This window comes from Nocardia sp. NPDC060249 (assembly GCF_042728755.1).
Classification (GTDB): Bacteria; Actinomycetota; Actinomycetes; order Mycobacteriales; family Mycobacteriaceae; genus Nocardia.
On sequence record NZ_JBHXAQ010000007.1, the window covers coordinates 242,982 to 355,495 of the forward strand.

Here is a 112,514-nt window from a genome sequence, read left to right on the forward strand (position 1 = left end):
ATCAATCCGCTGCTCGCAGTGTTCGGCTCGACCAACGAACTGGGCCTCGGCGTCCAGCTGATCGCCGACAAGCCGGCGACGTTCATCGCACTCGGCCCGATCATCACCGCGTTCATCGACTTCTTCATGGTCGCCGCGGTCCTGTACTTCGTGCTGATGCTGCCGATGAAGTCACTGAAGAACAAGTTCGGCACCACCAAGGACGCCGAGCCCACCGAGACCGAACTGCTCATCGAGATCCGCGACCTGCTGGCCAAGCAGCACGGCCTGAGCACCGACGAGGCCGTCGCGCTGAGCAAGGCACGCGCCAGCGAGTCCGTCGAGGCGTAGTCGCCCCCGATTCCCCGGTCCGGCCGACCGGACCCGAACGACCCCCCGACCGTCGAGTCGGGGGGTCGTTCTTTTTCCGGCGGGGTCAGGCGTATGCCGGGGTCTTGGCCGGCCAGCGCGGATGGTTGGGGTCGATCACGTAGGAGTGGGTGTGCTGGAAGTGCCGGGGGCCGACCTGGATCGCGTCGGCCAGGATCGCCGGGTCGACCGAGCCGAGTTCGTGGATGTGAGTGATCTCGGCCGGGTCGTGACGGGGCCACAGCCGGATCGCCGCGGCGGTGCCGAGCGCGGCGATGACGGCCAGGGTCGCCCAGGTGGTCGTGAAGCCCGCGGTGGTGGCCAGCCAACCGGTGATCGGGTAGGTGATGAGCCAGGCGAGGTGGGACAGGGAGAACTGGGCGGCGAAGAGGGCGGGGCGGTCTTCCGGGCGGGCGGAGCGGCGCAGGACGCGGCCGGTGGGGGTGAGGATCAGGGCGGTGCCCGCACCGATGGTGGCCCAGGTGGCGAGGGCAGCGGGCCAGTGCCCGTCGCCCGTCGGCAGGGTCGACAGGACGAGTGCGGCGGTCAGGCCGGTGAGCAGCACCCCCGCCCCGGCGAGCATCACCGGGCGCTCGCCGCGACGATCCAGGATCTTGGGCAGGGTGAGCGCGATGAACATGGTGCCGACGCCGTTCGCCGCGAGCAGCAACGCGACGCCGGACTGGTCGCCGCCCAGCACATCCCGTGCGTAGTTCACGGTATTGACCATCACCACCGAGCCCGCCGCGGCGACCACCAGGTTCAGCCCGAGCAGTCCGCGCAGTCGCGGCGTCGCCGCGAACAGCCGCAGCCCGGCGACGAGCCGCTCGGTGATCGCGCCGTCACCGACGGCCGCCTTCGGGATGCGCGCGGCCATCACCAGGGCGACCGAGACCGCGAAGCCGAGGCCGGTGCCGACGAACAGCCAGTGGAAACTGATCAGGCTCAGGGCCAGCGCCGCCAGCATCGGGCTGAGCAGCGTTTCCATGGTCGCCGCGAGCTGGGCGGCCGACAGCGCCTTCGTGTAGTCGCGTTCGTCGGGCAGGATATCGGGCAGAACCGCCTGGTAGGTGGGGGTGTAGGCGGCCGAGGCGATCTGCAGCAGCGTGATGAGCACGTAGATCTGCCAGATCTGGTCGACGAAGGGCAGGGCGAGCACGATCGCGCCGCGAACCCCGTTGAGCGCCATCAGGAACTGTCTGCGCGGGAGCCTGCCCGCATAGGCGCCCGCGATCGGCGCGACAGTGACGTAGGCGACCATCTTCAGCGTCAGCGCGGTGCTGAGCACGATGGCCGCGTTGCCGCCCGCCAGCTCGTAGGCGAGCAGACCGAGGGCGACGGTGGTGAGTCCGGTGCCGAACAGGGCCGCGACCTGGGCGGTGAACAGCAGCCGGTAGTCGCGGTGCGCGAACAGTGAGGTGGTCATGGCGGCTGCCCTTTCAAGACTGCTTATCTGCGTATGAATGCAATAAGCAGCATAGGCCGGAGAATATTCCCGTACCACCGAAAATCTTCGACTTGACCTCAACGACCGTTGAGGTAGGACGGTTGAGCGCAGCGGCGGCCGAGGGGCCGTCACCGACGAAGAGGAACGTCATGAGAGCCACGGTTGACCACGTCCGAACCGCACCCGGCCCGCTGCGACTCGCGGTCGTCATCGGCAGTACCAGGCAGGGGCGCTTCGGCCCGACGATCGCGAGCTGGTTCGTCCGGCAGGCCGCCTTGCGCGACACCGTCGCCGTGGACGTCGTCGACACCGCGAGCATCGAACTGCCGCACGCGTTCGGCGCCGCCACCGACCACCCCTCCGTCGCGGCAGCCACCGAAAAGCTCGCGCGCGCCGACGCGTTCGTCGTGGTGACACCCGAGTACAACCACAGCTACCCGGGCACACTGAAGAACCTGATCGACACCCACCACGCCGAATGGCAGGCCAAGCCGGTCGGCTTCGTCTCCTACGGCGGGATCTCCGGCGGGCTACGCGCCGTGGAACACCTGCGCCCGGTCTTCGCCGAACTCCACGCGGTCACCGTGCGCGACTCGGTCTGCTTCCCGAATCCGTGGGGCCGATTCGACGACGCGGGCGAGCTGTCCGCCCCCGACGACGCCGACGCCGCCGCGGCGACCATGCTCGATCAGCTCACCTGGTGGGGCGAAGCCCTGCGCGCCGCCCGCCTCGCCCAGCCGTACGGGAAGTGACCGCCGTGATCACCACCGTCGAACCGGCCACCAGCCGCGATCCGATGCGGATCGCCCTGGTCCTGGTGGTCGGCATGATCATGGCGACGCTCGATCAGACCATCGTGAACGTCGCCATCAACAAGTTGTCGATGGAGTTCCACGCGGGTCTGAGCACGATCCAGTGGGTTGCCACCGGCTACTCGCTCGCCCTCGGCGCCGTGGTGCCGACCTCGGCGTGGCTGGTCGGCCGATTCGGCGCCAAGCGGCTGTACCTGACGGCGATCAGCGCGTTCGTGGTCGGCTCGGTGCTGGCCGGGCTGTCGTGGAACATCGAGTCGCTCATCGCTTTTCGATTGATCCAGGGGGCCGCTGGCGGGCTGTTGATGCCGGTGGCCATGACGATCCTGCTGCGCGCGGCCGGGCCCGACCGCCTCGGGCAGTTGATGAGCACGCTCGGGCTGGCCATTCTGGTCGGCCCCCTACTGGGTCCGGTGATCGGCGGATACCTGATCGACGAGGTGTCGTGGCGGTGGATGTTCTTCATCAATCTGCCGCTGGGCGCGCTGGTGCTGCTGCTGGCTTTACGGGTGGTGCCCGATGACGCCCCGGAACCACCGCGCGCGCTCGATATCCGGGGGCTGCTGTTGATGTCGCCCGGGTTGGCGCTGGTCATCTACGGCGTCACCGCCGCGGGCGAGAGTGCCGGGTTCGCCACACCCGCGGTGCTGGTGCCGCTGCTGGTGGGGGTCGGCCTGATCGCCGTGTTCGTGCGCCGTTCGCTGACCACCGCGGTGCCGCTGCTGGATCTGCGCGTGCTCGGCAACCGGATCACCGGCACCTCCGCGGTGCTGCTCGCGGTGTTCGCGGGCGGCTACTTCGGTTCGATGTTGCTGCTGCCGTTGTACTTCCAGGTGGTGCGCGGCGAGTCGGCGCTGGTGGCAGGCGCTGTGGGGATTCCGTTCGCTCTGGCGTCCGGCGCGACGATGCAGGTGGCGGGCAGATTGATCGATCGGATCCCGCCCGGCCGGTACCTGCCCGCGTCGATCACGGTGGCGCTCACCGGGTTCGTGCTGTTCGTGATCCAACTCGACGCGGACGCGCCGTATTGGGCGCTGTGCCTCACGATGGTGCTGATGGGCGCGGGCGGCGGCGGAACCCTGATGCCGGTGATGACCACGGCCACCCGGCCGCTGAGCCGCGAGCAGCAGCCTGCCGGGTCGACGGTGCTGAACATGATCAGCACCACGTCGATGGCGATCGGCACCGCGGTGGCCTCGGTGACGTTGGGCGCGCTGCTCCCGGTGACCGGGGGACTCCAGGCGCTCCACGCCATGACTGCGGATCAGCGGGCCGACCTCGCTCCCGCCCTGGCCGACGCGTTCCAGCACACCTATCTGATCGCGCCCGTCATGATCGCGCTGGCGCTCGTCCCGGCGCTGCTCCTGCCCCGCCGTTAGAGGCGACCGAGCCGTCGTGCCGTGGCTGACGAACCACCGCGGCACGACGGCACAGATGCGGGCTACTCGGCGGGCAAGGCGGACATGGACTTCCACGTCGGCCAATCGAGAGCCCAGTCGTAGACGTCGCCGTCGGCCTGGGACAACGCGATCGAGGTGCCGGTCACCTCCACCGGATCGCCGTACAGGGCGGTCGGGAAGTAGGCCTGAGCGTCGCCGGGTGAGAGGTTGATGCAGCCGTTGGTGACGTTCGAGGAACCCTGCGCCGAGAGGGACTCGGGGTTGGCGTGGATGAATTCGCCGTTGTTGGAGATGCGGACGGCCCAGCGTTCGCGAACGTTGGTGTAGTAGGGCGGGTTCGACATCATGAAGTCCTCGTACTTCTCGGTGACGATGTGCACGCCCGAGCGGGTCACGTTGCGCGCCTCGTTGCCTTCGCCGTAGGACACCGCGAAGTCGAAGATCGTGGCGCCGTCACGCACGACCTGCATGCGGTGGCTCGGCGCGTTCGCGATGACGATCTGGCTGCGGCCGATGGTGAAGTCGGAGGTGACATCGGAGTCGCCGTAGGCGCCGCCGCCGAGGTCGACGCCGTAGAGCTTCGCGGCGACGTGCACGGTGGTGCCGGGGGTCCAGTAGTCCTTGGGGCGCCAGTGCACCCGCGAGCCGCCGTCGTCGGGCAGCCAGGCCCATGATCCTTCGGTGCCCTGGTCGGTGGTGACGGTGAGCGCCTTCTCCACGGCCGCCTTGTTCGTGACCGGCCCCGCGAACTTCAGGATGATCGGCGCCGCGATCCCGACTTCCTGGCCGTCACCGATGTTGATGGTGGCCGGGATGGTCGACTGGGGGCTGATCGTGGTGAAGGTGGCCTCGATCGGGATCGGTTTCGCGTCGGCGCCGATGGCCGTACCGGCCCAGGTGTACGTGGCGCCGTAGCCGAGCGGTTCGGCGACCTTGTAGGTGGTGCGGTCGGGGCTGAGCTGACCGGTGATCTGCTTGCCGGCGGCATTGGTGAGGGCGATCTGGTCGATCGTGCCGTGCGCGACCGTCACCGACACGGGCGCGACCGGGTCGACATCGGTGGCGCCGGGTGTGGGTGCGATGGTGACCTGCGCCACCGGCGCCGCCTCGGTGGCCTCGCCCGACCGGTCGATCGTGCACCCGGTGAGCGCGATGAGCACCGCCAGCAAGAGCACCGCAACCACGGATCGCCCACCCCGAACGCCCACTTCACGCCTGCGCGCCGACGAATTACGTCGCGCGGTTGCCCGCGCGCGCAACAGATCGGTTACCGAATGTTTGCTCACGCATCGAATGTACGCCGGGCTACCGACCTGCACCCCGTGAGCGCGGTCTCACCGAGTCCGCTACTGCCGGTTGAGCCATTCCTCGGTGAAGGTGGCCTCGTTGCCGAGGAGTTCGATCAGGCGCTCGGAGATGGCCGCCTCGATCTTGCCGCCGAACAGCGGGATCTTCACCTCGATGGTGCCGTTGATGGCGGTGGTGGAACCGGTGCCGCCGTCGGGTGCCATGGTCACCGTGCCGCGGACCACCGCGGGGGCGCCGTCGACGTGCGCCTCGAAGATGCCGCCGGTGCCGGTGTAGGTCTCTGTGCGCGGAATGATCAGGTCGCCGGGGCGCACCGCGGTGATGGCGGGCGGGAGCTGGTCGGAGGGGATGGACTGCACCATCTGGACGCGGACCTGGTCACCCTCCACAGCGAAGGCGTCGAGCCGGGCACCGGGGCCGCCGACCTCGGCGATCCGGGCCTTCCAGTACTGCTCGTCGGAGTACGCGGCGCGCACCGCATCGACGGAATGCGTGTAGCCGGCAGTGAACGCCAGAGGTGTAGCCATGCTCGACACGGTACCGTCTGCGGACGTGCGTACAACACGGGTGGTGTCCTCCGATCAGCTGCGTGACCTGCTTGCCGAGACCGGCGCGACGGTCCGCGATTCGGTACGTTTGTCCGAATTGACGACCTTGCGGGTCGGCGGGCCCGCGCTGCTCGCCGAATGCGCGACCACCGAGGCCCTGGTGGCCACGGTGAAGGCCCTGGACGCGGCCGGTATCGCGGTGCTGCTGGTGGCGGGCGGGTCGAACCTGCTCATCGACGACGCGGGCTTCGACGGCGTGGTGGTGCTGGTCGGCACGACCGGCGTCGAGCTGGGCCCCGACGGCGTGGTGGCCGAGGCCGGTGCGAACTGGGACGAGGTCGTCGCGGCGACCGTCGCGGCCGGGCTGGGCGGGTTGGAGTGCCTGTCCGGCATCCCGGGTTCGGCCGGTGCGACACCGGTGCAGAACGTCGGCGCGTACGGCGTGGAGGTGGCGTCGCTGTTGCGCCGGGTGCGCCTGCTCGATCGCAGAACCGGGGACGTGCGCTGGGCCGAACCCGCCGAACTCGGCTTCGGCTACCGGACCAGCGTGCTCAAGCACAGCGACGACGCGGTGGTCCTCGCGGTGGAATTCGCCCTGGATCCGAGCGGGATGAGCGCGCCGCTGCGCTACGGCGAACTGGCGAAGGTGCTCGGCGCGGGCGACGGCGAGACCCGTCCGGTCGAGCAGGTGCGCACCGCGGTGCTTCGCCTGCGGGCGGGCAAGGGCATGGTCCTCGACCCGGCCGATCACGACACCTGGAGCGCCGGTTCGTTCTTCACCAACCCGGTCGTCACCGAGGAGCAGTTGCCGCGGGTACTGGCCGCGATCGCCGCGCACGTCGGCGACGACGTCGCGGTGCCCACCTATCCCGCACCCGAGGGCACCAAACTCTCGGCGGGCTGGCTCATCGAACGCGCCGGTTTCGCGAAGGGCTTCCCCGGCGAAACCGCCGCCGCGCGCCTGTCGACCAAGCACACCCTGGCTCTGACCAACCGCGGCACCGCGACCGCGTCCGACATCGTCGCCCTGGCCCGCACCGTGCGCGCGGGCGTCGGGGAAAGGTTCGGCGTGACGCTGGAGCCGGAACCGGTAACCGTCGGCATCGATTTATAGGACCGAGCACAGACAACCCACCTCTTCCCGCCGCCCGCGCCCCAACCACGTAACGTGTTCTGCCATGGCACGCAGACTGGACTACTCGGCTCGCTACCCCCTGCACACCACTGAAGAGCTGTACGCAGCCCTCCAGAGCAGGGACTACTGGGAAGCCCGCGTCGCCGAAATGCGCAAGTACGCGCCCAACAACGAAGTGGTGAGTCTCGACGTCACCGACGACGGCATCGACGTGGTCCTGCACCACACCCTCCCGCGCGAGATGCTCCCCGAGATCGCCCAGACCGTCATGCGCAAAGACATGGTGATCACCCGCAAGGAGAGCTGGGGCCCGTTCGCCCACGACGAGACCGAGGGCAAGTTCTCCGCCTCGATTCCGGCCGGCCCCGGCAGCCTGACCGGCACCATCCGCCTGTTTCCCACCGAAACCGGCTCCACCATGCGCTTCTCCCCCACCGCCAAGGTCTTCATCCCCATGGTCGGCCCGCGCCTGGAGCAGTTGATGCTGGTGAACCTGGTCGACCTGTTCCGCGCCGAGCAGGAAGAGACCCTGCGCTACCTGGACAATCAGACCGCGGGCAAGTCGGTCTGACGCACCGGAGAGCCTCCACGCCCGTGGCCCCCAGCCGCAAGGCCCTCCCTCCGGTCGGCACCATCACCCGCGGCACCACCGGCGTCAACCGCCTGCGCCGCAGTGATCGCTGGCTCGTCAACGACGAACTGGTCAGCGCGACCCTGCGTGAATCGGCCACCCCCTTGGTTGTGGACCTCGGCTACGGCGCCGCACCGTGGACCACCTTCGAACTGGCCGCGCGCCTGCGCACCGTCCGCCCCGATCTCGAGGTGGTCGGCCTCGAAATCGACCCGGCCCGCGTCGTGGAGCCCCGCGACGGCGTTCGTTTCGCCCGTGGCGGCTTCGAACTGGCGGGCCTGCGACCGACCCTGGTCCGGGCGTTCAACGTCCTGCGCCAATACCCCGAGGACGCCGTCCCCGACGCGTGGTCCCGCATCCAGTCCAATCTGGCTCCCGACGGCCTGCTCGTCGACGGTACCTGCGACGAACTCGGCCGCCGCTGCGCCTGGGTGCTGCTCGACCGCCACCGCCCCCGCTCCCTGACGCTGGCCTGGGATCCGTTCACGGTGGACCGGCCCTCCGACATCGCCGAGCGTCTCCCGAAAGCGTTGATCCACCGCAACATTCCCGGCGAACGCGTCCACACGCTGCTCACCGCCGCCGACCAGGCCTGGGAGCGTTCGGCGGCCATGGCGCCCTATGGCCCCCGCATCCGCTGGCGTGCAGCGGCGGAAATGTTGCGCGCCAACGGATTCCCGCTACAGGCCTATAACCGGCGCATGCGCGACTGCGTACTGTCGGTGCCCTGGGATGTCGTCGCCCCGTCAGACCCGGCTTAACGCCCGCCGCACGCGCGTCGACGCGCGGGGCGCCAATCGCTGCCCACCCCACCAGATCTCGTCGGAATCGCACCGGTGAATCGCCACCGCGTCGGCCACCACCTCGTCCAGCGCCGACTGCGAGATCTCGGTCTCGGCCAGGTCCAGCACCGTCCGGACCGGCGTCGTCACCAGAAACGGCCCCGCCGATTCGACATCCGCCGCGCAGAGTTTGCGCCGGGTGAGCACCAATCGCGGGGTCACGGGCGGACGACCCGCCGACACCGACAGGTGCAGAAACCGCGGCTGCAGCCTGCCGATCCCGTGTAATTCCGCCGCACTCTGATACGACACCGCCGCCGCGCCGTCGAACCAGGCCGCCCACATCGCGTACTCGTCGAGCGGCCCCACCCGCCACTGGCCCAGCCGCATCATCCCGACCCCGGCCCTGGTCACCGACCCGTCCCCCAGGGCCGCTCTGACCTGCGATTCGCAGCCGGTACGCAACACCTGACGTGTCGTGAAGAAGCCCGCGTGCCGCCCGGCGAGGCGCCGCAGCACCCGCCACCGATGATCCGCTGTCCCCGCCACCCGGCGCGCGCCCTCGCCAGTCATGAGACCCAGATTACGCCCGGTTGCGTGCGCCAGGTCACATTTTGCTGTGAAGGCTTTCACCACGTCCTCAGAGCAGACACAGAAAGATCGGGAAGAATCCGATGCCATGACCACACAAAACTCCCCACGCCCCAGGATCGGTCGGCGCTCTCTGGTGATCGCGTTGGCCGTGGTCGCAGCTCTGCTCGTCGCGGCCATCGCCGGCACCGAAGCCTATGCCCGGCACAAGATCTCGAGCTGCATCAGCGGCGCGTTCGAGCAACAGATGGGCTCGAGCATCGACGTGGGCTTCGGCCTGCGCCCGATCCTGCTGTCGTATGCGGACGGCAAGGTCGGCACGATCACCGTCGACAGCGAGGACAACAAGTTCGGCCCCGCTGTCGGGATGGTCGTGCACGCGAAATTCAACGACATCGAACTCGTCGATCGCGGCCGCGGCGGCGGCACCATCGACAGCTCGACCGCCGACGTGACCTGGAACAACGACGGCATCCGCGAGACCCTCGGCACCATGGTCAGCGGCGTGCACTCCTCCGCGAGCACCGGGGTGCTGACCCTGGATGTGCTCGGCGGCCTCGCTCAGCTGGAGGTGCAGCCGCTGGTCCGCGACGGCAACATCGTCGTGGAGACGAAGTCGGCGCAGATCCTCGGCATCGGCCTGCCCACCGACCTCGTGCAGGACATCGTCGAGACCTTCACCCAGAGCTTGCAGAGCTATCCACTCGGCCTGCGCGCGCAGGAGGTCAAGGTCACCGATGACGGTGTGAACGTGCACCTTTCGGGCGGCAAGACCGCACTCGAGAGTGCCCCGTCCGGTCAGCAGTCCGAGTTCACCTGCTGATCGTGCGAGGCGGCGGCTGCTCGGGAAACCTCGTCTAGTCGGGAAAACCGTCCAGCACCGCAGCCGATTTCGACAGCCCGAGCCGCGTAGCACCGGCCTCGATCATCGCGGCGGCGTCCTCGGCGGTGCGGATTCCGCCGCTGGCCTTCACCCCGAGCCGCCCGCCGACGGTCTCGGCCATCAACCGTACGGCGTGCGTGCTCGCGCCGCCCGCGGGATGAAAACCGGTGGAGGTCTTCACGAAATCGGCGCCCGCCTGCTCGGCCGCCCGGCACGCGCCGATGATCGCCGCGTCGGTGAGCGCGGCCGATTCGATGATCACCTTGAGCACGGCCCGATCCCTGGTCGCCTCGCGCACGGTGATGATGTCGGCGAGCACGGCATTGAAATCACCGGCGAGGGCGGCGCCCACGTCGATCACCATGTCCACCTCGGCGGCGCCCTGATCCACGGCCAGCCGCGCCTCGGCGCCCTTCACCAGCGAATGGTGTTTGCCGGACGGGAAACCCGCCACCGTGGCCACCACCAGCCCCGGCGCACGCACCGGCAGCATCGAGGGCGACAGGCAGATCGCGTACACCCCCAGCTTGCGCGCCTCGACGATCAGCGCGTCGACCTCGGCGGGTGTGGCTTCCGGGGCGAGCAGGGTGTGGTCGATCAGGTCGGCCACGGCGGCCCGGGTCAGCGGCGCGGAAGTCATTTCCCGAGCATCGCACACCCGCCGCCGAGTCCGGCACATCGGGCACGGCACATCATTGCGCTCCCCTACCCAAATCCTGGAGACTTGAACCTGTGCTGATCCGTCGCGAGACCCCAGCGGACGCCGCGGCGATAGCCGCGATCCACCGCGCCGCGTTCGCCCCGCAGTACGCGGGCGATCCGGCCGTCACCGAACCACCCGAACCCGCCCTCGTCGAGACGCTGCGCACCGACGAATCGTGGATGCCCACACTGTCGCTGGTCGCCCTCGAATACGACATTGTCGTGGGACACATCTGTCTCACCAGAGCCGGAATCGGCCCGTTCCCGGTGCTCGCGCTCGGTCCGCTCGGCGTCGATCCGGAGCGCCAGAAGTCCGGCGTGGGCTCGGCATTGGTCCACGCAGCCCTCGGCGCCGCCGACGCTCTCGACGAATCGGTCGTCGGCCTGGTCGGCGATCCCGACTACTACGCCCGTTTCGGCTTCCTCCCCGGCGCGCGCCTGGGCATCGTGCCCGACGAATCCGACTGGGCGCCGTACTTCCAGGTCCGCGCGCTCACGGCCTATGATTCCGCCGTGACCGGTGAATTCCGTTATCCGGCACCGTTTTACGACCTGTAGGTCACTCGAAGACGACCGTGCGCCGTCCGTGCACGAGCACCCGGCCCTCGAGGTGCCAGCGCAGTCCACGCGCGAGCACGACCCGCTCGATGTCACGCCCCTGCCTGACCATGTCGCGCGCATCGTCGGCGTGATCGACCCGGATCACGTCCTGCTCGATGATGGGCCCCGCGTCCAGCTCGGCGGTGACGTAGTGGCAGGTCGCCCCGATCAGCTTCACCCCACGGGCGTACGCCTGGTGATAGGGCCGCGCGCCGACGAACGAGGGCAGGAAGCTGTGGTGGATATTGAGCGCGCGCCCGGCCCAGTGCGCGCACAGCTCGGCGGGCAGCACCTGCATGAACCGGGCCAGCACCACCGCGTGCGGATCGTGGGAGTCGACGAGATCACGCACCTGCTCGAAAGCCGGTCCGCGCTCGGCGGGGTCCTTCGGGAACGGCACGTAGTGGAACTTCACCCCGTGCGCCTCGGTCATGCCCGCGAGGTCGGGATGGTTGCCGATCACGGCCTCGATGGTCGCGGGCAGCTCACCGGCCTGTGCGCGGCCGAGCAGGTCGTGCAGGCAGTGGCCGTCCTTGCTCACCAGCAGCACCGCGCGCCGCGGCGCACCGGAATCGTGGAGCTGCCATTCGGTCTCGGGACCGAACTCGGCGGCCACCTCGGCGAAGCGCGCCCGCAGCTCGTCGATGGCGAACGGGACCGTCGAGGCCTTCACGGCCTGGCGGGTGAAGAACCAGCCGATGTCACCGTCGGAGTGGTACCCGGCCTCCACGATCGAGCCGCCGAATCCGGCGATGAACGAGGAGATCCTGGCGATGACGCCCGGCCGGTCCGGGCACCCGAGGGTCAGCACGAACCGACGGTCGTCCGAGGTCACAGCGGTAGAACTCATCCGCCGATTCTCGCAGGCGGTCAGGCCAGGGCGCGCACGGGCTCATGGACGGCGGCGAGCACCCGGGCCACTTCGGCATTGAACAGGTCGAAGCGTTCGACATTGCCGAGGTGCCCGGTCGGCAGCACCTCGAACCCGGCGAGCGTGCCTGCTTCCTGCAGCAGAGCGGCCAGGCGCTCGGCGTGGATCGCGGGGGTCATGTCGTCGCGATCGCCCGCGAGCACGGTGGTCGGGACCGAGAAGTTCTTCGCGTCGTCGCCGAGATGCAGCTCGGCGAGCAGGAACCCGTAGCGCGAGCGCGTCATCATCGGGCAGCCGCGCACCACCGACAGCGCGTAGTCCAGCTTCTCGCGCGAGGTGTCGAGGGTCATCACCTGACGGGCGAAGATCCAGCGCACCGGCTTGATCGGCGGGAACACGACCGGGGTGCCGAGGATGAGCTTGCCGAGCCAGTCCGGCGTCGGCATCGAACGGCCGCCGAGAATCCGCAGCGGGATGTTCAGACCGGGAACCATGGTCGACACCTCGACCAGCGAGTGCGCGCCGGTGTTGGTGAGGATCACCGCGGCGGCCTGTTCGGCGACGCGTTCGGGGTAGCGGCCCGCCCAGGCGATGAGCGTCATCCCGCCCATGCTGTGCCCGGCCAGTACCGCGCGCTGACCCGGCAGCAGCACGGCGTCGAGCACGTCGCACAGGTCGTCGGCGAGCAGATTCGTGCTCGGGCGGGCGTAGCCGTTGGTGCTCTCGCCGTGGCCGCGCTGGTCGTAGGCGACCACGCGGTACTCACCGGCGAAGGCGTTGATCTGGGCGTTCCAGTATTCGAGCGAACACGTCCAGCCGTGGGCGAACACGATGACGGGCGCGTCGACCGGGCCGTAGGCGTGCACCCGCAAACGGGCGCCGTCGGCGGTGACCACGGGGATCACGTCGTACGGCATCCGCGGCGGATCGAAGGCCGCGATCCCGTGCGTCCGGGTCCGCAGGTCGGCCCGGTGGGCCGCGAGGGTGGTCTCGACCACGGTGGACACCCGGTCGACCAGGGTCACCAGAGCCGTCGGCAACTTTGCGCGCATCGGCACACTCCTTTGTGTTACTGCTAGATACAGTAACACCGCGTACCACTCACCCGCGAGCCCCTGCGGGCAGCTTTTACCAGCGCGGGCCGCGCTGCACCTCGTCGACCTTCGGGCGCACGTCGGCCAGATACACCCCCGTCGCGATGATCGCGATGAACGACAGCATCCCCAGCCCGCCGATGCCGATCAGCAGAAACACCAGCGCACCGCCGAGAATGGCCAGCCAGATCGGCTTGGTCATCTTGTCGACGGCGGTGAAGGCATCCGAACGCTGACGCACAGCGTGAATGAGCGCGAACACCGTCGCGCCGAAGGCGCCGATCCACAGGATCAGCAGAATCAGCGAGGTCATCCCATTCACCATGTTCACACCCCCATCATACGAACAGCGGCCCCGCACACACCTGGTGTACGGGGCCGCTGTCAGCGGTGATGCGCGAAGGCTCAGACCTTCTTCGGCGCGGGCGCAGCGGCCTTCTTGGCCGGAGCGGCCTTCTTGGCGGCCGGAGCCTTCTTCGGGGCCGGAGCCGCGGCCTTGGCCGGAGCCGGCTCAGTGGTCACGGCGACGACCTCGGCCTCGACCACGGCGTCGACCTTGTCGGCCACCGCCTCGGCCTCGGCCTTGGTGCGGCCCAGCAGGTCGTTGACCTTGGTCAGGGCGTCCTCGGCGCGAGCGGAGGCATCCTTGTAGAGGGTCTCGACGCGGCCGATCTGCTCGTCGACGGCCTGGTTGGCACGCAGCCGGTCGACGGTCTCCTCACCGCGAACGGCGAGATCGGCATAGATGTCGAGCGCCTGGCGGTAGTACTGCTCGGCCAGCTTGCGCAGCTCTTCGGGGGTGAACTTCTCGCGCAGCTCGGCGAGGTCCTCTGGCAGCTCCGACGGCAGGCCGGAGAGGCGGTCACGCAGGGTGTCGAACTGGGCCTGCACGTCGGCGGGCACGTTCGCGATGCGCTCGCGGGCCTCTTCGACGCGGGCCTTGGCATCGGTGGCGACAACGCGGCCACGGACGTCGGCGACGACGTCGTTCACGGCGGCGTAGATGGCGTCACCGGCGCCGACGGTGGCGAACAGCGGCTTGGTCACAGTGGCGGTCTTCTCGGTCATCAGTCTTCATTCTCCTGGTGTGGCGGAGTGTCAGTTGTCGTGAACGAAACGTCAGTGTCTCGTTCGTTCCCCCCTGAGCCGGCTTCTTCCCCGTTTTCCCGGCGAAACGACTCATAGATTTCCAGCAACACCTGTTTCTGCCGCTCGGACACCGAAGTGTCGGCCAGCAGGGCGTCACGGACCGGGCTGTGCGGACGCTGTTCCAGAAATCCTGCCCGCACATACAACACCTCCGAGGAAACCCGCAGTGCCTTGGCGATCTGCGCGAGTACTTCGGCGGAGGGATTACGCAATCCGCGTTCGATTTGGCTCAGGTACGGATTACTTACCCCCGCCAGAGCGGCGAGCTGACGCAAGGACACCTGCGCACCTTCGCGCTGGGCCCTGATGAAACCTCCGATATCTTGAGCCGCGTGCGCTACGCGACTCTCGGGTTGGTCTGTCATCGCTCACCTTCTGGCGTTGTAAGGCCAATACTAGAACAGGGTGCTAGCTATTGCAAGCACTACAGTTAGCACTCGGTCGGCTAACCGTCAGTCAGCCTGGTGACCAGGCATTCGCCCCGGTAGACGGGCAACTCAGTGGAACAGCAGCTGCGAGATCGTGTAGATGGCGAGGCCGGCGAGCGAGCCGACGACCGTGCCGTTGATCCTGATGAACTGCAGATCGCGGCCGACCTGCAATTCGATCTTCCTGCTCGCCTCGTCGGCGTCCCAGCGCGCGACCGTATCGGTCACCAAGGTCGTGATCTCCGCGGAGTAGTTGCCGACCAGATAGCGAGCACCGCGATCGATCCACCCGTCCACCTTGCCACGCATCTCCGGCTCGTCACGCAGACGCTCGCCGAGCTGCTGCACATTCTCGGCCACTTTGCGCCGCAGCGTGGAATCGGGATCGTCGGCCGATTCCAAGATCAACCGCTTCGCCGCCCGCCAGGTGGCCTCGGCCATTCCGGTGATCTGCTCGCGGCCCATGATCTCGGCCTTCACCTTCTCCGCCTTCGCGATCATCGCGTCGTCGTGTTGCAAGTCCTCCGCGAAATCCTGGAGAAAGCGATCGGCGGCCCGGCGCAATTCATGATCGGGATCGGAGCGCACTTTCCAGGTGAACTCGACGAGTTCCCGATAAATTCGCTCCGACAGCAATGTATTGACGAATTTCGGCGCCCACTGTGGCGCATCGCGCACCACGATCCGGTCGATCGTGTCCTGCGAGCCCAGCGCCCACTGATGCGCGCGCTCGGCCAGCAGGTCGATCAGCGGCCGCTGCCGGTTGTCGGCGATCATCTCCGAGAGCACCCGGCCCAGCGGCGGTCCCCACAGCGGTTCGGCGATCCGCTTGACGATGGTGTTGTCGATGATCTGCTCGACGTCCTCGTCGCGCAGGGTGTTGACCACCGCGGTCAGGATCGTCGCGCTCTCCTGCGCCACCCGGGCCGCGTGCGCCGGGTCGGCCATCCACCGGCCGACGCGCAGCGAGATCTGCGCCGAGTCCAGGCGCGCCGAGACCACGTCGGGGGCGAGGAAGTTGGTGCCGACGAAGGCGCCGAGGCTCTCGCCGAGCTGGTCCTTCTTCTTGCGGATGATCGCGGTGTGCGGGATCGGCAGACCCAGCGGGTGCTTGAACAGCGCGGTGACCGCGAACCAGTCGGCCAGCGCGCCGACCATGCCCGCCTCCGAGGCCGCGCGGACATAGCCCACCCACTCGCCGCCGCCGCCGCGCGATTCGAGCCAGCGGCACAGCAGGTAGATCACACTGGCCACCACCAGGAAACCGGTGGCCAGTGCCTTCATCTTGAACAGGTCACGTTTTTTGCCCGCCTCGTCGGTCATCACCGCGAAGCCGGCGGGCTGTGCGGCGGGCTCGGTGCGCGGCGCGAGAACCGCCGTGTTGCCGGGAGATTTCTCCATAGCCCCCATTCTGCTGTGCGCGCGGCGAGTGCGCCGCCGCCAACCCCGCGTGGCGTCGCCCACGACACGGCGAACCGCCCGGTTTGTCGTACGCGCGCGTAAGCACCTGAGTGTGGTAAATGCCGCAACGTGGCCCAAAGGAGCGCCACCCCACACCGGCGCGCCTAAGCTGTTGACTAAAGACGCCAACATCGATCACGAGGGGGCTGTTCTGTCCACCGAAGACCTTGTCGAGATCGGCGAGCAGTCGAGCCGAGCCACTGTGCGCGGCGGCGGCCAGGCCGACGGCCGCAAACGTCGGTGGCGCCAGCACAAGATCGACCGCCGCGAGGAGCTGGTCGACGGCACCCTCAACGCCATCCGCGCGCGGGGCAGCCAGGCCGGCATGGACGAGATCGCCACCGAGATCGGCGTGTCCAAGACCGTGCTGTACCGCTACTTCGCGGACAAGAACGACCTGGTCCACGCCACCATGCAGCGGTTCATCGAAACCACGCTGCTGCCCCGGGTGTACGGCGCGATCAGCCTCGACGCCGACGAATACCAACTCGTGCGCGCCGCGATGACCGAATATGTCGGCACCGTCGACGACGACCCCGAGGTCTACCGGTTCATCATGAGCAATGCCGCGGGCGACAAGTCCTCGCTCGCGGAGTTCGAGCGCCTCTTCGCCGAGGTGGTCACCACGGTGCTGATCGATCGGGCGGGCGCCAAGGGCATGCGTACCGACGGCGCGCTGCTGTGGTCGTATGTGCTGGTCGGCGGCATCCAGCTGGCCACGCACTGGTGGACCACCACCGACAAGGCCATGCCGCGCCAGGACGTCATCGACTACCTCACGATGATGGCGTGGAGCGCGATCGAGGGCATCGCCCGCGCCGGCGGCTCCCCCGAGATCTTCACCGCGCAGCCGCATCCGCTCCCTGAGATCCCGCAACAGACACCCTGAACTGGGTTTTCCCGCGTTCGAGGGAGCCGGGCTCGACAACGCCACACGGTTGGCTACGCTGAACCCGGGCGGGACGCTGTGGCTTGCGTCACCGCCGTGCGCGTCGGCACCAACGGAGGTATCTCGATGGCGAAGAACGTGCCGACTTCCCGGCTTGCCCGCGGGACGAAGCTGGGGGCGGTCGCGGCGGGGTCGGTCATCCGCTCGAAGAAGACCAGACTCTCGATGCGCGGCCGCTCGGAGGCCGTGCGCGCGCGGATGGCCGAGGAGTCGATGATCCGCACCACCGAACAGGTGGTCATGGTGCTGGGCACCATGAAGGGCGTGGCCATGAAACTGGGCCAGATGATGTCGGTGCTCGACCTGGATCTGGTGCCGGAGAACCATCGCGAGCGGTTCCAGCAGCGCCTGGCCGTGCTGCGCGACGCGGCGCCGACGGTGTCGTTCGAATCCATGCGCGCGGTGATCGAACAGGATTTCGGCGCCCCGGTGTCGGAGATCTTCGCCGAATTCGATCCGGAGCCGATCGCCGCCGCCTCGATCGGCCAGGTGTACCGGGCCACCCTGCACGACGGTCGCGCCGTCGCGGTGAAGGTCCAGTACCCCGGGGTCGACGCCGCCGTGCGCGCGGATCTGAAGAACCTCACCATGTTCCGCCGGGTGCTGGCCTCGGCGATGCCGTGGATCACCCCGGCGGTGCTCGACGAGCTGAAACTGAACATGGAGAGCGAGCTCGACTACCAGGCCGAAGCCGCCACCCAAGCCGAGATCGCGCACCTGTATCGCGAACATCCGTTCATCGTGGTGCCCTCCTCGGTGCCGGAGCTGTCGACCACCCGGGTGCTGGTCAGCGAGTTCATCGACGGCGACGGCTTCGACGAGATCCGGAAGATGCCCACCGCCGTGCGTGATCGGGTCGGCGAGATCATCTACCGCTTCTACGTCGGCTCGCTGTTCAGCTTCAACGAGTTCTGCGGCGACCCGCATCCGGGCAATGTGCTGCTCGCCCGTGACGGCCGGGTCGCCTTCCTCGATTTCGGGCTGTTCAACCGGATGGACGCCAAACTGGTCGGATTCGAAATCCAGTGCCTGCGCGCGGCCGCCGAGGATCGCGCGGAAGACCTGCGGCAGCTGATGATCGATCGCGGCGTGATCGATTCGCCCGAGGAGATCGGCGCCGAGGAATGCCTCGAATACGTGCTCGCCGCGTCGGAATGGTGTCTGGTCGACGAGGAACTCACCATCACCCCGGAACTGGCCAGCGGCGCCTTCCTGCTCGCCGTCGACCCGCGAGCCAGCGAGTTCACCGGCATGAAGCAGCAGAATCTGCCGCCCGAACACCTGTTCTCGCGCCGCGCCGACTTCCTCACCTTCGGCATGCTCGGCCAGCTCGACAGCACCAACAACTGGCATCTGATCGCCAGGGAATGGCTCTACGGCGATCCGCCGGTCACCGAACTCGGCCTGGCCCATCGTGATTGGCTCGCCACTCATCCACCGAAACCGGTGAAGAAGACTCGCGCCCGCAAGGCGAGCGCACCAGCCAGCAAGCCCTGAATCAACTTTCGAAAGGCGCGTCATGCCGCAGCACCGTGAGTTCGACCTGATCCTGTTCGGTGCAACAGGTTTCGTCGGCAAACTCACCGCCGAGTACCTGCTCACCGCGGCCCCGGCCGACGCCAGGATCGCCCTGGCCGGCCGCTCGGCGGCCAAGCTCGCCGGCACCCGCGACGAGCTCGGCCCGGCTGCCGCGGCATGGGAACTCGTCGTCGCCGATTCCAGCGACCCCGCGTCCCTGGCCGCGATGGCCGAGCGCACCAAGGTCGTGGTCACCACTGTCGGCCCGTACCTGCGCTACGGCATTCCACTGCTCGGCGCGTGTGCCGCGGCGGGCACGCATTATGCCGACCTCACCGGCGAGCCGCTGTTCATCCACGACGCCATCGAGAAGTACGAGCAGACCGCGGTCGAATCGGGCGCCAAGATCGTGAATTCGTGTGGCTACGACTCGATTCCGTCGGATCTGAGCGTCTACGAGATCTACCGCGCCACGATCGCCGACAACACCGGCGAGCTCGAGGACACCACCCTGGTCGCCTATCTCAAGGGCGGCATGAGCGGTGGCACCATCGATTCCGGGCGCGCCATGATGGAGGACGTCGCGGCCGACTCCGCGCGCGGCAAGATCCTGGCCCACCCGTATTCGCTGAGCCCGGATCGCAGCATGGAACCCGACGTCGGCCGCCAGTCCGATCAGACGCTGGCCCGCGCCGACAGCATCGACGCCGGCTTGGACGGCTGGGTCACCACGTTCGTGATGGCCTCGCACAACACCAAGGTCGTGCGGCGCACCAACGGCCTGCTCGGCTGGCCCTACGGCAAGCAGTTCCGCTACCGCGAGGTGATGAACGCGGGCAACTCGGCCGCCGCGCCGCTGGTCGCCGCGGGCATCGCGGGCGGCATCGTGGCCGGCATGGCCTCGGGCGCGGTCCTGTCGAGGGTTGCGCTCGGGCGCAAACTGCTCGACCGGATCCTGCCGAAGCCGGGCACCGGACCCGACGAAAAAGCCCGCCGCAGTGGCTGGTTCACGATGAAGACCTTCGCGCGCACCAGCTCCGGCGCGAAGTACCAAGCCACCTTCTCCGGCACCGGCGATCCCGGCTACCAGGCCACCGCGGTCCTGCTCGGCCAGAGCGGCCTGAGCCTGGCCTTCGACGCCCTGCCCGAGCGCGCGGGCGTGCTCACCCCCGCTTCGGCGATGGGCGAGGCGCTCACCGCGCGGCTGCGCGAAGCGGGCATGACCATCGAGGTTGCGCGGCAGTGAATCTAGCTCGCAGAACGATGAACGCCCCGGCGCTGGCGGCGGTGTACGAGCACGCGTGGCGACCCACGCTGTTCTACCTCGCCAGCGGCCGGACCACCGGCACCGACCGCCGCGACGCGGTCGGTGCCCTGCGCCTGAGCGGCGCCATGAAGGTGCTCGATGTGGCGTGCGGCCCAGGCAATTTCACCGGCTACCTCAGCGAGTACCTGACCAAGGGCGGGTTCGTCACGGGCCTGGACTACTCGGCGCCAATGCTGGCCAAGGCCGCCACCGACAACGCCAGCCCGCGCGTCGGCTACGTCCGCGGCGACGCGCGCACCCTGCCGTTCGCCGACGGAACCTTCGACGCCGTCTGCTGTTTCGGCGCCCTCTACCTGATCCCCGACCCGCTGGTGGCTACGCGCGAGATGATCCGCGTGCTCGCCCCCGGCGGCCGAATCGCGATCAGCACCAGCTATGCCGAGGACAATTTCTTCGGCTCGGCGAGCAGCGTGGCCGCGAGCCTGAGCGGCCTGCGCCTGTTCGATCGCGACATCTTCCCGAAGCTGTTCGACCGCGCGGGCCTGACCGACATCGACCAGCGCATCCACCGCTTCATGCAATACGTGGACGCCACCAAGCCGGTGTCAGACCAGGCTTAGCCAGTAGTCCTGGAACTTCAGGAACACCAGCAGCAGCACCACCGCGTAGAACACCACGACCAGGGTCCAGCGCCATTCGGCGAGGATTCCCATCGCCCCACGCGAACGGCCCCACAGCTCCTGTGTGGTCACCGCGAACAGCACCGGCACCGCCACCCACACCACCATGCAGTACGGGCACAGCGCGTTGATCCGGTACAGGCTCTGGAAGATCAGCCAGCACAGCCCGGCGATGCCGAGCACGGTGCCGATCCACAGCCCGCCCCAGATCCAGCGCGGGAAGCCGACGCCGACCACCGACAGCACGGCGAGGGTCACCACCACCGAGAACCCGACGACACCGATCAGCGGGTTGGGGAAGCCGAAGACCGCGGCCTGGTCGGTCTTCATGATCGACCCGCACGACAGCACCGAGTTGATGCTGCACGAGGTCACGTAGTTCGGGTCGACGAACAGCTTGAACCGTTCGACGGTGAGCGTGAACGAGGCCAGCCAGCCCGCCAGCCCGGCGATCAGTAGCAGCCAGGCCGAGCGGGCGGGGGCGGTGATCACTTCGCCGCGTCAGCGATCACGGGGGCCAGGCCGTTCTCGGTGAAGATCGCGTCGGTCTGGTTCAGCTGGCCGTTGATGTACACCGACGGCGTCGACTTCACGCCGCTCTGCAGCGTGGCCTGGGTGACCTGCTGGATGTAGTCGTTGTACGGCTTGTCGTTGATGCAGGTCGCCACGGCCGGATCGGTGTAGCCCGCGTCGGTGGCGATCTGGATGAGCTCGTCGTTGCTCAGGCCGGCACCGCCCTCGGCGGGCTGCTTCTCGAACATGGTCTGCAACCAGGACTGGTACTTGGTGGTGTCGGACTTCGCCACGCAGAACGACGCGTTGGCCGCACGCGAGGAGTACTGGTTGGTCGAGGCCTTGTCGAGGAACGAGATGATCTGGTACTCGACGGCGGCGGTGCCGTCGGCGGCGGCCTTGGCCAGCGTCTCCCCGTTGGCGGCCTCGAACTGCTTGCAGGCCGGGCACTGCAGGTCGGCGACCACGCGCACCTTGACCTTGGCATCGGGGTTGCCGATCACGACCGTGCCGGTCTCGGTGACCGCCCCACCCGTCGCGGGCAGCTGTGCTGCGGAGGTCGTCGACGATTCCTTGTCGGAATCGGACTTGTTCACCGCGATGCCGATGCCGATGGCCGCGACCAGCGCGACCAGGACGGCGGCGACGCCGACCTGGATCGCGATCTTGCGCTTCTTGTCGGCCGCCTCGGCCGCCGCCAGCGGATTCTTGCCCGAGGGACTCTTGCCCGTGCTCACCGTCGTCACACGCCTTTCGCTCGTTGGCTCCCCACCGGGAACATCATGCGGGCCGAACCTGAGAGTTTCCGCAATGCTCGTCTTACTCGCATTCAGGACTCGTCGAGTCGACGCAACTGCTCGGCGATATCGAAGTCGGCGGGCGGCCAGTCGAGTTCCATTTGGGCCAGCGCGCCGATCAGCAATTCGGTGATCGCGAGGCGCGCGTACCACTTGTGGTCCGACGGCAGCACGTGCCAGGGCGCGTAGTCGGTGTTGGTGCGGTCGAGAACGGCCTGGTACGCCTTCTGATATTCGGGCCAGTAGGCGCGTTCGGTGATGTCGGAGGGGTTGAACTTCCAGTATTTGTCCGGGCGCTCCAGCCGTTCGCGCAGCCGGCTCTTCTGCTCGTCGAGGGAGACGAACATGGCGACCTTGACGATGGTGGTGCCCGCGTCGGCGATCTCCTTCTCGAACGCGTTGATCTGGTCGTAGCGCTGCTCCCACTCCGCCTGCGGCACGAGGTTGTGCACCCGCACCACCAGCACGTCCTCGTAGTGGGAGCGGTCGAAGACGCCGATCTGACCGTGGGCGGGCAGTTTGTTGCGGATGCGCCACAGGAAATCGTGCTGCTTCTCCAGCTCGGTGGGCACGCCGAACGACGCGTGATCGACGCCCTGCGGGTCCACCGAACCGATGACGTGCCGCACGATGCCACCCTTGCCCGCGGTGTCCATGCCCTGCAAGATCAGCAGCACGCTGCGCTGCCCACCGGTGCGACCGTGCGCGAACAGCTTCTCCTGCAAGACCGAGAGCACCGTGGCCCGTTCGGCGAGCAGTTCCTTGCCCAGTCGCTTGCCGCCGCTGAAGCCCGGCGTACTCGAGGTGTCGAGATCAGCGACGCGCTGACCGTCGGCGCGCAGCGCGATATCGGCCGTCTCGGTCCACTGTTTCGCCATTTCCCATGCCTACCACTAAAGGCTGGGTTTACCGAGCAAGCTCGACGAATCGTTGCCTGCCAGCACTGCACGCCCACCGGATCGGCAATGTGCACATGCACGGGGTTGTTGCCCGCACCGCGGTGGTCAGTGGCTGAGGGCGGCTACGGCGAACATGGCGGCTACGCCGGACAGGGTGCACAGCAGGGTCAGCCGGGAGGGGTGGCCCGCGTGGGCCTCGGGGAGGATGTCGGCGGTGGCGAGGTAGAGGAGGAAGCCGGCGAAGTAGCCCATGTAGAGGCCGATCCAGTTTTCGGGCACGTGGATCAGGGTGCCCAGGATGGCGCCGACTACGGGTGCGATGGCGTCGAGGGCCAGCAGGGTGAGGGCGCGTTTGCGGGCGTTGCCGTAGACGGTGGGGATGGTGAAAGTGTTGAAGCCGTCGGCGAAGTCGTGGCAGATGACGGCGATCGCCACCGACATCCCGACCGCCGCGCCCGCTTGATAGCCGAGGCCGATACCGAAACCGTCCAGCGTGCTGTGGAAGATCAAGCCGCCCGCCGCGAGCAGGCCGACCGACTCGAAACCGTGCTTGTGCGTACCGAATTCCTGCTCGTGGCCGCGATGGACAGCGACCGCGCGCTCGATCACGTGCAGGCTGAGGAAGCCGAGCACCGCGGCGATCAACACGTACGGGATGCCCCGGAACATGCCGTCGGACTGTTCCAGCGCCTCGGGGATCAGGTCGAACGCGACCACCCCGAACATCACCCCGGCGGCGAGCCCGAGAACCAGGTGCTTGCGGTCGCCGATCCGCATGGCGACGAAACCGCCGAACAGCGTCGACAACATCGACACCAGGGACAACAGGATCGCCATGCGCTGCCTATTCGTCGGTGGATGCGGCTTCGGGCTCGGCTTTCTTGCGTTTCTTCTTCTTCGCCGGTGGCGCCTCGGCCTCTTCGGTGACTTCGTAGCGCCGCACGTAAGCGCCCGCGAAACCTTGCAGTGTGGCGGTGACGGGGATGGCGAGCAGGGCGCCGGTCGGCCCGAGTAACGCGGCGCCCGCGATCACCGCCCCGAAGGCCACCGCCGGATGCATGTCCAGGGTGGTCGCGGTGATGCGCGGCTGCAGAACATAGTTCTCGAACTGCTGATAGGCGATGATGAACAACAGAATCCACAGCGCCGTGATCGGATCGTGCACCAGCGCCACGAGCACCGGAAGCGCGCCGGCCATATAGGTGCCGACAGTCGGGATGAACTGGGAGACAACGCCGACCCACAACGCCAGCGCGAACGCCGACGGCACATCGAGCACCCGCAACGCGACGTAGTGCGCGATCGCCGAGCACAGGGCGAGCAGTGCGCGCGAATAGATGTAGCCGCCGGTCTTCTCGACCGCGATGTCCCAGGCCCGCAACACATGCTTCTGCTGTTTCGGCGGCAGCAGCGAACACACCCAGGTGCGGAAACGCGGTCCGTCGGCCGCGAAGTAGAACGTGAACAGCAGCACCCCGAGCAGCTGGAACAGCGCGCCGATCGCGACCGTGCCGATGCCCCAGACGTTTCCGGCCAGACCGACCAGGTACTTCTCGATCGTGGAACTCCACTCCGAGGCGTATTTGGTCAGGTCGTCGCCCGAAAGATCTTGATGGAAAGTCGAATTGACCCAGTTGACGAGGTCCTGGACGTAGTCGGGGGCATTCGTCACGAGCATGGTCACCTGGTTGACCAGCAGCGCGCCCAGCGTCCACACGAACGCGACGATCACCACCAGCACCACCAGGAACACCGCGCCGGTGCCGGCCCCGCGCCGAACACCGCGCGCCGCAAGCCAATTCACCGCGGGCTCGATCGCGAACGCCAGGAAGATCGACACCAGCAGCACCGTGAGCAGGCCCTGCATCTTGCCGAGCACCCAGAACGCCGCGATCAACCCGGCTACCGCGAGCACGGCGTACAGCAGTGCTCGCGGCAGCCAGCGCGGCGGTGTCCGTACCGACCAGAAGGCGGGCAGGGCGCTCACATCGACGGACTGCGCGGCGGGTTCAGCGGATTCGTCCTCGGCAACCACGAATGTCACGGTACCCAGGGCGTGCGCCGACAGCCCGTCGGCGCGCTCGCCTTACACGGTGGCCGTGTCGATCACGAACCGGTACTGCACATCGCTGGCGACCACGCGGTCGTACGCGGAGTCGATCTCGTCGGCGGAGATCAGTTCGATCTCCGCGCCGATTCCGTGCGAGGCACAGAAGTTCAGCATCTCCTGAGTCTGGGCGACGCCACCGATCATCGAACCTGCCAGCGACCGGCGGAAACCGGCGAGGTTGCGCCCGGTGACGCTCATCGGGTGCTCCGGCAGGCCGAGGATGACGAGCGTGCCGTCGAGGGCGAGCAGGCGCAGGTAGCTGTCGATGGGCAGGTCGGCCGACACGGTGTTGATGATCAGGTCGAACTGGCCGCGCAGCTGGCGGAAGGTTTCCTTGTCGCTGGTGGCGTAGTAGTGCTCGGCGCCCATGCGCAGGCCGTCGTCACGCTTGCGCAGCGACTGGCTGAGCACCGTGACCTCCGCGCCCAGCGCCGAGGCGATCTTCACGCCGACGTGCCCGAGCCCGCCCATCCCGATGATCGCGACCTTCTTGCCCGGTCCCGCGTTCCAGTGCTTCAGCGGTGAGAACAGCGTGATGCCCGCGCACAGCAGCGGCGCGGCGACATCGAGGCCGATGCCCTCGGGAATCGAGACGACGAAGCTCTCGTCGACCACGATCTGGGTGGAGTAGCCGCCCATCGTGTAGCCGCCGGGCTGCGCGGATTCGGGCACGCGGGAGTTGTAGGTCCAGGTGGGGCCGTTGGTGCAGTACTGCTCCTCACCTGCCAGGCACGGCACGCACTTGCCGCACGAGTTCACCAGGCAGCCGACGCCGACCCGGTCGCCCACCTGGTACTTGCGCACCGACGAGCCGACGGCGGCGACGATGCCCGCGATCTCGTGACCGGGCACGCACGGATACTGCGCGCCACCCCACTCGTCACGCGCGGTGTGGATATCGGAATGGCAGATACCGGCGTATTTGATATCGATCAGCACATCATCGGGACCGACTTCGCGGCGTTCGATCGTGACCTTCTCGAAGGCCCCGTCGGAAGAGGGCTTGGCGTAGGCGGCAGCGGTGCTCATGGCTACATGCCTACAGCCGCATGCGTGTCTTTGCCAACCACCGCGTCCGGATCGAGACCGGCGAACGCCGAAAACGGGTGACAATGGAAAGGTCGGCTCGCGAGAGAGGACATGTGCTGTGAAGCGTGTCGGACGAGTGCTGGTGACGATGATGGCGGCGCTGCTCGGGGTGTGCGCGTTGCTCGGGTATCGCGGGGAGTTCGCCCTGGTCGAGCCGGAGTTCGTGGCGCAAGCACAGGCTCCCGTGCTGGTGCCGCTGGATCCCGCGCTGGTCGCCGAACAGGTCGAATCGGCGCTGGTCAATATCGATGTCGACGCGGCCGGTTTCGGGATCGGGGCGGCCGGGTCGGGGATCGTGCTCACCGCCGACGGGCAGATTTTGACCAGCCATCACGTGATCAAGGGCGCCGAGGCGCTGACCGTCACCGATATCGCCAACGGTCTCGTCTACGAGGCCACCGTCCTCGGCTACGACTCCGGCGCCGATATCGCGCTGCTGTCGCTGGGCGGGGCCGCGGACCTGCCGACCGCGCGCCTTGGCACCTCGGCTGACCTGCGGATCAGCCAGGACGTGCTGGCGATCGGCGACGCGGGTGGCGACGGCGGCGAGCCGACCTCGGTCGCTGGTCCGATCACCGATCTGGACGCCACGATCGTCGCCATGAACTCCGCCGACCTCACCCGCAAGGCATTGAACGGGATGGTGGAGGTCGCCGCACCGGTGATGGGCGGGCAGTCCGGCGGCGCGCTGGCCGACGCGTCCGGGGCGGTGGTCGGGGTGATCACGGCGGCCTCGGGCGAGGATTCCCGAGCCCAGGGAAAACCGGCCAACGGTTACGCGGTCCCCATCGACACCGCCATGCGGATCGTGGCGCAGATCCGTTCGGGAACGCCCACCGACACCGTCCACATCGGCCCGACCGCCACCCTCGGCGTGCAGGTGATCGATGCCAGACCGGCCGGGGCCCAGGTGAGCTGGGCCTTCTACGGCCAACCCGCCCGCGACGCCGGGATCACCATCGGCGACGTGATCACCGCGGTCGACGGCACCTCGATCACCACCGCCAAGGCCCTGAGCGCGGCCATCAACACCCGCAAGCCCGCCGACTCGATCCGGCTCGAGGTCACCTCCCCCGACGGCACCATTCGAACCGTCGACGTAGTACTGGCCCACGGAACACCCAACTGACCCGCTCAGGACGCCGTCACTCGAGGGTCTGCAGAAGTTCGACGAGAGTGAGGCGGAGCTTTTCCATCTGGGGGCGGCTGTAGCGGGCGGTGTCGTATTCGAGTTGGAGGGTGAGGCGGCCCGCGATGGTGAAGGCGGTGAGTTTCGGGGGCATGGCGGGGCCCATGGCGTAGACATCGTCGCGGACGAACGCGATGTGGTCGGGGATCGAATGGGGTGGTACGCGGCCGATATTGGAGAGGGCGAAGGTGGGCGGCGCGGTGAGCAGGGCCGCGGTGACGTCGTCGTTCACGAGCTGGGCGGCGAGGGGGAACACGGCGGGTTCGCGGCGGTCGAGGCCGGCGCGCAGACCGGTGTCGACCGCCCGAGCGAGTTCGAGCTGGGTGTTGTCGCCGGTGGCCACAACCAGTGTGGCCCCACCCGAGGCGTAGTTGACGATCGTCTCGACGGGTACCGGGGGGTCGAATTCCGCGCGGACGTCGGCCGCGTAGCCGCAGAACATCGGCACGCTGCCCGATTCGGGGAACCGAGTTCTGATGGCGGCCAGCACCGTACCGGTGAGCACACTGTTCACCGAAAGGTTGTGGGAGCGCGCCGCTGTCACCAGTTCGGCGGTCTCCTCGGCGGTCAGTTCGATGCGCTGCATCGCGAAGCGGCCGAGCCGGTCGGTGCCGGTACCGTCGCGGGGCAGTGTCCTTGGCGCGTTCTCGGGGCCCATCGTCGCCGCGCCCGCCCTGACCTCGGCCAACCACGCGTCGGCTGACGCGACCGAAACCACTTCGGCCAAGCGGGTATCCATGGCCTCGGGAATCGTCTGGTCCGAATTCACCTCCGGCACAGCAGCACCCGTCACGTATGCCGTGTAGTGCCGCCACATCTGCCCGAGCAGCGCGAATCCTGATCTGCCATCGGATATTCCGTGATGGATGACCAACACGATCTGCTGGCGCAGACCCGCCCGCAGCAGGTACGCGCGAAACAGCCCGCCGCTCCAGTCCCGCGGCCCGTTCACCAGCGCCAGATATTCGGCCTCCCCACCTTCGATCAGGTCCAGCCGAGGCCGGAACTCGTCGTCGCGGACGAAATAGCCCACCCCGTCCTCGGTCACCACCCGGCTGCGCAGCAGCGGATGCGCCGCGGCCAGCTCGTCGAGCACCGTCCGCAGGATCGCGGGATCCAGCTCGCCGTGCACGGTGGTGCCGAGAAACAGTGGCATCCCGCCGGTCGGCACGCTGCCGATGGTCGTGCCGATGCCGAAATAGCTGGATTCGAACGGGGAGATACGTCGCCGAGAGGTCATAGTCGAAACATACATCTGTTTCATACACTTGTCACTGACGTTTGTTTGAAACCGATGTCACAAACAGACGTATGCGCGACTTGCTATCGTGCGCGAGTGGGAACGCGCGAAGATCTCCTGGAAGCCGCCAAGCGATGCCTGGCCGAACGCGGCTACGCACGCACCACCGTGCGCGACATCGTCGCCGCCTCGGGCACCAACCTCGCGGCTATCAACTACCACTTCGGCACCCGCGACAAGCTGCTCCAACAGGCGATGCTGGAATCCAGCGCCACCGCGGTGACGCAGATCCTCGACGCCCTGCCCGCCGCCGACCCGACCGACCCCACCGCCCGCCTCGAAGCGTTCTGGCACAGCCTGATCACCTCGTTCGTCGAGAACGCGCCGCTGTGGCACGCCAACGCCGAATGCCTGAACCAGGCACTGCACTCGCCCGAGCTGCGCGCCGAACTCGCCGACGCGCAGGGACGAGCCCGCCACGGCCTGACCGAGGCCTTCGGCGACGGCGACAGCAATGTCGGCGCGATCCTGCAGACGATGATCGGCGGCCTGCTCCTGCAATGGCTGATCGACCCGGACAACGCCCCCTCCGCGGCCGAGCTCACCGCGGGCGCCCGGGCCCTGATCCGCGGCTGAGTCGCTCGACCACCCTCGCGGCGATCTCACCCGGTCCGGGCGATGTGCGCTGATCGAGCATCGGTGGATGCTGGTGCCGCGCGGTCCGACAACGGTCGCGCGCGACGCGGACGCCAGGACGAGGAGCGCACATGCCGGATCAGACCGTCCCTGAATTGACCGCCAAGGCCTATCTGTACGGATTCCCCCTGGTCTTCAACCTCGATTCGATCGAGCGATTGCTCCACGAGGGCATCGGCGACATCCCCGCGACGACGTTCAACGACTTCGCCCATGCCCGCACGCTCGCCGACGCCTCGGCGACCTTCGTCTCGATCAACAACGACACCGTGTACTCGGTCGCCCTGATCGACCTTTCAGTCGGCCCAGTGACCTTCCATGTGCCCGATGCCGGCGATCGGTACTACGTCATGCAGTTCATCGACGCCTGGACCGACAACTTCGCCTACGTCGGCACCCGGGCCACCGGAAACCGCGCGGGCGACTACCTGCTCGTACCACCGGGCTGGACCGGTACCGCCCCCGACGACGCGACGGTTATCCATTTCCCCACCGCTGTCGGCGTGATCGCCGGCCGATGGGCCTGCGCCGGCGAGGACGACCTCCCCGCGGTGCACGCCCTGCAGGACGCACTGACGTTGACAGCCGCCGACCGAGCCGCACAGCCGACGGGACTTCCGGCGCCGGATCCGACCCTCGCCCCGGATCTGATGTTCCTCGAGAAGGTCCGCGTCTGGTCGCAGGCCTTTCCGCCCGCGAAGCGCGATCTCGCGCTCCAGGAATCGTTCGCGCGGATCGGTCTGACGACAGCGGGCGCCTCGCCCTACCTCACCCTCGACCCGGACCTAGCATCCGCGCTGCGCGCCGGATTGGGCGAGGGCCAGGAAGAACTGGGCAACGCGATAAAGAGCGGGGCGGGCGCCGGGGACAACGGCTGGCAGCTCACCCTGCATCTCTTCGACTACAACATCGACTTCTTCGAGGTCGGCACGCGCGACGACGACAACTTCACGATTACCGACCCGACCCAGCGGATCATCGCTCGCGCCGTGGCCGCCAAGGCCGGACTCTGGGGCAACCACGCCTACGAGGCCGCCTACGCGATGATCTACACCGACAGCACCGGTAGGCAGTTGACCGGCGCGAACACCTACACCCTGCGCCTCGACCCCACCCCACCGGTCGACGCCTTCTGGTCGGTCACCATGTACACGACCCCCGACTTCTACCTGTGCGCCAACCCGATCGACCGCTACTCGATCGGCGACCGCACCCCCGGCCTCGTCTACGACGACAACGGCGCCCTCACGATCACCATCAGCCACACCGAGCCCGCCGACCCCAAGGCCCGCGCAAACTGGCTCCCCGCCCCGCCCAGTGACTTCCGCCCCTGCCTACGCATGTACCAACCACAACCCCCCATCCTCGACCAGACCTACACCCTCCCCCCGATCACCAGAATCTGACCCCGACACCAGCCGGCATCCCGACTGATCGAACAGTCCGAGTCAGTCGAGGTGGCGACGGACCTCAGCAGCGAAGCCCGGCAGTCCGGAGCGGTCGAGTACATCGAGCAGGAAGGCATCCGGATGTAGCAACTCCGGGAACCCCTCGCCGATCGGCCTGACTTCGAAATCCTTGAGATTGAACGTCAACAGCACGTCCGCATCGCCTTGCAGCGCGGCTGCGAGCACATGCCGATCCTTGGGATGATTCTCCATGCGGTCGACCAGCGGTTGATACCCATCGACCATCGAGTCGGGAAAGAAGTCGTTCAGTGTGCTGATAAGCCGATCAACCTTGGCCGCGGTCGGCTCGTCGTTCTTCTGCCTGTCGCAGAGATTCCGGCGGAGTTCGGCGAGTATGTCCTCCGACCACAACGGCTGGATCAGATCTGCCTCCGCGAGCCGGAGCATCGTGTCACGCAGGTGAGCCGGATACAGGACACAGGTATCGAGGAAGACCCGTTGCATCAGTCGTGTCGCTTCAGCGGCTCCGCGGGGGTGTCGTCGTAGAGATCTAGGTCTTCCGAGATTCGGGTCAGTTCCGACAGACCTGTTGCCCGCTCGGCTCGTCGGATCTCGCGAAAGTTCAGTACATCCGCCAGGCGGACACGACGATGTCGGCCTGGTCGGGTGAACGGAATACTGCCCGCATCCAGCAACTTGACGAAGGTGGGTCTGCTCATGCCGAGCAACTCTGCGGCTTCCTGAGTGGTCAGCGTGGTGTGCAGCGGTGCGACTGTTACCGCCTTTCCCTCGGACAAGGCGAGCGCGACCAGACGAAGCCCCTCGAAGATCTCAGCAGGCAGCGCCACCACCTCCCCCGCCGCGGAACGCAGGATCGTCGCTTCATCGACACCGACTGTCGCGTCCAAGAACCTCCGGACTGCGACAAGCTGATCCGGATGCTCCGGCAAGAGCGTGCGTTCGTTCAACGTCGCGGTCATCACGCCTCCTAGGGACCCCACGATTGTGCCATATTTTCGAATAATTCGAAATCAACCCTCCGGCGGGCAATGCGCTGGGCGCTACTGATCCTGACCTCGACGAGCGCGCTCGAGCACTTCAGCCTCGTCTGGAGCGCTGCTGGGATGGCGGCTCGAACACAACGGCGTCGATAGCTTGCGAAACGGTCGCCCCTCAGCAGCACCGTAGAACTCGCCGGCACTCAGATGCCCGATGTCATAGAGATGACCACCCCAGGCAGAGGCGATTGCGTTGGCCGCCTGCATCTGCACAACCGTCCCCAAATTGCCGAAGAATTGGATAGCGGGGTTGCCGACATCCGGCAACAAAGGGGCGCACCGAAACTCGGTGCGCCCCTTTGTCTTGTGCGTTTACTCCGCGGTCGCGGCCGCCGCCTGCGCGGCCAACGCACGACGCCGGACCCGGCGGGCAGCGGCCACCATGTTGCGCAACGACGGCTCCAGCTGCCAGTAGTGGCGAGTCTTGAGCCCGCCGTCGGGGTTGGCCCACAATCGTTGTGGGGTCACGGCATTCGCGGCTTGGGTGAGCAGCTCGTCGAACTCGTCGATATCGGGGATGCGGGCCGAGCGGCTCTCGTAGACACCGGGGCCGACGCCGTGGGTGAGGCCGTGGCCGGTGGACAGGTCTTCGGTGAGCGCCTCGATGACCCATTCGATCGAGCGGGTCGCCACGATCGCGGTGACGTCGGCGTCGAGCTGATCGATCGCGTCGACCACCTCGGTGCGACCGGAATAGCCGATGTGCGTGTGGATCTGGGTGTCGGGGCGCACGCCGGAGGTGGCCAGCTTGAACGCGCCGACCGCCCAGCGCAGGTACTCCTCGCGGCCGTGGGGGCGGGCGGGGAGCAGCTCGCGGATGGCGGGTTCGTCGACCTGGATGATCGCGATCCCGGCCTTCTCCAGGTCGACCACTTCGTCCCGGATGGCGAGCGCCACCTGGTCGGCCGTCTCGTAGAGCGGCTGATCCTGGCGGACGAACGAACGCGCCAGCATGGTGACCGGCCCGGTGACCATGCCCTTCACCGGCTTGTCGGTCAGCGACTGCGCGTAGGTGGTCCACTCCACCGACATCGGTGCGGGCCGTGCCACATCGCCGTAGACGATCGGCGGTCGCACACAGCGCGAGCCGTACACCTGCACCCAGCCGAAGCGGGTGGTGGCGAAACCGTCGAGCTGCTCGGCGAAGAACTGGATCATGTCGTTGCGTTCGTGCTCACCGTGCACGAACACATCGAGGCCGATGTCTTCCTGGAGCCGGATCGTGGCCTCGATCTCGGCCTCGACCTGCTTGCGGTAGTCGTCGTCGGACAGCCGGCCCGAGGCCACCTCGTGGCGGGCTTGGCGCAGCTTGCCGCTCTGCGGGAACGAACCGAGCGTGGTGGCGGGCACCAGCGGCAGGTTCAGCCGCTCCTGTTGCGCGGCCGCACGGACGTCGTAGGGCGCGCGTTCGCGCATCTCGGGCGTCACCGCGTACACCCGCTGACGCACCGCGTGCTTCTGCTTGAAGTGCACCTCGGTCGGCCGCTTGCGCCAGTTCTCCGACGGGCCCTCGGTGAGCGCCTTGGCCAGCGAGACGACCTCGCCCACCTTCTGTTTCGCGAAGGCGAGCCGGTCGGCGACATTGCCTTCGATGTCGTATTCGGCGAGCACGTCATAGGGCACGTGCAGCAGCGTGGTGCCGGTCGACACCACCAGATCCGGGCACACCTCGGCGATCGAGTTGAGGTAGCTCAGTGTGACGAAACGGTCGGCCCGCCACACATTCTGGCCGCTGATGACACCCGCGTAGATCCGCTTGCGCCGGATCCCCGGGATCGCCGCCAGTTCTTCCGGTTGCATCCGGTAGGAGGCCAGATCGAGTCCGATGGCCTCGACATTGCTCGCGGCCAGAATCCGCAGCGCCTCGCCGAAGTCGCCGTACTGCCCGGTGACCAGGATGCGCGGACGCAGCGGCGCCTTCGCCAGCTGGTGGTAAGCCTTTTCGAACGCGGCCAGCTCGGCGGGCGTGCGCTCACCGGTGAAGCAGGGTTCGTCGAGCTGCACGCAGGTCGACCCGCGCTTGGCGAGGATCTCGAACAGCTCTTCGTAGAACGGCAGCAGCTGATCGAGCAGGCTCAACGTGTCGAACTCGGTCTCGCCCGGCACATGTCCGGCCTTCGACAGCAGCAGCAGCGACACCGGGCCCAGCACCACCGGACGTAGCTCGATCCCGCGCGCGGCCGCGCGGTCCCACTCGTCGAGCAGGGCCTGCGGATGCAGCGAGAACGTGGTGTCGGCGTCGAGTTCGGGCTGACGGTAGTGGTAGTTGGTGCCGAAGAAACGCACCAGCTCGAGCGGCGGGGTGTCCGGGTTGCCGCGCGCCATCAGGAAGTAGAAATCGAGCGGGTCGAGCCCGGCCTCGAACTCCTTGAATCGCGAGGGCACCGCACCGAACAGCAGCGCGTTGTCGAGGATGTGATCGTAGAAGGAGAAGGTGTTGCCCGGCACCTGCGTGAGTCCGGTCGCGGCCAGCTCGTTGAACTGACGCTCCTGGATATCGCGACCTACCGCGCGCAGTTCCTCGCGCTCCATCGATCCGCGCCAGTACGCCTCGAGCGCACGCTTGAGCTCTCGGTGCGGACCGATCCTCGGGTATCCGAGAACGCTCGACCCGAATCCATCGGTGACGTTGACCATGACCGCCGATACTCCCTTTCGATCACACGCTGCGCTCGAGACATAGCACCGGGCACGCGAGCGCGTCCGGCTACAGCAGCTTAAGCCGCAAGAACGCCCCCGCGCCGCTCCCCCCGCAAACCCCGAGCACCTGAGCGCCTCTTGTAAGTCTTTCTAGGGGCCCGCCCTGATCTGGACTGACCGGAGGGTGCGACGAAGGAGTACCCGGAGGGAGGGAAGATCAGGGGCCCGAAGGGCCCCGCTCGAGCGCGCCAGCGCTCCAATAAACACAGCCCTCCGGTGAGCAAACTCCTATTTGCCGTACTGGTAGAACCCGGCTCCGGTCTTCTTGCCGAGCAGCCCGGCTTCGACCATGCGCATCAGCAGCGGCGGAGCCGAGTAGAGCGGCTCCTTGAACTCGGAGTACATCGAGTCCGCGATGGACTTCACGGTGTCGAGGCCGACGAGGTCGGTCAGCGCCAGCGGGCCCATCGGGTGGGCACAGCCGAGCACCATCGCCTTGTCGACGTCGTCCTTGGTGGCGAAGCCCGACTCGACCATCCGGATGGCCGAGAGCAGGTAGGGCACCAGCAGCGCGTTGACGACGAAACCGGAGCGGTCCGCCGAGCGCACGATCTGCTTGCCGAGGATCTCGGCGGCGAACTGCTCGGCGCGCTTGGCGACCGGCTCGCTGGTCTTGAGCGTGGTGACCAGCTCGACCAGCGGCAGCACCGGCACCGGGTTGAAGAAGTGCAGACCGACCACGCGCTCGGGGTTCGCGGTGGCGACGGCGATCTTCATGATCGGGATCGAGGAGGTGTTGGAGGCGAGCACGGCGTTGGGGTCGGTGACGACCTTGTCCAGCTCGCTGAAGATGGCCGTCTTGACCTCTTCGTTCTCGACAACGGCCTCGACCACCAGCTGACGGTCGGCGAAGTCGCTGAGATCGGAGGTGAAGCGCAGCCGCCAGGCCGCCTGCTCCCGCTCGCGCTCGGTGATCTTGCCGCTGCTCACGCCACGGTCCAGCGAACGCAGGATCCGGGCGCGGCCCGCAGCGGCGAGTTCACGGGTGGTCTCGTAGACGAGGACGTCGACGTGCGCGCGTGCGCACACCTCCGCGATGCCGGCGCCCATCTGTCCGGCGCCGATGATGCCAACGCGCTGAATCTTCTCGCTGCTGCTCACGTCCCGCTCCTGCTGTGTGTCTGGCTGTGGGGTGGCTGGGGAGGTCATAGCGACCAAAGTATAGGGATGCCCTCCCACGCCAGGGCTGTATGGCGTGGGAGGGCGTACACCCCTACCGGAGTAGAGGAAAGGTGTTGCCGGTCAAAGCAACCCCGAGGGGGATCAGTGGAACTGACCCTCTTCGGTGGAGCCCTTCAGGGCGGCGGTCGACGTGTTGGGGTCGACGGTGGTGGCGATGGTGTCGAAGTAGCCGGCACCGACCTCACGCTGGTGCTTGATGGCGGTGAAGCCACGCTCGGCGGCGGCCTTGAACTCGCGCTCCTGCAGGTCGACGAACGCGGTCATGCCCTCGCGAGCGTAGCCGTGCGCCAGGTCGAACATGCCGTAGTTGAGCGAGTGGAAGCCCGCCAGGGTGATGAACTGGAACTTGAAGCCCATCGCGCCGAGCTCACGCTGGAACTTCGCGATGGTCGCGTCGTCCAGGTGCGCCTTCCAGTTGAACGAAGGCGAGCAGTTGTAGGCCAGCAGCTGGTCCGGGAACTCGCTGCGAACCGACTCGGCGAACTTGCGCGCGACCTCGAGGTCCGGGATACCGGTCTCCATCCAGATGAGGTCGGCGAAGGGGGCGTAGGCCTTGGCACGCGCGATGCAGGGCTCGATGCCGTTCTTCACACCGAAGAAGCCTTCGGCGGTACGGGTGCCGTCGAGGAACTCACGGTCGCGCTCGTCCACATCGGAGGTGATGAGGGTGGCGGCCTCGGCGTCGGTGCGGGCGATGATCACCGAGGGCACGTCGGCGACGTCGGCCGCGAGACGGGCGGAGGTCAGGGTGCGGATGTGCTGCTGGGTGGGGATCAGCACCTTGCCACCGAGGTGGCCGCACTTCTTCTCCGAGGCGAGCTGGTCTTCCCAGTGCACACCGGCGGCACCGGCCACGATCATGGCCTTCTGCAGCTCGTAGGCGTTCAGGGCGCCACCGAAGCCGGCCTCGGCGTCGGCCACGATCGGGGCCAGCCAGTTCTTGACCGACTCGTCGCCCTCGACCTTGGAGATCTCGTCGGCGCGCGACAGGGCGTTGTTGATGCGACGCACGACCGCGGGAACCGAGTTCGCCGGGTACAGCGACTGGTCCGGGTAGGTGTGGCCGGACAGGTTGGCGTCACCGGCGACCTGCCAACCGGACAGGTAGATGGCCTTCAGGCCGGCGCGAACCTGCTGCACGGCCTGGTTGCCGGTGAGGGCGCCCAGCGAGTTGATGTAGTCCTCGTTGTTCACGAGGTCCCACAGGATCTCCGAACCGCGACGGGCGAGGGTGTGCTCCTCGACGACGTTGCCCTGCAGCTTGGAAACCTGCTCGGCGGAGTAGGTGCGGGTCAGGCCCTTCCAACGCGGGTTGGTGTCCCAATCCTGCTGGATTTCCGCTGCGGTCTTCGGGGTGCCGGGGAGAGACATCTCTTGACTCCACTTCCTCGTGTGGTCGGTGCTCCACGCAGACGGCGTGCGAATCAACCGGCGGCTGAACGCTTTCGGTTGCACATCTCGTACTGCTGGGGCAATTTGCAGGCTTGCTAGGACTTACTAGGGCCCAAGGGGTGTACTTCCAAACAATGGCACACCCAGAAATGGCCGTCTACCTGTTGGTTGTGTGAATCTCAGCTAGTTTTGCCGACGCGTTTGCTAACTTTGCGAAATTAGCGGGCTAATTGCAAGGACTCCGCCTACCAGCGAGTAGCGCTGACCTGGAGTTTTAGCATAACGCTCGTACTGTTAGCGATCATCAGGTGGGCCCGCGCCGACACTCCCGAGCCTCGCAGTCTGTGAGTCGTTTCACACACCACGCCGGACACGAATGATGTGCGTGTCGTCACTCGATTCGGTCACGACGCGGGTATTGATCCCACCGCCCCCGGAAGTGGACACTCATCCACCGAGGCGAAAGAGTGGGCCCATGAGGATTTCGAGGATCGCGGCGGCATCGCTGACCGTGTTGGCGGCGGCGCTGAGCCTGGCGCCGGTGGCGAGCGCGCAACCGAGCGGGGCGGCGGGCACCGTCGTCGGCGTGGAGTCACTGCCCGCCGCGGCCACCCTGCCCGGATCGGCCCGCGCCGAGCGCCTGCTCTACCGCTCGACCACGGCGGGCGATCAGCCCACCACCACCAGCGCGGCCGTGTACTTCCCCGCGGGCGAGGCTCCGCAGGGCGGCTGGCCGGTGATCGCGTGGGCGCACGGCACCGTCGGCCTCGGCGACGACTGCGCCTACAGCGTGGCCGGGCCCGCCGCGGTCGAGCGGGACTGGGCCTACCTCGGCACCTGGTTGAAGCAGGGCTACGCGATCGTGGCCGCCGACTACGCGGGCCTCGGCGGACCCGGCGAACATCCCTACCTCAACGGCATCGCCGAAGCGCACAACGTGGTCGACGGGGTCAAGGCCGCGACCGCGCAGTACGCGTCCCTGTCGAACAAGTGGGCCGTGGTCGGCCAGTCCCAGGGTGGCGGCGCCGCGGTGTTCACCGCCCGCTACGCCACCGAATTCGGCGGCCCCGACCTGGACTACCGCGGCGCGGTCGGCACCGGTGTGCCCGCCTACATCGAGGACGTCATCCAACTCGTCGGCCCTGGCGTGCCCCCCGTCGCCCTGAGCTCCCATCTCACCGCCTATGTCCTGTACATCCTCAGCGGGCTGCGCACCACCTACCCCCACCTCGACATCGACGGCCTGCTCACCGACACCGGCCGCACCTGGCTCGCCCGCGCCCAAACCGGCTGCATCGGCCCGCTCGGTGACGAACTGGCCGCCGCGAAGCCCTCGGTCGGCAGCATGTTCGCCCGCCCGCTGTCGTCGATCCCCGACGTCCACGGCCTGCTCGCGCACTACATGGGCCTGCCCGAATCCGGCTACGACCGCCCCCTCTTCCTCGGCCAGGGCCTGCGCGACACCGACGTGGTGACCCCCGAAACCCTCCGCTACGCCGCCGTCCTGGAGGCCAACGGCCAGCCCGTCACCTTCCGCGCCTACCCCACCGACCACGACGGCACCGTCAACGCCTCCCTGGTCGACTCCCTCCCCTTCGTCAGGTCGTTGTTCGCCTGACCGAACACGACAACGGCCCCGTGCTACATCAAGTGGCATGGGGCCGTTGCGGTTTCGATACGTAGAGTCGCAGGGTGAGAATTATTCGATCCGCCGCCCTGGCCGCTTTCGTGCTGCTGCTCGCACCAGCTTTCGCGCACGCCGATCCGCCGCCGCCGATCTTCACCCCGGAAGAGCAGTGCGAGACCACGCGCACCCTGGTCGACAACGTCCGCGCCGCGAAACCTGATGCGACGCCGCAGGAGATCGCGGACACGTTCGTCGACTACATGGATTCCATGGGCGCCTACAACCGCGTTCCGCAGGCCAAGGAATCCGATCGGCAGATCACGCTGGGCAACATCGAACGTTGCGGTTTGGCCTAGGCAACGCCCGCCGGATGCACCGTGCGCCAGTGTTCGGCGATATCGATGCGGCGAGTTGTCCACACCCGGTCGTGGGATTGGACGTGGTCGAGAAAGCGTTCCAGTGCCGCGGTCCGGGCGGGACGGCCCGCGATGCGGCAGTGCAGGCCAATGGAGAGCATTTTCGGAGTGCCCTCGGCCCCTTCGCGATAGAGGACGTCGAAGGCGTCGCGCAGGTGGGCGTAGAACTCGTCGCCGTTGGCGAAGCCCGCCGGGGAGGCGAAGCGCATGTCGTTGGTGTCGAGGGTGTACGGAACAACCAGGTGGTTGCGGCCGCGCACCTCGGTCCAGTAGGGCAGGTCGTCGGCATAGGAATCGGAGTCGTAGACGAAACCGCCCTGCTCGACCACCAATTCGCGGGTGTTCGGGGAGTCGCGGCCGGTGTACCAGCCGAGCGGGGCCGAGCCGGTGAGCTCGGTGAGGATGCGGATCGCCTCGGCCATATCGGCGCGTTCGGCCTCGCGGTCGACCAGCTGATAGGACTTCCATTGCAGGCCGTGGCAGGCGATTTCGTGGCCGAGTTCGGAAAAGGCCGCCACCGCTTCGGGATTGCGCTGCATCGCGCGCGCCACCGCGAAGACGGTGAGCGGCAGTTCGCGCCGTTCGAAGGCGCGCAGCACCCGCCACAACCCGGCGCGCGAACCGTATTCGTAGAGCGATTCCATGCTCATGTGCCGGTTCGGGAAGGCATCGGCGGGCGTCATCTCGGAGAGGAAGGTCTCCGATCGTGGCGAACCGTCGAGGACGTTGTTCTCCCCGCCCTCTTCATAATTCAGTACGAACTGCACGGCGATCTGCGCGTCGCCGGGCCATTGCGGGTCGGGCGGATTCGGCCCGTACCCGACGAAATCGCGCCCACCCGTCGCACCTCCCACGGGATCGCTGGGCGATACCGCGCTCATCCGAGCTCCCCGTAGAGGCGCAGCCGTGCGAGGCCGCCGTCGGGATAGATATCGAGGCGCACCTGCGCGACCGAGGCGGCCGCGGGCTGCAGCGCGAACCGGTGGCGGGTATCGGGCAGCAGGTCGGTGCGCGGCAGGAGCTCGACTTCGGTTCCGTCGCTGGTGAATCCGGTGAGCGAGGCCGCGCCGGGGCTGTTGCCGAGGAAGCAGGAGGTGTCGATCTCGGCCAGCCGGATCGCCCCTGGCCCGGCGAGTTGGATTCGCACCCAGTCGTTTCCGTCGTCGCGACGGCGCGCCGTCTCCCAGCCGTCGCCCATTTCCCTGGCCAGGCCCGGGTAGAGCAGCTGGTTGGGCGAGCTGTAGAAGCGGTTGGAGCAGTCGAGCACGAGGGCGCCGTTCTCCAGCGCGGCGAGATCGAGCGGGCCGAGGCCGAGCAGCGCGGTATCGGGCCGGCCTTCGCCGTGCACGCGCAGGCGGGCGACCCCGCCGTCGGGATGCATGGTGAGTTTCACGTGGGTCCAGCGGTTCTCGTCGTCGACGGCGAACGGATTGCGGGTGTCACCACCGACCTTCACGCGGTCGAGCAGGGTCACCCAGTCGGTGCGGGCGGCGATCTCCTCGGCGGGCGGGTAGCCCTCGATCGCCAGCGCCGACAGCGATACCTCGGGCGGAAAGTTGCCCTTGAACCAGGCGGTGTCGACTACGACGCCACGGATCACGCCGGGCACGCCGAGGCGTACGACGGCCGAATCGTCGCCGGGCTTACCGCGGTGCCTGCGGGTCTCCCAGCCGTCGTAGACCTGACCCTTGTGGCCGAACGTCGCCGGCTGGTACTCCGACGGGCCCGGGCTGACCAGGTTCTCCTTCTCCGCGAAGAATTCGTCGTTCGCCCAGATCACGGAACCGCCGAGGGTGCGGACGGCCAGATCCGGGAGCAGGGTGAAATCGTCGCTGCCGGTGAATCGGCTCACGGGTGCCTCCTGGGGTCGAATGCCATATTACTGGTATACCGCTATTCGGGGCGGTTACCTCACGTCGCGCGCACCCGTCGAGCGGCGAGATCGAGCAGAACATCGCTGGTCAGCCCCGGCGCGTCGGCCAGGAGTTCGGCCTCGGTGTACGCACCGGCGCGCAGTCCGCGCAGCACGGTGCTCGCCAGGGCCTCGGCGGTCGCGGGCTCGTCCATGACGCCGCCACCGCGCCGGTCCAGGTAGGCGGTCAGGCGCGGCACCGCCACCTCGGACGCGCCGCGGAAGAAGTCGTAGGTGGCGAGCCAGCGGGTGATCAGGTGGCCGGGGTGCATGTCCCAGCCCTGGTAGTAGCCGCGGCGCAGAGCCCGCTCGACCAGGCGGTGGTGATTGGCCATGGCGGCTTCGGGATCGACCTCGGGGACGATCTGGGTGGAGCCGTCGCAGATCCACACCCCCGTCTGCGCGGCGGCGACCTGCATCACCGACTTGGCGTAGTCGGCTGCGGGATGGTCGAGGGCCTGATCGGTGGCCGCGATGCCGCAGGCGGCGGTGTAGTCGTAGGTACCGAAATGCAATGCGCTACACCGGCCGTCGGCCAGGTGGATCATCTTCACGATGGGCACGGTGCCGTCGGGGGCGATGATCGCCTGCGGGCTCTCGATCTGGAGTTCGAAACGCAGCGACCGTTCGGGCAGGCCGTGGCCGCGCTCGAGGCCGGTGCACAGGTCGACGATCGCCGACACCTGTTCCGCGGCACGGATCTTGGGCACCGTGAACACGAAACCGGGCAGCGCGCCACCCGCCCCGTCGAGAACCATTTCAAGGGTGCGCAACGCGCGCCGACGTTCGTTCGCGGCCAGACCTTTCGTCCGGACACCGAACGAGACCGGTGCGCCGGGCTTGCCTGCCCACGCCGCCAGTGCCTCGCCCGCGGCCTTCGCCGCCGCGTCCTCTTCGTCATCGGCGCGGAACCCGTAACCGTCTTCGAAGTCGATGCGCATGTCCTGCACCGGCCGCTCCGCGAGTCGACGGCGCACGGCAGGCAGCGAACCGGTGACATCGAGACCGACCAGGAAGTCGGCATGGCGATGCAGCAGCGCCAACGCGGCGGCGCCCCACTCGGCGGGGGTCTGCGCGGTGGCCCGGTCGGCGGGAACGTAGGCGGTGTGCACGGGCTGGACCCGGTCACCGGCTCCGGGATAGCGCACGCGCAATTCGGCGTCGACGGCATCGAGCACCGCGTCGACGCGGGCGCGAATATGTTCGGGCAGGCGAGTATTCACCCGGCGGTTCCTTCCTTGATGGCCCGCCACACACGGTCGGCGGTCATCGGTAATCGGTCCGGGCGGACACCGACGGCGTCGCGGATCGCGTTCGCCAGGGCGGGGGCCACCGGGTTGTAGGGGGACTCACTCATCGATTTGGCACCCAGCGGGCCCAGTTCGTCACTGGTTTCGGCGAAATACACCTCGGTGCGGGGCAGATCGGCGAACTGCGGAATGTGATAGTGGCGCAGCGTCCGCGTGGTCACCACGCCTGCCTCGGTCCGCAGGTCCTCGTAGAGCGCGGTCCCGATCGCCTGGGCGACGCCGCCTTCCACCTGTCCGCGCAGCTGCACCGGGTTGAGCACCGTGCCCGCGTCGGCGACCTGGACCGACTGCAATATCCGAACCGCACCGGTAGACGGCTGGACCGCCACCCGGAACGCGTGGACATTGAAGCTCACCGAGCGCGGGGTGCCCGCGTGGGTGCCGTGGGCGAGCAGCGCCCCGTCGGCGAGCAGCTGCGCCGCGGTGATCAGTTCGTCGCCGCAGCGCACGCCGCCCGCTTCGAGCAGACAGTCGCGTTCGGGGTGACCGCTCACCTTCGCTGCCCTGGCCAGCAGCATCGCGTGCAGTTCGAGCGCCGCCGCGTAGGAGGCTTTGCCCGCGACCATGGTTCCGGTGGAGCCGAACGCGCCGGTGTCGTGGCCGACCACGTCGGTGTCGGACTGGCGGATCACGATCCGCTCGGCGGCGGTGGCCAGCGCCGTCGCCGCGAGCTGGGCGTGGACTGTCGTTGTCCCGTTGCCGAATTCCGCCGTGCCGACGCCTATCTCGTAGCGGCCATCGGAGAGCAGGCTCGCCGTGGCATCGGCGTGGTGTCCGCGCGGCGGTACGGTCGCGATCATGGCCACGGCCATCCCCTCACCCACCTGCCAGTGCGGGCCGGGCGCCGCCACACCGTTGCCGCGACGTAGTGCCTGTTGAGCGGTGTCGAGACATTGGTCGAGGCCGTAACTGCCGAAAGTCAGGTCGGACTCGTCGATTTCGGCGGCGGTGAATTGATCGCCCGGTATCACCACATTGCGCCGGCGGAATTCGAACGGGTCGATGCCGAGTTCGCGGGCGAGTTCGTCGATCGCCGATTCGACGCCGAAGATCACCTGGCCGAGCCCGTATCCACGGAACGCGCCGGAGGGAACGTTGTTGGTGTACACCGCTTGCGCGTCGACCCGCTTGTTCGGGCACCGGTAGACGGCCACCGATTCGCCGACCGAATGGAACATCACGCCCGCGCTGTGATTGCCGTAGGCGCCCGCGTCGGCGAGGACATCCACCGAGAGCGCGGTCAGGACCCCCGCCGCGTCGGCTGCCGCGGTGACCGCGACGCGCATCGGGTGACGGCACGTGGCCGAGGTGAATTCGTCGGTGCGGGTGAACTCGTAGTGCACGGGATGCCCGGTGCGCAGGACGGCCAAGGCGATCAGGTCCTCGGCCAGCATTTCCTGCTTCGCCCCGAATCCGCCGCCGACGCGAGTCGCGAACACCCGCACGCGATCTCGGTCCAACCCGTACAGGTGGCAGAGTTCGTCGCGCACCAGGAACGGCACCTGCGTACTCGATCGGACGACGAGCCTGCCCGCGTCGTCGAGCCAGCCGATCCCGCCGTGGGTCTCCAGGTGCACATGCTGCACACGCGGCGAATTCCACACGCCGCTCACCACTTTCGCGGCATGCTCGATGCCCGCATCGAAATCACCCACACCGCCGTGGATCTCGGCGATCAGATTGCGCTGCGCGTCGGCGATCCGTGCCGAGTCCGGCTTGTCGGCATGCAGCAACGGTGCGCCGTCGGCCAACGCTGCCTCGGGCTCGAAGACCGCGGGCAGCACCTCGTACTCCACGCGCAGCGCCCGCACCCCCGCGCGTGCGGCGTCCAGGGTCTCCCCCACCACCGCGGCTACCCGCTGTCCCGCGAACCGGACCGTGCTGTCGAGCACGAAGGTGTCGTCCGGATCGTCCTCGCGTAGTTCGTGACGAGCCGTGGAGAACGGGGTCCGCGGTCCATCCACATGCGTCAACACCGTGTGCACACCCGGTACCGCCCGCGCCGCCGCCACGTCGACGGAGACGATCCGCGCATGTGCGTGCGGACTGGCCAGCACAGCCAGATGCCAGGGAGCCACCGGCGGCATCTGCTCCCCCGCTCCCGGCACCACGTCCATCGTGAACGCCTCCCCACCCCGCACGATCCGCGCCCCTGCGGGCGCCCCCACCCCGTCCCCGATCTGGCCCGGCCGATACTTCCGCCGCATCACCCCACCGACCCGTGCCTGGACTGCCGACACGGCGGACACCCCGACCTGCGGCCCTTCTTCGGCCGAAACCGTGGTGACCTCGCCGGCCAGATGCCCGCCCACATACGACTCGACACCAGGCCCCTGCGCAACGATCGGCCCAGCCGATCGCGCCTGCTCGTCACCTGGCGGCCGTACGTCGTCACCAGGCGAATGAGCTGACCGGCCGGCGGTCGACTCACGACCGGCCTTCCCTGTGCACAACGTGCCGGATTCTCCCGAACGGCGCTGGGCTGAGTCGGACTCGGTATTTGTGCACAGTGCTGCACAGGATGCGGCCACAGCGTCGGCGATGGCGCGATAACCCGTGCAGCGGCACAGGTTTCCCTTCAGCAGCTCGGCACGTTCGGCGTCCGTGATCGCCGGAGCAGCAGAGTTGTCCACAGATGTGCCGGACCGAACGGCGGCCAGACCCGACGCTGTCACCACCATTCCAGCAGTGCAGAAACCACATTGGAACCCGGCGTTGTCGACGAAGCTGCGCTGCACCGGGTTCGGCCCGTCCGTGTCGCCGAGGCCCGCGGCGGTCGTCACCGCGCGATCGGCGGCGCGGTGTGCCGGGATGAGGCAGGAGTGGACGGGTTCGCCGTCGAGCAGCACCGAGCAGGCGCCGCAGTCGCCGGAGTCACAGCCCTTCTTGACCGCCAGCTCACCGTGTTCGCGCAGCAGCGTGCGCAGACACTGGCCGGGCCGCGCGGTCACTTCGACCGCGCGGCCGTCGATATCGAGCCTCATGAACCACCTCCGTGTTCTGTGGTCAGCACAATGCGGCCGCGCAGACCGCCCTCGGCCAGTCGGGCGTGCGCATCGGCGGCTTGTTCCAGCGGCAGCGTGTCGGCTACTCGCAGGGCGAGGTCGTAACCGGCGAGGGTGGCGAGGGCCGCGCCGTCGGCGCTGATCCAGGCGTGGTGAACGCGGATACCGCGCAGGGGAAGCGGGTCGGCGCCACCGACAACGGTGACGAAAGACCCCCGGTTGCGCACTGCGGCAAGCGCTCTGGCGCTCAGGCCCACGGTGTCCAGGACCGCGTCCACGCCACCGGGCACCAGCGCACGTACCGCCTCGGCCAGATCTGGAGTCGCACGCGGCACCACCCACGTAGCACCGAGCCCGCGCACGAAGTCGGCGTCCTCGTCGCCGACCTGCGCGATCACTCGGAGTCCACGCCATCGCGCGGCGATCTCGACCGCGAAACCGCCGACCGCACCGGCCGCGCCGGTTACCAGCACGCTGTCGCCTTCGGCGAGATCGAGCAGATCGAGCGCCTGAAAAGCGGTGAGCCCGTTAAGCGGTAGCGTCGCGGCCTGCGCGGCCGAGCGTCCGACGGGCGCCGCCGCCACCGCCGCCGCGTCGAGTACGAGGTAGTCCGCATAGCTGCCCAGCGACCGGTCGAGCAGATCACGAAGCCCGATCACGGGCTGGCCCACCGCGAAGCCGCGCACCCCGGCGCCGACCTCGTCGATCTCGCCCGCCACGTCCCAGCCGATCCCGGTCACCGCTCGCGGCGCCATCAGACCGGCTTCGACCAGCGCTCCCGACCTGGTCACCGCGTCGACCGGGTTCACCGCGGCCGCCGACACCCGGATCCGCACCTGACCCGGCCCCGGCGCGGGCACCGGCACCTCGACGAGTTCGAGTGCTTCCGGTCCGCCGAAGGTATGGACGACAACTGCGCGCATGATGATTTCTCTCTTCCGTAGGTACTGACCAAACCTAGGGAGAGCTACTCTCTATCGGGAAGTACGCACTGTGAAGTGCGTACCGCACGCGAAGGAGAGCGATGAGCACGCGGACCGCCGCCGAGCGCCGCGCCGAGGCGAGCGCGGCCTACAACGCCTACGTGGCCCAATGCCCGGCGCGTCAGCTGCTGGACCGGATCAGCGACAAGTGGGTGAGTCTGGCGATCAACGCGCTGGCCGACGGTTCGCTGCGCTACAGCGAGCTGAACCAGCGGCTGGCGGGCGTGAGCCAGAAGATGCTCACCCAGACCCTGCGCAATCTCGAACGCGACGGCCTGGTCACCCGCACCGTACTGCCCGAGGTGCCGGTTCGCGTCGAGTACCGGCTGACTCCGCTCGGCGAGGACTTGCTGCCGGTGATGCGCACGATCAAGGGCTGGGCCGAGCAGCACATGGATCAGGTGCTCGTCGCACGGGCCGCCTACGACGCGCCTCGCTGAACTCACGACGCCTCCCCGAGTTCGGCGGCCACCTCGCCGACCAGCAGCCCGGTCACATGCTCGCGCCAGTCGGGCGCACCGTGCGGATCGTCGAACCATACGTCGGCATCGAGGCAGGTCAGCGCGTCGTTCACCTCGGATGACGAAGGGACGGAATCGAAGTCGAGGACGATCGGGCGAACGGTCGCCGCGGTGATGGTGATCGCGCACCGATCGTCGGGCGCACGCGTGCCCATCACCACCGACCCGGAACGCCCGAGCGGAGCCAAGGCCACCTTGCGAAAGCTGGTGCGCGCCAACAGGCTGGAGGTGGGAACCAGGAACGAGCGCACCACAGCGCCCGATCCCAGCAGGTTCGTGCCCGGACCGGTGACGAAGTCGCGCAGGGAGATTCGGCGCTCACCACCGCCACGCGGCCAGATCACCGCGGTGGCGTCCAAGGCGACGAGCGCGCCGAGAACCGCGCCGGCGGGCAGCGACAGGCACACGTTCCCGCCGACCGTCGCCGTGCGCCAGATCTTGTGCGAGGCCAGCAGCGCCCGGCAGGACTGCGCGAACAGGGCCGTCCCCGGCCATTGCGGCCGCATCGTCGACGCGCCGAGTTCCCGGCCCGGACGGGCGCAGGCGAACTCCGCGAGCGTGCAGGTCGCGGCGATCTCCAGACCCTGCGCGGACTCGGTCAGCGGTGCCCAGCCGAGAGTGGTGATGTCGACGAGCGTGTCGAGATGATCGTGCGGTTCGGAGAACAGGAAAGTACCGCCCGCCAGCACCGCGCTTCCCGCTCCGACCTGCGCCAGATCGGCGCGTTCGCGGGCGAGAACAATCTCGGAGACAGTGTCCAGATCCACGTTCACCTCGCTAACCTCACCGGCCACAGTAGGGGCCGGGAGTTGCCACGATGTTGCACGAAACCCGCGCCAGATTGCGCCGCGGTTAACCCGGTGTACGCCATCCAGTGTGCGCCGATCCAGGCAAAACCGCAGATCAGCACGCCGACGACGAGCATGGCCGCCGGCCCGACATCCGAGCTCACGTGCCGGCCGGCGCGCGGATGACGTCACGGCCCGCCCCCACCGCGCGTGATCACGCGCCGGGGTCCGCGCGTGATCACGCACCGGCCAGCAGCGTGGCCTGGGCCTGGGCCACCTCGGCACCCACCGACGCCTCGTCCACCGTCAGCACGACATCGTCGCGAACGACCTCGCGCCCGTTCACCAGCAGTGCGGCCAGCGGCGGCGCCGAGCCGAGGATCAGCGCGACGACCGGGTCCTCGATACCGGCGTGAGCGGGCGTATCCAGCCGCCACAGCGCCAGATCGGCCAGCTTGCCCGGCTCGATGGACCCGATCTCGGCCGCCCGCCCGAGCACCCGCGCACCGCCCATGGTCGCCAGCTCCAGCGCCGTGCGTACCGTCATCGCCCGCGGCCCGCCGACCGCCCGCGCGTACAGCAGCGCGTTGCGCGGTTCCTCGACCATCGAACTGGACTCGTTGCTGGCCGCACCGTCGACCCCGAGGCCTACGGGCACACCGGCCGCCACCAGGTCCGCGGTCCGCGCGATCCCGGCGCCCAACCGGCCGTTGGAGGTCGGGCAGTGCGCGATCCCGGTCCCGGTGCTCGCCATCGCCGCGATCGCCGGGTCGTCGAGGTGCACGGCGTGGGCGTACCAGACGTCGTCGCCCAGCCAGCCCAGCTGCTCCATGTACTCGGCCGGCGTGCACCCGAACTTCTCCTGGCAGAAGTCCTGCTCGTCGAGTGTTTCGGCGAGGTGCGTGTGCAGCCGGACGCCCGCGGAACGGGCCAGCGCCGCGGATTCGCGCATGAGGTCGGCGGTCACCGAGAACGGTGAGCAGGGGGCGAGCGCTATCCGCACCATCGCGTCGAAGGACGGGTCGTGCCAGTCCCTGATGGCCGCCGCGCTCGCGGCGAGAATCTTGTCGATCGACTCGACCACGGTGTCCGGTGGCAGCCCGCCCATGCTCTGGCCGAGGTCCATCGACCCGCGCGCCGGGTGGAAGCGCAGCCCCACCTCGGTCGCCGCGCCGATCTCGGCGGCGAGCAGGTCACCGCCGCCGCGCGGGAACACGTAGTGGTGATCCGACGACGTCGTACATCCGCTGCGCGCCAGCGAGACCAGCGCGCCGGTGGCCGCCGTCCGCACCGACTTCTCGTCGATCCGCGCCCACACCGGATACAGCGTGGTCAGCCACTCGAACAGGGTGTTGTCGGCGGCCAGCCCACGGGTGATCCACTGGTACAGGTGGTGGTGGGTGTTCACCAGGCCGGGGGTGAGCAGGCAGCCACGTCCGTCGATCCGCGCGACCGCCGGGCCGAACTCGGGCGGCTCACCCGCACCGACGGCATCGATCTTGTTGCCGCGCAGGGTGACCCAGCCGTCTCGGTATTCGGTGCCCGCCGCGTCGACGGTCACCACCGCACAGCCGTGGATCAGCAGATCGGGCGCGCTCACGGCTGCCACGCGATGCCCGCATCGGGTGCGTCCGCGCGCGCCAGGGTGGCGTGGATCGAGCCGTACGGCCGGTCGGCCGCCCAGAAGACCTCACCCTTGTTCTCGATCTCGAACCGCGCGAGGTCGTAGTCGAAGTGGTGTTTGTTCGGCGCCGACAACCGGATCTCGGCCAGCATCGGAAAACGTTGCAGCACGGCCGTTCCCATCGCGTACAGCGTCTGCTGCAGGGCCTTGGAGTAGGTGGTCGCGAACAGCTCGAGCAGGGTGGCGCGGATCCCGGCGTACACCTCGTCCCAGTCGAATCCGCTGGTCTCGGCGAACCGCCACCCGACCACCAGCGAACTGGCCAGCACGCGGTCGTGGGTCGGCGCGAGCGTCGTGTACTCGTCGGTGAGGAAGTCGGCGAACTCCGATCCCGTCGACTTGAGCAACACCAGGTCCTTGATCCCGCCGATCACCCACCGCTGCTGCCGCGCGCCCTTGCCCGCCACGGTCACCGCGGCCGTGCGCACTTCGGGACCCTGGCGCACCCAGGTGTGATCGTGTTCGGCACCGTCGACCGAAACCCGCTGCCAGCCATAGGAGTCCACGTCGATCCGCGCGCTCGACACCGGATCCACCGAGTCGGCGAAATGCTTGCCCAGCGCGATCGCGTAGTCCTCGATGGTGTCGAGGCCGGGCTTCTTCGAATACACGAAGGCCATGTGTTTCTGGGTGTCGGTGGGCAGGACGTGACGCTGGTCACCCTCGGTGTACGCCGCCTCGAAATCGCCACGCAGCGTGGTCGAGACGTTCACGTCGCGAATCTCGTGGCGCGCGTTCTCTTTGTAGAAACGCACAACCCGATTCTCGGCCTTGCCATAGCGATGGTCGGTCAACACGATCGGACCGGTCAGTGCCATCTCAGCTCCCTCGGTAGGTGGAATAGGCGAACGGCGACAGCAACAGCGGCACATGCAGATGCGGCTGCTCACCCACCGTGAACGCGACGCAGACCTCCGGATAGAAGGTCTCGGTGCCCTGCGCCGCGAAGTAGCTGCCGGTGTCGAAGAACAGTCGGTAGTCACCCGGATTGAGTCCGGCCGCCAGGTCTTTCACCCGGCCGTCGGCGTCGGTGAGCGCCTCGGTGAGCCGCTGTTCCCCGCGCATCAGCCACACCGCCACACCCGTGGCGGGCTCGCCGCGCACGGCGTCGAGGACGTGGGTGCTCACGCTCGTCATGCCGCCACCAGCCCCGCCAGGCGCAGCCGGTTGATCTTGACCAGTTCAGTTCGCATGACCTGCCTTTCCGTCGACGGATCGTTGTCCAACCGCGCCCGCAGGATCGCCAGCAACTCCTCGCCGCTGCGACCTGCCGCGCAGACCAGGTAGATATGGCCGAACTTCGCCTCGTAGGCACGATTGCCCTCGGACAGCGCCGAGCGCACGTCCTCGCCCGCCACCCCGGACTGCTCGCGCGCCGACGCCGCCGAGGTCGGCCGGTCGCCGATCCGCGGGTGACCGGCCAGCGCCTCGTCGATTTCGGCGTCGTCCAGCGCAGCCGTTCCCGCCTCGGCCGCCGCCAACAGCGCTTCGGTGGTGGCATAGGGGCGCGCGGCCGCGATCGCCCGCGCCCAGCGTGGCGCCGAGCAACAGGCAAGCAGCGCTTCTTCGGCAGTCTTCGCAGGTAGATCGTTGAAACCCGCGAGACTGAGCCCTTCGCTCGTCATCGATCCAGCATCGCGCGATCCCGGGCCCGCCGCCACCGATGTGCAGTCCATCACGTCGGCGTGTCGTCGTCGCCGCGCTCCCCTGCTGTAATCGACCGGCAACATTGCGTCATTACCTTCGCTCACATGCCCCCAGTCGACCGTTGCGCGCGCACCTCGTGCACGGGCATCGTCCTCGCGGCGGGTGCGGGCACGCGATACGGCAAACCCAAGGCACTCGCCGAGAACGGCGCCTGGTTGCGCTCGGCGATCACCGCCCTGCGCGACGGCGGCTGCGATCCGGTGATCGTCCTGCTCGGCGCGACCGGACCCGATCCGGCCGCCCTCGGACTGCCCGACGGCACCCGATGCCGGTGGGTCGCCGACTGGGCGACCGGACTCTCCGCGACGGTGCGCGCGGGCCTGCGCGCCGCCGCCGAAGAGGACACCCGTTACGTGGCGTTCCTGCCCGTCGACACCCCGGATATCGGGGCCGATGTGGCAGCGAGAGTGCTCGCCGCGGCACGTTCGAGCAAGAGCGGACTTGCCCGCGCTGTGTTTCACAACACACCTGGACATCCGGTTGTGATCGAGAACAAGCACTGGGACGCCATTTTCGAGATGGTCTTCGGCGATATCGGGGCCGGTTCCTATTTGGGCGGTCGACAGGATATGGTGTGCGTCACGTGCGACGACTTGGCGACAGGGACCGATCGCGATTTCCCGGAAGTCGGCGCACGGTGATCGGAGTTGTGAGATATGCGCGATATCGTCGATGACCTTCTGCGAGTGTGGCATTCGGGCCGTACGGGCGGCCTCGCCACCGTGGTCCGTACCATCGGCACCAATTCCCTGCCCATCGGCTCTTCGATGCTCGTCACCCCCAACGGTGGCGTCTTCGGATCCATCGCCTCGGGACGTCTGGAAGAGACCGTCTACGACGCGGCGCTGGAAGCGGGCCGCACCGGCGTCCGGCAACTGCGTCGCTACAGCATGCTCACCGGTCTGGAATCGAGCGCCGACGACGGAACGCTCGTCGATATCTTCGTAGAACCGTTCTCCTGCCGCGATTTTCCCGAATTCCCCACTATCGCCGCCGATATCCAAGCCCATCGCCGGGTCACCGTGTTCACCGTGGTGTGGAATCAGGATCCCGATGTCATCGGCCAGCATCTGGTCACCGACCGCAAGCACGCGACCGAACTCGTCGCGCTGCCCGAGTCGGATCTGTTCGTCGCCTCGTACTGCCCGCCGCCGCGTCTGATCATCTTCGGCGCCAACGCCTACGCGGCCACCCTCGTCGCGCAGGCGCGGATGATCGGCTACCGGGTCACCATCTGCGACTCGCGCCCCGAGTTCGCCGATCCGGCCTCGTTCCCCGGCGCCGAAGTGGTCGTCGACTGGCCGCACCGCTACCTCAACACTCTCTCGGCCGCGGGCGAGGTCGACAACAGCACCGCCATCGTCGTGCTGGCCAACGAGCCGCGCTTCGAGATCCCGCTGCTCACCGTCGCCTTACGACTACCCGAGCTCGGCTACCTCGCGGCCCTCGGCACCCCCGCCGACCAGGCTCGTCGCCTCGACGACCTGCGCGCGGGCGGCTTCGACGAGCCGACCCTGTCGCGCGTGCACGTACCCGCGGGCCTGGAAGCGGGCCCGCGCACGCCCGCCGAGACCGCCGTCTTCATCACCGCCGACTTCCTCGCCTCCCGCGCGGGCCTGCGCCTGGCGGCCCAGCGCGACTACGGGTCGACAGCCGCTGTGGGCCTGGCCATCTAGGCCGCGGCCGGCGCCGCTGGTCGCGGCCTACTTCAGACCTGGGTTTTCGGCGTACACCTCGCGCAGTACCGACAGGTCGAAGAGCTGGTCGGCCTTGATGTCGATCTTGGCGGTGCGCAGCGCGGCGATGTTCTGGTCGATCAGCGCGTCGGACATCGTCAGCAGGCCGTCGGTCTTGGTCGACGCCGAGACGACCAGGTCGTTCTGCGCGGTGGCCTCCTTCGTCTGCTCGGCCAGATCGAGTTTCAGGTCCTTGCCGTAGACCTCGACGGCCAAGCGCGCGGACTCGGCGGGGTTGGCGACAGCGTCCTTCCAGCCCTTGATCTGGGCGGTCAGGAAGGCCTTGAGTTTGTCGCGCTCGTTGTCGATGGTGTTCTGGCTGACGGTCAATGTCTCGGCGACCAGCGGCAGACCGAAGTCGGCGAACAGGAAGTGGTCGTTGGCGAAGCCCTTGGCGGCCAGGGTGATCGGCTCGTTGGTCACATAACTCACCCAGCCGTCGACCTCACCGTTGGCCAGCGGGGTCGGATCGAACTGTGCGGGTACCACGGTGACATCGCCGGGACTGATGCCGTTGGCCGCCAGCAGGGCGCTGAAGATGAGCTGATTGGTGTCCTGCACGCCGATCTTGCGGCCCTTCATCTCCGCGGGCGAGGTGATCGGCTTGCCCGCCGAGCTCACGATCGCGAACGGGTTCTTCTGATAAGTCGCGCCGACGATCTTGGCGGGTAGTCCTTCCAGCACGGCGGGCGCGGTGGTCTGCGGTGCGGAAAGACCGAGCCAGACCTTGCCGGTATCGAGACCGGCTTCCACCGAAGTCGACGCCGCGCCACCCGCGACGAGATCTACCGCACCGAATCCCGCATCTTTGAAATAGCCCTTCGAATCGGCGAAATACTCGCCCGCGAATTCGATGTTCTTGATCCAGGACAACTGGACAGCGACCTTGCCGAATTTCGAGCCGTCGTCGGTCGAGCCGTTCGAGGAAGTGGCCGAACTACCGCCGCAGGCGGCGAGCAACCCGGCGCCGCCCAGCGCCGCGCCGGCCAATGCGGAAAAGCGGAGAAAGGAACGACGGTCGATACTGTTCATACGCAGAATGTAGGTTCGGTGCGTTTCGTTCTCTTTGCGGCCACGTTCCACCGCTATTCCCGTTTATTCGGCGGCTGGTGCCGCGGTTCTAGGATCCAGCGTTCGGCCCGAAGCGCGCGAGTACCACGTTCTCGATCACGCCGACAATCGCGTACAGCAGTACCGATACCACCGTGACCACCACGATCGACGCCCACAGCCGGTTGTACTGGAACATCGGGATGGCCCGCACCAGGCTCGCGCCCAATCCGGTTCCACTGCCCAGCCATTCACCCAGCAGCGCGCCGATCAACGCGCCGGGCACCGAGACCCTGGCCGCGGCGAACACCGACGGCAGCGCGGCGGGCACCGCGACCATCCGCAGTCGTGTCCACCGGGTGCCGCCGTAGACGGTCACCAATTCCATTGCCTGCCTGGGTGCTTCACCCAGGCCCGTCATGATCATCACCAGGGCGGGGAAGAACACGACGATCGCTGTCAGCACCGTCACCCCCGCCGTGCCACGGCCGAAGATCAGCACCACGATCGGGCTCAGGGCGACCAGCGGCACCGACCGCAACAGCATCGCGACCGGCATGAACGTCTGTCGCACAGCCGAATACAGCACGAACAGCGCGGCGACGCCGAGTGCGCCGAGCATCCCGACGACGAACCCCGATGCCGCGTCAGCGAGGGTGATCGCGAGGTCGTCGAAGATCGCCTGGCGCGCCGCCGGCGCGCCTGCCGAAGTGACCAGGTAGGCCCAGACATCCGACGGCGTCTTCCCCACTCGCGGCCCGATCTGCGGGAACAGGCGGAGAAACAGCGTCCAGATGACCAGCAGCAGGATCAGCGACGTCGCCAACGGCAGCAGGAAGCGGCCGATCCGGCGCACAACAGTGGTGGTCATCGTCGCTCCTCCACCGTCGTCCACGGCGTGATCAGGCGGGCCGTGCCCGCCACCAGCAGGTACCCGAGTCCGGCCAGCGCGGCCGCGGCGATCGCCATGCCCCAGGTGCGTGGCACGTTGTAGGCGGTCTGTGCGGCGGTGAGCGCGACTCCGATACCGCTGTCGACGCCACCCAGATATTCACCGATGATCGCGCCGAGCACGGCCGACGGCGCGGCGATCTTCAAGGCGGCGAACGTATTCGGCAGGGCGGCGATGGCTCGCACCCGATACAGCTGCTGCCAGCGGCCACCGCCGTAGACGCGCACCAGATCCAGGCTCGCCGGATCGGCCGAGCGCAATCCACTCACCGCGCCGACCATGGTGGTGAAGAAGCAGTACATCGCGGCCAGGAACACCGTGGGCGTGCGGCCGCCGAACACCACCAGGATGATCGGGCCCAGCGCCACCAGCGGCGTGCAATAGCTCAGGATGGCCAGCTGGGTCGCGAGGGGTTCGATCCGCGGCACCAGCATGATCAGCGCCGCGATTCCGATCGCCAGCACGTTGCCCCAGAGGAAGCCCTGCATGGCCCCGATCGCGGTGACACCGAAGTTGGGCCCGTAGAGCCCCCATCCGTCCGACCACATGGCCGAAAGGACCCGCCACGGTGAGGGAATCGTCCCGCCCGCGGTGCCGGCGGCGGCCAGCGCCCACCACACGGCGATCAGCACCACCACGCCCGCCGCCCCGGCCACCCGGCCCGTGCCGATCCCCGCCGGGAGACGCCGCGCGGTCGCCACGCTCACGCGACCCCACCCCGCCCGAACAGCAACTCGGACAGGTAGTCACAGAGCTTGTGGAATTCCGGCGTGCGCATCATCTCCGGTGTGCGCGGACGCGGCAGGTCGATCTCGACCAGTTCCAGCACCCGGCCCGGTCGTGGACTCATCACCGCCACCACGTCGGAGAGGAACACCGCCTCGCCGATGCCGTGGGTGACCATCAGGGTGGTCGCGGGCTTCTCGGTCCAGATGCGCAGCAGTTCCAGGTTCAATCGCTGCCGGGTCATGTCGTCGAGCGCGCCGAACGGTTCGTCGAGCAACAGCACCGACGGCTGCACCACCAGCGCTCGCGCGATCGAAACCCGTTGGCGCATACCGCCGGACAACTGTGCGGGCTTGGCCTTCTCGAACCCTTCGAGGCCGACCAGCGCGATCAGTTCGGCGATCCGGTCCGGTTCGGCGGGCAGTCCGGCCACCTGCAACGGCAGCCGGATGTTCGACTCCACACTGCGCCACGGCAGCAACGCCGAATCCTGAAACGCGATTCCGAGCTCGGCTCCACCGCGCAATTGTTCCGGGGACATGCCGTTGATCCGCGCGGTACCCGCACTCGGATCGTCGAGACCGGCCAGAATCCGCAACACCGTCGATTTGCCGCAGCCCGAGGGCCCGAGCAATGACAGGAATGCGCCGTGCGAAGTCCGCAAATCGACCGAGTCCAGCGCGTTGACAGTGGTGCGGCCCACCGTGAAGGTCTTGCTCAACCCACTGATCTCGATCCCGGTGGTCGCGCTACCGGGGATTTCCTTACCCATGCTCGTCACCATAAGAGCGCCTGGTTGCGGCGGCATTTCCGAATCACAGCCCAGATTGCGCCCCCGTAAACCGTGCTCGAAGTCACCATAAAAGTGAACCGGTAACGATTCGGTCCTGTGAGAGGACATAGAGTGTCGGAGGATCTGACAGCCCTGCAGGCGTCGAGCGCATATGCTCTCGGCGACCGGGGGAAGCACTGCGATGACGTGCCCGACAGGGCCCGTGGACTGGAACCGACTGTTCGATGAAGCTCTCTGCACTACGTACCGTGGCCGCGCTGCGCACCACCGCCGTGGCTCTGACCGCCGCGTTGTCGGTGGCCGTTGTCGCCGGTGGCGCCGCGACCGCCGCACCCGAGAAGCCCTCAGCCGTGTCGTCCATCGTCAAAGACGGACGCGTGTGGCATCTGAAGGTGTACTCGGCGGCGATGAAGAAGGACATCACGATCGACGTGCAGCGTCCCGTCGACGAGTCCAAGCCCGCTCCCAACTTCTACATGCTCAACGGCCTCGACGGCGGTGAGGGCACCGCCAGCTGGGCGGCGCAGACCCAGGCGCTCAGCTTCCTGGCCGACAAGCAGGTCAATGTGATCCAGCCGATCGGCGGCCGCGGCAGCTACTACACCGACTGGAAAGCCGAAGACCCGAAGCTGGGCCTGAACAAGTGGAGCACCTTCTTCACCCAGGAGCTGCCGCCGCTGCTCGACGGCGCCCTGAACTCGACCGGCCTGAACTCGCTGGCCGGCCTGTCCACCTCCGGCACCTCGGTGCTGCAGCTGGCCGAGGCCAACCCGGGTCTGTTCAAGTCCGTCGCCGCCTACAGTGGCTGCGCGCAGATCGCCGACCCGATGGGCAAGCAGGCCGTCAAGTTCTCCGTGGAGACCTGGGCCGGTGGCAAGACCGCGAACATGTACGGCCCGGACAACGATCCCGCGTGGGTCGAGAACGACCCGGTCGTCAACGCGGAGAAGCTGCGCGGTACCAACCTCTACATCTCCAGCGGTAGCGGCATGCCGACCAACGCCGACGTGGCCTACTACCTCAACGGTTCGCCCGGCCCGATGGGCGTGATCAACCTCGGTCTCGGCATCGGTATCGAGGCGGCGACCAACGCGTGCACGCAGAACCTGAAGGCCAAGCTGGACTCGCTGAACATCCCGGCGACCTACCAGTTCACCCCGATGGGCACCCACTACTGGCCGTACTGGGAGCAGGCGCTGCACGAGTCGTGGCCGCTGCTCGCGCAGGGCATGGGTATCTGATTTCCCACGAAAAGCGGGAGGCATCCGGATTCGGATGCCTCCCGCTTTTGCGTTGCCGTGCAGCTACGTGGTCGGCGCGACCGCCGTGCGCACCGTGAGCCCGGAGCGGATGAAATAGGCGATCTCTTCGCAGATCTCGTCGACCGAGATCGCATCGCCGGGAACGGTGGCGTGCACCATCTCCTGGGCGAGGGAATTCACGGCGCCGATGACCGCGAGACCGAACAGGTGCAGGCTGCGCGATTCCGCTTCGCCGCGTTCGGCCGCGCGCTGCGCTTCCCGGGTGAGCAGCGCCGAGATCGACCGCCGCTGCGCGCGCCGCCATTCCTCCACCACCGGACTCACCCCGACGACCTCGACATAGAACACCCGCGCCGCCCGGCGATCACGGCAGGTCACGGCGAGGAACGCGCGGAAACTCTCCACCACGCGGACCACCAGCGGCTGTTCGCTGGTGTGCTCCAATGCCTCGTCGAGGCGGCGCAGCGCGGCCGCGTTCAACCGGTCGACGAGTGCGATCAGCAGGGCCTCGCGGCTACCGATGTCTTCGTAGAAACTGCGGGTCGACACATTCGCGGTCGAACACAGTCGCTCGATCGAGGTCGACGAATATCCCTGGGTGCCGAATAGTTCCAGCGCCGCGTCGGTCAACCTGTTGCGGCGTAGCGCGACTCGCTGCTGGCGCGACAATCCACCGTAACTACGACCACTATCGGTTACATCCGCACGCCGAACCACGGATGCATGCTAGCGCGCGATCGCCGGACAGCCGGGCGATTCGCCATTGTCGCCGCGAGCGAATTCCGCTGGCGTATCGGAATTGTCGAACTCCGAATCAATTCTGTTCGGTGGCGGCTTCTCCGTCGTCGAGTGGTTCGGCCAGCGGCCAGCCACCGGCGGCCAGATGCGAAGCCACCCGCGAGACATCGGCGGGCGCGGGCTGCTCCTTCGCGAAATCGGCGATGGCGGCCGCGATTTCGGCCTCGCTGATCGATTCCCGATTCGGATTCGCCTCCACCAGTTTCTCCCCGATCACCCTCACCTCGTAGTCGGTGAGATGGCGGTGCAGTACCGCGAACAACGCGACGTAGTCCGACTGGGGAATGCCCTGCGGGTAGCCCGCGCGCAGCCATTCCAGCACGCGCGAGAGCAGGTTGCCACGGACCGGCGGGGTCGCGGGAGTGGGGTTCGGATCGGTCATGGCTTCCTCACTCATGATTGGCCGAACAGGTGGATGCCGAACTGGTGGGCGATGAACGCCTTGGCGGTGAACAGGATTCCGGTGATCACCACGACGACGATGAGGACCACACAGCTCAGCGCACCCGCCAGCGCCGGATAGTTGCGCCGGACCCGGCCCTCGGCGTCGACGGTCTCGGCATTGGCCCACCACCGCACCGCGAGGGCGAAGACCGCGGGAACACCCGCTCCGAAGATCAGCGCGGCGAGCACCACTTCCCACAGTGAACTCAGATTGGTGATCACGGTGTGCATGATCGCTCCCCTCTACCCGGCATGGTTCTGGTCGATCGGCGACGGTGCCGAGGTGGGTGGCTGATGGCCATCGGGCCATTCGTTCACATTGTGAGTGCCGACCGGGTCCCGGCGCGACCGCAGATAGATTCCGAGCGCCCCGCCGATCAGGAGGCCGAACACCACGAGCACACCGGGGAGTCCACCGATGACGTTCGCGATCGCCCAGCAGATCGCGCCGACGATGCCGGCCATCGGCAGGGTCAGCAGCCAGGCGACGGCCATCCGGCCCATCACCCGCCAGCGCACCTCGGCGCCCTTGCCGATGCCGGTACCGAGGATCGCGCCGGTCGCGGTCTGCGTGGTCGACAGCGGCAGGCCGAAATGCGCCGAGGTGAGGATGATCGCCGCCGAGGTCGACTCGGCGGCCAGGCCCTGCGGCGACTCGATCTCGACCAGACCCTTGCCGAGGGTCCTGATGATCCGCCAGCCGCCGAGATAGGTGCCCAGCGCGATCGCGACGGCACAGGCGGCCATCACCCACAGCGGCATGTGGTCGTCCTTGTCCAGCGAGCCGTAGGCGACCAGCGCGAGGAAGATCACGCCCATCGTCTTCTGCGCGTCGTTGGTGCCGTGCGCCAGCGAGACCAGGGAGGCCGAACCGATCTGGCCCCAGCGGAAACCTTCTTCGGACTTCTCCTGGTCGACGCCACGGGTGATCCGGTACACCACGAACGTGCCGATCGCCGCCACCATGGCGGCGATCACGGGGGCGAGCAGCGCGGGCAGCACGATCTTGATCAGCACGCCGTCCGACCCCGATGCCCAGATCACGCCGTTCCAGCCGAGCGCGGCGATCGTCGAGCCGATCAGGCCGCCGAACAGGGCGTGCGAGGAACTCGACGGCAGGCCGAGCAGCCAGGTCAGCAGGTTCCACAGGATGCCGCCGACGAGGCCCGCGAAGACGATTACCAGCAGGTCCTGCCCGCTCACATCGTCCAATTTCACGATCCCCTTGGCCACCGTCGCCGCGACCGCTACCGACAGAAACGCCCCGATCAGGTTCAGCACACCCGAGAGCGCGACCGCCGTCTTCGGCTTCAGCGCTCCGGTGGCGATCGAGGTCGCCATGGCGTTGGCCGTGTCGTGGAATCCGTTCGTGAAGTCGAAGACGAGAGCTGTCGCGATGACGATCAACAGGACCATTAGTTCGGCGCTCACGGGAACAGTGTGTCGCATGCTGCCGCCGGATTGCCAAACTGTTGCGGGTAAGTCGCACGACCAGCGGCTGAGCTCAGCCGGACGCCACGCCGAGCGCGCGCACCGCCTCGATGGTGTCGGCCTCACGCGGTTCCTTGTCCGGCCGGTACCGCACCACCCTGGCGAAGCGCAGCGCGACTCCGCCCGGATACCGGGTACTGGTCTGGACGCCGTCGAGCGCGATCTCGACGACGAGTTCGGAGCGCAGATACACGGCCTGACCGTCGCGGTGGGTTTCGTGACGCGGGAATTCCTCGGTCTGCCAGCGCAGCAGTTCGTCGGTGAGCCCCTTGAACGTCTTGCCGACCATCACCGGCTCACCGGTCTCCGGATCGCGGGCCGCCAGATGCAGATTGGACAGGAAACCGGTGCGGCGGCCGTAACCCCATTCCGCGCCGATCACCAGTAGGTCGAGGGTGTGCGCGGGTTTGATCTTCTGCCAGGCCTTGCCGCGGCGGCCCGCGGCGTACGGGGCGTCGAGCGCCTTGACCATCACGCCCTCGTTGCCGACGGCCAGTGCGTCGTCGTAGCAGTCGGCGGCCGCCTCGGGGGTCGGCGCGATGAGCGCCGGAATGCTGTGATCGCCCGCGACCCGTTCGAGCGCGGTGCGCCGCACGCGCAGTGGTTCGTCGATCAGGTCGACGCCGTCCAGGTGCAGGCAGTCGAAGAAATAGGGGTGCAACCGGCGTGGATCGCCGATGGTGGCGAACCGGCTCATCGTTTCCTGGAACGGGCGTGGGCGGCCCGCGTCGGTCAGGGCGAGGGTTTCGCCGTCGAGCACGACGGTGGCGCAGTCGAGGGTTTTGACCAGGTCGACGAGTTCGGGCACCCCCGCGGTGATGTCGCGCAGGGTTCTGGTGAAGACCCAGACCTGGTCGCCGTCGCGGTGCACCTGGATGCGGGCGCCGTCGAGCTTGTGTTCGACGCTGATGTCGGAGCCCAGCTCGGCGAGGGCTTCGTCCAGCGAACCGCCGGGTGCGGCGAGCATCGGCGCTACCGGGCGGCCTACTTCGAGGCGGAACGCGGCCAGGGCTTGCTCGCCCCCGGCGAGCGCGGCCGTCGCGGTGACGGGCAGCCGGCCCGAGAGCATGTGGGCCCGGCGCACCACGTCGACGGGGATGCCGGTGGACTGTGCGAGCGCCTCGATGACGATCGCGGTGAGCGCGCCCTGCCGGAGTTCGCCGGTGAGCAGGCGGACCAGGAAGGACTGTTCCTCCGCGGTAGCGGCGGTGAAGAGCGCGGTCAGCAATGCGCGGCGCCGGTTGGTCGAGCCCTTGCCGTTCAGCTCGGTGAGCTGGGAGAAGATGTCGTCCACCGCGCCCACGGTGAGGCTCGCGTCGCTGCTCGGCGGTGTCTCGAGCCCGGCCACCGTGCGCCAACCGGCCCCGATCCGGCCCTGCACCAGCTCGCCGGACAACCACGCCACCACGGTCCCGATCTCGGCCGGGCCCGCGGCACCGAAGAGCTCGGCCAGCGCGGCGGTTTTCGCCTTGCGCGACCGGGTCGCCCGCACGGCCGCGGAGGCCGTGACGACATCGCTGAACAGCACCACACGACAGTATCGCGAGGGTGTGACACAGAGCTCGAGCCCCGGTGTTAAGAATCCATTGGCAAGGCTGCGAAACCGCCCCTAAACTGGACATATGGCCAAGACCTATGTCGGAGCGCGGCTGCGCCAGCTGCGTACCGAACGTGGGCTGAGCCAGGTGGCGCTCGCGCAGAAACTGGAGATCTCGGCCAGCTATCTGAACCAGATCGAACACGACGTGCGACCGCTCACCGTGCCGGTGCTGACGCGCATCAACGAGGTCTTCGGCGTCGACCCCACCTTCTTCTCCGCCCAGGACGACACCCGGCTCATCGCCGAGCTGTCCGAAGTGGTGATGGACGCCGAGCTCGGCATCGAGGCCGACACCCAGCAGATCGCCGACATGGTCTCCGCGCATCCGTCGATGGCGCGCGCCCTGGTGGCCATGCACAATCGCTACCGCAACACCAGCGCGCAGCTGGCCGCCGCCACCGAGGACCGGTTCGCCGACGGTTCCGGCAGCGCCGCGATCAGCAAGCCGCACGAGGAAGTGCGCGACTACTTCTATCAGCGCCAGAACTACATCCACGAATTGGACACCGCCGCAGAGGATCTCACCGCGCGTATCCGGTTCCACGGCGGCGAGGTGAGTACCGAGATCGTGCGCCTGCTGCGGGCGCACGGCGTGCGGATCAGCGAGCGCATCGACCTCGGCGAGGGCGTGCTGCACCACTTCGACCCCGAGACCCAACAGCTCGAGATCTCCCCGCACCTGTCCGGCGGACAGCGCACCTTCAAACTCGCCGCCGAACTCGCCTACCTGGAGTGCGGCCCGCTACTCGAAAAACTGGTCGACGAGGGCAATTTCGCTTCCGACGCCTCGCACAAACTCGCGATGCTCGGCTTGGCGAACTACTTCGCGGCCGCGATGGTCCTGCCCTACACGCACTTTCACGAGGTGGCCGAGAATTTCCGCTACGACATCGAACGCCTGTCGGCCCATTTCTCGCAGAGTTTCGAAACCATCTGCCACCGCCTGTCGACCCTGCAACGGCCCACCCTGCGCGGCGTCCCGTTCTCCTTCGTGCGCGTCGACCGCGCGGGCAATATGTCGAAGCGCCAGTCCGCCACGGGTTTCCACTTCTCGGCCAGCGGCGGTACCTGCCCGCTCTGGAATGTCTACGAGACCTTCGCCTACCCCGGCAAGATCATGACCCAGATCGCCCAGATGCCCGACGGCCGCAAATACCTCTGGATCGCGCGCACCGTGGAACGCCGCGCCACCCGCTACGGCCAACCCGGCAAGACCTTCGCCATCGGCCTCGGCTGCGAACTGCGCCACGCGGGCCGCGTCGTCTACGCCGACGGCATCGACCTCGGCGAAGCCAACGCCACCCCCATCGGCGCGGGCTGCCGAGTGTGTGTGCGCTCCAACTGTCCTCAGCGTGCCTTCCCGCCGCTGGGCAAGGCCCTCGACATCAGCGAACACCGCAGCTCGGTCTCGCCGTACCTCATCAAGTAGTTCGCCCCACTCAGAACGCCTCCTCCGGGACGGCCATGATGTCGTTGTCGATGGCGGCGAGGATGTTCTTGGCGGCGGTGAGCTCGGGCAGGACATTCTTGGCGAAGAAGCTCGCCGCGGCGACTTTGCCCTGGTAGAAGGGGCGGTCCTGTGGTGCGGCGTCGGCGGCCAGGGCAGCGGCGGCGATATCGGCCTGGACCAGCAGGCGCCAGGCGATGAGCAGGTCACCGACCGACATCAGAAAGCGGACCGCGCCCAGGCCCACCTTGTAGAGCTCGGTGGGCTCGGTCCGGCCCGCCATGGCGTAGCCGGTGAGGGTGGCGGCCATCGCGCCGATGTCGGCCTGGGCGGTACGCAGCAGGGCGCGCTCGACGGCGAAGCGGCCGGTGTCGTTGTCCAGGTAGACGCTGATCTGAGCGTTCACGTGCGCCAACGCGACACCGCGATCGCGAATGATCTTGCGGAAGAAGAAGTCCTGAGCCTGGATCGCCGTGGTGCCCTCGTAGAGCGAATCGATCTTGGCGTCGCGAATGTACTGCTCGATCGGATAGTCCTGCAGATAGCCCGAACCGCCGAAAGTTTGCAGTGACTCGGTGAGCAACTGATACGCCCGCTCGGATCCGACGCCTTTGACGATCGGCAGCAGCAGATCGTCCACGCGGTGCGCGGTCTCCGGATCGGCGCCGGAAACCAGCTGCGCCACATCCGCGTTCTGATGCGCGGCGGTATACAGATACACCGCCCGCAGCCCCTCCGCGTAGGCCTTCTGCAGGGCCAGCGACCGGCGCACATCGGGGTGATGGGCAATGGTGACGCGCGGTGCCGCCTTGTCGGCGATCTGCGTCAGATCCGCGCCCTGCACCCGCGTCTTGGCGTACTCGAGCGCGTTCAAGTACCCGGTCGACAACGTCCCGGACGACTTCACACCCACCGTCATCCGCGCGTTCTCGATCACCTTGAACATCTGGGCGATGCCGTTGTGCACATCGCCGACCAGCCAGCCCTTGGCGGGCACCGCGGTGCCGCCGAAGGTCAGCTCGCAGGTCGGCGAGGATTTGATGCCCATCTTGTGCTCGACCCCGGTCACATACACACCGTTGCGGTCGCCGGGTTTCAGCGTCTCGGGATCGAAGAGGAACTTCGGCACGTAGAACAGCGAAAGTCCCTTGGTGCCGGGGCCCGCGCCCTCCGGCCGGGCGAGTACCAGGTGAAACATGTTCTCCGCCGTATCTCCCACGTCACCGCCGGAAATGAACCGCTTCACCCCCTCGAGGTGCCACGACCCGTCGGGCTGCGGCACCGCCTTGGTGCGACCGGCGCCGACATCGGATCCGGCGTCCGGCTCGGTGAGCACCATGGTGGCCTGCCACCCGCGCTCGAATCCGCCCTGTGCCCAGCGTTTCTGTTCGTCGTTGCCGAGCTCGTAGAGCACCGAGCCCATCAGCGGGCCCATGTTGAAGAAGCTGGCTGCCGGATTGGCGCAGATGATGAGCTCGTTGATCGCCCACATCAGCGCGTTCGGGGCGGCGGTGCCATCCATTCCCGCCGGCATGGCGAGGCGGTACCAGCCCGCCTCGTGCACCACCTCCACCGTTTTGCGCAGCGGATCGGGCACGGTGATGACGTGGGTTTCGGGGTCGAAGACCACCGGGTGCCGGTCGGCCTCGGCGAACGAGTCCGCGATCGGCCCCTCGGCCAGGTGTTTGACCTCGTCGAGGAGCTGGCGCACCGTATCGGAGTCCAGGTCGCCGTAGGCGCCGGTATCCAGAAGCTTGTCGAGGTTCAGCACCTCGAACAGATTGAACTCGATGTCACGCACGTTCGCCTTGTAGTGCCCCACTGGGCCCTCCTCGACTGACCGCACACGGCCGATTGCCGCGTGACTCGGCTGCTCGACGTCGTACAAATCGAAGCGTGCCGCACCCGCGCGTCCCTACGCAACCGTAGGCAAGGAGACCCTTCGACAGCTTCCACGGCGAACAATTCACACGGACGAAACAGACGAAACGGGCACGTGATCGGGAGTCATTCGGGTGCAACAAGTTCCATCTACTGTCTCGAATCACGAATACAGCAGCTGTATACAACTCGGTGTACATCCAGTCGCCGGGGAGCAGCGGTGGTGTTCGTTGTGGCGCGTGTGGCGCCGCCGTTACACCTGATGAGGAGAACCGCCCCATGTCTGAATCCCGTTTGGTCAAGGCACTTGCCGTGCCTGCCGCGGTGGCCGTCGCCGGCCTGCTGCTCACCGGCTGTGGTGCTCGCGACGACGCGTCGACCGGCTCGACCGCCGCCTCCTGCGTCGACACCAGCAAGGACACCATCAAGGTGGGCTCGCTGCACTCGCTGTCGGGCACGATGGCCATTTCCGAAGTCACCGTGGCCAATTCGACCAAGCTGGCGATCGACCAGATCAACGCGGCGGGCGGTGTGCTCGGCAAGAAGATCGAGATCGTCCTCGAAGACGGCGCCTCCGACCCCAAGACCTTCGCCGAGAAGGCGGAGAAGCTGATCAGTTCCGACTGTGTCGCTTCGGTATTCGGCGGCTGGACCTCGTCGAGCCGCAAGGCCATGAAGCCCAAGTTCGAGAACCTGAACTCGCTGCTCTACTACCCCGTGCAATACGAGGGACTGGAAGATTCCAAGAACATCTTCTACACCGGCGCCACCACCAACCAGCAGATCATTCCCGCGCTGGACTACCTGAAGCAGAAGGGCATCAAGTCCCTCTACCTGGTCGGCTCCGACTACGTCTTCCCACAGACCGCCAACCGCGAGATCAAGGCCTACGCCGCGGCCAACGGCATCGAGATCAAGGGCGAGGACTACACCCCGCTCGGCTCCACCGACTTCTCCACCATCGTCAACAAGGTGCGTGCCGCCAAGGCGGGCGCGGTGTTCAACACCCTCAACGGCGACTCCAACGTCGCCTTCTTCCGCGAGTACACCAACGCCGGCCTGAAAGCCGCTGAGATGCCGGTGGTTTCGGTGTCGATCGCCGAGGAAGAGGTCGCCGGTATCGGCGCGCAGAACATCGCGGGCCAGCTGACCGCCTGGAACTACTACCAGACCGTCGACTCCCCGGCGAACAAGAAGTTCGTCGCCGACTACAAGGCGGCCTTCGGCGCCGACAAGCCCACCTCCGACCCGATGGAAGCCGCGTACGCCTCGGTCTACCTGTGGAAGAACACCGTCGAGAAGGCGAAGTCGTTCGCGGTGGCCGACATTCAGGCCGCGGCCGACGGCGTGAGCTTCGACGCCCCGGAGGGCACCGTCACCATCGACGGCTCCAACCACCACATCACCAAGACCGCCCGGATCGGTGAGATCCGTCCCGACGGCCTGATCTACACCGTCTGGGATTCCGGCAAGGCCATCACCCCGGACCCGTACCTGAAGTCCTACGAGTGGGCCAAGGGCCTCAAGTAAACAGCCCGACAGATGTGGGACGCGTAGTGCGCGCGTCCCACATCGCCCCCTCTCCAAGGAGTCCACTGCAATGGACGTGCTGATCAGTCAGCTCTTCACCGGGCTGAGTCTGGGATCCATTCTTCTGCTCGCCGCGCTCGGCCTATCCCTGACGTTCGGTCAGATGGGCGTCATCAATATGGCGCACGGCGAATTCATCATGGCCGGTTGCTACACCACTTATGTAGTGCAGCAAGTCTTCTCGTCGGCCGGAGTCTCGCTGGTCGTGTCCCTGCTGATGGGCTTCCTCATCGGCGGCCTGCTCGGCGCCGCCCTGGAGATGGGGCTGATCCGCTACATGTACGACCGGCCGCTGGACACCCTGCTGGTCACCTTCGGTGTCGGACTCGTGCTCCAGCAGGCCGCGCGTGACATCTTCGGCGCACCCGCCAAGAACGTACTGGTGCCCGAATGGCTCAGTGGCGGCATCACTATCGCGGGCGCGGTCGTGCCGAAGACCCGCATCTTCATCCTGGTGCTGGCGATCGTGGCGGTGACCGCCCTGGCCGCCGTGCTCAAGACCACCCCGATGGGTCGACGGATTCGCGCCGTCGTGCAGAACCGCGGGCTCGCCGAAACCAGCGGCATCTCCAGCAGATTCACCGACATCAGCACGTTCTTCATCGGATCCGGACTGGCCGGTGTCGCCGGTGTGGCGCTCACCCTGATCGGTTCGACGAGCCCCACCATCGGCCAGAGCTATCTGATCGACGCGTTCCTGGTGGTCGTGATCGGTGGCCTCGGCCAGATCAAGGGCACGGTGATCGCGGCGTTCGCGCTCGGCCTGCTCAACTCGTTCATCGAATACTCCACCACCGCGTCCATCGCGAAGGTGATCGTGTTCGTAGTGATCGTCATCTTCCTGCAGGTCCGCCCGCAGGGCCTGTTCACCGTGCGGACGAGGAGCCTGGCATGACCGCACTCACCGAACGTCTCCGCGCGCACCCGCGACTCACGCCCCTGGTCGGGTTCGCCGTTGCCGCCATCCTGCTGTTCGCCGTCGCCCCGGCGGTCCTGAGCGACTTCCGCCTGAACCTGCTCGCCAAGTTCCTCTGCTTCGCCATCGTGGCTGCCGGCATCGGATTGGCTTGGGGCCGTGGCGGAATGCTCACCCTCGGCCAGGGCGTGTTCTTCGGCATCGGCGCCTACATCATGGCCATGCACATGCAGCTCGCCGACGCCGCTCGTCTCGGCAACGACGTCCCGGAGTTCATGGAGATCTCCGGGATCAGCGAACTCCCCGGTTTCTGGCAGCCGTTCAGCTCCGCGCCGGTCGCCATTCTCGGCATCCTGGTGCTGCCCGCGCTGGTCGCCGCCGTGCTCGGCTACGGCGTGTTCAAGCGCCGGGTGCGCGGCGCCTACTTCGCCATCCTGAGCCAGGCGCTGGCCGCGGCGCTGGCGATCCTGCTCACCGGACAGCAGGCCATCGGCGGCTTCACCGGGCTGTCGGACTTCCGCTCCTTCTTCGGATTCCGGCTCTCGGACCCGGCCAACCGGCAGATGCTGTTCTTCATCGCCGCGGGCACGCTGCTCGTGGTGGTGGCCCTGATCCGTCAGCTCAACCGCAGCCGCTACGGCGAACTGCTCGTCGCGGTGCGTGACGCGGAGGAACGGGTGCGCTTCCTCGGCTACGACCCGGCCAACATCAAGATCGTCGCCTACGTCGTGGCGGCGTTCCTCGCCGGGATCGCGGGTGCGTTGTTCACCCCGATCGTCGGCATCATCTCCCCCGCCGACATCGGCGTCATCCCGTCGATCGCCTTCCTGATCGGCGTCGCCATCGGTGGCCGCACCACGCTGCTCGGGCCGATCCTCGGCGCGATCGGGGTGGCCTGGGCGCAGACCTCGCTGTCGGAGTCGTTCCCGTCGGGCTGGACCTACATGCAGGGCATCCTGTTCATCGTGGTCGTCGGCTTCATCCCCGCCGGGCTGGCCGGACTGTGGCCGATGTTCAAGGGCTGGCTCGACAGTCGCAAGAAGTTGCCGCCCGCACCGGAAGAACCCGCGCCGGTCGTGATCGAGGAAGAGGTGCACGCGCGATGACACCCGAACCCAAAGCCGGCGGCAACGCGGGCATGGACAGCGACTACCTCGAAATTCGCGGCCTCTCGGTGAGTTTCGACGGATTCAAGGCGGTCACCGAGGTCGATCTCACGGTGCTGCAGGGCGACCTGCGGTTCCTGATCGGCCCGAACGGCGCGGGTAAGACCACGCTGATCGACGCCATCACCGGCCTCGTCCCGGCCACCGGTTCGGCGCAGAAGTCGGGCACCGAACTCCTCGGCAAGAAGGTGCACCAGATCGCGCGCCTCGGCGTCGGGCGCACCTTCCAGACAGCCAGTGTGTTCGAGCAGCTCACCGTGTTGCAGAACCTGGACATCGCGGCGGGCGCCGGCCGTTCGGCACTGTCGCTGCTGCGCCTGCGCAAGTCGGTGCTGCCGAGCATCGAAGAGGCTTTGGAGACAACGGGTCTCACCGCGCTGCGGGACAAGCCCGCCGGGGTGCTCGCGCACGGACAGAAGCAGTGGCTCGAGATCGGCATGCTGCTGGTGCAGAACGCGTCGGTGCTGCTGCTCGACGAGCCCGTCGCCGGCATGAGCGCCGAGGAGCGCGAGGAAACCGGAAACCTGTTGCGCCGCATCGGCAGTGATCGCGTGGTGATCGTCGTCGAGCACGACATGGACTTCATGCGGTCCTTCGCCACCTCGGTCACCGTGCTCGCGGGCGGCAAGGTGCTCAGCGAGGGCAGCGTCGAACAGGTGCAGGCCGATCCGAAGGTGCAAGAGGTCTATCTCGGTACCGCGACTCTGGTCGCGACAGACAAGGAGCCGGCCGATGCTTGAACTACACGACATCCGTTCCGGATACGGGCGCACCGAGGTCATCCACGGCGTCAGCATGACCGTGCCCGACGACAGCGTCGTCGCGATCATGGGCCACAACGGCGCGGGCAAGACCACCCTGCTGCGCGCCGCGGTGGGGCTGCTGCCCACCAAATCGGGGACCATCACCTTCGACGGCGAGAAGATCACCAAACTCTCACCCTCGCAACGGGTCAAGCGCGGAATCGGCTATGTACCGCAGGGCCAGCAGAGCTTCGGGCAGCTGACCACCGCCGAGAACCTGCAGGTGGTCGCGGACGGACGCAAGCGCGGCAAGGCGCTGATCGACGAATCCCTCGATCTGTTCCCCGCGCTGAAGGACCTGCTCACCCGCAAGGCGGGCCTGCTCTCGGGCGGGCAACGTCAGCAGCTGGCCATCGCGCGGGCACTGATCACCGAGCCGAAGCTGCTCATCCTCGACGAACCGACCGAGGGCATCCAGCCGTCGGTGGTCGCCGAGATCGAGCGCACCATCATCGAATTGACGCAGCGCGGCGGTTTGAGCGTGCTGCTGGTGGAGCAGCACATCGGCTTCGCACTGCAGGCCGCACAGCAGTACTACGTGCTGCACTCGGGACATCTCGGCTCGACCGGGACAGGCGGCGCGGGCGCGGAGTCCGCCGTCCGCGCGGCGATGGCGATCTGATCGCAGCGGCGCACATGGCCGGGAGGGGATCGGGCGAGGACGCGCGTCCCGCCGGCGGCCGGCGGCGGGTACCGCTGGCCGCCCGCGTCTACGACCAACTCCGCCACGACCTCGCCACCGGGGAACTGGCGCCGACCGAACGACTGCGCGCCGAGCGGCTGGCCCAGCGCTACGGCGTCTCGCGCACCCCGGTGCGCGAGGCGCTGGCCCGGCTCCAGGCCGACGGGCTCGTGCAGCGCCATGCCGACGGTCTCTACCTGTACCGGCCTCGCCTGAACGAACTCGACGAGCTCTACGAACTACGAATCGTGCTGGAATCCCGTGGTTTTCAGCGCATCGCCGCCGGCGGTTCCGTCCAGGCGAACATTCCGATCGAGCACGACCCGCCCACCGTGCGCGCGGAGCTGGCCCGCTGGCTCGAATACCGTGACACCCCACCGGAACCCGGGCCCGACCTGGTCGCGGCCGACGAGCGGTTCCACACCGAACTGCTGCGGGCGGCGGGCAATTCCGCCCTCGCCGAGGCACTGGCCGCCGTCTACCTGCGGGTTCGCCCGGTACGCACGATGGATGTGGCGACCGCCGAACGGGTGGCGGCCATGACGGCCGACCACATCACCATCGCCGAACAGGTGCTCGCCGGCGACGACGAACAGGCCCTGCGCACCCTCACCGCGCACATCGATTCCTCCCGCGCGCATGTGCGGGTGCGCGCCGAACAGGCGATCGCCTTCACCAAACTCGGTCGCGCCGTGCGGGATTGATCAGCATTCCGCCTGGAACGGCCAGCACTCGGTCTTGCGCGGAGTCGCCGACGCGGGCGCACGGGTCGTCGACGTCTGCGAGGTATCCGACATCGGGCGCGGATGCGGCGAATCCTGAAACAGCGCCACGCCGACCACCACGAAGACGACGAAGATGCCGAGCAGCGCGGCGGCGAACAGTCCGATGCCGACGAACTTTCCCCGGGGCGACGGATCAGCAGGCGGGACAGGCTCACTGAATTTGCGCACCTGCGGCACCACCGGAGCCGGCGCGGGTCGATGGGTGTCGAAGCCCTCCTCGACCAGCTCGGCCCGCGACGGCACCTCGACCGCACCGAGCGCCGTACAGGTGTTGAGCACCCGTTCGACCGTCCATTCGCGCGGTCCCGCCGAGAAGCCTTCCAGGTATACCCGCAGCTCGTGCGCGTCGACGCTGTTCGCGACCAGCACGTCGAGACCGGGCCGCAGCGCGGTGCGCGCGGGCCGCACCACCACACCCCGATACGGCACGAGCACCACCGCGCCGGACACATGTCTGCTGTCCTGCAACGCCTGCTCCAGCGCGACCCGCACCGCGTGCACGCCGTGTTCGACCCGGTCGGTGAGACCGTTCGACGCGTCGGCGGCTAAATCCAGCGGACTGTCGCTGATCCGCCAGCTGCCGTCGGCGGCAGCGCTGAGCAGCCCGCTCTGCCGTCGCCGGAAACCCTTCACCTCGAGCACCGTGATCCCGCGCGGCGTCACGATCACCGCGCCGAGCCGCCGGTCACCCACCCGGCAGTCGACCAGCGCGAGCCCCGTACTCGGATAGGCACGCAGGCAGTCCACGAGCTCGCGCTCGGCGCCGGTGAGCTCGGCACCCGGTCTGATCCGAACCAGCATGTGCGATGTTCCCCTACCAGTGCTGCGACCTCACACCGCCGCTGCGCGCTGCGGTACCCACCGATCATGACGCGCAACTGTTCCGAAAACCACTGGAAACCAAAGAAAACCGGCACGAATACAGGAGTGACCTCAGGGGCGGATACCGGCGAGTACGCTCCGATCTTGGCCGACGATGTTCGAGAAGACAGGTGGATCAGAGATGGATTCAGCGCCCCTACCACGCGTTTCGCCGGGACGGTTCGGTGAACTCGGGCCGATCAACTGGGTTGTCTGGCAGGTACTTTCCCGTGCGTCGGGCACCGAGGACGCGCATCTGTTCAGCACCCTCGGTCGCACGGGCGGGCTCTTTCGCGGCTGGCTGCATTTCTCCGGCAAGCTGATGCCGGGTGGCCGGTTGCCGCGAGCCGAGGCCGAGCTGGTGATCCTGCGGGTCGCACAGCTGCGCGCGTGCGACTACGAGGCCGACCATCATCGTCGATTGGGCCGCAAGGCGGGGCTGTCGGCGGTCGAAATCGAGCGGGTCGTGGCAGGTCCCGAGGCCGAAGGCTGGACTCCGCGGCAGCGGGCACTGCTGACTGTCGTCGATCAGCTGGTGACCACCCGCAACGTGGACGATGCGGCGTGGAACGCGCTGGCCGAGCACTACGACGAGCGGACGCTGATCGAGATCGTGCTGTTGATCAACCAGTACGAGGGTCTGGCATCGACCATCACGACCTTGCGGATCGAGCGCGACACGTTCTGACGGTGTGACCTAGGTCATATAGCGAGCCCGCGCAAGATCTCCCACAGTAAAGGCGTACAACGTACGGAGTTAATCGCCACCGAGGAGACCCCATGCAGATCAGCGCTTCCGCCCTCTCGCTCAATGTCGCCGACCCCCAGGCCTCGGCGCAGTTCCTGATCGACCACCTCGGCTTCACCGAGAAGATGGCCGCCGACGGATTCGTCAATGTGACGCGGGCCGACGCGGGCATGGACGTGATCTACCTGCGCACCGGGCTCGGCTCGTTCAAGCCCGCCCGCATCGCCGGGAGCGCGGGCGAGGGACTGCTCGTCGTCTTCGTCGTCGACGACATCGACCGCGAATACGACCGCCTGCGGGCCGAGGGCGTCCCGATCGAGACGCCCATCGAAACCGAGGAGTGGGGCGAGCGATACTTCCAGATGACCGACCCCAACGGGATCGTCATCCAGCTCGTGCAATGGGTGTGATCAGCGACGGGCGATGCGCAGCGCGGCCACGACCATCGGGATCTGCAACGGCAGCCGCGCCAGCACGCCTGCCTTGAAAGCCGTGGGCGCCTTCGGATTACCGACCACATCCACCGTCATCTGGATATTGGCCGGGAAGACACCGATGAACAGCGCCGCGGCCAGCCAGCCACCCAGCTTTCGCGTGCGCGGCACGGCCAGCGCGGTCGCCACGCCCAGCTCGGCAACCCCGGACGCATAGGTGTAGGTCCGCGGGTTGCCGGGCAGCTGCGGCGGCACGATCTTGTCGAACGGCTTGGGCGCTACGAAGTGCAGGGTGCCCATGACGAACAGCAATCCGCTCAGCCAGGAGTGCGAACGTCGACGGGGAGTTTGATCAGCCACGACCCCGACGGTACCGCTGTTCCGCCTCGCCGGGTACTCCGGTCGACCAGGGCGCAGCCATAGGGTGAGCCCACACCCGGTGAGCTACTCATGCGCTGTGGTCATGGATGGCGGCGGCTATTGCGCGAAGACCGTAGACGCCGAGGTCGCCGGGCGGCCGAGGAGCTCGGTCAGATCGCCGGTGGTCACCTCGAGCAAGCCCTCGCCGATACCGGCGTCGGCGTCGGCGAGGACGGCGGCGTACTGCTCCTCCAGACCCGCTGCGCGCAGGGCCGCGGCGTAGTCGTCCGTGGAGAGGTCGGCGTAGCGGACCGGGGAGCCCTTCGCCTCGGCGACCGCGGCCGCCAGGTCGGCGCCGGTCAGCGCCTCGTCACCGCCCAGCTCGTAGACGCGGCCTTCGTGCCCCGCACCCGTGAGCACGCGCGCGGCGGCCTCGGCGTAGTCGGCCCTGGCGGCGCCGGAGACCCGGCCCGCGGCCATCGCACCGTAGAGGACACCGGACTGTGCGGCGTTCGCGACGGCGCCCGTGTAGTTCTCCCAGTACCAGCTGTTGCGCAGCAGCACCGTCGGCACGGCGGCGCTCGCCAGCACCTCTTCGGTGCCACGGTGCTCGGCGGCCAGCAGCATCGGATTGCTGTCGGCGCGCGGAATGCTGGTGTAGGCCAGCAGTTCGACCCCGGCGCGCTCGGCGGCGCGCAGGACATTGGTGTGCTGGGCGACTCGCTTGCCGAACTCGGTGCCCGAGATCAGCAGCACCCGGTCCACCCCGGCCAGGGCAGCGTCGAGGGCCGCCGGATCGTCGTAGGACGCCTGCCGCACTTGCGCGCCGCGCGCGGCGAGGTCGGCCACTTTGCTCGGATCGCGCACGATCGCGACCGGCTGCTCCCCTGCGGCGAGCAGTGCCTCCACGACCAATCGGCCGAGCTTTCCCCCTGCTGCTGTCACTGCCACGGTCATTGCTACCTCCATCGGCACAAGCGCTAACTATTAGTAAGCACTATTCCTCCAGTAGGCACTTGCGTCAAGTGAGTAAGATGGATCCATGCCCGAGACGACCCCCGCGGACCACGACCCCACGCTGGAAGCCGACGTCTTCGCGCGCAATTGCGATTCCCGCCCCGTCCTGCAGAACATCACCGGACGGTGGGGTGTGCTCGCCTTGGTCGCGCTACGCGACGGCCCCGTCCGATTCAGCGCCCTGCGCCGCCGGGTCGACGGCGTGAGCGAGCGCATGCTCTCGCAGACCCTGCAGTCGCTGGAACGCGACGGCATGGTCCATCGCGAGGTCCTCGAAGCGATTCCGCCCCGCGTCGAATACACCCTCACGGAGCTGGGCACCACGGTCGCGGACCGGCTGGAGTCGCTGATCGTCGTCCTGGAATCCAATATGGACACCGTCCGCACGGCACAGGACAGCTACCACCGCGCGGGGATCACCGGCCAGCACTGACTCAACGCGCGAGCAGCTCGGAGACCGTGACGAATCGGTAGCCCCGCGCGCGCAATCCGTCGACGATCTCGGGCACCGCGGTAATGGATTCGGCGCCGTGCATGACGTGCAGCAAGATGATCGAGCCCGGCCGGGTCTCGGCGAGAGTATCGGCGACGATGGCCTCGCGAGACGCGCCACCCGCGGAATCGGGCTCCACATCCCAGGTCACCGAGGTGCGATCGTGGTCGGCGAGATACCGCGGCAGCGTCCACAGTTTCTTGCCGTACGGCGGGCGGAAACTGATCGGCCCCGGATACCCGGCGCGACGGATCTCGGCGTCGGTCCGCTCGATCTCCTCGCGCACGGTATCGCCGGAAACCAGCACCATGCGCCGGTGCGAATAGGAGTGATTCCCGATCTCGTGGCCCGCGCCCACGATCGCCGCACCGTATTCGGGATGCGCGGCCAAGTCCGCGCCGACCAGGTAGAAGGTCGCCCGAACCTGCAATTCCCGCAGCGTCCGCAGCACCTCCGGCGTCCGCGCGGTCGGTCCGTCGTCGAAGGTCAACGCGACGACCTTCTCTTCGGTCTCGACCCGATCTACCAGCCGCCCCGCCACCTGATAGGTCCGTGAATTCATCAACACATACAGACCGGCCACCACCGCCATGACCACGACGAGGCCGACAATCCCACCCACCAACCACCGACGCATGGACAGACGGTAACTCACCGGGCCCGCTCAGCCCGGTGAGTTACCGGTGTACCTAGACGATGACTTGAGTGATGTCGCCCGGCTTCAGGTAGTCGAAGAAACGGTGGGCGCCGTCTTCGGTCATGCGCACACACCCGTGCGATTTCGAATCGACCGGTCCCACGTGGAATGCCATGTCGCCGTTGAAGAAGGTGGCCCAGCGCATCGGCGCGTTGTGCATCGTGCTCCAGTGGAATTCCCGCTTGAAGGAAATCTTGGTCACCGCGGGCGGCGTTTCGTAGCCGGCCATGCCGTGCGAAATCGGCGTCGGCCCGAAGATCACCCGGCCGTTGTCGACCAGCCACGCCTCGTTCGTCGACAGCCGCAGGCACGCCCTGGCTTCGACGACCGGGCACGGCGATGCGGTGGGAACGATGGCGGGAACACCGGGAACGTCCGGCCCACCGGGGAAAAGAGGTTCCGCGGTGGCTGGCGTCACTGTGCCGAATCCGGCCACAGCGACGGCGACTGTTGCCGCGATCCGTGCTGTCCAACCGAGAATGCTCTTGCTCATCGAGTCGTTGCCTCTCAACCGTGCCCGCCACCCGCGAGCCTGCCCGGGTGAGGGGACCATCTCATGGAACACAAAATGCCGAACACGAGCGTGGAACAACTACCTGGAGGTGATGTCGATCATCGGCCACAGACCCTGATTCACCAAATCAACGCCCGGAAAAAGACCGAATAGAAACCAAAAAGCCGGGCACGCGATCGCGCACCCGGCCGTTTCAGCTGATATCTCAGAAGTTGATCATGTGCCCCGCGAGGCCGTGAATCGCTTCCTGCACCGCTTCGCTCAGCGTCGGGTGGGTGTGCACATTGCGGGCCACCTCGTTGACGGTGAGGTCCCACTTCTGGGCGAGGGTGAGTTCGGGCAGCAGTTCGGACACGTCAGGGCCGATCAGGTGCCCGCCGAGGAGTTCACCGTGCGTGCTGTCGGCGATCAGCTTCACGAAGCCGGTCGGGTCGCCGAGACCGTGGGCCTTGCCGTTGGCCTGGAACGGGAAGTTCGCGACCTTCACGTCGTAGCCCTCGTCGCGGGCCTGCTGCTCGGTGAGACCGAAGCTGGCGACCTGCGGCTGACAGAAGGTGGCGCGCGGCATCATCCGGTAGTCACCCAGGGTCATCGTCTCGGCGCCGCCGATGGTCTCGGCCGCGACCACGCCCTGCGCCTCCGCCACATGGGCGAGCTGCAGCTTGGCGGTGACGTCACCGATCGCGTAGATGTGGCCCACGTTGGTGCGCATGTAGTCGTCGATCTCGATGGCGCCACGGTCGGTGAGCGCGACGCCGGTGGTCTCCAGGCCGTAGCCCTCCACCCGCGGCGCGAAGCCGACGGCCTGCAGCACCTTGTCGACGGTGACGGTCTCGATCGCGCCGGACTTGTTGTCCTTGATCTGGACGGTGACCTTGGAGCCGTCGTCGTCGATCGACTGCACGGCCGCACCGGTGGAGATGGTGATGCCGAGCTTCTTGTACTGCTTGGTGATCTCCTTGGAGACGTCGGCGTCCTCGTTGGGCAGCGCGCGGTCGAGGAACTCCACGATCCGCACGTCGACGCCGTAGTTCTTGAGGACGTAGGCGAACTCCATGCCGATCGCGCCCGCGCCGACGATCAGGATCGAGCCGGGTAGGTCACGGGTGAGGATCTGCTCCTCGTAGGTGACCACGTTCTCGGAGAGCTGGGTGCCCGGCAGCAGCTTGGTGGTGGTGCCGGTGGCGATGATGACGTTGTCGAACGTGATCGTCTCGGCGCCGCCCTTGGTGAGAGCCACGTCGATCGAGTTCGGGCCGGTGAAGGTGCCGAGGCCGTCGAACTCGTCGATCTTGTTCTTCTTCATCAGGAAGTGCACGCCCTTGACCCGACCGTCGGCCACCTTGCGGCTGCGATCGAAGGCGGCACCGAAGTCGAAGCTGACCTCACCGGAGATGCCGAAGGTCTTGGCTTCCTTGTGGAAGATATGGGCCAGCTCGGCGTTGCGCAGCAGTGCCTTGGACGGGATGCAGCCCACGTTCAGGCACACGCCACCCCAGTATTTCTGCTCGACAATCGCTGTTCGCAGGCCGAGTTGAGCGGCACGGATCGCGGCGACATATCCGCCGGGACCAGCGCCGAGAACGACGACATCGTAGTGGGAAGTCACGTCACCGAGCCTAACTCTGTTTCGAGGAGTTCACCCACCCGTCCCCCACATAGGTGAGCTGCGCTCCCGACCGGCGACGATCGCCGTCAGCCGGGCCGCGGCGCGCCGGCCAGTAATCTCGGACAGGTGAGCGGGGTCGAAGGCATCGGTAGCCGGCTCGACGGCACGGCGTCGACCCATCTCGTGCGGCTGCTCGTGCAGGCGGCCAGGGCGGCGGGGGCGGCCGAGGGCCAGTTGGCCCGGGTGGCCGGTACCGACGATGTCGTTCTGCGCGGTGAGCTGAACCGGATCCCGATGAGTTCGCTGCTGCGATTGTGGGAGTTGATCGCGCAGGCACGACCCGGTGCGGGATCGGGGGCCGCGATCGCCGCCGCCGCGCCGCTGGGCTCGCTGAACACCTGGGACTATCTGGTGACCACCGGTGCGACACTCGCGGATTCACTGCGCGCGGCCCAGCCGTACCACCGCCTGGTCACCGCGGCCACCGAAGGGTTCGACCTGTCCGGCGACGGGGATCTCACCATCGGCTACCGGACTTCGGCCAGCGATCCGGCGGTGGCCTCGGTGGTCAACGAGTACGTGCTCGCCTACTACCTGCGCCGCGCGCGCGAAGCGACCGGCCGACCGCTCGTGCCGACCCGGGTGAGCTTCGGTCACGCCGCCCCGGCCGAACACTCCGGGCTGGTGGCCGTATTCGGTACCGCCGATATCGAATTCGACGCCGAAGCGGACGCGATCACCTTCCACGCCGACGACGCCAACGCACCGCTCACCCGCGCGGATCCGATGCTGGCCGACTTGATGCGCAGCCACGCCGACCTGGTCCTGGCCTCCGCCCGCCCGATCTCCGATCCGCTCGACGCCTTTCGTATCGCCCTCGGCGCGGCACTGGACGCGGGCGACCCGGCCCTGCCCAGGGTCGCGAAAAGCCTTGCTATGAGCCAGCGCACCCTGCAACGCCACCTCGCCGAACACGGCACGTCCTGGCGCGACGAACTCGACCTGCTCCGTCACGAACGGGCGAAAACCCTGCTGGACCAGGGACACAGCACCGCCACCGTCGCCGCCCGCCTCGCGTTCACCGACGACCGAGCACTGCGCAAGGCCTTCCACCGCTGGACCGGCGCCTCGCCCACCGCGACCCGCTAGTCGCGCTCACCCGGCCGTAGCGCTCCCACGATCTCGTCGGCGAGCAGCAGACCGGCCAGGCCGTGACCGTGTTTGTCCCGTCGGACGAGGGAGATGACGTTGTCGCTGAAAGCGTCGCGGACCGGCCGGAAGATCAGACGGCCGTCGCGCAGTTCCTCGGCGATGTCGAATTCGCTGAGGAAGGCGATGGCCTCGCCGGACGTGGCGAGCCGTTTCATGGTCTCGATCGAGTTGGTGTGAAACGCGGGCTGGATATCGAGATCGGCCTTCGCGAAAGCCTCTGCGACGATGCCGTGGATCACCATCGAGCGATCGGCGAAGATCAGCGGGAACGGCGTGCACTGCGCGAGCGGGACCGTGTCCATGGCCGCCAGCGGATGATGCGGGCGGACAACGACTCCGAGCCGGGTATTGATCCGCCAGTAGGTCTCCAGCCGTGTGGACGACGGAATATTGAAACCGAGACCGAGGTCGGCCTCGCTGTTCTCGACCGCCTGCACGATATCGAGGGTCGACATGGTGCGGATCGATATCCTGACCTGCGGATGACGGGTACGAAACGTCGCGGCGGCGGTGGCGACGACGCTGCTGGCCAGGCCGGTCATCGTGGCGATCACGACCTCACCGCTGCCGAGGGCACGCAGATCGCGGATATCGGCCACCGTTTCCCGGTATTGCCGCAGCGTCTGCCGGATGTGCGCGAGCAGCGCCTCACCCGCCGGGGTCAGGCGCATGCCGCGAGGCAGGCGCTCGAACAGCGGCTGGTCGAGTTCGGCCTCGAACAGCAGGATCTGGCGGTTGATCGCCGAGGGTGCCACGTGCAGGCGGGCACCGGCCGCGCGGATGGACCCGAGACGGGCCACCTCGTCGATGTACTGCAGCAATCGCGAATGGAGCACCGCGCACCTCCTCCTCGGAACTGTACGAAAATTTAGTACACCTCGTGCGAAAACGCATGCTTGTGGGCAACGGTGTTTGTCGCGTCCAATCGAATACAGGCAAGCAACAGTAATTTTCGAAGTGAGGACCACCATGGCCCAGCAGAATTCGACGACCGCCGACATCACCGAGGTCGCCACCCAAGACGACCACGTGCGGATGATTTTCGGCATCTTGGAAGGGAAGCGAGAAGCCGACCTGCTGTTGCGCAATCTGCATATCGTCGATGTGCACACCGAATCCGTTTACCCCGGTTCGCTACTGGTCCACGGTGAGCGCATCATCGCGCTGAATCCCGACGAATCGATCGTGCGATACCGCGAATCCTTCGACGGCGAGGGTCTTTACGCTATTCCGGGCCTGATCGACGCGCATCTGCACTTCGAATCCCAGCTCGCGCATCCAGCGGCATTCGGCGAGGCGATCGTGCCGAGCGGAACCACCACCGTTTTCGGGGAAACGCTCGATTTCGCCAGTGCCGCGGGCGACGATGCGATCGACGCGGTCCGCGCGCTGTTCGCCGACCACGAGAAGCTGCCGTACCGGCTCTATGCCTTCGCACCGGGAAAGAAGACCTCACCCGAGGTCACCGAGGCGATGCTGGCGATGGATCCGGTGATCGGCCTCGGCGAACTGGCCCACCTGTCCTATATGACCGGCAACGCCGACGATTTCCGCAAGTCCGCGCTCGGACGCGCGAACGCGGGAGTCGTGAACTGCCACTGGGGCGTCACCTCATTGTCGGACATGCTGCTGAATTACATGCCCGCCATCGGCGTCGACAACAACCACGACGTCTGGAACGAAGACGATATCGAGAAGAGCATCCGCTACGGCCTCAATACCCAGATCAAGTTCGGCGTAGGCAGTCCCGAGGTCATTCGAACGATGCTGCGCGCCATCGTGAAACGCCGTTGGCCCGCCGAGAACTTCCAGCTGTGCGCCGATAACATCTCGGTGGATCGGGTGCTGCGGCAAGGCCATATCGACTGGGTCATCTCGCTGGCCGTCGAGATGGGCATGCCGCCGATCCAGGCGATCAAGATGGGCACGCTGTACACCGCGCGCTCCTTCCACAAGGACCGCGACCTGGGTTCGCTGAGCCCGGGACGATTCGCCGACATCGTGCTGACCGACAGCCTCGCCAAGATCAACCCGCGCTATGTGTTCAAGGGCGGCAAGCTCGTCGCCGAGAACCGTCGCCTGCTCGAGCCGGTCGGCATCGACTACTCGGTCCTGGCCCAGCAGCCCCGGTCCGGCCTCGCCGACCTGCGCGCCGAGCAGCTCGAGCTCACCCCCATCGAGGTCTCCGAGGACGGCACGCGGGCGAAAGTACTCCTTTTCGACGTGTACGGCCGCGGGCATCTCGACTTCGCGCAGGAGGTCTGGGTCCCGGTGCGCGACGGCGTCGTCGTCCCCGAGCTCGAAGGCGTTCGCCGCAACCGGATCTCGGTCGTGCAGCGCTACGCCGACGGGCAGCGCCACATAGTCAACGCGCTGTTCGAAGGCGTTTCGCTCGATCGCGGCGCGGTCTCGACCTTCTGGCCGGCTCCGGCGGCCTACTTCGTGGTCGTCGGCAGCGACAGTACCGAGATGCGCGAGAACCTCCGGCACTTGGACGGCCTGGTCGGCGGCTGCGTCGTGACCGAGGACGCGCAGGTGAAAGCGGTTCTGCCGCTGGACTTCTACGGAGTGATGGCCGATATGGACCTCGCCGAACTCGTCGAAGCGACCCGTTCGATCGACGACGCACTGGTGAAGCTGGGCAACCACAACGAAGGTGAGCCGGTCGTCAACAAGCTACTCACCCTGTTCATCTCGCTCGACCGCTTCGGCTTCATGAAATAGCCTCGGCTACCAGAGCACGGGATCCACCGCTATCAACACGACAACGACGCGGCAGCCATCGACAACGGCAACAAGGTCCGCCCCACCACCGCCCGGTCTGTCGTGAACGGACCGGGCGGTGGCGTGCGCGGACCTGGGCAGGTGAACGCAGCCGCCATAGCGTAGTCATCACCGGCGAGAAACCCCGGCTGACCTCGAAAGAAGGCTCGATCATGTCGAACACGGCCACCCGCGCACTGCCCACCCACACCCGCGAGATCCACCTCGCCGCCCGCCCGAGCGGCGCACCGGTCGCGACCGATTTCGCCCTGGTGGAACGGGCACTGCCGGAGCTCGCCGAGGGCCAGATCCTGGTCCGCAACACCTGGATGTCGGTCGACCCGTACATGCGCGGCCGGATGGACGACAAGGAGTCCTACATCCCGCCGTTCGAACTCGATGCGGCCCTGGACGGTTCAGCCGTCGGCGAGGTGATCGCCTCCCGCTCGGCCGAGATCGCGGTCGGCGCGACCGTTTCGCACTTCGCGGGCTGGCGCGAGCACGCCGTCGTCGACGCCGCGACGGCTACCCCGATCGCCCCGGAACTCGCTGCGCCGCAGCACTTCCTGAGCGTGCTCGGCACCACGGGCCTCACCGCCTACGCCGCCCTCACCGACGTCGCCCAGGTGCGGCCCGGCGACACCGTGTTCATCTCGGCTGCGGCGGGCGCGGTGGGCAGCGTCGCGGGCCAGCTCGCCAAGGCGCTCGGCGCGAAGCGGGTGATCGGTTCGGCCGGTGGTCCCGTCAAGGCCCGAAAGCTGCTCGAGGAGTTCGGTTTCGACGCGGCGATCGACTACCGCGCCGGTGATCTCGGCGGTCAGCTCGCGGCAGCCGCGCCCGATGGCGTCGACGTCTACCTCGACAGCGTCGGCGGCGAGCACTTGAAGGTCGCCATCGAGGCGCTCAACCAGCACGGCCGGATCGCGCTGGTCGGCGCGATCAGTGGCTACAACGGCGCCACCGCACAGCAGACCCCTGACCTCTACCTGGCGGCGACCAAGGAGGCCACCCTGCGCGGCATGCTGGTGACCAGCTACTTCCCGATCTTCGGCGAGTACATCGCCAAGGCCGCCGGCTGGCTCGCCGACGGCACCCTGACCACCACCGAAACCGTCTACGAGGGCCTCGACCAGGCCCCCGCCGCCTTCCTCGGCGTCCTCACCGGCGCCAACACAGGCAAAATGCTCGTCCGCCTCGCCTGAGCGGCACCCGGAACGCCCCGCTGCGCACCGCACCCCGGTCCGGCGGGGCGACCGCCGTCGATCAACCGGATTCGGTGCGGGTCACGCACGCCAGACGTGGCTCGCGGCCCGGGCGAAGTTGCCGCCGAAGATCGCCGCACGCTCGGTGGGCGTGAACCCGCGCGCGGCGAGGAGCTCGTCCAGGCCCGGCACCTCGGATTCGCCGAACAGGTCCTCGGGTGGAGTCCACTGGAGTGGGCCCCATTTCGTGTAGGACTCGGAGAACGCACCGGGATTGTCGCGGATCTCGTCGTTGAACTCCTGGCCGTCGAACGAATAGTCCGATCCGATCCCGATGTGGTCGATCCCGACCAGATCGACGCCGTACCTGATGTGATCGGCGACCGCCGCGACCCGCTCGGCCCGGGCGGCAGGCTCGTTGCGGCCGAGGAAGATGCCGACGCCGTTCACGCCGATCACCCCACCCGTCGCGGCACACGCTCGCGCCTGCTCATCGGTGATGTTGCGCGGATGCTCCCACAGCGCGGCGAAATTGGAGTGGCTGTAGATCATCGGGACCGAGGTGTGCGTGGCGATGTCGAGCCCGGTGCGGCGCGAGCAGTGTGAGCCGTCGGCGAACATCCCGACCTCGTTGAGCTTGCGTACCAAGTCTTTTCCGTACCCGGTGAGCCCGGTGTCATCGGTGTCGAGGCAACCGCAGCCCGCCGCGTTCGCATGGTTGTAGGTGGGTAGCAGCGAACGCACGCCGAGGTCGTAGAACAGCTCCACATTGTCCAGATCGCCGTCGAGCGGCCCGGAATCCTCCAGATCGAAGGCCAGCGAGATCACCTGCGGCGCACCGATCTCGCTTGCCCGCTCCACCAGCCGGAACCGCGGATCCGCCCCCGCGTCGTTGCGGAACCGGTGCAGCAGGGCCAGCGAATCGTCCTTGGTCTGCGCCGAATACCCGACATTCACCGACAGATACGACCCCAGCGGATACCGAGCCAGTTCGGCGACCCGCGCCGTGTGCCGCAACGGCAGACAGCAGTGCTGCTCCCACAGGAACACATCCACCTCCGTTGACTCGTGACCTGCGATCCTACGTTTCGCGGCGCATTCGACACCGGACCGACGCTAACGCGATCCGCGATTGCTCCGATAGATCGGTACTGCTCCGCTAGCCCCGAAGGCCCCAGATCTAAGGCGGTGCGACATGCGTCGCTTCCTCGTCCTGCTCACCACCCTCGCCGCCTGCGCCGGCCTCTCGACGCTGCCCGCGGCCGCGGCTCCGTCCGACTGCGGACTCGCCTGGGGCTCACAGGACAAGACGTCGTCCACCTACTCCACCGCTACCGTCGCCGACGTTCGCGCTGGTCGCCACGAGTGCTTCGACCGACTCGTCATCGACCTGTCCGGCCCCGCCGCCGGTTACCACGTCGGGTACGTCGGCACCGTCACCCAGGACGGTTCCGGCGCGACCGTGCCCCTGCGTGGCGGCGCCTACCTCCAGATCGCGGTCCATGCCCCCGCCTACGACGACGCGGGCAGCAGCACCTACAACCCGTCGAACCGCACCGAACTGCTCTCGACGAGCGGCTATCCGACCCTGCGCCAAGTCGCGTTCGCCGGCTCGTTCGAAGGCCGGACCACCTTCGGCCTCGGCGTCCGCGCCCGCCTCCCGTTCCGCGTGAGTACTGTCGACAATCCGGCCCGCGTGGTCGTCGACGTCGCCCACTCCTGGTGATTCACCAGCCCTGCCGCTCCGGGCGCGAGCCGATCAGCTCATCAGGTTCGGCGCTCGCCCGGGAGCGGTACACGATGTAAGGCCGGTAGAAGTAGCTCAGCGGTGCGCTGAAGGCGTGCACGAGCCGGGTGAACGGCCAGATCGCGAACAAGATCAGGGCGATCGTCACGTGGAGGTGGAACGACAGCGGCGCCTCGGCCATCAGGTCGCCGCGCGGGCGCAGGATCCAGATGGAACGGAACCACGGCGACACCGTCTCCCGGTAGTTGTGTTCGGGCCCGACCGCGCCCGAACCCAGCAGGGTGGTCGCCAGCCCGGTGATCAACGCGCAGACCAGGACCAGGTACATGAGCTTGTCGTTGAGCGTGGTCGCGGTGAAAACCGGGCCGTTGCGGCGGCGACGATAGATCAGCAACACGATGCCGGTGAGGGTGGCGACGCCCGCGATGCTGCCGAGCACGATCGCTTGGATGTGATAGACGTGCTGGCTCACGCCGATGGCGTCGGTCCAGGATTCCGGGATGACCAGCCCGATGATGTGGCCGACGATCACCACCATCATCCCGTAGTGGAACAGCGGGCTGCCGATGCGAAGCAGCGTGGACTCGTACAGCTGGGAAGACCGGGTGGTCCAGCCGAATTTGTCGTACCGGTAGCGCCACCAGGTACCGACGATCAGAATCGCCAGACTCACATAGGGGACGATGTCCCAGTAGATCTCGCCCGCCGACACATCGTTGGCTGCCATGTCACCGAAGTCCTTTCACTACAGCGGGTTCGCGCTCGTGCGCACTTCGGCGCGGCGGCACGGTGAGCGTGAACGGTGCCAGTCCCACCGATTCGGCGGCCGGTCCCACCTCGACCAGCCTGCGGGCCCAGCCGAGATCCTGTTCGGTCGCCGGCGGCAGGGTCGCGACCACCGCGGCCAGCACCGGGGCATAGCGTGAACCCTCGTCCGACAGTGCGAGTCCGATCGCGTGGATCGCGCGCCGATACGCGGTGAGCAGGGCCGCACCGGCGACGGGGTCCACGGTGGCCGCGAACTCCAGCACGACGGGAAGGTGGTCGGCGACCTCGCCGGTCGGCGGCCGCACACCGGCGCCGCGGTACGCCTCGGTGAAGGCGAGCATCGCCATGCCGCGATTGCGGGTATCGCCGTCGGTCCAGTAGGTGAGCAGCAGCGTCGCCCGTCTACGCAGGTCGAATGTCTGGGTGAACTGTTGCGCGGCAACGACTTCGGGGAGCTCGCCCAGGTCCGCCACCACCCGGAGCAACGGTTCGGCCTGCGCGCGCGGCAGGTGGGCGCACAGTCGCGTGACGAGTTCGAGCCGCGTTCGGAGTTCGCTGTCGGGGTAGGCGAGCAGCAGCGAGGCCGCCTGCCACACCAGCCGCTGCTCGGCGGCGCGCCGGGCCGCGCGAGCGCGCATCATTTCCGGCCACCGGGGAACATGCCTTCCGGCGCGCCCTTGCCGTCCCAGTTCAGCAAGTTGACCCGAGAGCCGACAGTCGGAGCGGCGGATTCACTGGTCTGGCGTTGTTTGAGCGCGTGGAAGGTCTCCACCGCGACCGGCACCGGCTTGCCACTGGTCTCGCCGAAGGGACCCGAGACCTGCTCGTACATGCCGGGCCCCCCGTCGAAGTCGAGGGCGCAGTCGGCCACGGATTCCTCGAGCTGATGCCCCTGATCGGCGTAGGCCGAGGGAATCACGTAGCGGTCTTCGATTTTCGCCAGTGCCAGCAGCCGGTACATCTGGTACATCTTCTCCTCGGTCATCCCGACCGCCGCGGGAATCTCCGCACGCGGCTCACGTCCGAGGTTGATGTCGCGCATGTACGACCGCATCGCGGCCAGCTTGCGCAAAACCACCGCCACCGCTTCGGTATCCCCGGCGGTGAACAGTCCGGCCAGATATTCCAGGGGAATTCGCAACGATTCGAGCGCGCCGAACAGGTTGCCCACATCCTCGCCGTCATGACCGTCGCGGCTCACGGCGTCGACCACCGGCGACAGCGGCGGGATGTACCACACCATCGGCATCGTCCGATATTCCGGATGCAGCGGAAGCGCGACCCGGAAGTCCTTGATCAGCGCGTGAATCGGGGATCTCTGCGCCGCCTCGATCCAGCTGTCCGGAATACCCGAGGCACGCGCTCCCGCGACGACTTCCGGATCGGCGGGATCGAGCAGCACATTCACCTGCGCCTCGTACAGATCGCGCTCGTCGGCGACGGCGGCGGCGTCGAGCACCTTGTCCACGTCGTAGAAGATCAGCCCGATATAGCGCAACCGGCCCACGCAGGTTTCCGCGCACACCGTCGGCAGGCCGACTTCCACGCGCGGATAGCAGAAAGTGCATTTCTCCGCTTTGCCCGTCTTGTGGTTGAAATACACCTTTTTATAAGGACATCCGGAAATGCACATCCGCCAGCCACGGCACTTGTCCTGATCAACGAGCACGATCCCGTCCTCGGTGCGCTTGTACATCGCACCGGAGGGACAGGACGCGACGCACGCCGGGTTGAGGCAGTGCTCGCAGATGCGCGGCAGATAGAACATGAAGGTCTGTTCGAGATCGGCCTTGACCTTCTCGCTCACCTTCGCCAGCACCGGGTCGCCGGGAAGAATCTCGGGCGACCCGGCCAGATCGTCGTCCCAGTTGGCCGAGCCCGTGATCATCATCGGCTCACCGGTGAGCAGGCTGCGCGGCGCCGCCACCGGAATCTGGTCGCTCAGTGGGGCATTGGTCAGGTTCGCGTAGTCGTAGGTCCACGGCTCGTAGTAGTCGCCGATCGCGGGCATCTTCGGATTGGCGAAGATATTGGCGAGCTTGCTGAACCGGTCGCCGCCGAGCAAACGCAACCGGCCCTTCTTCATGGTCCAGCCGCCGCGCCACTTCTCCTGATCCTCATAGGTGCGCGGATAACCCTGTCCCGGGCGGGTTTCCACATTGTTGAACCACACGTATTCGGTGCCGGTGCGGTTGGTCCACGCCTGTTTGCAGGTCACCGAACAGGTGTGGCAGCCGATGCACTTGTCCAGGTTCATCACCATCGCCAACTGCGCCATGACTTTCATCAGTACGTCACCTCCTGGCTACGGCGACGGACCACGGTGACTTCGTCGCGCTGGTTTCCGGTCGGGCCGAGATAGTTGAACGCGAACGAGATCTGGGCGTAGCCGCCCGCCAGATGGGTGGGTTTGATGAGCAGCTGGGTGATCGAATTGTGAATACCGCCACGGGTTCCGGTCGTTTCCGAGAGCGGGACGTCGATGGTGCGTTCCTGGGCGTGATACACGTAGACCACGCCCTCCGGCATCCGCTGCGACACCACCGAGCGGCACACCAGCACACCGTTGCGGTTGAGGGCCTCGACCCATTCGTTGTCGCGCACCCCGATCTTCGCGGCGTCGGCCGGGCTCATCCACATCGTCGGGCCGCCGCGCGAGAGCGCCAGCATCAGCAGATTGTCCTGATACTCGGAGTGGATGGACCACTTGGAGTGCGGTGTCAGATAGCGCACGCTCAACCCGACACCGTCGCGCTCGCCGATGGCCGGTTCGCCGTAGAGCTTGCCCATGTCCAGCGGCGGGCGGTAGATCGGCAACGCCTCGCCGAGCTCCTCCAGCCAGTCGTGGTCGACGTAGAAGTGCATGCGACCGGTGAGCGTGTGGAACGGTTTGAGGTATTCGATGTTCTGGGTGAAGGGCGCGTAGCGGCGGCCGCCGGTCTCGCTGCCCGACCATTCCGGGCTGGTGATCACCGGTACGGGCCGGGACTGGGTCTCCGCGAAGGTGATTCGCCGTTCCTCACTGCCCTCGGCCAGCTTGACCATGTAGCGCCCGGTGCGCCGGTCCAGCTCTTCGAAACCCGCGACCGAGAGTCTGCCGTTGGAGGTGCCCGACAGCATGAGGATGGTCTCGGCCACCTTCTCCGCCGTCTCCATCGCCGGACGACCCACCGCCACACCGGAATCCATCACCCCGTGCAGGTGGCCCAGCTCGACGACCTCCTGATCGGGGAACACCGTGACGCCCTTGGTGGTCATCCCCTTCTGCTCCACCAGTGGCCCCAGCGCCGCCCACTTCTGGGCGATCGCCGCGTAGTCGCGTTCGACGACGGCCAGCGGACCCATCGTCTGGCCCGGTACCGGCACCTCGCCCGTGGTCTGCCAATTCGACTGGGTGCCATGGGGGTAGGCCATCGCGCCGGGTGTGTCGTGCTGGAGGGTGCCGAGCACGACATCGGTTCTCGTCCCCAGGTGCACGCGGGCCATCGCCGAGAAGGCGCGCGCGATCGCGGCGAAGGCGTCGAAGTCGGACTTGGTTTCCCACGGTGGATCGATGGCCGGGGTGAAGGCGTTCATGAACGGGTGCATGTCGGTGCTGGACAGGTCGGCCTTCTCGTACCAGGTCGCCGCGGGCAGCACGATATCGGAGAACAGGGTGGTCGAGGTCATCCGGAAGTCGATCGACATCAGCAGATCGAGCTTGCCCTCGGGCACCGGGTCGGGCGAGACCACCTCCACGGGACGGCGCCCGGGACCCGCGGGGGTGTTGCGCACGTTGGAGCCGGTGCCGAGCAGATGTTTGAGGAAGTACTCGTTGCCCTTGGACGAGGAACCGAGCAGATTCGACCGCCACACACTCAGGACCCGTGGCCAGTTCTTCGGGCTGTCGGGATCCTGGACCGCGAAACGCAGCGCGCCGCTGTGTAATTGGTCGACGGTGTAGGCCACCGGGTCGAGCCCCGCGGCGGCCGCCTCATCGGCCAGGTCCAGTGACGAACGGTCGAACTGGGGGTAGAACGGCGTCCAGCCCATGGCCACCGCCGAACTCATCACGTCCATCGTGTGCTTGCCGCGGAACAGACCGCGACCGGTCGGCGCCGCGAGCACGTCGGCGCGATACCCGTCGTAGCGCCACTGGTCGGTGTGCGCGTACCAGTAGGAGGTGCCTGCCATCAGGCGCGGCGGGCGCGACCAGTCGGTGCCCATCGCGACGGTGGACCAGCCCGTCACCGGTCTGCATTTCTCCTGCCCGACGTAGTGGGCCCAGCCGCCGCCGTTGCGGCCCATCGAGCCGGTGAGCAGCAGCATCGCCAGAATCGCGCGGTAGGTGGCATCGCCGTGGAACCACTGGCAGATGCCCGCGCCCATGATGATCATGCTGCGCCCGCCGGAATCGACCGCGTTGGCGGCGAATTCGCGGGCGATCCGGACCACCTGCGCGCTCGCGACGCCGGTGATCGGCTCCTGCCAGGCGGGGGTGTACGGCGAACCGGGATCGTCGTAGCCGCTCGGCCATTCCCCCGGTAGCCCCGGCCGGGCCACGCCGTACTGGGCGAGCATGAGGTCGAAGACGGTGCAGACCGGGCCGCCCGCGACCATCCGCACCGGCACACCGCGATCGATCGTCTCGCCGTGGCCGTCGACGGTGTCGAAACGCGGCAACGTCACGACCACGGACCGCCCGTCGCCCGCGTCGGCGGTCAGCGCGGGCTGCAGGTCGCCGAGGTCGAGGTTCCATTTCCCGACGCCCTCCGGCCCGAACCGGAACCCCAGCGAGCCGTGCGGTACCGCGGGCTCACCGGTGACGCTGTCGATGAACACGGGCTTGAAGGCGGCGTTCTCCGCACTGGAGCCGAGATCGGCGGCGGTGAGATTCTTGCCGGGAACCAGGCGGCCGTCCCGTTCGACCAAGCGGATCAGGAAGGGCAGATCGGTGAACTGGCGGACGTAGTCGACGAAGAACGGCTCCCGTTCGCGCACGAAGTAATCGGTGAGGATGACGTGGCCCATCGCCATCGCCAGCGCACCGTCGGTGCCCGCCGCGCAGGGCATCCATTCGTCGGCGAACTTGGTGTTGTCGGCGTAGTCGGGGCTGACCGTGACGACCTTGGTACCGCGATAGCGCACCTCGGCCATCCAGTGCGCGTCGGGCGTGCGGGTCACCGGCACATTGGATCCCCACATCATCAGATACGAGGCGTCCCACCAGTCGCCCGACTCCGGCACGTCGGTCTGATCACCGAAAACCTGCGGTGAGGCCACCGGCAGGTCGGCGTACCAGTCGTAGAACGAGGTCATGACCCCGCCGATCAGCTCGACGAACCGGGACCCCGCCGCGAAGGAGACCATCGACATCGCCGGAATCGGCGAGAACCCGGCCACCCGGTCGGGACCGTATTCGGCGATGGTGTGCACGTGCGCCGCGGCGATCATCTCGACGGCCTCGTCCCAGCTCACCCGTACCAGACCACCCATCCCCCTGGCCTGTTGATAGGTGCGGCGCCGATCCGGATCGGCTTGCAGATCGGCCCAGGCCAGCACGGGATCGCCCAGCCGCCGCTTGGCTTCGCGATACATCTCGACGAGCACCCCGCGCGCGTAGGGGTAGCGCACCCGCGTCGGCGAGTAGGTGTACCAGGAGAAGGCGGCGCCACGGGGGCAGCCGCGCGGCTCGTAACCGGGCCGATCGGGGCCTGCCGAGGGGTAGTCGACGTCCTGGGTCTCCCAGGTGATGATGTCGTCTTTGACGTAGACCTTCCACGAACACGACCCGGTGCAGTTCACCCCGTGGGTCGATCGCACCACCTTGTCGTGGCTCCACCGGTTGCGATAGAAGATGTCGCCCTCACGGCCGCCGCTGCGGCTGACAGTGCGCAGGTCCGCGGATTCGACACCGGGGGTGAAGAACCGGCCGCTGCGCACGAGCAGGTCTTCGACGGCTCCGCCGATTCGCGCTGGGGATGGCACTGGATCTGTCTCCTTCGACGAGGTCGGATCGAGGTGCGGCGACGCGCTATTCGACGGCGCGCAGTTTCACCGAGGTGTAGACAAGGGCGGCCAGCGCGGTCGCGGCGAGCAACAGCAGCCCGATGGTGTAGCTGTGGCTCGCCTCGTCGTAGGTGATACCCATGATCAGCGGTGGGAAGTAGCCACCGAGACCGCCTGCGGCTGAGACGATTCCGGTGACACTGCCGACGTTGGAACTCGGCGAGCGCCTTGCCACCCAGGCGAAGACGCCGCCGGTGCCGATCCCCAGGAACAGCGCCATCGTGATGAAGGTGGCCGCCGATGCCACGTCGGCGGGCGGTTTGAAAGCCGCGACCACCGCCATCACCGCCGTCCCGGCCAGCGAGGTGACCACGATGTACTTCGGCGCGATCCGGTCCGACAGCGCGCCGCCGATGGGCCGGGCGATCACCGCGGCGAGCGCGAAGGCGGCGGTGCGCGTGCCCGCGTCGACCGCGGAGAACCCGTACACATTCTTGATGTAGGTCGGCAGATACGAACTGAAGGCGACGAAACCGCCGAACACCACCGCGTACAGGAACGACATCTCCCAGGTGACGCCGAGCTTCATCGCGGCGCGCAGCTTGGGCAGCACCGGGTCGGTGTTCGGAGTGAAGTCCGGCGAGTTGCGCATGAACACGATGCACAGCACCGCGGTCACCGCGAGCGCGGCCGCCACGATCAGGTGGGTGGGCAGCAGTCCGAACCAGCGGACGAATCGGGGTGTGAAGAACGCCGACACCGCGGTGCCGACCATGCCCGCACCGAACACGCCGGTCGCGAAGCCCCGCCGGGCAGGCACGTACCAGGAATTCGCGAACGGGATACCGATGGCGAACACGGTGCCCGGAATGCCGAGCAGGAAAGCCGACGCCAGCATCATCGGATAGGACTCGATGCTGCCCGCGATCCCGACCGCGACGACCGGCACGATCGAGGCCAGCGAGACCCCGATGAACATCATCCGGCCGCCGATCCGGTCGGTGAGCGCGCCCGACACGATCCGGCCCAGCGAGCCGACGAGAATCGGCATCGCCACCATGATCGAGGCCGCCATGCTGCTGAGCGCCATCTTGTCGGCGTAGTTCGGCGAGAGCGGGCCGATGAGGTTCCACGCCCAGAAGTTGATGGCCGACACCCAGGTGGCCAAGACGAGGTTGAGGGTCGGGGACCCGGTGCGTACCGCTGTCTGTAGCGAGGTCACCGACTCAGGAGAACACACTGCCCCTACCCTGACCGGGCAACACGCAACAGCACGGCAACCTCGACCGCAACCCGCATCTACCAGGTGTGGGGATGGTGCGCACCGGCCCGATGCCCCGGCATGGCAAACCACAGACCAGCACGGGTGTGACTGCGACCGGCCGCATCGGCAACAATGTGGGGATGAGCGGCGTTGAAGAGAACGTGACCGATCCCTATCTCTGGCTCGAGGACGTGACCGACGAGGGCGCGCTGGACTGGGCGCGCGCCCGCAACGACGTGGTGGGGCGGCGGTTCGCGGCGACCGGCCGATTCGCCGAGATGGAGCGTCGCGTCCTGGCGATGCTCGACGACGACACCAAGATCGCCTATCCCGGCCGGCGGGGGCCGTGGCTGTACAACTTCTGGCGTGATGCCGAGCATCAACGCGGGTTGTGGCGGCGGACCACCTTCGAGTCCTACGCCACCGACACACCCGAGTGGGATGTGCTGATCGACGTCGACGCGCTGGCCGAGGCCGACGGGGAGAACTGGGTCTGGGCGGGCGCCGCGGTCCTGCGGCCTTCGCAGGAGCGCGCCGTCATCCATCTGTCGCGTGGCGGTGCCGACGCGACCGTCGAACGCGAATTCGACCTGACCACAAGACAATTCATCGCGCCCGAGGACGGCGGATTCTTCGTCGCGGAGGCGAAGTCGCGGATCGGCTGGATCGATGCCGACACCGTCTACATCGGCACCGATTTCGGGCCGGGATCGCTCACCGATTCCGGCTACCCACGCATCGCCAAGCGCTGGCGGCGCGGCACCGAATTGTCCGCTGCCGACACGGTGTTCGAGGGCAAGTCGAGCGATGTCTCGATCGGCGCCGGATACGACCGCCACCCCGGCTACGAGCGGCACTACCTGCACCGGTCGACGGACTTCTTCAACAGCGAGGTGTCGCTGCTCGACGACGGGGAGTGGCGCCTGATCGAAACCCCCACCGACGCGGACGTGGACTGGTACCGCGACTGGCTGCTGGTGCGCTTGAAGACCGAGTGGACCCCGGGCGACACCACCTTCGCCCCCGGCAGCCTGCTGGTCACCGATCTGAACGAGTTTCTTTCGGGTGCAAGGGAATTCGAGGTTCTGTTCGCCCCGGATCCGCACACCTCACTGGAATCGTGGGGATGGACCGAGAACCACCTGATCCTGACCACCCTGCACGATGTGCAGACCGGATTCCGCGTGCTCACACCCGGGCCGGACGGCTGGGCGGCCGGCGAGCTCGCCGACTCCCCCGCCATGTCGTCCACCTCGGTGGCCAACCTCGACCCGCTCGAGGGCGGCGACGAGTTCATGCTCACCACCACCGGTTTCACCACGCCGACCACCTTGCTCAGCAGCGCGATCGGCGACACCGCGGTGACCTTGAAGCAGGCCCCCGCCTACTTCGACGCCACCGGCCTCGAGACCGAACAGTTCTTCGCGACCTCCGACGACGGAACCGCGGTGCCCTACTTCGTGATCCGCCATCGCGATCGGCGCGGCACGCCGGGCCCGACGATCATGAACGGCTACGGCGGCTTCGAAATCTCCAAGACTCCGGCCTATCTCGGCTCGGCGGGCATGAACTGGCTCGAACGCGGCGGCACCTACGTGATGACCAATATCCGCGGCGGTGGCGAGTACGGCCCCGAATGGCACACGGCCGCACTGAAAGAGCATCGCCACCGCGCCTTCGAGGACTTCGCCGCCGTCGCACGCGACCTCGTGACCCGCGGCATCACCACCGCGGATCGGCTCGGCGCGATCGGCGGCAGCAACGGCGGCCTGCTGATGGGCGTGATGCTCACCCGCTACCCGGAACTGTTCGGCGCCATCGTCTGCCAGGTGCCGCTGCTGGACATGAAGCGCTATCACCTGCTGCTGGCGGGCGCGTCGTGGGTCGCCGAATACGGTGACCCGGACAAGCCGCAGGAGTGGGCCTACATCAGCGAGTACTCGCCGTATCAGAACACCGACACCGGCAAGCAGTACCCGCCGATCCTGCTCGCCACCTCCACCCGTGACGACCGGGTGCATCCCGGGCACGCGCGAAAGATGGCCGCGCTCCTGGAGTCCCAGGAGCGCACCGTCTGGTACTACGAGAACATCGAGGGCGGTCACGGCGGCGCCGCCGACAACAAGCAGTCGGCGTACCTGTCCGCGCTGGTCTACGAGTTCTTCATCCAGATGCTGATCGAGGGGCGCCGCTCGGCCTGAGGGGTCAGCGGTCGCGCAACCACTTCTCCACCGCGTCGACGGTGGAGTCCGGATCGGTGATCCAGCCGTTGTGCCCGAGGGCCTCCGGCTGGAACCACCGGGTGATCTGCGCGCCGGGCAGTTTGCCCAGCAGATGGTCGGCGGAGGTCTGCGGGGCCAGGTCGTCGCCGGCGACGGTGATCGACAGCACCGGGAACTTCAGCCGCGACATCCGCTCGTCGTAGTCGATATCGGCGCCGACCGGCACGAAGCGCCCGGTACGCGCCAGCCTGGCCCAGTCCGACATGAGAACTTTGGACTGCCTGCCGTAGGCGCGCTTGCCGAGCAGGTCCCCCGGCCAGAACCCGGCCAGGTTCGACGCGACCGCCACCGCCGCCGTGCCCACCAGCACGCCCGGACCGAATACTCCGCGATACCCGCGGAAATACGGTGTGCCGGAGGCGACCAGGATCAGGCCACCGAGCCTGCCGCGCACCCTCGCGGCGTACATCGCCGCGAGCTGGCCGCCCATGCTGTGGCCGAGCAGGTACGGCGTGCTGGCGGGGAATCGGTCGCGCACCGCGGCCAGCATCGCCGGAAAGTCCACCGAGACCAGTTCGTGGTAGCCGTAGGTGCTCTCGGCGTCGGGACGGCGGGTGCTCTCGCTCTGACCCCGCAGTTCGCCGATGGCGACATCGAATCCGCACGCGGCCAGCCGGTGTCCGAAATATTCGTAGAACTCGCCGGGCACGGCCAGACCGGGGAGGATGACCACGACCGCGCGTGGTGCGTCCGGGGTGACCGGATGCCGGTGCGCGCCGGTGGCCGGAATGAGCCGCACCGGCAAGGTGCTGCCGTCGGGTACCTGGATCGGGACGATCTCGACCCGCGCCATCAAGCCCCGACCGCGCCCAGGATCACCCGGCTCAGCACCTTGATCACCTCGTCGAGCGGCGGGCGCGGGTCGCTGCCGCTCCAGCCGTCGACCACGTAGTTCACCGCGCCGATGATGGCGAGCACGCGCAGTTCGTAGTCGCCGGGCGGGATTTCGCCGTGCATGGCCGCGTCCTCGGCGGCGCTGGCCAGCAGCGAACCCCACACGCGGCGCAGTTCCAGGCGGAACTTCTCCACCTTGGGGCCTGCTCCGACCACCTCGACCAACGCGACCCGCGCCTTGCGGGGATCGGTGCCGATCGACTCGACGTAGGCCCGCACGGCCGCGTCGATCTGCTCGAGTACGGTCGCCTCGGACTTGTCCTCGAGCGCGGCAGCCACGGCCTCGCGCGAATGTCGGTCGATCTGCTCGTACAGCTCCAGCAGCAGGGATTCGCGACCGGTGAACTCCTCGTAGAACTGCCGAGACGATAGTCCCGCGTCCTTACAGATCGCACCGACCGAACTGTTGGCGTACCCGTCGCGCGCGAAGACCGTCAGGCCTGACTCCAGAAAACGCGCACGCCGCTGGCGTTGCCGGTCCTCTACGGGTTGCCCGGCATACATTCGTCCCGTATTCGCATCCTGTGACATTGTCGCTGACAATACCGAAGGGCCTGATCCCCTCGTCATGGATCAGGCCCTTCGGCTGCCCATTCGGCCAACCGCGCGTTAGCCGAAAGATGGCTACAGACGGCTCAGTTGCCCGAGCCCTGCACCGAACCGGTGCTCAGCGAGCTGGTGAGCAGTCCGAGCAGCAGGGTCAAGATGTTGCCGTCGCTGCTGTCATCAGTGATGTTGTAAAGCATGTGTCACTCCAAGTCGATGTTTTGTGACTTCGTTGTCACGGGCCATTTGCCGTCTCGGACGATACCCAGACACAATGTGAAGTGGAGGTGTTTTAAAGGAATTTTCTAGAATTTTTTGTCATGGAGCACAAGACACCGGAACTCGGGGCTCGCCCAGACCGAGCATGAGCCGATTCGCCCACGAGAACGAAGCCGTCGACAGCACGAGATCGTGAATATCGGTATCGCCGAATCCGAGTGCGCGCAATCGATCCAGTTCCGCGTGCGCGGGCCGTGGCGGTTGCGCGGCCAGCGCGGCGGTGAAATCGATGATGGCGTCCCAACGTTCGTCGATCCGTACCGTCGTTCCCTCGTCCAGCAGCCGCTGCACGTCATCGACGCGCCGAGACAACTGCGATGTGAAACGTGAGTGTACCGAAGCGCAGTACTCACATCCGTTGAACCGGGAAGTAACCGTCGCGGCGAGCTCACGCTCGGCTCTGATCAGCCCTTCCCTGCTGTAGAAGATGTCCTTGTCGTTGGCGCTGCGCTGGGCGAGCACCTCGGCATTGCGGGCGAGCAGCCGGAAGTAGGGGCTCTCGCCGCGCTGTCCTTCCAGGAGCGGGCGCTGCCGGTCGTCGGCCTCGGCCAGGTCGATCGGCTCGACCCAGGGCGCCCAGTCGAGCTGATCCTGGGTGAAACCGGTGGGGCGAGCGCCGGCCCGAGCCTCGGTCATCGCTGAGCTCCGATCAGGGCGAGGCCTGCCAGCAGACGGACCTGGTAGCTCACGAAGCCGACGAGCTGGGAGACGGTGACGATATCGGCCTCGGTCAGTCCCGCCGCCAGCAGAATGTCGACGTGGACGCGCGTGCTCGTCGCGGGAGCCTCGGTGAGCCGCACAGCGTGGCGCAACGCGGCAGCGAGTGCCGCGTCACCGGCCGAATCCGACTCCGTCCCCGCCCCTTGCGCCAGGGCGAGGTAGTGGGCGGCGAGATCTTTCGCCTCGCCGAGCACGGCCAGGTGGGCGGCGATGGCAGCCAGACGCGCACGGCCGAAGGCAAGACCGGCGGGGCCGTCGAACAGCGCGTCGTGCACGCCCTGCGTGTGCTCGACCACGGCGGGCCTGCGCTGCCGCACGGCGGCGACCCTGGCCGCCGTCTCGGTGCCGAGCACCGCGTCGATGACATCGGTCATGCCGGTCTCCCTTCGGTAGGCCAATCCAGTTGCGGCGCAACCTCGGTGGCGAAGAGTTCGAGGGAACGCGGCACCACGGGCTGATCGCTCACGCGGGCACCTTCCCCAGGTAGGCGTCGCGGATCGCCGGGTTGTCGAGCAGTTCGGTGGCGGTGCCGCGCAGGACGATCCGCCCGCCCTGCAACACGTTTCCGGAGTGGGCGATCGACAGGGCGAGCTCGGCCTGCTGTTCGACGATGAGGATCGCCAGACCCAATTCGGCGTTGAGACGGGCGATCTCGTCGAGCACCCGGTCGACGAACAGCGGCGACAGGCCCATGGTCGGCTCGTCCATGCAGATCAGTCGCGGTTTGCTCATCAATGCCCTGGCGAACGCGAGCATCTGCTGTTCGCCTCCCGAGAGCGTGCCCGCCTGCTGGGTGCGCCGATCCCGCAGACGCGGAAAGTGCTCGTACAGTTCGTTCGCCCGCGTGACGAGCACCGAGCGGCGTTCCTTGCGGATGTAACCACCGACGTAGAGGTTCTCCTCCACCGTCATCGCCGGGAACACCCGCCTTGCCTCGGGTACGGAGGCGAGACCGGCCTTGATGCGGGCCGCGGGCGAGCTGGTGCTCACGTCGACGCCGTCGATGCGGACCGTGCCGGAGGTCGGGCGCAGCAGCCCGAGCGCGGTCTTCATCGTCGTCGACTTGCCGGAGGCATTGCCGCCGAGCAGCGAGACGATCTCGCCGGGGCGCACCGTCAGCGACACCTCGTCCAGTGCCTTCGAGGGCCCGTAATGCACAGTGACATCGTCGAATTCCAGGATCGGTGTGGTCTTCTCGTCAATCGGCACCGGCGGTCACCTAACCTTCTCACCCGGCACGCCCGCGGGCGTGCGTAGTCGGCGTCGGCCGAGGTAGGCCTCGATGACGCGCTCGTCGTGCTGGATCTGTTCCGGCGTGCCCTCGGCGATGACGCGGCCCTCGTCGAGCACGATCACCCGGTCCGAGAGCGCGTTCACCAATTCCAGTTTGTGCTCGACCAGCACGATCGTCTGACCGGCGGCTTTCAGCTCGGCGAGCTGCCTGCCCACCTCGGCGGTCTCGGTCTGGTTCATGCCCGCCGCGGGCTCGTCGAGCAGCAGCACCGTGGGCTCGAGTGCCAGCGCCCTGGCGATCTCGGTGCGGCGGCGGTTGGCATAGGACAGGGTGTAGGCGTTGTGGCCGGCGCGCGGTGTGAGCCGCTCGGCGAAGCGGGCCAGCTGGCCGTCGACCAGGGCGTCGGTGCGACGCCGTTCCGCGCGCACGGCGGGCGTCGGCAGCAGCGCCAGCACGGTCTCCGCTACCAGCGGCACCCAGCGCAGCAACGGAATCCGCGAGAGCCGCTGCCACGGCCGCCCCGCGGTGATGGTGGTGTGCAAGCCGATCTCGACGTTCTCGCGCACCGTGAGGCTGCCGAACACGCGGCCGTTCTGGAAGGTCCGCGCGATACCCGCACGGGCGGCCGCCTCCTGTGAACCGGGGCGCAACCGCTTGCCCGCGACCTCGACCTGTCCCGCGTCGGGGCGCAGCACGCCCGAGACGAGGTTCACGGTCGTCGTCTTACCCGACCCGTTCGGACCGATGATCGAGACGAATTCGCCCGTGGCTACGGCCAATTCGATGCCGTCGACCGCGCGCACACCGCCGAAGGACTTGCGCAGACCGCGCACGGCCAAGACGGGAACACCTGGTTCGCTCGGCGACGAAGCGGTGTCATCGAAGGACGGGGACACGTTCACTCCTCACCAGAACGCCCTGCGGCCGGAACCGGATGATCAGCAGCAGCACCACGCCGTAGAGCAGGATGCGGGCTTCCGGTGCCAGCCGCAGCGCCTCGGGAACACCGATCAGCACCGCCGCCCCCAGCACCGCGCCGTAGGGCGAACCGGTGCCGCCGAGCACGAGGATGGTGACGATCAGCAGGGACATGGGCAGGTTGAACACGGTCGGGTCGATGTAGCTGTACTGGTGCGCCAGCAGCGCGCCCGCGATGCCGGAGAACAGCGCGCTGATCGCGAAAGCCAGCGCCTTGTAGTCGCGCACGGGGATGCCCGAGGACCGCGCGGCCACCTCGTCGGCACCGACGGCACGCAGGGCTGTGCCGAGCCGGGACCGCTGCACCCCGACGACCACCGCGAGGGCGATCGCCAGGAACACCAGCTCGAGCAGGAACACCTCGGTGTTCTCGGTGAACTCGTGGCCGAGGATGCTCGGCACGGGAATACCGAAGATGCCGTAGCTGCCGCGAGTCACCGACTCCCAGTTGCGGATCACCGCCACGATCACGATGCCGATGCCGAGCGTGGCGATCGCGACATAGTGCCCGTTGAGGTTCCACAGCGGCGCAGCCAGAATCGAGGAGATGATCGCGGCCAGCACCCCACCCGCGAGCGCGGCGGCCAGGAAGGGCCAGTCGTGGTTCACCGTGAGGATCGCCGAGGTGTAGGCGCCGATCGCGATCGGCCCGGCCTGCCCGATCACCAACTGGCCTGCCGAACCGGCGACCAGCGTCATCGAGACCGCGATGATGGCGTAGGCCAGGATCTGAGTGCCGACCACGATGGCGTAGTTGTTCGCGACCAGCGGCACAACCAGCGCCGCCACCGCGAACACCGCCACCGCGTGCCACCAGCGCACCCTGAGCCGGCGGCCGACGCCCAGGTAGGTGCCGGTGAGCGGTTCGGCGCTGATCGCGGGCACCTTGGCCAGCAGGCCACCCGGCCGGAGCACCAGGAACGCCACCAGCACACCGAAGGTGATCAGGTCGCGGTAGCCGTCGCCGAAGGTGTAGATGCCGACGGCCTCCACGATGCCGAGGGCGAACCCACCGATCACCGCGCCGGGGATGGAACCGAGACCACCGATGGTGGCCGCGACGAACCCGGTCAGCCCCGCGAGGGTGCCGCTGGTCGGGGAGATGTTCGAGTTGTACAGCCCGACGAAGATTCCCGCGAGACCGCCGAGCCCGGAGGCGATCGCGAAGGCCAGCACCTGGATGCGCGAGACACCGATGCCCATCTGCGCGGCGGCGTCCGGGTCCTGCGCGGTGGCGCGAATGGCGAGGCCGTAGCGGCTGAACCGCAGGAACCCGGCCAGGCCGAGCATGACCACCAGGGTGATCGCGAACATCACCAGATCGGAGGTGCCGAAGCGGACGCCGCCGAGCTGGAAGTTGTTGGTGGGCAGCACTTGTGGAAACGGCCGGGTTTCGGGACCGAAGACGATCTGGGTCAGGTTCTCGATGATCAGTCCGGCCGCCACCGTGGCGAGCAGCGCCGCGATGGCGGGCGCCTTGCGCAGCGGATGCACTGCCAGCAGGTCGATTCCGATGCCGACGGCGGCGGTGATCGCGACCACCAGCACGATGGTCAGCCATAGCGGCAGACCCTGCTCGGCGATGAACCACCAGCCCAGGATCGAGCCGAGGGCGAACACCGCGCCGTGCGCGAAGTTGATGACATTGGTGACGCCGAAGATGAGCGTGATGCCCACGGCGAGCAGCGCGTACGCGTTGCCGTGGACCACACCGGCGATGAGCGTGTCGAGCATCAGCGGTTGCCGGTCGGCACGAACTTGCCTTCCTTCAGCACCAGTTCACGCGGGGACACACCCTTCGGACGCCGCGATTGCTGGTCGAAAGCGAAAGTGCCCAGGCCGATTCCGGTGAACTGCGTCTCGGTCTTCAGTCCTTCGAGGACGCCCTCGCGGGTGGCGCCGCCCTTCTTCGCCGCCTGCACCACGACGGTGAGCGCGTCGTAGGCGTAGACATTGAAATCGCCGGGATCGGTGTTGAACTTCTTGCGGAACTTCGTGACGAAGTCCTGGATCTTCGGATCCGGGTCGGCCGGGCTGAAGATGCCGTTCACGATGTCGCCCTCGGCCGCCGCGCCCGCCAGCGAGATGAACTGCGGTGTGTTCTGGCCGCCGAAGAACTGGCCGGAGAAGCCGACGTCGCGCAGCTGCTTGACCACCAGCGCGCCGTCGGGACCGTAGCCCAGGTGCACGAACGCCTCGGGGTTGGCCTCGCGGCCCTTGATCAGGATCGGCTTCACATCGGTGGAGTCGGGCAGGATCGGCGAGGAGTAGACGATCTCCACGCCCTTCTCCTTCGCGAACTTCTCGAAGAAGCCGAACGCCTGCTTGCCCCAGTCGGTTTCGAGATAGACGACCGAGACCTTCTTCGCCTTCTTCGACACCCATTCGGCATTGCGTTCCTGGAAGACGTCGAGGGTGATCGACGGGCTCCACGAATAGTCGCCCGCCTTGGTGAAATCGACCGAGGAGTTAGTGAAGCCGTACTGAACGAGCTTGCCGCGGTTATAGATCGGCGACGCGGCGATCGAGGCAGGCGAGGAGAAGTCGCCGAGTTCGGCGATCACCGATTTGTCGTCGACGAATTTGGTGGCGATCGGGACGGTCTGTTTGGGATCGGATTGCGAATCCTCCCACTTCAATTCGACCTTGCGGCCGTTGATGCCGCCTGCCGCGTTGATCTCGTCCAGCGCGAGGTCGAAGCCCTGCTGCCACAGGCGGCCGTACTCCGCCGACGGTCCGGTTCGCGGACCGGAAACACCGAAATACACCGTGCCACTGCCGGAGTCGGCACCGGTATCGCTGCAGCCGACCACCGCGGCAGCGACGCCGACTACGGCGAGAGCGCCCGCCACGATCTTGAAACGACGCCGCGAACCGACCGAGAACTTACTCATTGCTGATTTTCCTTCGAGCTTGAATACAGCGCTTGCGCTATCTGTGCGATATCGCCTGGTCGTCACCCGGGGCACCCCACCGCAAGCGAGGGTTGCCGATCAGCGAGCCGGGGCTCGACAGTGCTGATACTCGTGACCGTGGGCCGAAATCTAGCAGCGAATTCGCGTGTATCCGTCGCACCTTCCGGGTATCCGATACGACTGTTGGACAGTCGGATACGGCACTAGCTGCGGTGATCCGCGAGGCGCCGTTTTGCGATCAGCTCGAGACAAAGACCACGCCCGGTGAACTCCGATCAGCGCAGGGTGCGACAAATCATTGTCGGCGAGCGCCGGGCGCGGTATTCCTGTTCCTATGACCACTGTGCTGAGCGGCGGGCTCGAACTCGCAGGCGACTACTGAAACGGCGGACCGGGGGTGAGCGCCGACGGGCAGAACAGTCGCAACGATCTGTGTCGTAGGGATTCTCGTCGGCGCGCAGCTGTGCGCGGTGCCGGGCGACTCGGCCACGGCACCGGACACCGGCCGCGCCGCGGCGTCCTGGACAACCACTGCTTTCGGGCTCGCCTACAGAACAGGCCCTCCGGCCCCCGGCCCGCTGCCGGGTTCGCGGAGACACCGCCCGCTGAGCATCGGGGGTCCGGCGGCGACGGCCTTGTCCGCCCCTGTGGTGATCGCGGCGCCGAGTTCGAGCACGGCCCTCGCCGCGAGGGGTCCGCCTCCTCGATGCGCGCGCCGCGCTCGGTTCTGTGCTGCCTCCGCCGCCGGGCCCGGGCCTTTCGCGTCACCATACGGAACCTGCCTCTCGGCCGGTGCCTATGCTGAGCGTGACAGTCCGTCACGTATAACCCGGAGGCAACGTTGCCGAACAACCTCGAAGCCAGCATCGACATCGCCGCACCGCCGGAGAAGGTCTGGTCGGTACTCGCCGATCTGCGCCGCATGTCCGAGCTCAGTCCGACAACCCTGAAGATGGTCGCGCTCGGTGGCGTCCGCGACGGCGCTTTCACCGTCAACGTCAACAAGGTGGGCTGGAAGGTCTATCCGACCACCTCGCGGATCGTGCGCTTCGAGCCGAACCGGGCGCTGGCGTTCCGGATGAACGAGAACCGCACGGTCTGGGCCTACGAGCTCGAGCCGACCGCCACCGGCACCCGGGTCGTCGAAACGCGCACCGTCGACGCCAAGGGCCTGCCCGGCTGGCTGCGGGGAACGATCAAGGTCGCCATGGGCGGCGAGGAGAAGTTCGAGGCCGACCTGGTCTCGGGGATGCGGGAGACGCTGAGCAAGGTGAAGGTCGCCGCCGAGCGCTGACCCGATCCACACCTGAGCCCGCCGGAACTTTCCGGCGGGCTTTTTTCGTCACGGCAGGTTGTCGCGGATCTCGTCGAGTGCCTGTGCGCTGCGCGTGAGCAGTTCCTGCACCGCCGCCAGTTCGGCCTCGGTGAATCGCTCGGCCAGGGTGCGCTCCACCGCGATCGCGCGGGTGTCGGCATCGGCCATCACCGAGCGTCCCGCCTCGGTCAGGCGGGTTTCCAGCACGTTCTTGTGCCACTCGTGCGGGGTCCGATCCACCAGGCCGCGCTCCTGCAGGTTGGTCAGGACGGTGTTCATCGTCGGCGGGGTGACGCCCGCCAGCCGGGCCAGGGCGGCGGCCGAGATGCCGGGGTTCTCGGCGAGGTGCAGCAACGCGCTGTACTGCGCAACGGTCAGCCCGGCCGGTTTCAGCGCGGCAGTCTTGGTCGCGATCAGGGCTTGCTCGGCGCGCTTGATATACGAGCCGAGCCTCTCGGCGGCGGGCATGGACGTCATGGGTGCATGGTATCCGCCCATCACTTCATAACTCCCTTGACGATCATAACGACTCTAATTTACATTACTGCCTATTGCTTGATGTTCAGCATTACATCACTGAGAGGCTTCATCATGTTGCGAACCATCGCCGTCGCCACCGCGTGCCTGGCCCTGACCGCGTGCGGGACCTCGCCTGCCACACCCACGCTGAGCACGGCCTACGAACTGCCGGGCACCGCCGTCTATCCCGAGGGCATCGGCCTGGACGCGCGCAACGGGGACACCTATGTCGGGTCGTTCGCGGATGGAACCGTGTATCGGGCGACAGCCGACGCCTCGCGCGCGGAGGTGTTCCTGCCCGCGGGCGCCGACGGCAGGAAGACGGCGAACGGTGTGAAGGTCGACCGCACCGGCCGGCTGTGGGTGATCGATTCCGGTGCGGGCGTGAGTGTCTACGACACCGGGTCACGCGCGCTGCTCGCGAAGTTCGACGTACCCGGTGACGCAGCACGTTTCGTCAACGACCTCGATTTCGGGGCCGATGGGTCCGCCTACCTGACCGACAGCGTGCGCAATGTCGTCTACCGAGCGGTCATCGGTTCCGGTAGTGACGAATTGAGCGTGGCCTACGATCTGACCGCCACGCTCGGACCGCGCGACCCGACGGTGTTCGAGCTCAACGGAATTGTCGCCGACCCCGGCGGGACGTATCTGATCGTCGTCGCCATGTCAGCGGCCGAGCTGTACCGCATCGACCTCACCGGCGGCCCGGCATCGATCCGAAAAATCGCGCTGACCGGTGGCGATGCGCGCCACGGCGACGGATTGGACCTGCGCGGGGACACCCTGTGGATAGTTCACAACCTCGACAACACCATCAGCCGCTGGACCCTCGCCGACAACGGCGCCACCGCCACCCGCACCGGCGAATTCCACGATCCGGCGCTGAATGTTCCGACGACGATGGCGCATTCGGGCGAGCGGGCACTGATCGTGTCCTCACAGTTCGACAAGGGCGGACCACTCGGGGCGCAGGGCACACCGGGGCCGTTCGTGGTTTCCGCCGTCAGTGGGATCTGATGAATTCGCCCAGCACCGACACGAACTCGTCCGGTTGCTCCACCTGGGGCGAATGGCCCGCGTGTTCGACGAGGTGGGTGTCGGCGCCCGCCGCGGCGAAGCGGGCGAGCGTTTCGGTGCTGTCGTAGAGGGTGTCGTGCCGACCGTGGACGGCGAGGACGGGCTGGTCGAGGGCTTGCGCGCGGATGTCGAGCGGGGCGGCCGCGAAGTCGGCGGCACGGCCGCCCACCGCGTAGGCGAGGCCGCCGGGCAGAGCGGTGCGGAAGTCGCGGACCAGCGCTTCGGCCAGGCCGGGCGCGGAGTCGTAGCGGAATCGGGGCGCGAAGACCGACCGGTTCGCCAGCCGGATCACCGGTCCGGGTGTCCACCGTTGCGCCAAGCGCACCGACCACGGACGAACCACCCATCTCGCGGCGGTCGGGATGCTCGCGGCCCGGTAGTCCGGGGCCTGGCCCACGACCACGACGCGAGCCACCCGGCGCGACGCGGCGGCGAGTTCCAGCGCGATCTCGGCGCCGAACGAGTGGCCGACCACCGTCACATCGGTGAGGTCGAGATCGTTCATGAGCGCGACGATCGGCGCGGTGCGGGCCGCGGCGGTGAAGTCGCCGTCGGCGCCCAGGTCGTGCATGTCCACCCGGATCACGCGGAAGTTCGCGACCATCCGCTCGGCGACCGCGGCGAACCAGTCCACCGAGCCGGGGATGCCGTGCAGGAACACGATCGCCGGTGCGGTGGGTTCGCCTTCGTCGACAACCAACACGTCAACCACCCTAGTCGGCGCGGACGCGGACCGTTGCGCCGTCCTCGGCGACAGCCGAATAGGCTCAGGCCATGTCTACCGTCCTGCTCTACGGCCTCGGAACCGCGGTCCCGCTGCTGATCGGGGTGGCGGTGGGGCTGCGGTGGACGCTGCCGAAAGCCGTGCTCGCCGCGATGATGGCGTTCGGCGCGGGCACGATGATCGCGGCGATATCGGAGGAGCTCTTCGCGCCCGCCTTCCACCGCGACGGCGCACTGGTCGCCGGCACGGCGCTGTTCGCCGGTGCGGGGGTCTACGTGGTGGCCAACCATCTCATCGAGAACAAGCTGGGGCCCGCCGCGATCGGCTGGGCGTTGCTGCTCGGGACCGTGCTCGACGGTGTACCGGAGAACCTCGCACTGGGCGTATCCCTCAGTGGCGGAGGCGGATTGGTGCTGGTGGTCGCGATCGCGGCGGGCAATGTGCCCGAAGCTGTGAGCGGGGCGGTCCTCATGCGCGAGCAGCACGGGTTCGAGGCGGGCCGGACCTTCGCGCTGTGGGCGGTGACGGCCGCGGTGCTCGTCGCGGTGACGGTGCTGGGAAACGCTTACGCCGACTCGGTTTCGCCGACCGCGATCAGCGCGGTCCAAGCGTTCGCGGGCGGCGCCACGATCGCGGTGCTGGCCGACTCCCTCATCCCCGAGGCCTACCGCGAAGGCGGCTGGTGGGTCGGAATGGCAACCGCGGCAGGATTCTTCGTCGCTTTCGCCATCGGCTGAGCCATTCCGCCCGGTCGCGGCCAGGATTTCAGTCCCGTACCGGTGGCAATATTCCGCCGGTTCGCATACGCTTCGCCGCGGATGAAAACGCCTCATGGAGGGACGAGTGATCACTCCGAACAGGCCGGAGGACGTAGCCGATGCTCGGCACACAGTGCCGTTGACCCAACTGATACACCTGATGGCGGAGTATCAGCATCTCGGCGCGCACCGTGACACCTTTCTCGCCACCCCCGCCGACGACACCTTCGTGCGCGGCTGCGGCATCGTCGCGGGCTGTATCGCCACCATCGGCATCATCGTCGCGGCCGTCGGCGGATGGCAAGGCGGAGTGGCACTACTCGTGATCGCCGCCGCGCCCGTCCTGCTCGCGCTGCGCCGCGGGGTGATCAACCGGCAGAACCGCGCCGCCCGCATCGACCTGTTCGACCAGGGCGTCACCGTCTACCGCTCGGGTCAGCGGGTGGCCGGATTCCGGTGGGACAGTACCGAAGTGCGTCAGCACGCGATCCCCTTCCACGACACCACCCCCGTCTCCTACCTGCTGGAGCTGTCGGGTCCCGGCGGTGTCGAAGCGACCGTCGACGAAGAGGGTTTCGCCCGCGCCCGCGAATGGGCCCGCGCTATCCAATCCGCCGTCACCGCAACCCAGCTCCCCGCCGCGGTAGCCGCCATCGACAACGGCGAAACCGTCCCCTTCGGCGAGCTCTCCCTCTCCCTCGACGCCCTCATCTTCCGCGGCGAAGCCCTGTCCTGGGAAGACATCCAGCTCATCGACGCCCGCAGCGGCCACATCCGCATCAAACTCTCCGGCATGTGGATGTCGCTGGCCCCCGTCGGCACCATCCCCAACTTCTACATCTTCAACGAACTGGCCGAACGCCTGCGATTGACCCCGGTCGCCTGACCTCCCGCGCGCGGGTCGGTTCACAACAGCGCCGTTCACTCCCCCTTTTAATGCCGAAGGCCGGTCCACCGTGATGGTGGACCGGCCTTCGTGACTTGCGTTGGGCTAGCTGATCAGGAGATCAGAAGTCCATGCCGCCCATGCCGCCGGTGGGGTCGCCCGCGGGGGCGGCCTTCTCCGGCTTGTCGGCGACGACTGCCTCGGTGGTGAGGAAGAGCGCGGCGATGGAGGCCGCGTTCTGCAGGGCCGAGCGGGTGACCTTGACCGGGTCGGCAACGCCGGCGGCCAGCAGGTTCTCGTAGACACCGGAGTCGGCGTTCAGGCCTTCGCCCTCGGGGAGGTTGGAGACCTTCTCGGCCACGACGCCGGGCTCGAGGCCCGCGTTGAAGGCGATCTGCTTGAGCGGAGCCGACAGCGCGACGCGCACGATGTTGACACCGGTCGCCTCGTCAGCGGTCAGGCCGCTGAAGCCGTCGAGCGCGGGGGCGGCCTGCAGCAGCGCGACGCCACCACCGGCAACGATGCCCTCTTCGACGGCGGCCTTGGCGTTGCGCACGGCATCTTCGATGCGGTGCTTGCGCTCCTTGAGCTCGACCTCGGTCGCGGCACCGGCCTTGATCACCGCGACGCCGCCGGCCAGCTTGGCCAGACGTTCCTGCAGCTTCTCACGGTCGTAGTCCGAATCCGAGGACTCGATCTCGGCGCGGATCTGCGCCACGCGGCCCTTGATGGCCTCCGCGTCGCCCGCACCCTCGACGATGGTGGTCTCGTCCTTGGTGATGACGACCTTGCGCGCGGTGCCGAGCAGCTCGATACCGGCGGTCTCCAGGGAGAGGCCGACCTCTTCGCTGATGACCTCGCCACCGGTGAGGATGGCGATATCGGCCAGCTGGGCCTTGCGACGGTCACCGAAGCCCGGCGCCTTGACGGCGACAGACTTGAAGGTGCCACGGATCTTGTTCACGACCAGGGTCGACAGGGCTTCGCCCTCGACGTCCTCGGCGATGATCAGCAGCGGCTTGCCGGCCTGGATGACCTTCTCCAGCAGCGGCAGCAGGTCCTTGACCGTCGAGATCTTGGACGAGACGAGCAGGATGTACGGATCCTCGAGGACCGCTTCCTGACGCTCGGGGTCGGTCACGAAGTAACCGGAGATGTAGCCCTTGTCGAAGCGCATGCCCTCGGTGAGCTCCAGCTGGAGCCCGAAGGTGTTGCTCTCCTCGACGGTGATGACACCTTCCTTGCCGACCTTGTCCATCGCCTCGGCGATGAGCTGGCCGATGGCCGAGTCGCCCGCGGAGATACCAGCGGTAGCAGCGATCTGCTCCTTGGTGTCGATCTCCTTGGCGGTGTCGAGCAGCTTGGCGGTGACGGCCTCGACGGCCTTCTCGATGCCACGCTTGAGGCCCAGCGGGTTCGCGCCGGCCGCGACGTTGCGCAGACCTTCACGCACGAGCGCCTGGGCGAGCACGGTGGCGGTGGTCGTACCGTCGCCCGCGACGTCGTCCGTCTTCTTGGCGACTTCCTTGACCAGCTCGGCGCCGATCTTCTCGTACGGGTCCTCGAGGTCGATCTCCTTGGCGATGGACACACCATCGTTGGTGATCGTGGGGGCGCCCCACTTCTTCTCGAGCACGACGTTGCGACCCTTCGGGCCCAGCGTCACCTTGACAGCGTCGGCGAGGGCGTTCAGACCCCGCTCGAGACCGCGACGGGCCTCTTCGTCGTACGCAATTGTCTTGGCCATTGCGTTGAGATCCTCCACATGTCTATGGCTGACACACGAGACGACCGCAGGTTGGATCGCCCCAAAGTTACGCTGGCCAGGTGCGGTGCCCGCGACGGACGACCGAGGGTGTCGATGGAACCCGATCTCACCACCCCGACCTGGCACTCAACAGTCACGAGTGCCAAGCCATTTTTAGCACTCGACTGACGAGAGTGCAAGGTCGCGCCCGGCACGACGAACACACCGGACGCGACCGCCCGTCACGCCTCGTCCTGCACCGAGGCCAGGAACTGATTCAGCAACTCGACGAGTTCGGCTTCGACGACGGCTTTGTCAAGGCCCAGACCGCTGAGTACGCCCGTGCCGTTCTCCTGTTCCAGCAGAGCCAGCAGGACGTGCTCGGTGCCGACGTAGTTGTGGCCGAGCCGCAGCGCCTCGCGAAAGGTGAGCTCGAGTACCTTTTTCGTGTCGCCGTCGAACGGGATGAGAGCGGGCACGTCGCCGTCGGCGGCGGGCAGCGAGGCGGTCGCGGCATCGCGCACCGCGTCCAGCGCGACGCCCCTGGCGATGATCTCCTTGGCGGCCAGACCCTCCGGCTGACCGATCAGACCGAGGATCAGATGCCCGAGTGCGATCTGACCGCTCCCCGAGGCGCGGGCCGCCTCCTGGGAGCCGACGACCACCTGCCGAGCCCGGTCGGTGAACTTGGCGAAGCCGGCCTGCGGGTCCATGGCAGCCGTGTCGCTCGGCCCCTTGGGTACGAATCGTTTCTGGACGGCCTGCTTGCTGACGCCCATGCTGGCGCCGATGTCGGTCCAGGAGGCGCCGGACCGGCGAGCCTGGTCGACGAAGTGGCCGATCAGATGATCGGCGGTCTCGCCGAGGTGATTGGCGGCGACCACCGCGTCGGAGAGCTGGTCGAGGACGTTGTCGGGGCGGGCCTTCTTGATGCCGTCGATGAGGTCGTCGAGGCGAAAGTTCGGAGTGCTCATGCGTCAACCATAGGTTGACGATAGTGGATCGTCAACGGTTGGTTGACGGCAAATTCCTGGCAGAGTGTCGCCATGGGGAGAATCCGGCGCTGGGCGCCGCGCGTGGTGGGGATCGTCGTGACGGTGGCATGCCTGGTCGGGGCCGGGCGCCTGCTGTGGCCGCAGCCGGGGCTTGACGAACAGCCGGGGTCGACCGCGCGCCAATTGGCCTTCGTACGCGACGCGCTCGACGAAGGCTCGGATACCGCTGCGCAGCAACTGTTTCCGGAGGGGTATGTCTTCTCGAACGTGCTCTACGGTCTCGCCTGGGTGCAGGCCGCGCACACCGATTCCGGGCTGCGCGATGACGCGCTCCGTGAATCACGATGGGCGCTGGCACGCGCGGAATCCGACGAGGGCCGTGCGGTGTTCAGCCCCGGGTTGCAGCCCGCGTACGGGGTGTTCTGGGCCGGGTGGACCAACTGGTTGCGGGGCGCGATCTTGTCGCTCGATCACTCCGATCCCGCCGCGGTGCAGCGGTTCTCCACGCACAGCGCCGAGCTCGCACAGGCCTTCTCGGCGGCAGGCACGCCGTTTCTCCAGGCCTATCGGGGTCAAGCATGGCCGGTCGATTCGACGGTCGCGATCGCGTCACTTCGGCTACACGACAAGCTGTTCGGCGCACAGTACACAGCGGTGATCGATCGGTGGCTGGAGCAGGCGAAGACCCGACTCGACCCCGCGACCGGTCTACTGCCGCATCAGGTTTCACCGACCGACGGATCGATGCTGACCGGCGCCCGGGCAACCTCGCAGACAGTGATACTTCGGTTCCTGCCCGAGATCGACCCAGCATTCGCCAAGAGCAACTACGCGCTGTACCGAGACCGATACCTGACCTATCCAGGCGGTTTCGGGCCCGCCCTTCGCGAATACCCGAAGGGCGTGGACGGGAGCGGTGACGTCGACTCGGGACCGTTGGTCGCCGGGGTCAGCCTTTCCGCCACTGTCGTCGCCCAGGGCGCCGCCCGTGTGAACGGCGACAGCGCCTTGGCGGCCGCGATCGGCTCCGAAGGCGAGCTGCTCGGACTGCCGGTCAGCCTGCCCGGCTCCAAGCGGTACGCCTTCGGCCTGATGCCCATCGGGGACGCGTTCGTGGTGTGGTCGTCGACGGCACGTCTGCTGACCGAACCGACGACGGCGCTCGAACGAGATGTGCGCTGGTGGTGGCGGCTTCCATGGCTCAGCGTGCTCCTCGCGCTCGCGATCGCGCCCTGGGCACTGCCGCTCACCCGACGCCGGTGGCCGCGCAGCAGACGAGACACCGCCACCTGACCGCACCGGGCGACCCCGGCGCAATCGCCCCTCTTCGCGGCCCCCGGTCAGATCTGACGCAACGGCCGCGAAGAGGGCGATTACGCCAGTCCGGTCGAACTATCGCAGGCCCACTGTGAAGGCAGTGCCGCGCACGATCAGTTCCTTGATCAGCGCGCCGACACGGCCCGTGATCACCGTGTTGGTCGGGGTGTCATCGGCCTTGACGACCTGGAACACCGCGTCACGGCGGCCCAGGCTGATGCACTGCGCGACGTAGCGGCCCGTCATCGGCTCGGGTTCGCGGCCACGCGCCCGCGCCGTGATCGCCCCGACCACGTACTGACCGGCGGGAATCGCTGTCGCGCACGCCATCCGCAGCGGGCGGCCGTCCACGCCGGCCATCAGCGCGGCATCGCCGACGGCGTAGATGTCGGGGTGCGAAACCGAGCGCAGCGTGTCGTCGGTGCGGATACGGCCGTCGTCGGCCACCTCCAGTCCCGCGCGACGAGCCAGATCGGGGACGGTGAAACCGGTGGTCCAGACGGTGGTTTCGGCGGGCACCAGGGTGCCGTCGGCGAGCCGAACCGCGTCGGACAGCACCTCGACAACCTTGACACCGGAACGGATTTCGACACCGGCCCGCGTGAGCGCATCCCGGATCAACTGGTGCGCGCGCGGTGAGAGCCAGGCGCCCGGATCCTCGGTGCCGAGCAGGCTGATCCGCGAATCCGGCTGCG

The 112,514-nt window shown here is 67.6% G+C and carries 110 protein-coding genes and 1 riboswitch (2 of these 111 cut by a window edge); of the genes, 41 read left to right on the forward strand and 69 right to left on the reverse strand.

Annotated elements, in window-relative coordinates; translation table 11 throughout:
* A protein-coding gene (mscL, locus tag ACFWFP_RS24500) for a large conductance mechanosensitive channel protein MscL (RefSeq protein ID WP_379298652.1) crosses the window boundary here: on the forward strand, positions 1 to 330 show its 3' portion. It extends 123 nt beyond the left edge of the window; the window shows 330 of its 453 coding nt (coding positions 124–453); its start codon lies off the left edge, out of view; it ends in the stop codon at positions 328 to 330.
* 85 nt (positions 331 to 415) lie between these two features.
* Here the strand turns inward: mscL and ACFWFP_RS24505 are convergent, their stop codons facing one another.
* Positions 416 to 1,774, reverse strand: a complete 1,359-nt coding sequence (locus ACFWFP_RS24505; protein ID WP_379298654.1) for an MFS transporter — start codon at positions 1,772 to 1,774, stop codon at positions 416 to 418.
* Positions 1,775 to 1,944: 170 nt separating this feature from the next.
* Here ACFWFP_RS24505 and ACFWFP_RS24510 point away from each other — a divergent pair, with 170 nt between their 5' ends.
* Entirely contained in the window at positions 1,945 to 2,547 is a 603-nt protein-coding gene (locus ACFWFP_RS24510; RefSeq protein WP_379298656.1) for an NADPH-dependent FMN reductase, read from the forward strand.
* The gene (locus ACFWFP_RS24515) at positions 2,544 to 3,986 is read left to right on the forward strand and encodes a DHA2 family efflux MFS transporter permease subunit (protein WP_379298658.1); all 1,443 of its coding nucleotides are present in this window, start codon (positions 2,544 to 2,546) and stop codon (positions 3,984 to 3,986) included. The genes ACFWFP_RS24510 and ACFWFP_RS24515 overlap by 4 nt, the downstream gene beginning before the upstream one ends.
* Positions 3,987 to 4,048: 62 nt before the next feature.
* Here ACFWFP_RS24515 and ACFWFP_RS24520 read toward each other — a convergent pair whose 3' ends face one another.
* Entirely contained in the window at positions 4,049 to 5,191 is a 1,143-nt protein-coding gene (locus ACFWFP_RS24520) for an Ig-like domain-containing protein (RefSeq protein WP_379298912.1), read from the reverse strand.
* A gap of 162 nt (positions 5,192 to 5,353) precedes the next feature.
* Entirely contained in the window at positions 5,354 to 5,842 is a 489-nt protein-coding gene (locus tag ACFWFP_RS24525; protein WP_379298660.1) for a DUF2505 domain-containing protein, read from the reverse strand.
* On the opposite strand from ACFWFP_RS24525, the gene ACFWFP_RS24530 reads away from it, so the two are divergent.
* The 3 genes from ACFWFP_RS24530 (at position 5,841) to ACFWFP_RS24540 (ending at position 8,390) form a co-directional block, all read left to right on the forward strand.
* The gene (locus ACFWFP_RS24530) at positions 5,841 to 6,977 is read left to right on the forward strand and encodes a UDP-N-acetylmuramate dehydrogenase (RefSeq protein ID WP_379298662.1); all 1,137 of its coding nucleotides are present in this window, start codon (positions 5,841 to 5,843) and stop codon (positions 6,975 to 6,977) included. The two genes, ACFWFP_RS24525 and ACFWFP_RS24530, sit on opposite strands and share 2 nt — an antisense overlap.
* Before the next feature lie 64 nt (positions 6,978 to 7,041).
* Positions 7,042 to 7,569 carry a DUF2505 domain-containing protein gene (locus tag ACFWFP_RS24535; protein WP_379298664.1) on the forward strand — a complete coding sequence of 176 codons (528 nt, stop codon included), beginning with the start codon at positions 7,042 to 7,044 and terminating at the stop codon, positions 7,567 to 7,569.
* A gap of 23 nt (positions 7,570 to 7,592) precedes the next feature.
* Positions 7,593 to 8,390: a class I SAM-dependent methyltransferase gene (locus ACFWFP_RS24540; RefSeq protein ID WP_379298666.1), complete on the forward strand. Its 798-nt coding sequence runs from the start codon at positions 7,593 to 7,595 to the stop codon at positions 8,388 to 8,390.
* Here ACFWFP_RS24540 and ACFWFP_RS24545 read toward each other — a convergent pair.
* Complete coding sequence (locus tag ACFWFP_RS24545) at positions 8,376 to 8,984, reverse strand: hypothetical protein (RefSeq protein ID WP_379298668.1); 609 nt, start codon at positions 8,982 to 8,984, stop codon at positions 8,376 to 8,378. The two genes, ACFWFP_RS24540 and ACFWFP_RS24545, sit on opposite strands and share 15 nt — an antisense overlap.
* A gap of 106 nt (positions 8,985 to 9,090) precedes the next feature.
* On the opposite strand from ACFWFP_RS24545, the gene ACFWFP_RS24550 reads away from it, so the two are divergent.
* Entirely contained in the window at positions 9,091 to 9,825 is a 735-nt protein-coding gene (locus ACFWFP_RS24550; protein WP_379298670.1) for a DUF2993 domain-containing protein, read from the forward strand.
* A gap of 34 nt (positions 9,826 to 9,859) precedes the next feature.
* Here ACFWFP_RS24550 and deoC read toward each other — a convergent pair whose 3' ends face one another.
* Positions 9,860 to 10,525, reverse strand: coding sequence for a deoxyribose-phosphate aldolase (gene deoC / locus ACFWFP_RS24555; protein ID WP_379298672.1), 666 nt, complete (start codon positions 10,523 to 10,525; stop codon positions 9,860 to 9,862).
* A gap of 92 nt (positions 10,526 to 10,617) precedes the next feature.
* Between deoC and ACFWFP_RS24560 the strand changes: the two genes are divergently transcribed.
* Complete coding sequence (locus tag ACFWFP_RS24560; protein ID WP_379298674.1) at positions 10,618 to 11,145, forward strand: GNAT family N-acetyltransferase; 528 nt, start codon at positions 10,618 to 10,620, stop codon at positions 11,143 to 11,145.
* 1 nt (position 11,146) lies between these two features.
* On the opposite strand, the gene purU is transcribed toward ACFWFP_RS24560, so the two are convergent.
* From purU to ACFWFP_RS24590, 6 genes are all read right to left on the reverse strand, one after another.
* Positions 11,147 to 12,037 (reverse strand): formyltetrahydrofolate deformylase, encoded by an 891-nt coding sequence (gene purU / locus ACFWFP_RS24565; protein WP_379298676.1) that lies wholly within the window; start codon positions 12,035 to 12,037, stop codon positions 11,147 to 11,149.
* A gap of 20 nt (positions 12,038 to 12,057) precedes the next feature.
* On the reverse strand, positions 12,058 to 13,110 hold the full coding sequence (locus tag ACFWFP_RS24570; RefSeq protein ID WP_379298678.1) for an alpha/beta fold hydrolase: 1,053 nt from the start codon (positions 13,108 to 13,110) through the stop codon (positions 12,058 to 12,060).
* Positions 13,111 to 13,186: 76 nt separating this feature from the next.
* Positions 13,187 to 13,465: a DUF2516 family protein gene (locus ACFWFP_RS24575; protein WP_235569396.1), complete on the reverse strand. Its 279-nt coding sequence runs from the start codon at positions 13,463 to 13,465 to the stop codon at positions 13,187 to 13,189.
* 92 nt (positions 13,466 to 13,557) lie between these two features.
* Complete coding sequence (locus tag ACFWFP_RS24580) at positions 13,558 to 14,220, reverse strand: heparin-binding hemagglutinin (RefSeq protein ID WP_379298680.1); 663 nt, start codon at positions 14,218 to 14,220, stop codon at positions 13,558 to 13,560.
* Entirely contained in the window at positions 14,220 to 14,666 is a 447-nt protein-coding gene (locus tag ACFWFP_RS24585; RefSeq protein ID WP_379298682.1) for a helix-turn-helix domain-containing protein, read from the reverse strand. Before ACFWFP_RS24585 ends, ACFWFP_RS24580 begins: the two co-directional genes overlap by 1 nt.
* A 132-nt stretch (positions 14,667 to 14,798) precedes the next feature.
* Positions 14,799 to 16,130, reverse strand: a complete 1,332-nt coding sequence (locus ACFWFP_RS24590; protein ID WP_379298684.1) for a DUF445 domain-containing protein — start codon at positions 16,128 to 16,130, stop codon at positions 14,799 to 14,801.
* A gap of 262 nt (positions 16,131 to 16,392) precedes the next feature.
* Here ACFWFP_RS24590 and ACFWFP_RS24595 point away from each other — a divergent pair, with 262 nt between their 5' ends.
* The 4 genes from ACFWFP_RS24595 to ACFWFP_RS24610 all read left to right on the forward strand — a co-directional run bounded on the left by ACFWFP_RS24595 (position 16,393) and on the right by ACFWFP_RS24610 (position 20,544).
* Positions 16,393 to 17,079, forward strand: a complete 687-nt coding sequence (locus ACFWFP_RS24595) for a TetR/AcrR family transcriptional regulator (RefSeq protein ID WP_379298914.1) — start codon at positions 16,393 to 16,395, stop codon at positions 17,077 to 17,079.
* A 126-nt stretch (positions 17,080 to 17,205) separates the two neighbouring features.
* Positions 17,206 to 18,636: an ABC1 kinase family protein gene (locus tag ACFWFP_RS24600; RefSeq protein WP_379298915.1), complete on the forward strand. Its 1,431-nt coding sequence runs from the start codon at positions 17,206 to 17,208 to the stop codon at positions 18,634 to 18,636.
* A 22-nt stretch (positions 18,637 to 18,658) separates the two neighbouring features.
* Positions 18,659 to 19,903 (forward strand): saccharopine dehydrogenase family protein, encoded by a 1,245-nt coding sequence (locus ACFWFP_RS24605; RefSeq protein ID WP_379298686.1) that lies wholly within the window; start codon positions 18,659 to 18,661, stop codon positions 19,901 to 19,903.
* 17 nt (positions 19,904 to 19,920) lie between these two features.
* Positions 19,921 to 20,544 (forward strand): class I SAM-dependent methyltransferase, encoded by a 624-nt coding sequence (locus ACFWFP_RS24610; RefSeq protein WP_379298688.1) that lies wholly within the window; start codon positions 19,921 to 19,923, stop codon positions 20,542 to 20,544.
* Here the strand turns inward: ACFWFP_RS24610 and ACFWFP_RS24615 are convergent.
* The 6 genes from ACFWFP_RS24615 to ACFWFP_RS24640 all read right to left on the reverse strand — a co-directional run bounded on the left by ACFWFP_RS24615 (position 20,530) and on the right by ACFWFP_RS24640 (position 25,952).
* Positions 20,530 to 21,093: a vitamin K epoxide reductase family protein gene (locus ACFWFP_RS24615; RefSeq protein ID WP_379298917.1), complete on the reverse strand. Its 564-nt coding sequence runs from the start codon at positions 21,091 to 21,093 to the stop codon at positions 20,530 to 20,532. The two genes, ACFWFP_RS24610 and ACFWFP_RS24615, sit on opposite strands and share 15 nt — an antisense overlap.
* A complete protein-coding gene (locus ACFWFP_RS24620; RefSeq protein WP_379298690.1) occupies positions 21,093 to 21,854 on the reverse strand; it encodes a DsbA family protein in 762 nt (253 codons plus the stop codon). The genes ACFWFP_RS24615 and ACFWFP_RS24620 overlap by 1 nt, the downstream gene beginning before the upstream one ends.
* A gap of 92 nt (positions 21,855 to 21,946) precedes the next feature.
* Positions 21,947 to 22,792 (reverse strand): polyphosphate kinase 2 family protein, encoded by an 846-nt coding sequence (locus ACFWFP_RS24625; protein WP_379298692.1) that lies wholly within the window; start codon positions 22,790 to 22,792, stop codon positions 21,947 to 21,949.
* A gap of 126 nt (positions 22,793 to 22,918) precedes the next feature.
* Positions 22,919 to 23,650: a ZIP family metal transporter gene (locus tag ACFWFP_RS24630; protein ID WP_379298694.1), complete on the reverse strand. Its 732-nt coding sequence runs from the start codon at positions 23,648 to 23,650 to the stop codon at positions 22,919 to 22,921.
* Between the two features lie 7 nt (positions 23,651 to 23,657).
* Positions 23,658 to 24,848 (reverse strand): AI-2E family transporter, encoded by a 1,191-nt coding sequence (locus ACFWFP_RS24635; RefSeq protein WP_379298696.1) that lies wholly within the window; start codon positions 24,846 to 24,848, stop codon positions 23,658 to 23,660.
* A gap of 51 nt (positions 24,849 to 24,899) precedes the next feature.
* Positions 24,900 to 25,952: an NAD(P)-dependent alcohol dehydrogenase gene (locus ACFWFP_RS24640; protein ID WP_379298698.1), complete on the reverse strand. Its 1,053-nt coding sequence runs from the start codon at positions 25,950 to 25,952 to the stop codon at positions 24,900 to 24,902.
* A gap of 118 nt (positions 25,953 to 26,070) precedes the next feature.
* On the opposite strand from ACFWFP_RS24640, the gene ACFWFP_RS24645 reads away from it, so the two are divergent.
* A complete protein-coding gene (locus ACFWFP_RS24645) occupies positions 26,071 to 27,141 on the forward strand; it encodes a S1C family serine protease (protein WP_379298700.1) in 1,071 nt (356 codons plus the stop codon).
* 16 nt (positions 27,142 to 27,157) lie between these two features.
* On the opposite strand, the gene ACFWFP_RS24650 is transcribed toward ACFWFP_RS24645, so the two are convergent.
* Positions 27,158 to 28,441: a hypothetical protein gene (locus ACFWFP_RS24650; protein ID WP_379298702.1), complete on the reverse strand. Its 1,284-nt coding sequence runs from the start codon at positions 28,439 to 28,441 to the stop codon at positions 27,158 to 27,160.
* A 96-nt stretch (positions 28,442 to 28,537) separates the two neighbouring features.
* Between ACFWFP_RS24650 and ACFWFP_RS24655 the strand changes: the two genes are divergently transcribed.
* A complete protein-coding gene (locus ACFWFP_RS24655; RefSeq protein ID WP_379298704.1) occupies positions 28,538 to 29,077 on the forward strand; it encodes a TetR/AcrR family transcriptional regulator in 540 nt (179 codons plus the stop codon).
* A 131-nt stretch (positions 29,078 to 29,208) separates the two neighbouring features.
* Positions 29,209 to 30,543 (forward strand): DUF1254 domain-containing protein, encoded by a 1,335-nt coding sequence (locus ACFWFP_RS24660; RefSeq protein WP_379298706.1) that lies wholly within the window; start codon positions 29,209 to 29,211, stop codon positions 30,541 to 30,543.
* Between the two features lie 42 nt (positions 30,544 to 30,585).
* On the opposite strand, the gene ACFWFP_RS24665 is transcribed toward ACFWFP_RS24660, so the two are convergent.
* From ACFWFP_RS24665 to aceA, 5 genes are all read right to left on the reverse strand, one after another.
* On the reverse strand, positions 30,586 to 31,050 hold the full coding sequence (locus tag ACFWFP_RS24665) for a PIN domain-containing protein (RefSeq protein ID WP_379298708.1): 465 nt from the start codon (positions 31,048 to 31,050) through the stop codon (positions 30,586 to 30,588).
* Positions 31,050 to 31,526, reverse strand: a complete 477-nt coding sequence (locus ACFWFP_RS24670; RefSeq protein ID WP_379298710.1) for an excisionase family DNA-binding protein — start codon at positions 31,524 to 31,526, stop codon at positions 31,050 to 31,052. The genes ACFWFP_RS24665 and ACFWFP_RS24670 overlap by 1 nt, the downstream gene beginning before the upstream one ends.
* Before the next feature lie 390 nt (positions 31,527 to 31,916).
* Entirely contained in the window at positions 31,917 to 34,241 is a 2,325-nt protein-coding gene (metE, locus tag ACFWFP_RS24675; RefSeq protein ID WP_379298712.1) for a 5-methyltetrahydropteroyltriglutamate--homocysteine S-methyltransferase, read from the reverse strand.
* Between the two features lie 291 nt (positions 34,242 to 34,532).
* Positions 34,533 to 35,405, reverse strand: coding sequence for a 3-hydroxybutyryl-CoA dehydrogenase (locus tag ACFWFP_RS24680; RefSeq protein ID WP_266293923.1), 873 nt, complete (start codon positions 35,403 to 35,405; stop codon positions 34,533 to 34,535).
* 162 nt (positions 35,406 to 35,567) lie between these two features.
* Positions 35,568 to 36,857, reverse strand: a complete 1,290-nt coding sequence (gene aceA / locus ACFWFP_RS24685) for an isocitrate lyase (protein WP_067450000.1) — start codon at positions 36,855 to 36,857, stop codon at positions 35,568 to 35,570.
* A 496-nt stretch (positions 36,858 to 37,353) separates the two neighbouring features.
* Between aceA and ACFWFP_RS24690 the strand changes: the two genes are divergently transcribed.
* Positions 37,354 to 38,496: a lipase family protein gene (locus tag ACFWFP_RS24690; RefSeq protein WP_379298714.1), complete on the forward strand. Its 1,143-nt coding sequence runs from the start codon at positions 37,354 to 37,356 to the stop codon at positions 38,494 to 38,496.
* Positions 38,497 to 38,570: 74 nt separating this feature from the next.
* Complete coding sequence (locus tag ACFWFP_RS24695) at positions 38,571 to 38,861, forward strand: hypothetical protein (protein ID WP_379298716.1); 291 nt, start codon at positions 38,571 to 38,573, stop codon at positions 38,859 to 38,861.
* Here the strand turns inward: ACFWFP_RS24695 and puuE are convergent.
* Genes puuE through ACFWFP_RS24720 form a run of 5 tightly spaced genes read right to left on the reverse strand, consistent with a single transcriptional unit; the run spans position 38,858 to position 46,071 of the window.
* On the reverse strand, positions 38,858 to 39,802 hold the full coding sequence (gene puuE, locus ACFWFP_RS24700; RefSeq protein WP_379298718.1) for an allantoinase PuuE: 945 nt from the start codon (positions 39,800 to 39,802) through the stop codon (positions 38,858 to 38,860). The two genes, ACFWFP_RS24695 and puuE, sit on opposite strands and share 4 nt — an antisense overlap.
* On the reverse strand, positions 39,799 to 40,773 hold the full coding sequence (gene alc / locus ACFWFP_RS24705) for an allantoicase (RefSeq protein ID WP_379298720.1): 975 nt from the start codon (positions 40,771 to 40,773) through the stop codon (positions 39,799 to 39,801). The genes puuE and alc overlap by 4 nt, the downstream gene beginning before the upstream one ends.
* 59 nt (positions 40,774 to 40,832) lie before the next feature.
* Entirely contained in the window at positions 40,833 to 42,056 is a 1,224-nt protein-coding gene (locus tag ACFWFP_RS24710; RefSeq protein WP_379298722.1) for a DUF6986 family protein, read from the reverse strand.
* Entirely contained in the window at positions 42,053 to 45,127 is a 3,075-nt protein-coding gene (locus ACFWFP_RS24715; protein ID WP_379298724.1) for a molybdopterin-dependent oxidoreductase, read from the reverse strand. The genes ACFWFP_RS24710 and ACFWFP_RS24715 overlap by 4 nt, the downstream gene beginning before the upstream one ends.
* Complete coding sequence (locus ACFWFP_RS24720) at positions 45,124 to 46,071, reverse strand: NADP-dependent oxidoreductase (RefSeq protein ID WP_379298726.1); 948 nt, start codon at positions 46,069 to 46,071, stop codon at positions 45,124 to 45,126. Before ACFWFP_RS24720 ends, ACFWFP_RS24715 begins: the two co-directional genes overlap by 4 nt.
* Positions 46,072 to 46,172: 101 nt before the next feature.
* Here ACFWFP_RS24720 and ACFWFP_RS24725 point away from each other — a divergent pair, with 101 nt between their 5' ends.
* Positions 46,173 to 46,571, forward strand: coding sequence for a winged helix-turn-helix transcriptional regulator (locus ACFWFP_RS24725; RefSeq protein WP_379298728.1), 399 nt, complete (start codon positions 46,173 to 46,175; stop codon positions 46,569 to 46,571).
* A 2-nt stretch (positions 46,572 to 46,573) separates the two neighbouring features.
* Here the strand turns inward: ACFWFP_RS24725 and ACFWFP_RS24730 are convergent, their stop codons facing one another.
* The 5 genes from ACFWFP_RS24730 to uraD form a co-directional block, all read right to left on the reverse strand.
* The gene (locus ACFWFP_RS24730; RefSeq protein WP_379298730.1) at positions 46,574 to 47,425 is read right to left on the reverse strand and encodes an FAD binding domain-containing protein; all 852 of its coding nucleotides are present in this window, start codon (positions 47,423 to 47,425) and stop codon (positions 46,574 to 46,576) included.
* Positions 47,426 to 47,678: 253 nt separating this feature from the next.
* Positions 47,679 to 49,049 (reverse strand): 8-oxoguanine deaminase, encoded by a 1,371-nt coding sequence (locus ACFWFP_RS24735; RefSeq protein ID WP_379298732.1) that lies wholly within the window; start codon positions 49,047 to 49,049, stop codon positions 47,679 to 47,681.
* Positions 49,037 to 49,942 carry a factor-independent urate hydroxylase gene (pucL, locus tag ACFWFP_RS24740; RefSeq protein ID WP_379298734.1) on the reverse strand — a complete coding sequence of 302 codons (906 nt, stop codon included), beginning with the start codon at positions 49,940 to 49,942 and terminating at the stop codon, positions 49,037 to 49,039. Before pucL ends, ACFWFP_RS24735 begins: the two co-directional genes overlap by 13 nt.
* 1 nt (position 49,943) lies before the next feature.
* Positions 49,944 to 50,261, reverse strand: a complete 318-nt coding sequence (uraH, locus tag ACFWFP_RS24745; RefSeq protein ID WP_379298736.1) for a hydroxyisourate hydrolase — start codon at positions 50,259 to 50,261, stop codon at positions 49,944 to 49,946.
* Complete coding sequence (gene uraD / locus ACFWFP_RS24750; RefSeq protein ID WP_379298919.1) at positions 50,258 to 50,749, reverse strand: 2-oxo-4-hydroxy-4-carboxy-5-ureidoimidazoline decarboxylase; 492 nt, start codon at positions 50,747 to 50,749, stop codon at positions 50,258 to 50,260. Before uraD ends, uraH begins: the two co-directional genes overlap by 4 nt.
* 126 nt (positions 50,750 to 50,875) lie before the next feature.
* Between uraD and ACFWFP_RS24755 the strand changes: the two genes are divergently transcribed.
* Together ACFWFP_RS24755 and ACFWFP_RS24760 are read left to right on the forward strand one after the other, a co-directional pair.
* Positions 50,876 to 51,472 carry an NTP transferase domain-containing protein gene (locus tag ACFWFP_RS24755; protein WP_379298738.1) on the forward strand — a complete coding sequence of 199 codons (597 nt, stop codon included), beginning with the start codon at positions 50,876 to 50,878 and terminating at the stop codon, positions 51,470 to 51,472.
* Between the two features lie 15 nt (positions 51,473 to 51,487).
* Positions 51,488 to 52,507, forward strand: a complete 1,020-nt coding sequence (locus tag ACFWFP_RS24760) for an XdhC family protein (protein WP_379298740.1) — start codon at positions 51,488 to 51,490, stop codon at positions 52,505 to 52,507.
* Positions 52,508 to 52,534: 27 nt separating this feature from the next.
* Here the strand turns inward: ACFWFP_RS24760 and ACFWFP_RS24765 are convergent, their stop codons facing one another.
* The 4 genes from ACFWFP_RS24765 to ACFWFP_RS24780 all read right to left on the reverse strand — a co-directional run bounded on the left by ACFWFP_RS24765 (position 52,535) and on the right by ACFWFP_RS24780 (position 56,067).
* Positions 52,535 to 53,599, reverse strand: a complete 1,065-nt coding sequence (locus ACFWFP_RS24765) for an ABC transporter substrate-binding protein (RefSeq protein ID WP_379298742.1) — start codon at positions 53,597 to 53,599, stop codon at positions 52,535 to 52,537.
* Positions 53,600 to 53,687: 88 nt separating this feature from the next.
* A complete protein-coding gene (locus tag ACFWFP_RS24770) occupies positions 53,688 to 54,488 on the reverse strand; it encodes an ABC transporter permease (protein WP_379298744.1) in 801 nt (266 codons plus the stop codon).
* Entirely contained in the window at positions 54,485 to 55,276 is a 792-nt protein-coding gene (locus ACFWFP_RS24775) for an ABC transporter permease (RefSeq protein WP_379298746.1), read from the reverse strand. Before ACFWFP_RS24775 ends, ACFWFP_RS24770 begins: the two co-directional genes overlap by 4 nt.
* Positions 55,273 to 56,067, reverse strand: coding sequence for an ABC transporter ATP-binding protein (locus tag ACFWFP_RS24780; protein ID WP_379298748.1), 795 nt, complete (start codon positions 56,065 to 56,067; stop codon positions 55,273 to 55,275). Before ACFWFP_RS24780 ends, ACFWFP_RS24775 begins: the two co-directional genes overlap by 4 nt.
* 245 nt (positions 56,068 to 56,312) lie before the next feature.
* On the opposite strand from ACFWFP_RS24780, the gene ACFWFP_RS24785 reads away from it, so the two are divergent.
* Entirely contained in the window at positions 56,313 to 57,329 is a 1,017-nt protein-coding gene (locus tag ACFWFP_RS24785; RefSeq protein ID WP_379298750.1) for an alpha/beta hydrolase, read from the forward strand.
* A gap of 63 nt (positions 57,330 to 57,392) precedes the next feature.
* On the opposite strand, the gene ACFWFP_RS24790 is transcribed toward ACFWFP_RS24785, so the two are convergent.
* The 5 genes from ACFWFP_RS24790 to ACFWFP_RS24810 form a co-directional block, all read right to left on the reverse strand.
* A complete protein-coding gene (locus ACFWFP_RS24790; RefSeq protein WP_379298752.1) occupies positions 57,393 to 58,067 on the reverse strand; it encodes a TetR/AcrR family transcriptional regulator in 675 nt (224 codons plus the stop codon).
* 97 nt (positions 58,068 to 58,164) lie between these two features.
* A complete protein-coding gene (locus ACFWFP_RS24795) occupies positions 58,165 to 58,530 on the reverse strand; it encodes a DUF3349 domain-containing protein (protein WP_379298754.1) in 366 nt (121 codons plus the stop codon).
* Between the two features lie 11 nt (positions 58,531 to 58,541).
* Complete coding sequence (locus tag ACFWFP_RS24800) at positions 58,542 to 58,823, reverse strand: hypothetical protein (RefSeq protein WP_379298756.1); 282 nt, start codon at positions 58,821 to 58,823, stop codon at positions 58,542 to 58,544.
* Between the two features lie 12 nt (positions 58,824 to 58,835).
* Entirely contained in the window at positions 58,836 to 60,023 is a 1,188-nt protein-coding gene (locus ACFWFP_RS24805; RefSeq protein WP_379298758.1) for an anion permease, read from the reverse strand.
* Positions 60,024 to 60,096: 73 nt separating this feature from the next.
* The gene (locus ACFWFP_RS24810) at positions 60,097 to 61,611 is read right to left on the reverse strand and encodes an ATP-dependent DNA ligase (RefSeq protein WP_379298760.1); all 1,515 of its coding nucleotides are present in this window, start codon (positions 61,609 to 61,611) and stop codon (positions 60,097 to 60,099) included.
* Between the two features lie 94 nt (positions 61,612 to 61,705).
* On the opposite strand from ACFWFP_RS24810, the gene ramB reads away from it, so the two are divergent.
* Entirely contained in the window at positions 61,706 to 63,112 is a 1,407-nt protein-coding gene (gene ramB / locus ACFWFP_RS24815; RefSeq protein WP_379298762.1) for an acetate metabolism transcriptional regulator RamB, read from the forward strand.
* Positions 63,113 to 63,122: 10 nt separating this feature from the next.
* Here the strand turns inward: ramB and ACFWFP_RS24820 are convergent, their stop codons facing one another.
* Positions 63,123 to 64,952 carry an acyl-CoA dehydrogenase gene (locus ACFWFP_RS24820; protein ID WP_379298764.1) on the reverse strand — a complete coding sequence of 610 codons (1,830 nt, stop codon included), beginning with the start codon at positions 64,950 to 64,952 and terminating at the stop codon, positions 63,123 to 63,125.
* Between the two features lie 338 nt (positions 64,953 to 65,290).
* On the opposite strand from ACFWFP_RS24820, the gene urtA reads away from it, so the two are divergent.
* From urtA to ACFWFP_RS24850, 6 genes are all read left to right on the forward strand, one after another.
* Positions 65,291 to 66,541: an urea ABC transporter substrate-binding protein gene (urtA, locus tag ACFWFP_RS24825; RefSeq protein WP_379298766.1), complete on the forward strand. Its 1,251-nt coding sequence runs from the start codon at positions 65,291 to 65,293 to the stop codon at positions 66,539 to 66,541.
* A 70-nt stretch (positions 66,542 to 66,611) separates the two neighbouring features.
* A complete protein-coding gene (gene urtB / locus ACFWFP_RS24830) occupies positions 66,612 to 67,496 on the forward strand; it encodes an urea ABC transporter permease subunit UrtB (protein WP_379298768.1) in 885 nt (294 codons plus the stop codon).
* The gene (gene urtC, locus ACFWFP_RS24835) at positions 67,493 to 68,623 is read left to right on the forward strand and encodes an urea ABC transporter permease subunit UrtC (protein ID WP_379298770.1); all 1,131 of its coding nucleotides are present in this window, start codon (positions 67,493 to 67,495) and stop codon (positions 68,621 to 68,623) included. The genes urtB and urtC overlap by 4 nt, the downstream gene beginning before the upstream one ends.
* Complete coding sequence (gene urtD, locus ACFWFP_RS24840) at positions 68,620 to 69,423, forward strand: urea ABC transporter ATP-binding protein UrtD (protein ID WP_379298772.1); 804 nt, start codon at positions 68,620 to 68,622, stop codon at positions 69,421 to 69,423. The genes urtC and urtD overlap by 4 nt, the downstream gene beginning before the upstream one ends.
* On the forward strand, positions 69,416 to 70,108 hold the full coding sequence (gene urtE, locus ACFWFP_RS24845; protein ID WP_379298774.1) for an urea ABC transporter ATP-binding subunit UrtE: 693 nt from the start codon (positions 69,416 to 69,418) through the stop codon (positions 70,106 to 70,108). Before urtD ends, urtE begins: the two co-directional genes overlap by 8 nt.
* Before the next feature lie 14 nt (positions 70,109 to 70,122).
* Entirely contained in the window at positions 70,123 to 70,872 is a 750-nt protein-coding gene (locus tag ACFWFP_RS24850) for a GntR family transcriptional regulator (protein WP_379298776.1), read from the forward strand.
* Here the strand turns inward: ACFWFP_RS24850 and ACFWFP_RS24855 are convergent, their stop codons facing one another.
* A complete protein-coding gene (locus ACFWFP_RS24855) occupies positions 70,873 to 71,754 on the reverse strand; it encodes an NERD domain-containing protein (RefSeq protein WP_379298778.1) in 882 nt (293 codons plus the stop codon). It abuts the gene before it with no gap.
* Positions 71,755 to 71,956: 202 nt separating this feature from the next.
* On the opposite strand from ACFWFP_RS24855, the gene ACFWFP_RS24860 reads away from it, so the two are divergent.
* Together ACFWFP_RS24860 and ACFWFP_RS24865 are read left to right on the forward strand one after the other, a co-directional pair.
* The gene (locus ACFWFP_RS24860) at positions 71,957 to 72,502 is read left to right on the forward strand and encodes a carboxymuconolactone decarboxylase family protein (protein WP_379298780.1); all 546 of its coding nucleotides are present in this window, start codon (positions 71,957 to 71,959) and stop codon (positions 72,500 to 72,502) included.
* A gap of 92 nt (positions 72,503 to 72,594) precedes the next feature.
* Positions 72,595 to 72,972 carry a VOC family protein gene (locus ACFWFP_RS24865; protein WP_378633914.1) on the forward strand — a complete coding sequence of 126 codons (378 nt, stop codon included), beginning with the start codon at positions 72,595 to 72,597 and terminating at the stop codon, positions 72,970 to 72,972.
* On the opposite strand, the gene ACFWFP_RS24870 is transcribed toward ACFWFP_RS24865, so the two are convergent.
* Positions 72,973 to 73,296 carry a hypothetical protein gene (locus tag ACFWFP_RS24870; RefSeq protein ID WP_379298920.1) on the reverse strand — a complete coding sequence of 108 codons (324 nt, stop codon included), beginning with the start codon at positions 73,294 to 73,296 and terminating at the stop codon, positions 72,973 to 72,975.
* A 177-nt stretch (positions 73,297 to 73,473) separates the two neighbouring features.
* On the reverse strand, positions 73,474 to 74,313 hold the full coding sequence (locus tag ACFWFP_RS24875; protein ID WP_379298782.1) for an NmrA family NAD(P)-binding protein: 840 nt from the start codon (positions 74,311 to 74,313) through the stop codon (positions 73,474 to 73,476).
* 85 nt (positions 74,314 to 74,398) lie between these two features.
* Between ACFWFP_RS24875 and ACFWFP_RS24880 the strand changes: the two genes are divergently transcribed.
* Positions 74,399 to 74,806 carry a winged helix-turn-helix transcriptional regulator gene (locus ACFWFP_RS24880; RefSeq protein WP_379298784.1) on the forward strand — a complete coding sequence of 136 codons (408 nt, stop codon included), beginning with the start codon at positions 74,399 to 74,401 and terminating at the stop codon, positions 74,804 to 74,806.
* 1 nt (position 74,807) lies between these two features.
* On the opposite strand, the gene ACFWFP_RS24885 is transcribed toward ACFWFP_RS24880, so the two are convergent.
* The 3 genes from ACFWFP_RS24885 to lpdA all read right to left on the reverse strand — a co-directional run bounded on the left by ACFWFP_RS24885 (position 74,808) and on the right by lpdA (position 77,686).
* Complete coding sequence (locus ACFWFP_RS24885; RefSeq protein WP_379298786.1) at positions 74,808 to 75,503, reverse strand: polysaccharide deacetylase family protein; 696 nt, start codon at positions 75,501 to 75,503, stop codon at positions 74,808 to 74,810.
* A 52-nt stretch (positions 75,504 to 75,555) separates the two neighbouring features.
* A complete protein-coding gene (locus tag ACFWFP_RS24890) occupies positions 75,556 to 76,056 on the reverse strand; it encodes a L,D-transpeptidase (protein WP_379298788.1) in 501 nt (166 codons plus the stop codon).
* 226 nt (positions 76,057 to 76,282) lie between these two features.
* Positions 76,283 to 77,686, reverse strand: a complete 1,404-nt coding sequence (gene lpdA, locus ACFWFP_RS24895) for a dihydrolipoyl dehydrogenase (protein ID WP_379298790.1) — start codon at positions 77,684 to 77,686, stop codon at positions 76,283 to 76,285.
* 126 nt (positions 77,687 to 77,812) lie between these two features.
* On the opposite strand from lpdA, the gene ACFWFP_RS24900 reads away from it, so the two are divergent.
* Positions 77,813 to 78,835: an AraC family transcriptional regulator ligand-binding domain-containing protein gene (locus ACFWFP_RS24900; protein WP_379298792.1), complete on the forward strand. Its 1,023-nt coding sequence runs from the start codon at positions 77,813 to 77,815 to the stop codon at positions 78,833 to 78,835.
* Here the strand turns inward: ACFWFP_RS24900 and ACFWFP_RS24905 are convergent.
* Positions 78,832 to 79,734, reverse strand: a complete 903-nt coding sequence (locus tag ACFWFP_RS24905; protein ID WP_379298794.1) for a LysR family transcriptional regulator — start codon at positions 79,732 to 79,734, stop codon at positions 78,832 to 78,834. The two genes, ACFWFP_RS24900 and ACFWFP_RS24905, sit on opposite strands and share 4 nt — an antisense overlap.
* Here ACFWFP_RS24905 and ACFWFP_RS24910 point away from each other — a divergent pair.
* Both ACFWFP_RS24910 and ACFWFP_RS24915 read left to right on the forward strand, forming a co-directional pair.
* Positions 79,706 to 81,622 (forward strand): adenine deaminase C-terminal domain-containing protein, encoded by a 1,917-nt coding sequence (locus ACFWFP_RS24910; protein WP_379298796.1) that lies wholly within the window; start codon positions 79,706 to 79,708, stop codon positions 81,620 to 81,622. The two genes, ACFWFP_RS24905 and ACFWFP_RS24910, sit on opposite strands and share 29 nt — an antisense overlap.
* Before the next feature lie 212 nt (positions 81,623 to 81,834).
* A complete protein-coding gene (locus ACFWFP_RS24915) occupies positions 81,835 to 82,863 on the forward strand; it encodes an NADP-dependent oxidoreductase (protein ID WP_379298798.1) in 1,029 nt (342 codons plus the stop codon).
* Between the two features lie 81 nt (positions 82,864 to 82,944).
* Here ACFWFP_RS24915 and ACFWFP_RS24920 read toward each other — a convergent pair whose 3' ends face one another.
* Entirely contained in the window at positions 82,945 to 83,919 is a 975-nt protein-coding gene (locus tag ACFWFP_RS24920) for a dipeptidase (protein WP_379298800.1), read from the reverse strand.
* Positions 83,920 to 84,058: 139 nt separating this feature from the next.
* Here ACFWFP_RS24920 and ACFWFP_RS24925 point away from each other — a divergent pair, with 139 nt between their 5' ends.
* Positions 84,059 to 84,589, forward strand: coding sequence for a hypothetical protein (locus tag ACFWFP_RS24925; protein ID WP_379298802.1), 531 nt, complete (start codon positions 84,059 to 84,061; stop codon positions 84,587 to 84,589).
* Position 84,590: 1 nt separating this feature from the next.
* On the opposite strand, the gene narI is transcribed toward ACFWFP_RS24925, so the two are convergent.
* The 5 genes from narI to ACFWFP_RS24950 are packed head-to-tail and all read right to left on the reverse strand — an operon-like array spanning position 84,591 to position 92,588.
* Complete coding sequence (gene narI / locus ACFWFP_RS24930) at positions 84,591 to 85,322, reverse strand: respiratory nitrate reductase subunit gamma (protein ID WP_379298922.1); 732 nt, start codon at positions 85,320 to 85,322, stop codon at positions 84,591 to 84,593.
* Between the two features lie 16 nt (positions 85,323 to 85,338).
* The gene (gene narJ / locus ACFWFP_RS24935) at positions 85,339 to 86,016 is read right to left on the reverse strand and encodes a nitrate reductase molybdenum cofactor assembly chaperone (protein WP_379298923.1); all 678 of its coding nucleotides are present in this window, start codon (positions 86,014 to 86,016) and stop codon (positions 85,339 to 85,341) included.
* Positions 86,016 to 87,665 carry a nitrate reductase subunit beta gene (gene narH, locus ACFWFP_RS24940; protein ID WP_379298804.1) on the reverse strand — a complete coding sequence of 550 codons (1,650 nt, stop codon included), beginning with the start codon at positions 87,663 to 87,665 and terminating at the stop codon, positions 86,016 to 86,018. Before narH ends, narJ begins: the two co-directional genes overlap by 1 nt.
* Positions 87,665 to 91,345: a nitrate reductase subunit alpha gene (locus tag ACFWFP_RS24945; RefSeq protein WP_379298806.1), complete on the reverse strand. Its 3,681-nt coding sequence runs from the start codon at positions 91,343 to 91,345 to the stop codon at positions 87,665 to 87,667. The genes narH and ACFWFP_RS24945 overlap by 1 nt, the downstream gene beginning before the upstream one ends.
* A 46-nt stretch (positions 91,346 to 91,391) precedes the next feature.
* Complete coding sequence (locus tag ACFWFP_RS24950) at positions 91,392 to 92,588, reverse strand: MFS transporter (protein WP_379298808.1); 1,197 nt, start codon at positions 92,586 to 92,588, stop codon at positions 91,392 to 91,394.
* A gap of 182 nt (positions 92,589 to 92,770) precedes the next feature.
* Between ACFWFP_RS24950 and ACFWFP_RS24955 the strand changes: the two genes are divergently transcribed.
* Entirely contained in the window at positions 92,771 to 94,831 is a 2,061-nt protein-coding gene (locus tag ACFWFP_RS24955) for a prolyl oligopeptidase family protein (protein WP_379298810.1), read from the forward strand.
* 4 nt (positions 94,832 to 94,835) lie between these two features.
* Here ACFWFP_RS24955 and ACFWFP_RS24960 read toward each other — a convergent pair whose 3' ends face one another.
* The 8 genes from ACFWFP_RS24960 to ACFWFP_RS24995 form a co-directional block, all read right to left on the reverse strand.
* Positions 94,836 to 95,705 (reverse strand): alpha/beta fold hydrolase, encoded by an 870-nt coding sequence (locus tag ACFWFP_RS24960; RefSeq protein WP_379298812.1) that lies wholly within the window; start codon positions 95,703 to 95,705, stop codon positions 94,836 to 94,838.
* Positions 95,705 to 96,337, reverse strand: a complete 633-nt coding sequence (locus ACFWFP_RS24965; RefSeq protein ID WP_379298814.1) for a TetR/AcrR family transcriptional regulator — start codon at positions 96,335 to 96,337, stop codon at positions 95,705 to 95,707. Before ACFWFP_RS24965 ends, ACFWFP_RS24960 begins: the two co-directional genes overlap by 1 nt.
* 333 nt (positions 96,338 to 96,670) lie before the next feature.
* On the reverse strand, positions 96,671 to 97,267 hold the full coding sequence (locus tag ACFWFP_RS24970) for a peroxidase-related enzyme (RefSeq protein WP_379298816.1): 597 nt from the start codon (positions 97,265 to 97,267) through the stop codon (positions 96,671 to 96,673).
* Positions 97,264 to 97,725, reverse strand: coding sequence for a hypothetical protein (locus ACFWFP_RS24975; RefSeq protein WP_379298818.1), 462 nt, complete (start codon positions 97,723 to 97,725; stop codon positions 97,264 to 97,266). Before ACFWFP_RS24975 ends, ACFWFP_RS24970 begins: the two co-directional genes overlap by 4 nt.
* Positions 97,726 to 97,813: 88 nt before the next feature.
* Positions 97,814 to 98,560 carry an ABC transporter ATP-binding protein gene (locus tag ACFWFP_RS24980; protein ID WP_379298820.1) on the reverse strand — a complete coding sequence of 249 codons (747 nt, stop codon included), beginning with the start codon at positions 98,558 to 98,560 and terminating at the stop codon, positions 97,814 to 97,816.
* A 6-nt stretch (positions 98,561 to 98,566) separates the two neighbouring features.
* A complete protein-coding gene (locus ACFWFP_RS24985) occupies positions 98,567 to 99,481 on the reverse strand; it encodes an ABC transporter ATP-binding protein (protein ID WP_379298822.1) in 915 nt (304 codons plus the stop codon).
* A complete protein-coding gene (locus tag ACFWFP_RS24990; RefSeq protein ID WP_379298824.1) occupies positions 99,462 to 101,297 on the reverse strand; it encodes an ABC transporter permease in 1,836 nt (611 codons plus the stop codon). Before ACFWFP_RS24990 ends, ACFWFP_RS24985 begins: the two co-directional genes overlap by 20 nt.
* Positions 101,297 to 102,457, reverse strand: coding sequence for an ABC transporter substrate-binding protein (locus ACFWFP_RS24995; RefSeq protein ID WP_379298826.1), 1,161 nt, complete (start codon positions 102,455 to 102,457; stop codon positions 101,297 to 101,299). Before ACFWFP_RS24995 ends, ACFWFP_RS24990 begins: the two co-directional genes overlap by 1 nt.
* Before the next feature lie 23 nt (positions 102,458 to 102,480).
* Positions 102,481 to 102,595: riboswitch (SAM riboswitch) on the reverse strand.
* 724 nt (positions 102,596 to 103,319) lie between these two features.
* Between ACFWFP_RS24995 and ACFWFP_RS25000 the strand changes: the two genes are divergently transcribed.
* Positions 103,320 to 103,772, forward strand: coding sequence for an SRPBCC family protein (locus tag ACFWFP_RS25000; RefSeq protein WP_379298828.1), 453 nt, complete (start codon positions 103,320 to 103,322; stop codon positions 103,770 to 103,772).
* 48 nt (positions 103,773 to 103,820) lie between these two features.
* On the opposite strand, the gene ACFWFP_RS25005 is transcribed toward ACFWFP_RS25000, so the two are convergent.
* Entirely contained in the window at positions 103,821 to 104,270 is a 450-nt protein-coding gene (locus ACFWFP_RS25005) for a MarR family winged helix-turn-helix transcriptional regulator (protein WP_379298830.1), read from the reverse strand.
* Between the two features lie 114 nt (positions 104,271 to 104,384).
* Between ACFWFP_RS25005 and ACFWFP_RS25010 the strand changes: the two genes are divergently transcribed.
* Complete coding sequence (locus tag ACFWFP_RS25010; RefSeq protein ID WP_379298832.1) at positions 104,385 to 105,332, forward strand: SMP-30/gluconolactonase/LRE family protein; 948 nt, start codon at positions 104,385 to 104,387, stop codon at positions 105,330 to 105,332.
* On the opposite strand, the gene ACFWFP_RS25015 is transcribed toward ACFWFP_RS25010, so the two are convergent.
* Positions 105,319 to 106,095 carry an alpha/beta fold hydrolase gene (locus tag ACFWFP_RS25015; RefSeq protein ID WP_379298834.1) on the reverse strand — a complete coding sequence of 259 codons (777 nt, stop codon included), beginning with the start codon at positions 106,093 to 106,095 and terminating at the stop codon, positions 105,319 to 105,321. The two genes, ACFWFP_RS25010 and ACFWFP_RS25015, sit on opposite strands and share 14 nt — an antisense overlap.
* Positions 106,096 to 106,166: 71 nt before the next feature.
* Here ACFWFP_RS25015 and ACFWFP_RS25020 point away from each other — a divergent pair, with 71 nt between their 5' ends.
* Complete coding sequence (locus tag ACFWFP_RS25020) at positions 106,167 to 106,853, forward strand: ZIP family metal transporter (RefSeq protein ID WP_379298836.1); 687 nt, start codon at positions 106,167 to 106,169, stop codon at positions 106,851 to 106,853.
* A gap of 154 nt (positions 106,854 to 107,007) precedes the next feature.
* Positions 107,008 to 107,760 carry a DUF6585 family protein gene (locus ACFWFP_RS25025; RefSeq protein WP_379298924.1) on the forward strand — a complete coding sequence of 251 codons (753 nt, stop codon included), beginning with the start codon at positions 107,008 to 107,010 and terminating at the stop codon, positions 107,758 to 107,760.
* A gap of 121 nt (positions 107,761 to 107,881) precedes the next feature.
* Here the strand turns inward: ACFWFP_RS25025 and groL are convergent, their stop codons facing one another.
* Both groL and ACFWFP_RS25035 read right to left on the reverse strand, forming a co-directional pair.
* Positions 107,882 to 109,507, reverse strand: coding sequence for a chaperonin GroEL (gene groL, locus ACFWFP_RS25030; RefSeq protein WP_379298838.1), 1,626 nt, complete (start codon positions 109,505 to 109,507; stop codon positions 107,882 to 107,884).
* A 242-nt stretch (positions 109,508 to 109,749) separates the two neighbouring features.
* The gene (locus tag ACFWFP_RS25035; protein ID WP_379298840.1) at positions 109,750 to 110,481 is read right to left on the reverse strand and encodes a Clp protease N-terminal domain-containing protein; all 732 of its coding nucleotides are present in this window, start codon (positions 110,479 to 110,481) and stop codon (positions 109,750 to 109,752) included.
* A 72-nt stretch (positions 110,482 to 110,553) separates the two neighbouring features.
* Here ACFWFP_RS25035 and ACFWFP_RS25040 point away from each other — a divergent pair, with 72 nt between their 5' ends.
* Positions 110,554 to 111,795 carry a hypothetical protein gene (locus ACFWFP_RS25040; protein WP_379298842.1) on the forward strand — a complete coding sequence of 414 codons (1,242 nt, stop codon included), beginning with the start codon at positions 110,554 to 110,556 and terminating at the stop codon, positions 111,793 to 111,795.
* A 99-nt stretch (positions 111,796 to 111,894) separates the two neighbouring features.
* On the opposite strand, the gene ACFWFP_RS25045 is transcribed toward ACFWFP_RS25040, so the two are convergent.
* On the reverse strand, positions 111,895 to 112,514 hold the 3' portion of the coding sequence (locus ACFWFP_RS25045) for an NAD(P)/FAD-dependent oxidoreductase (RefSeq protein WP_379298844.1). Its footprint extends 463 nt past the window's final position; 620 of the gene's 1,083 nt are visible here — the last part of the coding sequence; its start codon lies beyond the right edge, outside the window; it ends in the stop codon at positions 111,895 to 111,897.

What these genes read in the sequence shown, in the direction of transcription:
- ACFWFP_RS24505 (WP_379298654.1), bottom strand. Translation starts at nt 1,774, where the DNA reads ATGACCACCTCACTGTTCGCGCACCGCGACTACCGGCTGCTGTTCACC.
- ACFWFP_RS24510 (WP_379298656.1), top strand. Translation starts at nt 1,945, where the DNA reads ATGAGAGCCACGGTTGACCACGTCCGAACCGCACCCGGCCCGCTGCGA.
- ACFWFP_RS24530 (WP_379298662.1), top strand. Translation starts at nt 5,841, where the DNA reads ATGCTCGACACGGTACCGTCTGCGGACGTGCGTACAACACGGGTGGTG.
- ACFWFP_RS24525 (WP_379298660.1), bottom strand. Translation starts at nt 5,842, where the DNA reads ATGGCTACACCTCTGGCGTTCACTGCCGGCTACACGCATTCCGTCGAT.
- ACFWFP_RS24535 (WP_379298664.1), top strand. Translation starts at nt 7,042, where the DNA reads ATGGCACGCAGACTGGACTACTCGGCTCGCTACCCCCTGCACACCACT.
- ACFWFP_RS24545 (WP_379298668.1), bottom strand. Translation starts at nt 8,984, where the DNA reads ATGACTGGCGAGGGCGCGCGCCGGGTGGCGGGGACAGCGGATCATCGG.
- ACFWFP_RS24550 (WP_379298670.1), top strand. Translation starts at nt 9,091, where the DNA reads ATGACCACACAAAACTCCCCACGCCCCAGGATCGGTCGGCGCTCTCTG.
- deoC (WP_379298672.1), bottom strand. Translation starts at nt 10,525, where the DNA reads ATGACTTCCGCGCCGCTGACCCGGGCCGCCGTGGCCGACCTGATCGAC.
- purU (WP_379298676.1), bottom strand. Translation starts at nt 12,037, where the DNA reads ATGAGTTCTACCGCTGTGACCTCGGACGACCGTCGGTTCGTGCTGACC.
- ACFWFP_RS24570 (WP_379298678.1), bottom strand. Translation starts at nt 13,110, where the DNA reads ATGCGCGCAAAGTTGCCGACGGCTCTGGTGACCCTGGTCGACCGGGTG.
- ACFWFP_RS24575 (WP_235569396.1), bottom strand. Translation starts at nt 13,465, where the DNA reads ATGACCTCGCTGATTCTGCTGATCCTGTGGATCGGCGCCTTCGGCGCG.
- ACFWFP_RS24580 (WP_379298680.1), bottom strand. Translation starts at nt 14,220, where the DNA reads ATGACCGAGAAGACCGCCACTGTGACCAAGCCGCTGTTCGCCACCGTC.
- ACFWFP_RS24585 (WP_379298682.1), bottom strand. Translation starts at nt 14,666, where the DNA reads ATGACAGACCAACCCGAGAGTCGCGTAGCGCACGCGGCTCAAGATATC.
- ACFWFP_RS24590 (WP_379298684.1), bottom strand. Translation starts at nt 16,130, where the DNA reads ATGGAGAAATCTCCCGGCAACACGGCGGTTCTCGCGCCGCGCACCGAG.
- ACFWFP_RS24600 (WP_379298915.1), top strand. Translation starts at nt 17,206, where the DNA reads ATGGCGAAGAACGTGCCGACTTCCCGGCTTGCCCGCGGGACGAAGCTG.
- ACFWFP_RS24605 (WP_379298686.1), top strand. Translation starts at nt 18,659, where the DNA reads ATGCCGCAGCACCGTGAGTTCGACCTGATCCTGTTCGGTGCAACAGGT.
- ACFWFP_RS24610 (WP_379298688.1), top strand. Translation starts at nt 19,921, where the DNA reads ATGAACGCCCCGGCGCTGGCGGCGGTGTACGAGCACGCGTGGCGACCC.
- ACFWFP_RS24625 (WP_379298692.1), bottom strand. Translation starts at nt 22,792, where the DNA reads ATGGCGAAACAGTGGACCGAGACGGCCGATATCGCGCTGCGCGCCGAC.
- ACFWFP_RS24630 (WP_379298694.1), bottom strand. Translation starts at nt 23,650, where the DNA reads ATGGCGATCCTGTTGTCCCTGGTGTCGATGTTGTCGACGCTGTTCGGC.
- ACFWFP_RS24640 (WP_379298698.1), bottom strand. Translation starts at nt 25,952, where the DNA reads ATGAGCACCGCTGCCGCCTACGCCAAGCCCTCTTCCGACGGGGCCTTC.
- ACFWFP_RS24650 (WP_379298702.1), bottom strand. Translation starts at nt 28,441, where the DNA reads ATGACCTCTCGGCGACGTATCTCCCCGTTCGAATCCAGCTATTTCGGC.
- ACFWFP_RS24660 (WP_379298706.1), top strand. Translation starts at nt 29,209, where the DNA reads ATGCCGGATCAGACCGTCCCTGAATTGACCGCCAAGGCCTATCTGTAC.
- ACFWFP_RS24665 (WP_379298708.1), bottom strand. Translation starts at nt 31,050, where the DNA reads ATGCAACGGGTCTTCCTCGATACCTGTGTCCTGTATCCGGCTCACCTG.
- ACFWFP_RS24670 (WP_379298710.1), bottom strand. Translation starts at nt 31,526, where the DNA reads ATGACCGCGACGTTGAACGAACGCACGCTCTTGCCGGAGCATCCGGAT.
- metE (WP_379298712.1), bottom strand. Translation starts at nt 34,241, where the DNA reads ATGGTCAACGTCACCGATGGATTCGGGTCGAGCGTTCTCGGATACCCG.
- aceA (WP_067450000.1), bottom strand. Translation starts at nt 36,857, where the DNA reads ATGTCTCTCCCCGGCACCCCGAAGACCGCAGCGGAAATCCAGCAGGAT.
- ACFWFP_RS24690 (WP_379298714.1), top strand. Translation starts at nt 37,354, where the DNA reads ATGAGGATTTCGAGGATCGCGGCGGCATCGCTGACCGTGTTGGCGGCG.
- puuE (WP_379298718.1), bottom strand. Translation starts at nt 39,802, where the DNA reads ATGAGCGCGGTATCGCCCAGCGATCCCGTGGGAGGTGCGACGGGTGGG.
- ACFWFP_RS24715 (WP_379298724.1), bottom strand. Translation starts at nt 45,127, where the DNA reads ATGAGGCTCGATATCGACGGCCGCGCGGTCGAAGTGACCGCGCGGCCC.
- ACFWFP_RS24720 (WP_379298726.1), bottom strand. Translation starts at nt 46,071, where the DNA reads ATGCGCGCAGTTGTCGTCCATACCTTCGGCGGACCGGAAGCACTCGAA.
- ACFWFP_RS24725 (WP_379298728.1), top strand. Translation starts at nt 46,173, where the DNA reads ATGAGCACGCGGACCGCCGCCGAGCGCCGCGCCGAGGCGAGCGCGGCC.
- pucL (WP_379298734.1), bottom strand. Translation starts at nt 49,942, where the DNA reads ATGGCACTGACCGGTCCGATCGTGTTGACCGACCATCGCTATGGCAAG.
- uraH (WP_379298736.1), bottom strand. Translation starts at nt 50,261, where the DNA reads ATGACGAGCGTGAGCACCCACGTCCTCGACGCCGTGCGCGGCGAGCCC.
- uraD (WP_379298919.1), bottom strand. Translation starts at nt 50,749, where the DNA reads ATGACGAGCGAAGGGCTCAGTCTCGCGGGTTTCAACGATCTACCTGCG.
- ACFWFP_RS24755 (WP_379298738.1), top strand. Translation starts at nt 50,876, where the DNA reads ATGCCCCCAGTCGACCGTTGCGCGCGCACCTCGTGCACGGGCATCGTC.
- ACFWFP_RS24760 (WP_379298740.1), top strand. Translation starts at nt 51,488, where the DNA reads ATGCGCGATATCGTCGATGACCTTCTGCGAGTGTGGCATTCGGGCCGT.
- ACFWFP_RS24765 (WP_379298742.1), bottom strand. Translation starts at nt 53,599, where the DNA reads ATGAACAGTATCGACCGTCGTTCCTTTCTCCGCTTTTCCGCATTGGCC.
- ACFWFP_RS24770 (WP_379298744.1), bottom strand. Translation starts at nt 54,488, where the DNA reads ATGACCACCACTGTTGTGCGCCGGATCGGCCGCTTCCTGCTGCCGTTG.
- ACFWFP_RS24780 (WP_379298748.1), bottom strand. Translation starts at nt 56,067, where the DNA reads ATGGGTAAGGAAATCCCCGGTAGCGCGACCACCGGGATCGAGATCAGT.
- ACFWFP_RS24785 (WP_379298750.1), top strand. Translation starts at nt 56,313, where the DNA reads ATGAAGCTCTCTGCACTACGTACCGTGGCCGCGCTGCGCACCACCGCC.
- ACFWFP_RS24795 (WP_379298754.1), bottom strand. Translation starts at nt 58,530, where the DNA reads ATGACCGATCCGAACCCCACTCCCGCGACCCCGCCGGTCCGTGGCAAC.
- ACFWFP_RS24800 (WP_379298756.1), bottom strand. Translation starts at nt 58,823, where the DNA reads ATGCACACCGTGATCACCAATCTGAGTTCACTGTGGGAAGTGGTGCTC.
- ramB (WP_379298762.1), top strand. Translation starts at nt 61,706, where the DNA reads ATGGCCAAGACCTATGTCGGAGCGCGGCTGCGCCAGCTGCGTACCGAA.
- urtA (WP_379298766.1), top strand. Translation starts at nt 65,291, where the DNA reads ATGTCTGAATCCCGTTTGGTCAAGGCACTTGCCGTGCCTGCCGCGGTG.
- urtB (WP_379298768.1), top strand. Translation starts at nt 66,612, where the DNA reads ATGGACGTGCTGATCAGTCAGCTCTTCACCGGGCTGAGTCTGGGATCC.
- urtC (WP_379298770.1), top strand. Translation starts at nt 67,493, where the DNA reads ATGACCGCACTCACCGAACGTCTCCGCGCGCACCCGCGACTCACGCCC.
- urtD (WP_379298772.1), top strand. Translation starts at nt 68,620, where the DNA reads ATGACACCCGAACCCAAAGCCGGCGGCAACGCGGGCATGGACAGCGAC.
- urtE (WP_379298774.1), top strand. Translation starts at nt 69,416, where the DNA reads ATGCTTGAACTACACGACATCCGTTCCGGATACGGGCGCACCGAGGTC.
- ACFWFP_RS24850 (WP_379298776.1), top strand. Translation starts at nt 70,123, where the DNA reads ATGGCCGGGAGGGGATCGGGCGAGGACGCGCGTCCCGCCGGCGGCCGG.
- ACFWFP_RS24855 (WP_379298778.1), bottom strand. Translation starts at nt 71,754, where the DNA reads ATGCTGGTTCGGATCAGACCGGGTGCCGAGCTCACCGGCGCCGAGCGC.
- ACFWFP_RS24860 (WP_379298780.1), top strand. Translation starts at nt 71,957, where the DNA reads ATGGATTCAGCGCCCCTACCACGCGTTTCGCCGGGACGGTTCGGTGAA.
- ACFWFP_RS24865 (WP_378633914.1), top strand. Translation starts at nt 72,595, where the DNA reads ATGCAGATCAGCGCTTCCGCCCTCTCGCTCAATGTCGCCGACCCCCAG.
- ACFWFP_RS24870 (WP_379298920.1), bottom strand. Translation starts at nt 73,296, where the DNA reads ATGGGCACCCTGCACTTCGTAGCGCCCAAGCCGTTCGACAAGATCGTG.
- ACFWFP_RS24875 (WP_379298782.1), bottom strand. Translation starts at nt 74,313, where the DNA reads ATGACCGTGGCAGTGACAGCAGCAGGGGGAAAGCTCGGCCGATTGGTC.
- ACFWFP_RS24880 (WP_379298784.1), top strand. Translation starts at nt 74,399, where the DNA reads ATGCCCGAGACGACCCCCGCGGACCACGACCCCACGCTGGAAGCCGAC.
- ACFWFP_RS24885 (WP_379298786.1), bottom strand. Translation starts at nt 75,503, where the DNA reads ATGCGTCGGTGGTTGGTGGGTGGGATTGTCGGCCTCGTCGTGGTCATG.
- ACFWFP_RS24890 (WP_379298788.1), bottom strand. Translation starts at nt 76,056, where the DNA reads ATGAGCAAGAGCATTCTCGGTTGGACAGCACGGATCGCGGCAACAGTC.
- ACFWFP_RS24910 (WP_379298796.1), top strand. Translation starts at nt 79,706, where the DNA reads ATGTACTGCAGCAATCGCGAATGGAGCACCGCGCACCTCCTCCTCGGA.
- ACFWFP_RS24915 (WP_379298798.1), top strand. Translation starts at nt 81,835, where the DNA reads ATGTCGAACACGGCCACCCGCGCACTGCCCACCCACACCCGCGAGATC.
- ACFWFP_RS24925 (WP_379298802.1), top strand. Translation starts at nt 84,059, where the DNA reads ATGCGTCGCTTCCTCGTCCTGCTCACCACCCTCGCCGCCTGCGCCGGC.
- narJ (WP_379298923.1), bottom strand. Translation starts at nt 86,016, where the DNA reads ATGCGCGCTCGCGCGGCCCGGCGCGCCGCCGAGCAGCGGCTGGTGTGG.
- narH (WP_379298804.1), bottom strand. Translation starts at nt 87,665, where the DNA reads ATGAAAGTCATGGCGCAGTTGGCGATGGTGATGAACCTGGACAAGTGC.
- ACFWFP_RS24955 (WP_379298810.1), top strand. Translation starts at nt 92,771, where the DNA reads ATGAGCGGCGTTGAAGAGAACGTGACCGATCCCTATCTCTGGCTCGAG.
- ACFWFP_RS24960 (WP_379298812.1), bottom strand. Translation starts at nt 95,705, where the DNA reads ATGGCGCGGGTCGAGATCGTCCCGATCCAGGTACCCGACGGCAGCACC.
- ACFWFP_RS24965 (WP_379298814.1), bottom strand. Translation starts at nt 96,337, where the DNA reads ATGTCACAGGATGCGAATACGGGACGAATGTATGCCGGGCAACCCGTA.
- ACFWFP_RS24970 (WP_379298816.1), bottom strand. Translation starts at nt 97,267, where the DNA reads ATGACCGAGGCTCGGGCCGGCGCTCGCCCCACCGGTTTCACCCAGGAT.
- ACFWFP_RS24975 (WP_379298818.1), bottom strand. Translation starts at nt 97,725, where the DNA reads ATGACCGATGTCATCGACGCGGTGCTCGGCACCGAGACGGCGGCCAGG.
- ACFWFP_RS24990 (WP_379298824.1), bottom strand. Translation starts at nt 101,297, where the DNA reads ATGCTCGACACGCTCATCGCCGGTGTGGTCCACGGCAACGCGTACGCG.
- ACFWFP_RS24995 (WP_379298826.1), bottom strand. Translation starts at nt 102,457, where the DNA reads ATGAGTAAGTTCTCGGTCGGTTCGCGGCGTCGTTTCAAGATCGTGGCG.
- ACFWFP_RS25005 (WP_379298830.1), bottom strand. Translation starts at nt 104,270, where the DNA reads ATGACGTCCATGCCCGCCGCCGAGAGGCTCGGCTCGTATATCAAGCGC.
- ACFWFP_RS25010 (WP_379298832.1), top strand. Translation starts at nt 104,385, where the DNA reads ATGTTGCGAACCATCGCCGTCGCCACCGCGTGCCTGGCCCTGACCGCG.
- ACFWFP_RS25020 (WP_379298836.1), top strand. Translation starts at nt 106,167, where the DNA reads ATGTCTACCGTCCTGCTCTACGGCCTCGGAACCGCGGTCCCGCTGCTG.
- groL (WP_379298838.1), bottom strand. Translation starts at nt 109,507, where the DNA reads ATGGCCAAGACAATTGCGTACGACGAAGAGGCCCGTCGCGGTCTCGAG.
- ACFWFP_RS25035 (WP_379298840.1), bottom strand. Translation starts at nt 110,481, where the DNA reads ATGAGCACTCCGAACTTTCGCCTCGACGACCTCATCGACGGCATCAAG.
- ACFWFP_RS25040 (WP_379298842.1), top strand. Translation starts at nt 110,554, where the DNA reads ATGGGGAGAATCCGGCGCTGGGCGCCGCGCGTGGTGGGGATCGTCGTG.